Source organism: Caballeronia hypogeia, from assembly GCF_001544875.2.
GTDB classification, from domain to species: Bacteria; Pseudomonadota; Gammaproteobacteria; order Burkholderiales; family Burkholderiaceae; genus Caballeronia; species Caballeronia hypogeia.
Genome location: NZ_FCOA02000010.1, coordinates 1 through 113369, shown reverse-complemented (window position 1 = coordinate 113369; position 113369 = coordinate 1). Strand labels below are relative to the sequence as shown.

At 64.1% G+C, this 113369-nt stretch carries 112 protein-coding genes and 2 tRNA genes (1 of these 114 running past the window's edge); 37 read left to right on the top strand and 77 right to left on the bottom strand.

All coding sequences use genetic code 11. From position 1 onward, the window contains the following. The 14 genes from AWB79_RS16975 to guaB form a co-directional block, all read right to left on the bottom strand. Positions 1–202 carry the beginning of a GntR family transcriptional regulator gene (locus AWB79_RS16975; RefSeq protein WP_061168585.1) on the bottom strand. It extends 545 nt beyond the left edge of the window, so 202 of the gene's 747 nt are visible here — the first part of the coding sequence; the start codon lies at positions 200–202; its stop codon lies off the left edge, out of view. 297 nt (positions 203–499) lie between these two features. Continuing rightward, positions 500–1423 (bottom strand): muramoyltetrapeptide carboxypeptidase, encoded by a 924-nt coding sequence (gene ldcA / locus AWB79_RS16970; RefSeq protein ID WP_198399047.1) that lies wholly within the window; start codon positions 1421–1423, stop codon positions 500–502. Next, the gene (tadA, locus tag AWB79_RS16965; RefSeq protein ID WP_061168695.1) at positions 1420–1998 is read right to left on the bottom strand and encodes a tRNA adenosine(34) deaminase TadA; all 579 of its coding nucleotides are present in this window, start codon (positions 1996–1998) and stop codon (positions 1420–1422) included. The genes ldcA and tadA overlap by 4 nt, the downstream gene beginning before the upstream one ends. A 5-nt stretch (positions 1999–2003) precedes the next feature. Then, entirely contained in the window at positions 2004–2402 is a 399-nt protein-coding gene (locus tag AWB79_RS16960; RefSeq protein WP_061168583.1) for a DnaJ family domain-containing protein, read from the bottom strand. 289 nt (positions 2403–2691) lie between these two features. Continuing rightward, positions 2692–3438, bottom strand: coding sequence for an ABC transporter ATP-binding protein (locus AWB79_RS16955; protein WP_061168582.1), 747 nt, complete (start codon positions 3436–3438; stop codon positions 2692–2694). Next, complete coding sequence (locus AWB79_RS16950; RefSeq protein WP_232470921.1) at positions 3435–4295, bottom strand: ABC transporter ATP-binding protein; 861 nt, start codon at positions 4293–4295, stop codon at positions 3435–3437. Before AWB79_RS16950 ends, AWB79_RS16955 begins: the two co-directional genes overlap by 4 nt. 1 nt (position 4296) lies before the next feature. Next, the gene (nikC, locus tag AWB79_RS16945; protein ID WP_061168694.1) at positions 4297–5208 is read right to left on the bottom strand and encodes a nickel transporter permease; all 912 of its coding nucleotides are present in this window, start codon (positions 5206–5208) and stop codon (positions 4297–4299) included. 45 nt (positions 5209–5253) lie between these two features. Beyond that, the gene (locus AWB79_RS16940) at positions 5254–6294 is read right to left on the bottom strand and encodes an ABC transporter permease (RefSeq protein WP_082862387.1); all 1041 of its coding nucleotides are present in this window, start codon (positions 6292–6294) and stop codon (positions 5254–5256) included. 23 nt (positions 6295–6317) lie between these two features. After that, positions 6318–7910, bottom strand: coding sequence for an ABC transporter substrate-binding protein (locus AWB79_RS16935; RefSeq protein ID WP_061168579.1), 1593 nt, complete (start codon positions 7908–7910; stop codon positions 6318–6320). 28 nt (positions 7911–7938) lie between these two features. Then, complete coding sequence (ddpX, locus tag AWB79_RS16930; RefSeq protein WP_061168578.1) at positions 7939–8502, bottom strand: D-alanyl-D-alanine dipeptidase; 564 nt, start codon at positions 8500–8502, stop codon at positions 7939–7941. Positions 8503–8573: 71 nt separating this feature from the next. Further along, entirely contained in the window at positions 8574–9167 is a 594-nt protein-coding gene (gene thpR / locus AWB79_RS16925) for an RNA 2',3'-cyclic phosphodiesterase (RefSeq protein ID WP_063963506.1), read from the bottom strand. Between the two features lie 35 nt (positions 9168–9202). After that, entirely contained in the window at positions 9203–10786 is a 1584-nt protein-coding gene (guaA, locus tag AWB79_RS16920; RefSeq protein ID WP_061168577.1) for a glutamine-hydrolyzing GMP synthase, read from the bottom strand. A 163-nt stretch (positions 10787–10949) separates the two neighbouring features. Beyond that, positions 10950–11759 carry a hypothetical protein gene (locus AWB79_RS16915; RefSeq protein WP_061168576.1) on the bottom strand — a complete coding sequence of 270 codons (810 nt, stop codon included), beginning with the start codon at positions 11757–11759 and terminating at the stop codon, positions 10950–10952. Positions 11760–11795: 36 nt separating this feature from the next. Then, positions 11796–13256 carry an IMP dehydrogenase gene (gene guaB, locus AWB79_RS16910; RefSeq protein WP_061168575.1) on the bottom strand — a complete coding sequence of 487 codons (1461 nt, stop codon included), beginning with the start codon at positions 13254–13256 and terminating at the stop codon, positions 11796–11798. Between the two features lie 229 nt (positions 13257–13485). Between guaB and AWB79_RS16905 the strand changes: the two genes are divergently transcribed. Continuing rightward, entirely contained in the window at positions 13486–14481 is a 996-nt protein-coding gene (locus AWB79_RS16905; protein WP_061168574.1) for a DMT family transporter, read from the top strand. Between the two features lie 12 nt (positions 14482–14493). Here AWB79_RS16905 and AWB79_RS16900 read toward each other — a convergent pair whose 3' ends face one another. Next, positions 14494–14817 carry an RnfH family protein gene (locus AWB79_RS16900; protein WP_061168573.1) on the bottom strand — a complete coding sequence of 108 codons (324 nt, stop codon included), beginning with the start codon at positions 14815–14817 and terminating at the stop codon, positions 14494–14496. Then, positions 14814–15251, bottom strand: a complete 438-nt coding sequence (locus AWB79_RS16895) for a type II toxin-antitoxin system RatA family toxin (protein ID WP_061168572.1) — start codon at positions 15249–15251, stop codon at positions 14814–14816. The genes AWB79_RS16900 and AWB79_RS16895 overlap by 4 nt, the downstream gene beginning before the upstream one ends. A gap of 108 nt (positions 15252–15359) precedes the next feature. On the opposite strand from AWB79_RS16895, the gene smpB reads away from it, so the two are divergent. Next, positions 15360–15809, top strand: coding sequence for an SsrA-binding protein SmpB (smpB, locus tag AWB79_RS16890; protein ID WP_061168571.1), 450 nt, complete (start codon positions 15360–15362; stop codon positions 15807–15809). A gap of 46 nt (positions 15810–15855) precedes the next feature. Here the strand turns inward: smpB and AWB79_RS16885 are convergent, their stop codons facing one another. From AWB79_RS16885 to ppsA, 3 genes are all read right to left on the bottom strand, one after another. Beyond that, complete coding sequence (locus AWB79_RS16885; RefSeq protein ID WP_096031555.1) at positions 15856–16782, bottom strand: SPFH domain-containing protein; 927 nt, start codon at positions 16780–16782, stop codon at positions 15856–15858. Positions 16783–16809: 27 nt separating this feature from the next. Next, on the bottom strand, positions 16810–17241 hold the full coding sequence (locus AWB79_RS16880) for an NfeD family protein (protein WP_061168692.1): 432 nt from the start codon (positions 17239–17241) through the stop codon (positions 16810–16812). 96 nt (positions 17242–17337) lie between these two features. Then, positions 17338–19755, bottom strand: coding sequence for a phosphoenolpyruvate synthase (gene ppsA, locus AWB79_RS16875; RefSeq protein ID WP_061168569.1), 2418 nt, complete (start codon positions 19753–19755; stop codon positions 17338–17340). A gap of 539 nt (positions 19756–20294) precedes the next feature. Here ppsA and ppsR point away from each other — a divergent pair. Next, positions 20295–21113: a posphoenolpyruvate synthetase regulatory kinase/phosphorylase PpsR gene (gene ppsR, locus AWB79_RS16870; RefSeq protein WP_061168568.1), complete on the top strand. Its 819-nt coding sequence runs from the start codon at positions 20295–20297 to the stop codon at positions 21111–21113. Between the two features lie 12 nt (positions 21114–21125). Here the strand turns inward: ppsR and AWB79_RS16865 are convergent, their stop codons facing one another. The 16 genes from AWB79_RS16865 to rpsB form a co-directional block, all read right to left on the bottom strand. Then, positions 21126–21902: a TrmH family RNA methyltransferase gene (locus AWB79_RS16865; protein ID WP_061168567.1), complete on the bottom strand. Its 777-nt coding sequence runs from the start codon at positions 21900–21902 to the stop codon at positions 21126–21128. 17 nt (positions 21903–21919) lie between these two features. Next, positions 21920–22624, bottom strand: a complete 705-nt coding sequence (rnhB, locus tag AWB79_RS16860; RefSeq protein WP_061168566.1) for a ribonuclease HII — start codon at positions 22622–22624, stop codon at positions 21920–21922. Continuing rightward, positions 22624–23790, bottom strand: coding sequence for a lipid-A-disaccharide synthase (lpxB, locus tag AWB79_RS16855; RefSeq protein WP_061168565.1), 1167 nt, complete (start codon positions 23788–23790; stop codon positions 22624–22626). The genes rnhB and lpxB overlap by 1 nt, the downstream gene beginning before the upstream one ends. Before the next feature lie 11 nt (positions 23791–23801). Further along, the gene (gene lpxA / locus AWB79_RS16850; RefSeq protein WP_061168564.1) at positions 23802–24590 is read right to left on the bottom strand and encodes an acyl-ACP--UDP-N-acetylglucosamine O-acyltransferase; all 789 of its coding nucleotides are present in this window, start codon (positions 24588–24590) and stop codon (positions 23802–23804) included. Between the two features lie 43 nt (positions 24591–24633). Continuing rightward, entirely contained in the window at positions 24634–25092 is a 459-nt protein-coding gene (gene fabZ, locus AWB79_RS16845; protein ID WP_061168563.1) for a 3-hydroxyacyl-ACP dehydratase FabZ, read from the bottom strand. Between the two features lie 133 nt (positions 25093–25225). Next, entirely contained in the window at positions 25226–26314 is a 1089-nt protein-coding gene (lpxD, locus tag AWB79_RS16840; RefSeq protein WP_061168562.1) for a UDP-3-O-(3-hydroxymyristoyl)glucosamine N-acyltransferase, read from the bottom strand. Positions 26315–26342: 28 nt separating this feature from the next. Next, complete coding sequence (locus tag AWB79_RS16835; protein ID WP_061168561.1) at positions 26343–26873, bottom strand: OmpH/Skp family outer membrane protein; 531 nt, start codon at positions 26871–26873, stop codon at positions 26343–26345. An 82-nt stretch (positions 26874–26955) separates the two neighbouring features. Next, positions 26956–29268 (bottom strand): outer membrane protein assembly factor BamA, encoded by a 2313-nt coding sequence (bamA, locus tag AWB79_RS16830; RefSeq protein WP_061168560.1) that lies wholly within the window; start codon positions 29266–29268, stop codon positions 26956–26958. A 77-nt stretch (positions 29269–29345) separates the two neighbouring features. Beyond that, the gene (rseP, locus tag AWB79_RS16825) at positions 29346–30740 is read right to left on the bottom strand and encodes an RIP metalloprotease RseP (RefSeq protein ID WP_061168559.1); all 1395 of its coding nucleotides are present in this window, start codon (positions 30738–30740) and stop codon (positions 29346–29348) included. Between the two features lie 7 nt (positions 30741–30747). Further along, positions 30748–31965, bottom strand: a complete 1218-nt coding sequence (locus AWB79_RS16820) for a 1-deoxy-D-xylulose-5-phosphate reductoisomerase (RefSeq protein WP_061168558.1) — start codon at positions 31963–31965, stop codon at positions 30748–30750. 18 nt (positions 31966–31983) lie between these two features. Next, positions 31984–32796: a phosphatidate cytidylyltransferase gene (locus AWB79_RS16815; RefSeq protein ID WP_061168557.1), complete on the bottom strand. Its 813-nt coding sequence runs from the start codon at positions 32794–32796 to the stop codon at positions 31984–31986. Then, positions 32790–33572: a polyprenyl diphosphate synthase gene (gene uppS / locus AWB79_RS16810; protein WP_061168556.1), complete on the bottom strand. Its 783-nt coding sequence runs from the start codon at positions 33570–33572 to the stop codon at positions 32790–32792. Before uppS ends, AWB79_RS16815 begins: the two co-directional genes overlap by 7 nt. 85 nt (positions 33573–33657) lie before the next feature. Beyond that, complete coding sequence (frr, locus tag AWB79_RS16805; RefSeq protein WP_061168555.1) at positions 33658–34218, bottom strand: ribosome recycling factor; 561 nt, start codon at positions 34216–34218, stop codon at positions 33658–33660. A 92-nt stretch (positions 34219–34310) separates the two neighbouring features. Continuing rightward, on the bottom strand, positions 34311–35024 hold the full coding sequence (gene pyrH, locus AWB79_RS16800; RefSeq protein WP_061168554.1) for a UMP kinase: 714 nt from the start codon (positions 35022–35024) through the stop codon (positions 34311–34313). Between the two features lie 260 nt (positions 35025–35284). Further along, the gene (gene tsf / locus AWB79_RS16795; RefSeq protein WP_061168691.1) at positions 35285–36166 is read right to left on the bottom strand and encodes a translation elongation factor Ts; all 882 of its coding nucleotides are present in this window, start codon (positions 36164–36166) and stop codon (positions 35285–35287) included. 142 nt (positions 36167–36308) lie between these two features. Further along, the gene (gene rpsB, locus AWB79_RS16790; RefSeq protein ID WP_061124623.1) at positions 36309–37061 is read right to left on the bottom strand and encodes a 30S ribosomal protein S2; all 753 of its coding nucleotides are present in this window, start codon (positions 37059–37061) and stop codon (positions 36309–36311) included. A gap of 418 nt (positions 37062–37479) precedes the next feature. Here rpsB and map point away from each other — a divergent pair, with 418 nt between their 5' ends. The 4 genes from map to AWB79_RS39550 all read left to right on the top strand — a co-directional run bounded on the left by map (position 37480) and on the right by AWB79_RS39550 (position 43588). Next, positions 37480–38289: a type I methionyl aminopeptidase gene (gene map / locus AWB79_RS16785; RefSeq protein ID WP_061168553.1), complete on the top strand. Its 810-nt coding sequence runs from the start codon at positions 37480–37482 to the stop codon at positions 38287–38289. 64 nt (positions 38290–38353) lie between these two features. After that, positions 38354–40939 (top strand): [protein-PII] uridylyltransferase, encoded by a 2586-nt coding sequence (locus AWB79_RS16780; protein ID WP_061168552.1) that lies wholly within the window; start codon positions 38354–38356, stop codon positions 40937–40939. Between the two features lie 6 nt (positions 40940–40945). Further along, positions 40946–43096: a pseudouridine synthase gene (locus AWB79_RS16775; RefSeq protein WP_061168551.1), complete on the top strand. Its 2151-nt coding sequence runs from the start codon at positions 40946–40948 to the stop codon at positions 43094–43096. A gap of 39 nt (positions 43097–43135) precedes the next feature. Beyond that, positions 43136–43588, top strand: a complete 453-nt coding sequence (locus tag AWB79_RS39550) for a hypothetical protein (protein WP_157695798.1) — start codon at positions 43136–43138, stop codon at positions 43586–43588. A 72-nt stretch (positions 43589–43660) separates the two neighbouring features. Here AWB79_RS39550 and def read toward each other — a convergent pair whose 3' ends face one another. The 5 genes from def to AWB79_RS16745 form a co-directional block, all read right to left on the bottom strand. Further along, entirely contained in the window at positions 43661–44194 is a 534-nt protein-coding gene (gene def / locus AWB79_RS16765) for a peptide deformylase (RefSeq protein WP_061168549.1), read from the bottom strand. Continuing rightward, entirely contained in the window at positions 44191–46269 is a 2079-nt protein-coding gene (ligA, locus tag AWB79_RS16760) for an NAD-dependent DNA ligase LigA (RefSeq protein ID WP_061168548.1), read from the bottom strand. The genes def and ligA overlap by 4 nt, the downstream gene beginning before the upstream one ends. A 205-nt stretch (positions 46270–46474) precedes the next feature. Beyond that, complete coding sequence (locus AWB79_RS16755) at positions 46475–47767, bottom strand: cell division protein ZipA C-terminal FtsZ-binding domain-containing protein (RefSeq protein ID WP_061168547.1); 1293 nt, start codon at positions 47765–47767, stop codon at positions 46475–46477. Between the two features lie 151 nt (positions 47768–47918). After that, positions 47919–51434 carry a chromosome segregation protein SMC gene (gene smc / locus AWB79_RS16750; RefSeq protein ID WP_061168546.1) on the bottom strand — a complete coding sequence of 1172 codons (3516 nt, stop codon included), beginning with the start codon at positions 51432–51434 and terminating at the stop codon, positions 47919–47921. A gap of 122 nt (positions 51435–51556) precedes the next feature. After that, entirely contained in the window at positions 51557–52534 is a 978-nt protein-coding gene (locus tag AWB79_RS16745; protein ID WP_061168545.1) for a DMT family transporter, read from the bottom strand. 224 nt (positions 52535–52758) lie between these two features. On the opposite strand from AWB79_RS16745, the gene dapC reads away from it, so the two are divergent. The 6 genes from dapC (at position 52759) to cls (ending at position 58979) form a co-directional block, all read left to right on the top strand. After that, positions 52759–53976 (top strand): succinyldiaminopimelate transaminase, encoded by a 1218-nt coding sequence (gene dapC, locus AWB79_RS16740; protein ID WP_061168690.1) that lies wholly within the window; start codon positions 52759–52761, stop codon positions 53974–53976. Positions 53977–54025: 49 nt separating this feature from the next. Then, positions 54026–54853 carry a 2,3,4,5-tetrahydropyridine-2,6-dicarboxylate N-succinyltransferase gene (gene dapD, locus AWB79_RS16735; protein ID WP_061168544.1) on the top strand — a complete coding sequence of 276 codons (828 nt, stop codon included), beginning with the start codon at positions 54026–54028 and terminating at the stop codon, positions 54851–54853. Positions 54854–54855: 2 nt separating this feature from the next. Next, positions 54856–55224, top strand: a complete 369-nt coding sequence (locus AWB79_RS16730; protein WP_061168543.1) for an ArsC family reductase — start codon at positions 54856–54858, stop codon at positions 55222–55224. Positions 55225–55313: 89 nt separating this feature from the next. Then, positions 55314–56450: a succinyl-diaminopimelate desuccinylase gene (gene dapE, locus AWB79_RS16725; protein ID WP_061168689.1), complete on the top strand. Its 1137-nt coding sequence runs from the start codon at positions 55314–55316 to the stop codon at positions 56448–56450. A gap of 30 nt (positions 56451–56480) precedes the next feature. Beyond that, positions 56481–57365 carry a 50S ribosomal protein L3 N(5)-glutamine methyltransferase gene (prmB, locus tag AWB79_RS16720; protein ID WP_061168542.1) on the top strand — a complete coding sequence of 295 codons (885 nt, stop codon included), beginning with the start codon at positions 56481–56483 and terminating at the stop codon, positions 57363–57365. A 123-nt stretch (positions 57366–57488) separates the two neighbouring features. Further along, positions 57489–58979, top strand: coding sequence for a cardiolipin synthase (cls, locus tag AWB79_RS16715; RefSeq protein ID WP_061168541.1), 1491 nt, complete (start codon positions 57489–57491; stop codon positions 58977–58979). Positions 58980–58994: 15 nt separating this feature from the next. On the opposite strand, the gene AWB79_RS16710 is transcribed toward cls, so the two are convergent. Then, positions 58995–59486 carry a glutathione peroxidase gene (locus tag AWB79_RS16710; protein WP_061168540.1) on the bottom strand — a complete coding sequence of 164 codons (492 nt, stop codon included), beginning with the start codon at positions 59484–59486 and terminating at the stop codon, positions 58995–58997. Positions 59487–59641: 155 nt separating this feature from the next. Here AWB79_RS16710 and AWB79_RS16705 point away from each other — a divergent pair, with 155 nt between their 5' ends. Next, entirely contained in the window at positions 59642–61579 is a 1938-nt protein-coding gene (locus AWB79_RS16705; protein WP_061168539.1) for an ATP-binding cassette domain-containing protein, read from the top strand. A gap of 31 nt (positions 61580–61610) precedes the next feature. Beyond that, the gene (locus tag AWB79_RS16700; protein WP_061168538.1) at positions 61611–62648 is read left to right on the top strand and encodes a CaiB/BaiF CoA transferase family protein; all 1038 of its coding nucleotides are present in this window, start codon (positions 61611–61613) and stop codon (positions 62646–62648) included. Here AWB79_RS16700 and AWB79_RS16695 read toward each other — a convergent pair. The 3 genes from AWB79_RS16695 to alr form a co-directional block, all read right to left on the bottom strand. Then, positions 62645–62908, bottom strand: coding sequence for a DUF2866 domain-containing protein (locus tag AWB79_RS16695; RefSeq protein WP_061168537.1), 264 nt, complete (start codon positions 62906–62908; stop codon positions 62645–62647). The genes AWB79_RS16700 and AWB79_RS16695 overlap by 4 nt on opposite strands. 196 nt (positions 62909–63104) lie before the next feature. After that, positions 63105–64490 (bottom strand): DNA repair protein RadA, encoded by a 1386-nt coding sequence (gene radA / locus AWB79_RS16690; protein WP_061168536.1) that lies wholly within the window; start codon positions 64488–64490, stop codon positions 63105–63107. 47 nt (positions 64491–64537) lie between these two features. Continuing rightward, positions 64538–65608 carry an alanine racemase gene (gene alr / locus AWB79_RS16685; RefSeq protein WP_061168535.1) on the bottom strand — a complete coding sequence of 357 codons (1071 nt, stop codon included), beginning with the start codon at positions 65606–65608 and terminating at the stop codon, positions 64538–64540. 281 nt (positions 65609–65889) lie between these two features. Between alr and lplT the strand changes: the two genes are divergently transcribed. From lplT to thiD, 4 genes are read left to right on the top strand one after another with little or no spacing between them, the layout of a single operon-like run. Continuing rightward, positions 65890–67197, top strand: a complete 1308-nt coding sequence (gene lplT / locus AWB79_RS16680) for a lysophospholipid transporter LplT (RefSeq protein ID WP_061168534.1) — start codon at positions 65890–65892, stop codon at positions 67195–67197. 32 nt (positions 67198–67229) lie between these two features. Further along, positions 67230–68045, top strand: coding sequence for a hydroxyethylthiazole kinase (gene thiM / locus AWB79_RS16675; protein ID WP_061168533.1), 816 nt, complete (start codon positions 67230–67232; stop codon positions 68043–68045). Between the two features lie 8 nt (positions 68046–68053). Next, the gene (gene thiE / locus AWB79_RS16670) at positions 68054–68701 is read left to right on the top strand and encodes a thiamine phosphate synthase (RefSeq protein ID WP_061168532.1); all 648 of its coding nucleotides are present in this window, start codon (positions 68054–68056) and stop codon (positions 68699–68701) included. A gap of 7 nt (positions 68702–68708) precedes the next feature. Further along, on the top strand, positions 68709–69521 hold the full coding sequence (gene thiD / locus AWB79_RS16665) for a bifunctional hydroxymethylpyrimidine kinase/phosphomethylpyrimidine kinase (protein ID WP_061168531.1): 813 nt from the start codon (positions 68709–68711) through the stop codon (positions 69519–69521). A 21-nt stretch (positions 69522–69542) separates the two neighbouring features. Here thiD and AWB79_RS16660 read toward each other — a convergent pair whose 3' ends face one another. Genes AWB79_RS16660 through tsaB form a run of 4 tightly spaced genes read right to left on the bottom strand, consistent with a single transcriptional unit; the run spans position 69543 to position 72802 of the window. Beyond that, positions 69543–70523 (bottom strand): DUF1853 family protein, encoded by a 981-nt coding sequence (locus tag AWB79_RS16660; protein WP_061168530.1) that lies wholly within the window; start codon positions 70521–70523, stop codon positions 69543–69545. Next, the gene (locus AWB79_RS16655; protein ID WP_061168529.1) at positions 70523–71530 is read right to left on the bottom strand and encodes a uracil-DNA glycosylase; all 1008 of its coding nucleotides are present in this window, start codon (positions 71528–71530) and stop codon (positions 70523–70525) included. The genes AWB79_RS16660 and AWB79_RS16655 overlap by 1 nt, the downstream gene beginning before the upstream one ends. Continuing rightward, entirely contained in the window at positions 71517–72011 is a 495-nt protein-coding gene (gene rimI, locus AWB79_RS16650; protein ID WP_061168528.1) for a ribosomal protein S18-alanine N-acetyltransferase, read from the bottom strand. Before rimI ends, AWB79_RS16655 begins: the two co-directional genes overlap by 14 nt. Then, positions 72008–72802 carry a tRNA (adenosine(37)-N6)-threonylcarbamoyltransferase complex dimerization subunit type 1 TsaB gene (gene tsaB, locus AWB79_RS16645; RefSeq protein ID WP_061168527.1) on the bottom strand — a complete coding sequence of 265 codons (795 nt, stop codon included), beginning with the start codon at positions 72800–72802 and terminating at the stop codon, positions 72008–72010. Before tsaB ends, rimI begins: the two co-directional genes overlap by 4 nt. A gap of 167 nt (positions 72803–72969) precedes the next feature. On the opposite strand from tsaB, the gene AWB79_RS16640 reads away from it, so the two are divergent. The 3 genes from AWB79_RS16640 (at position 72970) to aceA (ending at position 77021) form a co-directional block, all read left to right on the top strand. Then, positions 72970–73239, top strand: coding sequence for an acyl-CoA-binding protein (locus AWB79_RS16640; RefSeq protein ID WP_061168526.1), 270 nt, complete (start codon positions 72970–72972; stop codon positions 73237–73239). A 457-nt stretch (positions 73240–73696) separates the two neighbouring features. Further along, on the top strand, positions 73697–75364 hold the full coding sequence (locus AWB79_RS16635; protein WP_061168525.1) for a DEAD/DEAH box helicase: 1668 nt from the start codon (positions 73697–73699) through the stop codon (positions 75362–75364). Positions 75365–75713: 349 nt separating this feature from the next. Next, on the top strand, positions 75714–77021 hold the full coding sequence (gene aceA / locus AWB79_RS16630) for an isocitrate lyase (RefSeq protein WP_061168524.1): 1308 nt from the start codon (positions 75714–75716) through the stop codon (positions 77019–77021). Positions 77022–77151: 130 nt separating this feature from the next. Here aceA and AWB79_RS16625 read toward each other — a convergent pair whose 3' ends face one another. Beyond that, on the bottom strand, positions 77152–77586 hold the full coding sequence (locus AWB79_RS16625) for a universal stress protein (protein ID WP_061168523.1): 435 nt from the start codon (positions 77584–77586) through the stop codon (positions 77152–77154). A 156-nt stretch (positions 77587–77742) separates the two neighbouring features. After that, positions 77743–78645: a LysR family transcriptional regulator gene (locus AWB79_RS16620; RefSeq protein WP_061168522.1), complete on the bottom strand. Its 903-nt coding sequence runs from the start codon at positions 78643–78645 to the stop codon at positions 77743–77745. Between the two features lie 137 nt (positions 78646–78782). Between AWB79_RS16620 and AWB79_RS16615 the strand changes: the two genes are divergently transcribed. The 3 genes from AWB79_RS16615 (at position 78783) to AWB79_RS16605 (ending at position 81680) form a co-directional block, all read left to right on the top strand. After that, positions 78783–79583, top strand: a complete 801-nt coding sequence (locus tag AWB79_RS16615) for a haloacid dehalogenase type II (RefSeq protein ID WP_061168521.1) — start codon at positions 78783–78785, stop codon at positions 79581–79583. Positions 79584–79663: 80 nt separating this feature from the next. Then, positions 79664–81274 (top strand): malate synthase A, encoded by a 1611-nt coding sequence (gene aceB / locus AWB79_RS16610; RefSeq protein ID WP_061168520.1) that lies wholly within the window; start codon positions 79664–79666, stop codon positions 81272–81274. A 145-nt stretch (positions 81275–81419) separates the two neighbouring features. Further along, positions 81420–81680 (top strand): hypothetical protein, encoded by a 261-nt coding sequence (locus AWB79_RS16605; RefSeq protein WP_061168688.1) that lies wholly within the window; start codon positions 81420–81422, stop codon positions 81678–81680. A 15-nt stretch (positions 81681–81695) separates the two neighbouring features. Here AWB79_RS16605 and AWB79_RS16600 read toward each other — a convergent pair whose 3' ends face one another. From AWB79_RS16600 to bamC, 3 genes are all read right to left on the bottom strand, one after another. Beyond that, positions 81696–81986, bottom strand: coding sequence for a putative quinol monooxygenase (locus AWB79_RS16600; protein ID WP_061168519.1), 291 nt, complete (start codon positions 81984–81986; stop codon positions 81696–81698). 16 nt (positions 81987–82002) lie between these two features. Next, positions 82003–82278: a hypothetical protein gene (locus tag AWB79_RS39545; RefSeq protein ID WP_157695797.1), complete on the bottom strand. Its 276-nt coding sequence runs from the start codon at positions 82276–82278 to the stop codon at positions 82003–82005. 216 nt (positions 82279–82494) lie between these two features. Then, on the bottom strand, positions 82495–83721 hold the full coding sequence (gene bamC, locus AWB79_RS16595; RefSeq protein WP_061168518.1) for an NlpB/DapX family lipoprotein: 1227 nt from the start codon (positions 83719–83721) through the stop codon (positions 82495–82497). Between bamC and AWB79_RS39540 the strand changes: the two genes are divergently transcribed. The 3 genes from AWB79_RS39540 to AWB79_RS16585 all read left to right on the top strand — a co-directional run bounded on the left by AWB79_RS39540 (position 83722) and on the right by AWB79_RS16585 (position 85894). After that, a complete protein-coding gene (locus AWB79_RS39540) occupies positions 83722–84000 on the top strand; it encodes a hypothetical protein (RefSeq protein ID WP_157695796.1) in 279 nt (92 codons plus the stop codon). It abuts the gene before it with no gap. A gap of 138 nt (positions 84001–84138) precedes the next feature. Next, positions 84139–84600 carry a DUF2844 domain-containing protein gene (locus AWB79_RS16590; protein ID WP_061168517.1) on the top strand — a complete coding sequence of 154 codons (462 nt, stop codon included), beginning with the start codon at positions 84139–84141 and terminating at the stop codon, positions 84598–84600. A gap of 10 nt (positions 84601–84610) precedes the next feature. Continuing rightward, the gene (locus tag AWB79_RS16585; RefSeq protein ID WP_061168516.1) at positions 84611–85894 is read left to right on the top strand and encodes a DUF3443 domain-containing protein; all 1284 of its coding nucleotides are present in this window, start codon (positions 84611–84613) and stop codon (positions 85892–85894) included. A gap of 65 nt (positions 85895–85959) precedes the next feature. Here AWB79_RS16585 and pcaC read toward each other — a convergent pair whose 3' ends face one another. From pcaC to AWB79_RS16555, 6 genes are read right to left on the bottom strand one after another with little or no spacing between them, the layout of a single operon-like run. Then, a complete protein-coding gene (gene pcaC, locus AWB79_RS16580; protein WP_061168515.1) occupies positions 85960–86343 on the bottom strand; it encodes a 4-carboxymuconolactone decarboxylase in 384 nt (127 codons plus the stop codon). Beyond that, positions 86344–87135, bottom strand: a complete 792-nt coding sequence (gene pcaD / locus AWB79_RS16575) for a 3-oxoadipate enol-lactonase (RefSeq protein ID WP_061168514.1) — start codon at positions 87133–87135, stop codon at positions 86344–86346. 4 nt (positions 87136–87139) lie between these two features. Next, a complete protein-coding gene (locus AWB79_RS16570; protein WP_061168513.1) occupies positions 87140–88507 on the bottom strand; it encodes a 3-carboxy-cis,cis-muconate cycloisomerase in 1368 nt (455 codons plus the stop codon). 4 nt (positions 88508–88511) lie between these two features. After that, the gene (gene pcaF / locus AWB79_RS16565; protein ID WP_061168512.1) at positions 88512–89714 is read right to left on the bottom strand and encodes a 3-oxoadipyl-CoA thiolase; all 1203 of its coding nucleotides are present in this window, start codon (positions 89712–89714) and stop codon (positions 88512–88514) included. A gap of 20 nt (positions 89715–89734) precedes the next feature. After that, a complete protein-coding gene (locus tag AWB79_RS16560) occupies positions 89735–90391 on the bottom strand; it encodes a 3-oxoacid CoA-transferase subunit B (RefSeq protein WP_061168511.1) in 657 nt (218 codons plus the stop codon). A 13-nt stretch (positions 90392–90404) separates the two neighbouring features. Then, the gene (locus AWB79_RS16555; protein WP_061168510.1) at positions 90405–91097 is read right to left on the bottom strand and encodes a 3-oxoacid CoA-transferase subunit A; all 693 of its coding nucleotides are present in this window, start codon (positions 91095–91097) and stop codon (positions 90405–90407) included. 230 nt (positions 91098–91327) lie between these two features. On the opposite strand from AWB79_RS16555, the gene AWB79_RS16550 reads away from it, so the two are divergent. After that, positions 91328–92146 carry an IclR family transcriptional regulator gene (locus tag AWB79_RS16550; protein ID WP_061168509.1) on the top strand — a complete coding sequence of 273 codons (819 nt, stop codon included), beginning with the start codon at positions 91328–91330 and terminating at the stop codon, positions 92144–92146. Between the two features lie 67 nt (positions 92147–92213). Beyond that, a complete protein-coding gene (locus tag AWB79_RS16545; RefSeq protein ID WP_061168508.1) occupies positions 92214–93137 on the top strand; it encodes a LysR family transcriptional regulator in 924 nt (307 codons plus the stop codon). A 3-nt stretch (positions 93138–93140) separates the two neighbouring features. Here AWB79_RS16545 and AWB79_RS16540 read toward each other — a convergent pair whose 3' ends face one another. Continuing rightward, positions 93141–93554: a DoxX family protein gene (locus AWB79_RS16540; RefSeq protein ID WP_061168507.1), complete on the bottom strand. Its 414-nt coding sequence runs from the start codon at positions 93552–93554 to the stop codon at positions 93141–93143. Between the two features lie 101 nt (positions 93555–93655). On the opposite strand from AWB79_RS16540, the gene AWB79_RS16535 reads away from it, so the two are divergent. The 5 genes from AWB79_RS16535 (at position 93656) to AWB79_RS16515 (ending at position 96062) form a co-directional block, all read left to right on the top strand. Then, complete coding sequence (locus AWB79_RS16535; protein ID WP_061168506.1) at positions 93656–94546, top strand: LysR family transcriptional regulator; 891 nt, start codon at positions 93656–93658, stop codon at positions 94544–94546. Between the two features lie 139 nt (positions 94547–94685). Then, on the top strand, positions 94686–95093 hold the full coding sequence (locus AWB79_RS16530; protein WP_232470920.1) for a hypothetical protein: 408 nt from the start codon (positions 94686–94688) through the stop codon (positions 95091–95093). A gap of 89 nt (positions 95094–95182) precedes the next feature. Continuing rightward, positions 95183–95259 (top strand) — tRNA-Pro (locus AWB79_RS16525). Continuing rightward, positions 95226–95597, top strand: a complete 372-nt coding sequence (locus tag AWB79_RS16520) for a hypothetical protein (RefSeq protein ID WP_232470919.1) — start codon at positions 95226–95228, stop codon at positions 95595–95597. The genes AWB79_RS16525 and AWB79_RS16520 overlap by 34 nt, the downstream gene beginning before the upstream one ends. 114 nt (positions 95598–95711) lie before the next feature. After that, a complete protein-coding gene (locus tag AWB79_RS16515; protein ID WP_157695795.1) occupies positions 95712–96062 on the top strand; it encodes a hypothetical protein in 351 nt (116 codons plus the stop codon). Here AWB79_RS16515 and AWB79_RS16510 read toward each other — a convergent pair. The 15 genes from AWB79_RS16510 to AWB79_RS16440 form a co-directional block, all read right to left on the bottom strand. Next, positions 96052–96651 carry a short chain dehydrogenase gene (locus AWB79_RS16510; RefSeq protein WP_061168685.1) on the bottom strand — a complete coding sequence of 200 codons (600 nt, stop codon included), beginning with the start codon at positions 96649–96651 and terminating at the stop codon, positions 96052–96054. The two genes, AWB79_RS16515 and AWB79_RS16510, sit on opposite strands and share 11 nt — an antisense overlap. A gap of 182 nt (positions 96652–96833) precedes the next feature. Continuing rightward, positions 96834–97214, bottom strand: a complete 381-nt coding sequence (locus AWB79_RS16505; protein WP_061168504.1) for a MerR family transcriptional regulator — start codon at positions 97212–97214, stop codon at positions 96834–96836. An 86-nt stretch (positions 97215–97300) separates the two neighbouring features. Next, complete coding sequence (locus AWB79_RS16500; protein WP_074169388.1) at positions 97301–97705, bottom strand: integration host factor subunit alpha; 405 nt, start codon at positions 97703–97705, stop codon at positions 97301–97303. 64 nt (positions 97706–97769) lie between these two features. Beyond that, a complete protein-coding gene (gene pheT, locus AWB79_RS16495) occupies positions 97770–100202 on the bottom strand; it encodes a phenylalanine--tRNA ligase subunit beta (RefSeq protein WP_061168503.1) in 2433 nt (810 codons plus the stop codon). Positions 100203–100283: 81 nt separating this feature from the next. Continuing rightward, positions 100284–101297 carry a phenylalanine--tRNA ligase subunit alpha gene (gene pheS / locus AWB79_RS16490; protein WP_061168502.1) on the bottom strand — a complete coding sequence of 338 codons (1014 nt, stop codon included), beginning with the start codon at positions 101295–101297 and terminating at the stop codon, positions 100284–100286. A 194-nt stretch (positions 101298–101491) separates the two neighbouring features. Further along, positions 101492–101851, bottom strand: coding sequence for a 50S ribosomal protein L20 (gene rplT / locus AWB79_RS16485; RefSeq protein WP_008350196.1), 360 nt, complete (start codon positions 101849–101851; stop codon positions 101492–101494). A 28-nt stretch (positions 101852–101879) separates the two neighbouring features. After that, on the bottom strand, positions 101880–102077 hold the full coding sequence (gene rpmI, locus AWB79_RS16480; protein WP_004191477.1) for a 50S ribosomal protein L35: 198 nt from the start codon (positions 102075–102077) through the stop codon (positions 101880–101882). A gap of 231 nt (positions 102078–102308) precedes the next feature. After that, the gene (infC, locus tag AWB79_RS16475; RefSeq protein ID WP_074169387.1) at positions 102309–102836 is read right to left on the bottom strand and encodes a translation initiation factor IF-3; all 528 of its coding nucleotides are present in this window, start codon (positions 102834–102836) and stop codon (positions 102309–102311) included. A gap of 47 nt (positions 102837–102883) precedes the next feature. Continuing rightward, positions 102884–104791, bottom strand: a complete 1908-nt coding sequence (thrS, locus tag AWB79_RS16470; protein ID WP_061168683.1) for a threonine--tRNA ligase — start codon at positions 104789–104791, stop codon at positions 102884–102886. Positions 104792–105086: 295 nt separating this feature from the next. Then, positions 105087–105163, bottom strand: a tRNA-Val gene (locus tag AWB79_RS16465). A gap of 129 nt (positions 105164–105292) precedes the next feature. Next, complete coding sequence (locus AWB79_RS16460; protein ID WP_061168500.1) at positions 105293–107512, bottom strand: RelA/SpoT family protein; 2220 nt, start codon at positions 107510–107512, stop codon at positions 105293–105295. 43 nt (positions 107513–107555) lie between these two features. Continuing rightward, the gene (locus AWB79_RS16455; RefSeq protein ID WP_061168499.1) at positions 107556–107909 is read right to left on the bottom strand and encodes a RidA family protein; all 354 of its coding nucleotides are present in this window, start codon (positions 107907–107909) and stop codon (positions 107556–107558) included. A 68-nt stretch (positions 107910–107977) separates the two neighbouring features. Continuing rightward, on the bottom strand, positions 107978–108898 hold the full coding sequence (locus AWB79_RS16450) for an alpha/beta fold hydrolase (protein ID WP_061168498.1): 921 nt from the start codon (positions 108896–108898) through the stop codon (positions 107978–107980). Between the two features lie 212 nt (positions 108899–109110). Further along, entirely contained in the window at positions 109111–109752 is a 642-nt protein-coding gene (locus AWB79_RS16445; RefSeq protein ID WP_061168497.1) for a CoA transferase subunit B, read from the bottom strand. A 2-nt stretch (positions 109753–109754) separates the two neighbouring features. Then, positions 109755–110459 (bottom strand): CoA transferase subunit A, encoded by a 705-nt coding sequence (locus AWB79_RS16440; protein WP_061168496.1) that lies wholly within the window; start codon positions 110457–110459, stop codon positions 109755–109757. A gap of 219 nt (positions 110460–110678) precedes the next feature. Between AWB79_RS16440 and AWB79_RS16435 the strand changes: the two genes are divergently transcribed. After that, complete coding sequence (locus AWB79_RS16435) at positions 110679–111224, top strand: LuxR C-terminal-related transcriptional regulator (protein WP_061168495.1); 546 nt, start codon at positions 110679–110681, stop codon at positions 111222–111224. 11 nt (positions 111225–111235) lie between these two features. Here the strand turns inward: AWB79_RS16435 and AWB79_RS16430 are convergent, their stop codons facing one another. Further along, positions 111236–111673, bottom strand: coding sequence for an acyl-CoA thioesterase (locus AWB79_RS16430; protein ID WP_061168494.1), 438 nt, complete (start codon positions 111671–111673; stop codon positions 111236–111238). A 57-nt stretch (positions 111674–111730) separates the two neighbouring features. Continuing rightward, positions 111731–112504: an SDR family oxidoreductase gene (locus AWB79_RS16425; protein ID WP_061168493.1), complete on the bottom strand. Its 774-nt coding sequence runs from the start codon at positions 112502–112504 to the stop codon at positions 111731–111733. 206 nt (positions 112505–112710) lie between these two features. On the opposite strand from AWB79_RS16425, the gene AWB79_RS16420 reads away from it, so the two are divergent. Continuing rightward, positions 112711–113369: NAD(P)/FAD-dependent oxidoreductase (locus AWB79_RS16420; protein WP_157695794.1), on the top strand; the 659-nt coding region annotated here is incomplete at its 3' end.

Below are 113369 nucleotides of genomic sequence, written 5' to 3'. Positions count from 1 at the left end.
CCAGTTGGGAGAGCGCCTGGCGGACCGTGCCGCGCTTCACGGCGAATACTTCACACAACTGCGCTTCGGTAAGCTTGGCGCCGGGCGCCAGACGATGCTCGAGGATCGCGGCGCGGATGTTCTCGGCGATCGACTCGGCATTCGCCCCATTCAGGGCGCCGGCTGAAGCATTCGATACAGCATTGCGATGAGTGTCGGACATGATGTGCTCGCTTGCATGATGACCATCTTAGAATCGACATAAAGATTGTCAACAATTCATTTTGGGAATCGGCGTCATTCCGCCTGTTTTGGGCTGCGCTGCTGCGCTAAGCTCCAGTACTGGCGGTGGTTTCAAGGCATTACGAAAGTTTTTGTCGTCATTGTCAGCACTTTTTTGTTGACAATTGCTTGTCGAGATAGCGTTCAGCCATTGTTTGCGGAAAGCGCAAAATCAGACCGTTAGTTGCGCCACGAGATTCAAGAAGAGGCGCTTATTCAAGCGCCTCTTCTTCCCGAATCAAGCCAGATGCGGGTAATCAGACAGTTTCAACGTGAAACCGTGTTCAGTCGCAACCAGATGCGCGGTTGCACCGAACGGCAGCGTCAGCAGATTTTCCACGTGGCCGAACTGCAAGCCTGTCACGACCGGTATGCCGGTTACCGACCTGACCTGCTCGATCATGGCGTCAAGAGAATAGCCGTTGTCGTAGTCGGCCAGCCGGCCGCCCGAGAATTCGCCCATCACGATGGCCTGTTGCTTTCCAAGCACGCCTGACTGATACAACTGATAAATCATCCGTTCTATGCGAAACGGATGCTCGTTCACGTCTTCGATATACAGAATCCCGCCCTCGACCGGCGGCAAGTACGGCGTGCCGACGAGGGACGTCAGAATCGCGAGATTGCCGCCCCACAGCATGCCTGTAACGTCCACCGATTGGCGCTGAGGCGCATTGCTCGTCACGGTGAAGCTTGGATGCGAGATCGCGTTCCAGAAGTGCCGCATCGTGAACGCGCTCAAATCCTCCGCGCCGAAGTCGCCGGCGAACATCGGGCCGCCGAAGCTCTTCACGCCGGAATGCGCGAACAGCGCGCACTGGATCGCGGTGAAATCGCTGTGGCCGACAATCGCCACAGGCTGATCCGCGAGCCTGCGCAAGCCCAGGTAATCCAGACCGTGCAGAATGCGCGACGCGCCGTAACCGCCACGCACGGCAAGTACGATGTCTGGCAACGGGCGCGAGGTATCCGCGAGCCGGTTGAGGTCGGCGGCGCGCTCGGCGTCCGTGCCGCCGAAGCGCTGGAAGCGCCGGCGCGTCGCGTCGATGTTTTCCAGACGATGCCCTTCCTTGTGCAGACGCGCGATACCCCGTTCGACGGCCGCCGGATCGTGCGGATAGCCGGAGGGCGCAACGAGATCGATTGTGCGTGATTTCACTATGTTGTCGTTGGATTCGTTATCGATTCGGAGGGATTCGCCGCGGCTTCGCGTGCGCGGCGCGCGTCGCGTTCCTCGCGCGCAAGGCGGCGTCGTTCGGCGAAGAAATTCTTGAGCGCGTGCCCGCATTCGTCGGCGAGTACGCCGCCCGTCACGGTCGTATGGTGATTCAACTGCTGATTCGCGAACATGTCGACGACACTGCCGCACGCACCCGTTTTCGGATCAGTGGCGCCGTAGACGACCCGCGCGATGCGCGCATGCATGATCGCGCCGGCGCACATCAGGCAAGGTTCGAGCGTCACATAGAGCTCGCAGCCGGGCAAACGATAATTTTCGAGTTTCTGAGCAGCGGCGCGCAGCGCGGCCATTTCGGCGTGCGCGGAAGGGTCGTGCCCGCGAATGGGATGATTGAAACCGGTGGCGATGACTTCATCGCCGAGAACGATTACAGCGCCGACCGGCACTTCGCCGGCACGCCGGGCCTCGTCGGCGGCGCGTTGCGCGAGCGCCATGAAGCGGCGGTCGCGCTCGCTCGCGGGATTGTCGCCGGGAGTCGGATAGGGAGCGTCAAGCATCCCGATCACTTCGTTTCCAGCTCCGCGCGCGACTGAGATTGTGCGCGTTCCGAGAGCCGCTCCGCGATGCGCCGGCGATATTCGTGCGGCACGCAACCACCGCCCCGCAGCGATTCGAGCGCCATGTCGAGCGCGAGCATCTTGGCTTGCAACTGGCAGCGGGCGGCGGGGTCAGTCACCTTGTCGAACTCTTCCTGCAGGCCGCGCAGCGCGCGGAGTTGTTCGACCGCCGGCGGGACGAAGCCCGCGTTCTTGAGAATTCGATTGGCAACGCGCACTTCCTCGGGCACGAGGGTGTCGTCGTCGAAGTGTAGCGGAGCGCCCGCGCCCGGCAGGTTGTTGAACTCGCCACGCGTAGCGGCTTCGTTGATCCGCTGTTCGACCAAAGCATCTAGCAATTTCATCGGGGATTACGACCGGTTATTCACCCGCGAGCGGGCGCGGTCTGTCACGATTTCCGTTGGTTAGCTCGAAGTCGGAAGCCAGCCGGAATACCACGCTCGCGCGTTGTTCGGCACGTCTCGACAATCCAGTGCCTATTCTATCAGCGGCCGCCGGGCGGTTTTCGCTCACGCCGCGGGCGTTCGCGGTACAAGGCCGTATACCGGCCTTATCGCGGTGCTTATGCGATCCGCATGCGTCGTTTGCGCAACAATCGTTGACCGCGTCACAACAATTGTGCTTGTACGATGACTAGGCGCCCTGCGCGCTCTTGCTATCGCGCGTATAACCTTCGGTCGCGAGCAGCAGACGACGCGTGTACTCATGCGCGACGTCGCGCGAGCGCACCGCGTCCACGCTCAGTTGCTCGACGATCTCGCCATTGCGCATCACCGCGATGCGCTGGCAAAGGAAGCCGATCACCGCGAGGTTGTGGCTCACGAGGATCATTGTGAGCCTGCGTTGACGGTGCAACCGCCGCAGCAGATTCAGGATTTCCGCCTGCACGGAGACATCGAGCGCGGAAGTCGGCTCGTCGAGCAGCAGCACGCGCGGCTCGACGATCAGCGCCCGCGCGATCGACACACGCTGCCGCTGCCCGCCCGACAACTGATGCGGATAGCGAAAGCGGAACGCCGGGCCGAGCCCCACTTCGGCGAGTGCGTCGAGAACGCGCGCGTCCTGATCGCCAATGCCGTTGATCGCGAGCGGTTCCCGCAAGCTTTTGTCGACCGTGAAGCGCGGATGCAGCGCGCCGTACGGGTCCTGAAACACCATCTGCACGTCGCGTCGTTCGGTGCGCGCACCGATGCGCACGCTGCCGCCCGCAAGCGGCGTCAGACCCGCGAGTGCGCGCAGCAGCGTCGACTTGCCGCTACCCGATTCGCCGACGAGCCCGAACACCTCGCCCTCCTCCACGCGCAGCGAGACGTCGCGCACGGCGTCGACGTGGCCGGTCTTGGTCTTGAAGCGAATGAGCGCGCGTTCGATGTCGATCATCGCGCCGCTCCTTCATCGAGCCACGCCGGATCGCGGCGCAAGGTTGGCAGTTCGTCGGGCGGGTTTTCGAGCGGCGGATTCGCTTCGAGCAGCCCGCGCGTGTACGGGTGCGTCGCACGCGCGAGATCGCGCGCGGCGCAGGTCTCGACGATGCGCCCGCCGTACATCACCGCGACGCGATCGCAGAACGACATCACGAGCGGCAGATCGTGGCTGATGAACACGAGGCCCGTATCGTGGCGGTAGATCATCTCATCGAGCACGGACAAGACCTGCATCGACACGAGGACGTCGAGCGCGCTCGTGGGTTCGTCGGCGACGAGCAGGCGCGGGCCGGCCGAGACCATCATCGCGATCATCACGCGCTGGCCCATGCCGCCCGAGAGTTCGTGCGGATAGGCGTCGGCGACGCGCTCCGGATCGCGGATATGCACCGCCGCCAGCGCCGCCACGATGCGCTCGCGAATCTCACGCCTGCCCTGCTTCGGGGCTTGCCGGACGAAGGTTTCGCGCATCTGCTGCGCGACCGTCATCACCGGGTTAAGCGAGTACTTCGGGTCCTGCAGGATCATGCTCATGCGCGTGCCGCACAGGCGGCGGCGGGCTTTCGGACGCATGGCGAGCAGGTCCTGCCCTTCGAAGCGCAGCGCGTTCGCCGACCATTTCGCCTCGGGCGGCAGAAGCCCGAGCAACGCGCGCCCCGTCAGCGACTTGCCCGATCCCGATTCCCCGACGATGCCCAGCCGCTCGCCGCGCCGCACGGTCAGCGAGACGCCGCGCACGGCGGGCGTGAGCGCGCCATCGTGGCCAGCGAAGGCCACCTGCAAGCCATCGATCTGCGCGAGCGTATCGGACATGTCAGCCTCCATGACGCGGATCGAAGACGTCGCGCAGGCCGTCGCCGAGCAGGTTGAAAGCGAGGCTCACGGCGAGAATCGCCAGACCGGGAATGGTCGCGACCCACCAGGCGTCGAGCAGCACGTTGCGGCCCGCCGCGACCATGTAGCCCCACTCCGGGCTCGGTGGCCGCGCGCCCAGTCCGAGAAAACCGAGACCGGCGACGGCGAGAATGATGCCCGCCATGTCGAGCGTGGCGCGCACGATCACCGACGACGAACACAACGGCACGATATAGCGCAGCAGAATCCGCACCGGCGACGCGCCCTGCAGACGCGCAGCGTGAATGAAATCGGCCTGCGCGAGACGCAGCGACTCCGCGCGCGCGAGACGCGCATACGGCGGCCATGCGGTGATCGACAGCGCGATCACCGCGTTGAGCACGCCCGGCCCCAGCGCCGCCGCGAACGCGAGCGCGAGCACGATCTTCGGGAACGCGAGCGCGACATCGGTCAGACGCATCAGCACGGTATCGACGATGCCGCCGCAATAGCCCGCCACCGTGCCCATCAGCAGGCCGATCGGCACGACCAGCACGACGACGAGAATCGCGATCGCCAGCGTCAGGCGCGAGCCGTGCACGAGCCGCGAGAGGATGTCGCGGCCGAGCTGATCGGTGCCGAACCAGTGCGCGGCGCTGGGCGGCGTGAGACGCTCGCTCAGCACTTGCTGCAAGGGGTCCTGCGTGACGACGAACGGACCGACGGCCGCGACCACGACGAGCAGCACCAGAATCACGAGCCCGAGCATGCTGAGCGGATTGGACGAGAACCGTCGCCAGCGCCGGTATGCGCGCCCGAGCGCGGCCTGCCGCGGCGAAGCAGGCGTATCGGTGAGAAGCCAGGCGCGCCATTGCCGTCGCTGTTGCTTCATCGGCGTGCGCTCCGCGGGAGATTGCATTCGTCGGCTTCCTCCATGTCAGCGCGCGCGTGGATCGAACACGCGATACAGCGCGTCCGTCAGCAGATTGAGCGCGATGAACGTCGCGCCGATCACGAGCGTGCTGCCGAGCACGGCGTTCATGTCGGCGTTGAGCAGCGCGCCCGTCAGATATGAGCCGATGCCCGGCCACGCGAACACGATCTCGGTCAGCACAGAGCCTTCCAGCAAATAGCTGTACGCGAGCGCGATCACGGTCAGCAGCGGCACCGCGATGTTGCCGAACGCATGCCGCCAGATCACGCGGCGCTCGGGCAGGCCTTTCGCGCGCGCGGTCGTCACGTATTCCTGGCCCAGTTGCTCGAGCATGAACGAGCGCGTCATGCGCGACAGATACGCGATCGAATAGAACGCGAGCACGCTTGCCGGCAGCGCGATATGCGAGAACGCGTTTCTGAACACATCCCACTCGCCGGCGAGAATGGAATCGATCAGCAGGCTGCCGGTGCGAGTATCGACCATGCCGTCGTACATCGGATCGATGCGCCCTGGCCCCGACACCCAATGCAGCCGCGCGTAGAAGAGCAGCAAGCCCATCAAGGCGAGCCAGAACACCGGCACCGAGCTGCCCGCGAGGCCGATCACGCGCGCGAGGTGATCGACGATGCGGTTGTGCTTGACCGCCGCCGCGACGCCGAGCGGTACGCCGATCGCGACGCCGATGAAGGTCGACAGTGTCGCGAGTTCGAGCGTCGCGGGAAAGACGCGCTTGATGTCGTCGATGACCGGATTCGCGGTCAGAAGTGAGATGCCGAGGTTGCCGTGCAGCACGTCGCGCGCGTAGATCAGGAATTGCTCGATGAGCGGCTTGTCCAGCCCGAGCCTCAGGCGCGCGGCCGCATACGCGGCGGCGGACGCGCGGTCGCCCAGAATGGCGAGTACCGGATCGATCGGAATCTTGCGGCCGATGAAAAACGTGATCGCGAGCAACCCGAGAAACGTGATGGCGAGCATCGCGATCCAGCGCGCGAGCGCCAATACAATGCGCACGCCGCCGCGCCTGGAACTCGCGGCGCGCATGCGCTCGAAGAACGTGACGGCGCTCACTGCTTCTTGATGTTGCGATACGACACGAGATCGTTGATCGGCCCGACTTCGAGACCGGTGACGCCGGGCCGCGCCGCAACCTGCGACACCTTCTGGAACATGATCACGAACGGCGACTTGGCGAGCACTTCGCGCTGCATCTTTCCGTACAGTTGCGCGCGCTTTTTCGGGTCGCTTTCGGCGAGCGCGGCGTTGGTTTCCTTGGTCAATTGCGGAATGTCCCACGCGTTGCGCCACGCGAGCATCTTGTAGCTCGACGCCTCCGAGTTGTCCGGATTCCATACGAAACCCTGCGCATTGCTGTGCGGATCGATGTAGTCCGCCGACCATTCGCCGATATAGATATCGTGCGCCCGCGCCCGATAGCGCCCGAGCGTCTGCTTGTTGTCGCTTGGCACGAGCTCCACCTTGATGTTGCCGAGCGCGAGATTCGCCTGCACCGCCTGCGCGATCTCGCTGTACGGATAATCGTTGCGCACGTCCATCTTGACCGTGAAGCCGTTGGCGAGACCCGCTTTCGCGAGCAGTGCCTTCGCCTTCGCGACGTCCTGGTGATACGGGTCTTCGTTCAGCGCACCGAGGAAGCCCTCGGGCAGGAACGCCTCATGAACCTTGTAGGTCGTGCGGATCACGTTCTTCTGAATGCCCTGATAGTCGATCAGCCACTTCATCGCTTCCCAGACTTCCGGCTTCGCGAGATTCGGATTCTTGTTGTTGAGGCCGAGGTACATGAGCGTCGCCTGCGGCACGGCGGTGGCCTTGATCACGCCGTTCTTCGAGAGCGTGTCGAGATCGTCGGGAGAGAGATCGCGCGCGACGTCGATATCGCCGTTCTGGATCATCAGGCGCTGGCTCGCCGCTTCGGTCACGTGACGCAGCACGATGCGCTTCATCGCGAGCGGAATGCGGTAACCCTCGAAACGCTGCAGCACGATGCTGTCGTTGGCCGTCCATTTGACGAGCTTGTACGCGCCCGATCCGGCCTCGTTGGTCTTGAGCCAGTCGTTGCCGTAGTCGCCGGCCTTCGCGTGCGATTCGACCAGCTTGCGATCGACCACCGACGCCGGCCACGAGCCGAGCACGTTCAGAACAAAGGTCGGTGCGTAACGCTGATCGGTCGTGACGGAGACGGTCGTATCGTCGATCTTCTTCACGTTCAGCAGCGCGTTGGCCTTCGTCAGTCCGATGCCCGCGAGCACCGCCGCCGCGCCCTTGTCGAGCAGCGCGGTGCGCTGGATGGACCACGCTACGTCATCGGCGGTGAGCGCGTTGCCGGAATGGAACTTGAGCCCAGGGCGCAGTTTGAACGTGAAGGTGAGACCGTCGGGACTCACGGTCCAGGACTGGGCGACATCGCCATTGAATTTCGACGGGTCTTTCAGATCGACCCGCACCAGCCGGTCGTACGTATTCGCGACGTATTCCTCCGGCACGAGCTCGTATATTTCGCCGGGATCGAGCGAGGTGAACTCGTCGAGCAGGGTCGCCATGACGAACATGTCCTTCGGCGTCGCCGCGCTCGCCGTATGCCCGCCGAATCCCGCCGCGAACGCCGATGCGAGCATGAGCGCCGCCAGTGCTATTTTCATGTGCTGTCGTCCTGTGGATGTCGCGTTTTTACATGAGCCGCAGCGGGCCGCATTCTTCGTTGTCGATCAGAGCAAGTTCGCGCGAGCCTGGCAATTCGTAATGCCACCACTCGCTTTTGATGTGCGTGAAGCCCGCGCCATGCATCACGCCCAGCAAGAGCGTGCGGTTGCGCTGCACGTGCTCTGGCAGGCCGAAGTGAAAGTGCTCGGATTCGGCGACCATCGCGTCGAAGCCGGTGCCCATGTCGAGTTCGTTGCCTTCGCCGTCGACGAGCGTGAGATCCACGGCCGTGCCGCGGCTGTGATTCGAGCCGCGTCCGAGTTCCGCGATGAAGTTCGGGTCCGGCAGAAAGTCCCACAGCACTTTTTGCGCTTGCGGCGGACGATAGGCATCGAAGATCCGCAGCGTCATGCCGATGCTCCGCGCGATATCGACGGCTTTACGCAATGCGGCTTCGGCGGGTTCCAGCAGCAGGCAGTGCTGGGCCTTGTAGATGGGTTTTCCGGTGAAATTGCGATCGGTCGCGTAGACGAGATCGATCTGGACGTGGTGGGTTTCGGGCGTGATGTGCAGCAGGCGGGATCGAGTCATGTGTTCGCGTGCAGCTTCGATTTCGAATTCGATAGACGAACCTTAACGCGTTAGAAAAATCCGCGAAACCTTTAAATCGGATTGCTCGCGTGCCGGAGCGGCCAGCGGGCGAGCACTTCGTGGCGCGACTGGCCGAGAAAGCTGCGTACGAGCGCGAATTCGCGGGCGGTCCAGGCGATCGGCGTGATGGCTTGCCGCGCGATGCGATGTTCGTCGTAGAGCAGCGTCACGTGAGGCGTGAAGCGCGGATGGCGTTTGAGCGGAATGCCGGCCGTGTCGAGCGCGGCGCCGAGGCTTTGTTCGAGCGCGTCGAGTGAATCGGTGGCATCGCCCGACAGGACCAGCGGACGTTTGGCGCGTCGACCCGAAAAGCTTTCGATGCGGTCGAGGGTAATGTCGACTGGCGGGAGTCTGACTTGGGAGGCTGCGGCGCGTGCCTGTGCAAGCAGATCGGCGGGGAGGCCGGCAAAAGCGCCGAGGTAATGCAAGGTGACGTGAAGGCGATCCGCAGAAATCGCCCTCGCCTTCAGCCTGTGCCCGACGCGAAGCCGCGCCGCGAGTTCATCGATGAGCGCGGCGGCGGCTTCGTCGGGATAAAGGGCGAAGAAGAGCGAGTCGGTGACGCGCTCACTCTTCCGTTCGTGATCGGGCGGCGCGTCATTCATGCGCCCGGCTCGCGTTCAGCGTGAAGCGGCGAGCGTTATTCCCACTCGATCGTCGCCGGCGGCTTGCCCGAAATGTCATACACGACCCGATTGATGCCGCGCACTTCGTTGATGATCCGGTTGCTCACATGCCCGAGCAGATCATGCGGCAGATGCGCCCAGTGCGCCGTCATGAAGTCGAGCGTCTGCACGGCGCGCAGCGCGACGACGTACTCATAAGTGCGCCCGTCGCCCATCACGCCGACGCTCTTCACCGGCAGGAACACCGCGAACGCCTGGCTCGTCAGGTCGTACCACGACTTGCCCGTCTCCTTGTCGATGGTGTTGCGCAGCGTCTCGATAAAAATCGCGTCCGCACGGCGCAGCAGGTCGGCGAATTCGCGCTTCACTTCGCCGAGAATCCGCACGCCGAGCCCCGGTCCCGGGAACGGATGGCGATACACCATCGCGTGCGGCAAGCCGAGCTTCACGCCGAGCTCGCGCACTTCGTCCTTGAACAGCTCGCGCAGCGGCTCGAGCAGCTTCAGGTTCAAGGTCTCCGGCAAGCCGCCGACATTGTGATGGCTCTTGATCGTGTGCGCGCCCTTCTTGCCCTTGCCCGCCGATTCGATCACGTCCGGATAGATCGTGCCCTGCGCAAGCCATTTGGCGTCGGTGAGCTTGTCCGACTCCTTGTGGAACACTTCGACGAATTCCGCGCCGATGATCTTGCGCTTCGCTTCCGGGTCGGTCACGCCGGCGAGCTTCTGCAGGAATTCCGCGCTCGCATCGACGTGAATCACCTTCACGCCGAGGTGATCCGCGAACGTCGACATCACCTGTTCCGCCTCGTTCTGACGCAACAGACCGTGATCGACGAACACGCAGGTCAGCTGATCGCCGATCGCGCGATGCAGCAGCGCCGCCGCCACCGACGAATCCACGCCGCCCGACAAGCCCAGAATCACATGCTCGCCGCCGACTTGCGCGCGGATCTTCTCGACCGCCTCGTCGATGTAGTGGCCCATCTCCCAGTCCGCCTGCGCGCCGCACAGTTCCAGCACGAAGCGCTCGAGCATCGCGCGGCCCTGCACCGTGTGCGTGACTTCCGGATGCCATTGCAGACCGTAAAAACGGCGGTCGTCATCGGCCATCGCGGCGATCGGGCACGACGGCGTGGACGCCATCAGCTTGAAGCCGGCAGGCAGGTCGACGACCTTGTCGCCGTGGCTCATCCACACCTTGAGCATCGACTCGTCTTTGTCGCTCCTGAAGTCCTGGATGCCCTCGAGAAAACCCGTGTGATTCAGCGCCTGCACTTCCGCGTAACCGAATTCGCGCACGTTGCCGAGCTCGACCTTGCCGCCGAGCTGATCAGCCATGGTCTGCATGCCGTAGCAGATGCCGAGCACCGGCACGCCGAGATCGAAAACGATCTGCGGGGCGCGCGGAGACTTGGCTTCGGTGACCGAGTTCGGCCCACCCGACAGGATGATGCCCTTCGGCGCGAACTCGCGGATGAAAGTCTCGTCGACGTCGTACGGATGAATCTCCGAATAGACATGCGACTCGCGGATGCGCCGCGCGATCAGTTGGGTGACTTGGGAGCCGAAATCGAGAATCAGGATTTTGTCGTGCATGGCTGCGGCCAAAGGCTAAGTGAACGAATGTTGTGTGCCGTCGCGCGGCGTTGATGCGAGCCCGACGGTAAATAAATCGACGGCCGGCGCGAAGGCCGACCGTGCTTGTCTTGCGTATTTGCGAAGCTGCGCGTCTGCTGGGCGTTCCATGCGCTTCGCGCCTTCATCGTGGTACGCGCCCGGCGTCCGGCGCGAGCGGATCGACTCTTCGACCCGTTGCCGGATCGATCTCGCCGCTGATGACCGGTTCGATGCGCCGGCCCGTGACCGGATCGATCGCGCGGCCGGTGACCGGATCGAGTGTGCCGCCCGTGACCGGATCGACCGCGCCGTCCGGATGGGCGACGACGGCGGCCGGCGCGATCGGCGATACGGGATCGAGCGGACGTCCCGCCGGATCGATCGCGCGGCCCGATACCGGGTCGATGGCGGTCGCCCCTGGCGCGCGCGCCGCCGGGCGGATCGCGCTGTCGGCGGACGGCGTAACCGTCGCGCGCTCATCGCCACGCTTTTGCGCGGCTTTTTTCTCCGCGCGCTGCGCCGAAGCCGCGCCGGCCTGCGCCGCGCGCTCGCGCCGCCGCACCACCGACGACAGCCGCACGCTGCCGAAACCCAAAACCACCAGCACCGCGCCGACGACCGCCGCGATGATCTGCCCGAAACCGTCCAGTTGCGGCGAATGCAACCCGAGCAGCCACACCAGCACCACGACGCCCGAGAGCCACTGCACGTGGCCCGACACCCGCGCCGCCCGGGCAGTTAATGCGCCATCGACCGCCGCATGAAACGCGAGCCATGACAAACCGACGAGCGCGACGCCGAGCAACTGCCCGGCGAACACCGGTTGCACGCGGATCGAATCCAGTTGCAGCGCGCCATACAGCCCCGCCCACGGCGTCAGCAGAAACAGCAGGCCGTACGCGAGGAAAATCAGGGCATTAATGACGAGCACGACCCGCAGCAACGGTTTCATGGTCAGTCCGCGTGAAAAATCGACGGTTAATCGACGTTAATCGACGTGGTAGTTCGGCGCTTCCTTCGTGATCTGCACGTCATGCACGTGCGACTCGCGCATGCCGGCCGCCGTGATCTGCACGAACTCAGCCTTCTCGTGCATTTCGGCGATGGTGCGGCAACCGCAATAACCCATGCTCGCGCGCACGCCGCCGACGATCTGGAACAGAATTGCGTTGACCGAGCCCTTGTAAGCCACACGGCCTTCGATGCCTTCCGGCACGAGCTTGTCGATGTTCGCCGAGTTGTCCTGGAAGTAGCGATCCGCCGCGCCGTCCTTCATCGCGCCGACCGAGCCCATGCCGCGATACGACTTGTACTGGCGTCCCTGATACAGGAAGACGTCGCCCGGCGATTCTTCCGTGCCCGCGAGCATGCTGCCCATCATGACGACGTTCGCGCCTGCCGCGAGCGCCTTGGAGACGTCGCCCGAGAAACGCACGCCGCCGTCCGCGATGACCGGCACGCCGGTGCCGCGCAGCGCTTCCGAAACATTGGCGATCGCCGTGATCTGCGGCACGCCGACTCCCGCCACGATCCGCGTGGTGCAGATCGAGCCCGGGCCGATGCCGACCTTCACCGCGTCCGCGCCATACTCGACGAGGGACTTGGCCGCCGCCGCCGTCGCGATATTGCCGCCGATGACCTGCACGTGCGGGTAGTTCTGCTTGACCCAGCGCACGCGTTCGAGCACGCCCTGGCTGTGGCCGTGCGCCGTATCGACGACGATCACGTCGACGCCCGCCGCCGCGAGCAGTTCGACGCGCTCTTCGTTGTCCGGGCCCACGCCCACCGCCGCGCCGACGCGCAGCTTGCCGTCAGCGTCCTTGCAGGCGTCCGGATTTTCGGTCTGCTTCGTGATGTCCTTCACGGTCATCAGACCGCGCAGTTCGAACGCGTCGTTCACGACCAGCACGCGCTCCAGGCGATGACTGTGCATCAGCGCCTTCGCTTCGGCCAGCGACGTGCCTTCCTTGACCGTCACGAGACGCTCGCGCGGCGTCATGATGTTGCGCACCGGCTCGTCCAGGCGCTCCTCGAAGCGCAGGTCGCGGTTCGTGACGATGCCGATGAGTTGCGCGCCCTCGACCACCGGAAAGCCCGAAATGCCATGCTGCTGCGTGAGCGCGATGACGTCGCGCACGCGCATTTGCGGCGGCACAGTGATCGGATCGCGCACGACGCCCGACTCGAAGCGCTTCACTTTGGCGACTTCGCGCGCCTGTTCCTTCGCGGTGAGATTCTTGTGGACGATGCCGATGCCGCCCATCTGCGCCATGGCGATTGCGAGCCGACCTTCGGTGACCGTGTCCATGGCGGCGGACACGAGAGGCATATTCAGGGAGATATTGCGAGTCAGCTGGGATTTCAGGCTGGTGTCGCGCGGAAGAACGCTGGAGAAGGCGGGCACGAGGAGCACGTCATCGAACGTGAGTGCTTTCTGGATCAGACGCATGGCAAATCCTATGGGCGCAAAAGCAGATTATACCGATAGTTCCCTGCATTTTCACTGCCCGAACAGCAGCTTAGGCCATTCAGCCGCAAAATCCGCGCCGCCGGCGGGCGCGATTTTGCCGCTCGCGCGGCCGCGCCGCGTGCAGTTTTGAACAAGACCGGCGCGCCCGGCGCGTGCTACGCTTCGGCGCTTTTCGTGAAATCTTGAAACAAACGTAGGGAGTCGGGCAATGCAGCGCGGTGTGATGTACGGAATGTCGGCGGGCGCCATCTGGGGTTTCATTTTTCTGGCGCCGCGAATCCTGCCAGACTTTTCGCCGCTCACGCTGTCCATCGGCCGGTATCTGATGTACGGCGTCGTGTCGCTCGCAGTCGCGCTGCCGTTCGCGCGCAGGCTCATCGCCAAGCTCACGCGCGCCGATTTCGTCGCGCTGGTGAAGCTGGCGCTGGTCGGCAACCTGCTCTACTACATGCTGCTCGCGAGCGCCGTGCAGCTCGTGGGCGTCGCGCCAGCATCGCTGATCGTCGGCATTCTGCCCGTGACGGTGACGCTCGCCGGCCGGCGCGATCACGGCGCGGTCGAGCTGAAACGGCTCGCCGCGCCGCTGCTGCTGGTGCTGGCGGGCATCGCGTGCATCAATGTGGATGTGTTCAGCGACGTGCTCGGCGGCTCGGGCAGCGGCGAGCCTGCGACGAGCATCCTGACCCGCGTAGCCGGGCTCGCCTGCGCGGTCGGCGCACTCGCGGCGTGGACGTGGTATGCGGTCGTCAACGCGCGCTATCTGCAGGCAAACCGCCATTTCGACGGCAACGAGTGGTCGGTGCTGTGGGGCATCGTGACGGGTCTACTCGGCGCGATCCTCGGCGCGCTGGTGTGGCTGCTGCCCGCAGGCACGGTGCAGGCGAGCGTGCCCGCCGCGCGCTGGCAGCTTTTCTGGATCGTGAGCATCGCGCTGGCGACGGTCGGCTCGTGGCTCGGCAACATGCTGTGGAACGCGGCGGCGAAACGTCTGCCGCTCACGCTTTCAGGTCAGATGATCGCGTTCGAGACGCTTTTCGCGCTGCTTTACGCATTCGTCTACGATAGCCGCTGGCCGCGCACGCCCGAAGTGCTCGCGATCGTCCTGCTGCTCGCGGGCGTGAGCTGGTCGGTCAGACAACATACGGTCGAGCCGGCGCGTCGCGTGGGGAAGACCGGAGAAGCAAAGCAAGCACCCGCGCACTGAACCTGCGTTGAATCAGCGCGAGTCCTTCGACTGCCACTTGCGCCCTTCGATCGATCCGGCGCGGCGCGTCTTGTCGACACGACGCTGGCGCGCGGTCTTCGGATCCACCTTCAGCGGGCGATAAATCTCCACACGATCGAGATCGGCGAGCGCCGCGTCGAGCGGCCTGAGCTTGCCGAACACGCCGACCTTCTGCGTCGCAAGATCGATCTCCTGGTGCGCCCGCAGCACGCCGCTCGCCTCGATGGCCTCGCGCACCGTCGCGCCTTCGCGCAACTCGACGCGCGTGAGAAACGCGCCGCCAGGTAGGCCATAACACACGTCGATCCGCATCATGGCTTACCGTAGCGCTGGTCGGCGCGCTTCACGAAGGAATCGACGAACGTATTGGCGATATGGCTGAACACCGGCCCGATGAGCTTCTCCAGAATCACGTTGGAAAACTCATAGTGCAGCGCGAATTCGATCTTGCAGGCGTCCGCGCGCAGCGGCGTGAAGCGCCAATATCCGGTGAACTTCTTGAAAGGCCCGCTAAGGAACTCCATATCGATATTCGTCGGACGCTTCTGGGTGTTGCGCGTCGCGAAATGCTGCTTGATGCCTTTAAAGCTGATGTCGATCTTCGCCTCCATGCCGTTTTCGTCCTGGCGGCCGATTTCGACGCCGCCGCACCAGGGCAAAAAATTGGGGTAGTCGGCGACATCGGTGACGAGGTCGAACATTTCTTCCGCTGAATGGCGGATCAATACGGTTTTCTGGACGTCTGCCATAGAGGGCGCAGCGGGTGGCTAGATTGGGTGGCAACGCGTCATAAGTTCTTCCGACTGAGGGCGCGCTGCTAAAATCGTGATTTTAAACGAGTTGGGCACTTTCCATTCATGAGCATCATCGACAACAGAAAAGCCTTCTTCGATTACTTCATCGAAGAGCGCTACGAGGCGGGGCTCGTGCTCGAGGGCTGGGAAGTCAAGGCACTGCGCGCGGGCCGCGGACAGATCAAGGAAGGCTACGTCGTCATCAAGCAAGGCGAGCTCTTTCTGATCGGCACGCATATCAGCCCACTGCCCGAGGCGTCGAAATTCGCGAACCTCGATCCGGTACGCACGCGCAAGCTGCTTCTGCATCGCGATCAGATCGACAAGCTCATCGGCAAGGTCGAGCAGCGCGGGCACACGCTCGTGCCGCTGAACTTCCACTACAAGGAAGGCCGCGTGAAATGCGAGATCGGCCTGGCGAAGGGCAAGAAGCTGCACGACAAGCGCGAGACCGAAAAGAAACGCGACTGGGATCGCGAACGCGCGCGACTGATGCGCACGGCGACACGCTGAAACGCGCGAATACAAAGCGGGGCGCTCTGAAGCGCCCCGTTTGTTTTTAGCCCTTCTTGATGAGCCCGCCGCCCTCGCCCTTCACGATGGCCAGCGCCGACGCGATCATCGAGCTCATATCGGACATGTTGCCCGGCACGATCAGCGTATTGCCCTGCTTCGCCAGATTGGCGAACGCGCCGACATACTGCTCCGCTACCTTCAGATTCACCGCCTCCATGCCGCCCGTCATGTGGATCGCCGTGCCGATCTTCTCGATGGCCTGTGCATTCGCTTCCGCCACCGCGAGAATCGCGGCCGCTTCGCCCTGCGCCTGATTGATCGCGGCCTGACGCTCGCCTTCCGACTTCTGGATCGCCGCCTCGCGCGCGCCCGACGCCAGATTGATCTGCTCCTGCTTGCGCCCTTCCGATGCCGCGATCAACGCGCGCTTCTCGCGCTCGGCGGTGATCTGCGCCTGCATCGCGTGGAGGATTTCCTTGGGCGGCGTGAGGTCCTTGATCTCGTAGCGCAGCACCTTCACGCCCCAGTTCGACGCGGCTTCGTCGAGCGCATTGACGATGCTCTGGTTGATGAAATCCCGTTCCTCGAAGGTCTTGTCGAGTTCCAGCTTGCCGATGACCGAACGCAGCGTAGTTTGCGACAACTGCGTGATCGCGAACACGAAGTTGCTCGACCCGTACGACGCCTTCATCGCGTCGGTGACCTGGAAGTACAGCACGCCGTCGACCTGAAGCTGCGTATTGTCGCGCGTTATGCAGACCTGACTCGGCACTTCGAGCGGAATCTCCTTCAGCATATGCTTGTACGCGATCCGGTCGATGAACGGCAGCACGATGTTGAGTCCGGGCGTGAGCGTCGCGTGATATCGGCCGAGGCGTTCCAGAATCCATGCGTGCTGCTGCGGAACGATCTTGACCGTTTTCGACACGATCACCACCGCGATGATGAGCACGATGAGCGCGAAGTACATTTCCATTATTTTTCTCCTTTTTTAGAACTAGCGTTTGGCCGCGACGATGAGACGATTGCCGTCGAGCGCCGTGATGCGATAGAAGCGCGCGCCCTCGGTCTCACCCGGCGCGAGTTCCACATCCCACTGCGCGCCGCGATACATCGCCCGCGCGCGGCCGTCGCGCCATTGATCGACTTCGAGCGTCGCGCCGATATCGAGATTCACCGCCGCATCGCGCGACGCTTCCCCGCGCCGCTTCCAGTTGCCGAAGCGCGAGCGCCGCAGCACCACGACCGCGATCAGCGCGATGACCGCCGCCGCGCCCATCTGCACATACGGCATCGCGCCCATCACGTAGGCGAGCCCGCCCGCGATCATCCCGAGCGCGATCATCAGCAAATAGAACGTGCCGGTGAACAACTCCGCGACGATCAGCGCGCCCGCCGCGACCCACCAGATCAGCCCGCCCGTTTCCATCATCGGTCTCCAAACGAAAACACCCCGGACCAGTCCGGGGTGTTTTTTATATCACGCTACACCGATCCGAAAGCAAGTGGAAAGGTGCGTCACGACTTATTTTGACAACGTCTTCGCCAGCTGCTGCCAGGTTTCGATGATCGTGTCCGGGTTCAGCGACATCGATTCGATGCCCAGCTTCGCGAGCCACTCGGCGAGGTCCGGATGATCCGAAGGACCCTGCCCGCAAATACCGACGTACTTGTTCAGCCTGAGACACGTTTCGACCGCGCGCTTGAGCATGAACTGCACCGCTTCGTCGCGCTCGTCGAAGTCGGCCGCGAGCAGCTCCATGCCGGAGTCGCGGTCGAGGCCGAGCGTCAGTTGCGTCAAGTCGTTCGAGCCGATCGAGAAGCCATCGAAGCGCTCCAGGAACTGCTCGGCGAGAATCGCGTTGGACGGCACTTCGCACATCATCACCAGCTTGAGGTCGTTCTTGCCGCGCTCGAGGCCGAACTTCTTCAGCAGCTCGACCACGCGATCCGCCTGCTTCAGCGTACGCACGAACGGCACCATGATCTGCACGTTGTCCAGACCCATTTCCTCGCGCACCTTCTTCAGCGCGATGCATTCCATATGGAACGCCTCGGCGAAGTCTTCCGCGATATAGCGCGACGCGCCACGGAAACCGAGCATCGGATTTTCTTCGTCCGGCTCGTAGCGCGAACCGCCGATCAGCTTCTTGTACTCGTTCGACTTGAAGTCCGACAGACGCACGATGACGGGCTTCGGATAGAACGCCGCCGCGATCGTGGCGATGCCTTCCGTCAGCTTGTCGACGTAGAACGCTCGCGGCGACGCATGGCCGCGCGCGACGGATTCGACCGCCTTCTTCAGATCGGCGTCGACGTTCGGGTACTCCAGAATCGCCTTCGGATGCACGCCGATGTTGTTGTTGATGATGAACTCGAGGCGCGCGAGACCCACGCCCGCGTTCGGCAACTGCGCGAAGTCGAACGCGAGTTGCGGATTGCCGACGTTCATCATGATCTTGACCGGAATCTTCGGCAGTTCGCCGCGCTGGACTTCGGTCACTTCGGTTTCGAGCAGGCCGTCGTAGATCTTGCCTTCGTCGCCTTCCGCACACGACACCGTAACGAGCGCGCCTTCCTTCAGGATGTCCGTTGCGTCGCCGCAGCCGACCACCGCCGGCACGCCCAGCTCACGCGCGATGATCGCCGCGTGGCAGGTGCGCCCGCCGCGATTCGTCACGATGGCCGATGCGCGCTTCATCACCGGTTCCCAGTTCGGGTCGGTCATGTCGGCGACCAGCACGTCGCCCGGCTGCACGCGCTCCATTTCCGACGGATCGTGAATCACGCGCACGGGACCCGCGCCGATCTTCTGGCCGATCGCGCGGCCCGTGGCGAGCACGTTCGACTGACCCTTCAGCTTGAAGCGCATCTCGGCCTTGCCGGACGCCTGGCTTTTCACCGTTTCGGGGCGCGCCTGAAGAATGAAAATCTTGCCGTCGCGGCCATCCTTGCCCCACTCGATGTCCATCGGACGCTGGTAGTGCTTCTCGATGATCACCGCGTACTTTGCGAGCTCGATCACGTCTTCGTCGGTGATCGAGAAGCGGTTGCGCTGCTCGTGCGGCACGTCGACGGTCTTCACGCGGCCCGGTTCGCCCGGCTTCGTGAATTCCATCTTGATGAGCTTCGAACCGATGGAACGGCGGATGATCGGATACTTGCCCTGTTCGAGCGTGGTCTTGAAGACGTGGAACTCGTCCGGATTCACCGCGCCCTGCACGACCGTTTCACCGAGGCCGTAGCTCGACGTGATGAACACGGTTTCCTTGAAGCCCGATTCGGTGTCGATGGTGAACATGACGCCGGCCGCGCCGACGTCCGAGCGCACCATGCGCTGCACGCCGGCCGACAACGCGACTTCGGCATGCGTGAAGCCCTTGTGGACGCGATAGGAAATGGCGCGGTCGTTGTACAGCGAAGCGAACACGTGCTTCATGCGATCAAGCACGTCTTCGATGCCGACTACGTTCAGATAGCTTTCCTGCTGACCCGCGAACGATGCGTCTGGCAAGTCTTCGGCGGTCGCGGACGAGCGCACGGCGAACGAAAGCTCTTCGGGCGAGCTGTTCTGCAGGACTTCGAAGCCGCGGCGGATTTCGTCTTCGAGACGCGGCTGCATCGGCGCGTCGACGATCCACTGGCGGATTTCCTTACCGGCTTCGGCGAGCGCCTTCACGTCGTCGACGTCGAGCGTCTCGAGACGTTTGGCGATGCGATCCGTCAGGTTGTTGTGATGGAGGAAGTCGCGGAATGCGAGCGCAGTTGTGGCAAAGCCCGTCGGCACACGAACGCCGGCTTCGGAAAGCTGGCTGATCATTTCGCCGAGCGAGGCATTCTTGCCACCGACGATTTCCACGTCGGTCATTCGCAACTGCTCGAATGGAACTACATACGCCTGATCCTTTGCGACATCGTTCGCAACATTGACTGCGTTAGTCATACAAGCCCCTAAGGTGGATGGAATTCACGATCGCACGAGTGGGCTCATATGCGCGGGCGCCCATTGGAAGCGCCTGCGCATCTCGCACAACCTGTTTGATAAACCTTCGGGGAAACGCGACCGGAACCGGCGCATTGCAAATAGAAGCGGGACGTCTGGAATCTGCTCGAAAACGTGGATTACCCAACGAAAAGCCACGAAACGACCGCGATTTGACGAAAATCCGAATCAATTTGTCCGCAATTGCTTATCGAACAGGTTGCCGCTATTCTACCTTGCCGTATTTCAAATTTGGTTCGACCGGACAGTCGTTCCACGGCAAAATCGAGGTCTTTCACGCCTGACCGTGGGTCAGCCCACAGCCGGACGCGGTCTTGATCGCGGTCTTGATCGCGGTCTTGATGTCTGTCAGCGGTCAGCTACCATAACACAGGTTTTCCGCACAGGTTTTTCCGGCGTTCGTGCTTTTGCGGTGCTTTGTGCGCTCGGCTGATCAGCGTTCGAGCACCTTCGCTTCAACTCGTTCCCTCTTTTTTCCGATGCCGCCTTCCGTATTCATCGTCTCCGACGGTACTGGGATCACTGCCGAAACGTTCGCGCATTCGATCATGGCCCAGTTCGACCAGAAATTCCGGCTCGTGCGCGTGCCCTTCGTCGATTCGATCGACAAGGCGTATGCGACCGTCCAGAAGATCAACGAGGCCGTCACGCTCGATGGCCGCCGGCCGATCGTGTTCACCACGCTCGTCGACAGCGCGTCGAACGAAGTCGTCAAGGGGTGCAACGCGCTCGTGCTCGACATGTTCCAGACCTTCATCGAGCCGCTCGAGCACGAGCTGGAAATGAAGTCGACGCACGCCATGGGCCGCGTGCACCAGAACGCCGACACCGAGGAATACAAGAACCGCATCGAGGCGATCAACTTCTCGCTCGCGCACGACGACGGCCAGTCCAACCGCAATCTCGCCGACGCCGACGTGATCCTGGTCGGCGTGTCGCGCAGCGGCAAGACGCCGACGAGCCTTTATCTCGCGATGCAATACGGCGTGAAGGCGGCGAACTATCCGCTGATTCCGGAAGATTTCGAGCGCGGCAAGCTGCCGACTCCGTTGCTCGAACATCGCGAGAAGATGTTCGGTCTGTCGATCGATCCGCAGCGGCTCGCTGAGATTCGCAACGAGCGGCGTCCGGGCAGCAAGTACGCGGCGCTCGAAAACTGCCGCTACGAGATCAACGAGGCAGAAATGATGATGAAGCGCGAGGGCATCAAGTGGCTCTCGTCGACGCACAAGTCGATTGAGGAAATCGCGACGACGATCCTGCAGGAAGTGAAGCCGGAACGGCCTTCCTACTACTGATTACTTGATCGATCAGCGCTGCTGGCGGCACTGCTCGAACAGGCAGATCGCCGCCGCGGCCGCCACATTGAGCGATTCCATGCCGCCCGGCTGCGGAATCGTCACACGATGCGTGACGGCATCGCGCCAGATTTGCGACACCCCCGCCCCTTCGTTGCCGAACACCCACGCAAGCGCGCCCGACAAATCGCAATCGTACAGGGCGACTGCGCCGTGCGAATCGGTAATCGTCACCGGCGCGTCGAGCCGGGCGATCAAATCCGCCGCTTCGACGTCTTCGAAGATATCCAGCAGAAAATGCGCGCCCATGCCCGAGCGCAGCACCTTGGACGACCACGCGTACGCCGTTCCCGGCGCGCAGAACACGCGCGTGATGCCTGCCGCCGCCGCGCTGCGCAGGATCGAGCCGACATTGCCGGCGTCCTGAACGCCGTCGAGGATCACGCAGGTTTCGGCGACGCGCGCGGGCAACTCGGCATCGATCTTTTCGACGAGCAGCAGCATGCCCACGCCATGCACGACGCTGGAAAGCTGCCCGAACAGCGCATCCGGCAGCACGACCACACGCTTTTCCTCGATTCGCGCGACGATCTCGCGGGCCTCTTCATGCGTGAGCGCGCCTTCGGTAACGATGCAGGTCTCCGGCTGACCCGCGGTGTCGAGATAAGCCGAGGCGAGATGCAGGCCTTCGAGCAGCGCGTGGCCGCTTCTGCGCTGCTGCGCCGTGGAACCGGCGAGCGCCTTGATACGCTTGTAGAGCGGGTTGTCCCGCGAAGTGATGGATTTCACGTTGAATCGAATGACGCTCAGAAAGCGAGCGCGTCGGGATCGTCTTCGATCGGCGATGCGACCTGCAGCACTTCCGGCGCGATCTCGGGCAGCACCGAGCCGAAAACCAGCGCATGCGCCTCGCGCACCGGCGCGAACGAACGCCGATGATGCTCGCACGGGCCATGTTCGCGCAGCGCCTTCAGGTGTTGCGGCGTGCCGTAACCCGAATGCGTGGCGAAGCCGTACATCGGATAGGACTCGTGCAGTTCGACCAGCATGCGGTCCCGCGTGACCTTCGCGAGAATCGACGCCGCCGAAATCTGCTTGATGAGCGCATCGCCGCCGATTACGGCTTCGGCGCGGATCGACAGCATCGGGCAGCGGTTGCCATCGACCTTCACCAGCGTCGGAGCGACGGACAGCCCTTCCACGGCGCGCTTCATCGCGAGCATGGACGCGTGCAGGATGTTGATGGTGTCGATTTCCTCGACGCTTGCCGAGGCAATGCAATACGCGAGCGCCCGATCGACGATCTTCTCGTAAAGCTCTTCGCGCCTCTTCGCGGAGAGCGCCTTCGAATCGTCGAGGCCGTTGATGCGCGGCTTGGCGGGATCGAAGATGACCGCCGCGGCAACGACCGGGCCCGCGAGCGGACCGCGCCCGGCTTCATCGACGCCACAGATGATGTCGAAGGGAGAGCTGAAATCGAGCCCAGCCTGAGCTGATCGTGTCGCCGCCATTAGCGCGGCCTCCGCGTTTCGAGCACGCGCGCCACGGCTTCCGCCGCCTTCTGCGACGTGTTCTGACGCAGCGCGATGTGCATGTCGGTGAAGACTTCCGTCAGAGTACGGCGGTTGGCCTCGTCGTTCAACTGTTTCAGCGTAGCGTCCGCGAGCGCCTCGGGCGTCGCGAAATGCTGCAGGATTTCCGGCACGACGAAGCGCCCCGCGAGAATGTTCGGCAAGCCGACGTACGGCAGGTAGCCCTGCCGCTGCATGATCTGACCCGTGAGCCAGGGCACCTTGTACGAGATGACCATCGGCTTCTTGAGCAGCGCCGCTTCGAGCGTCACGGTGCCGCTTTTCACCAGAATCGCGTCGGCGGCGGTCATGGCGCGCTGGGCGTTGCCGTCGGTGATCGTCAGCGACAGATGCGGATGCGCGTCCACGAGCGGCCGCAGCAATTCGCGCAACGCCGGATTCGCCGCGGGCATCAGAAAGCGCACGCCGGGCTCGCGGAGCTGCATCAGTTCCATTGCGTCGAAGAAAGTCGGTCCGATGAGCGAAATTTCGGAGCGGCGGCTGCCCGGCAGCACGGCGATCACCGGACCGCCTTCCGCCAGCCCCAGTTCGCGGCGCGCGCCCATCGTGTCCGGCTCGAGCGGAATTTCGTCGGCAAGTGGATGGCCGACGTAACTCGCCGCCACGCCCGACTTCTCCAGCAGCGCGGTTTCGAACGGAAACACGCACAGCATGTGATCGACCGCCTTCACAATCTTCTTGATGCGCCCGCCGCGCCACGCCCAGATCGACGGGCACACGAAATGCACGGTCGGAATGCCCGCTTCGCGCAACGGCTGTTCGAGCCCGAAATTGAAATCTGGTGCGTCCACGCCGATGAACACCGAAGGCGGCTCCGCGAGCAGCTGGCGCTTGATCTCGTTGCGGATGCCGAGAATCCCGGGAATGTGCTTCAGCGCTTCGACATAGCCGCGCACGGACAGCTTGTCCATCGGCCAGTGCGCTTCGAAGCCTTCGGCCGTCATGCGCGGGCCGCCGATTCCGCTGTAGCGCGTGCCCTCCGGAAGCGTATTGCGCAGGCCCTTGAGCAGCGAGGCGGCGAGCAGGTCGCCGGAAGGCTCGCCCGCGACCATCGCGACGCGTGGCGGGTGGGTGATCAGGGTCATCGGGTGGCGCGTCAGCGGATGATGCCGCGCTGCGACGCCGCGATGAAGTCCGAGAATGCCTTGACGGGTTCGTCGCCCTCGCCGCCTGCCGTGCTCAGTTCCTTGAGCTGCAGTTTCGCCTCTTCGAGCGACAGGCCGCTCTTGTACACGATGCGATACGCCGAGCGCAGCGCCGAGATGGCGTCGGGCGTGAAGCCGCGGCGGCGCAGGCCTTCGACGTTGATGCCGTGCGGCTCCGCCTTGTTGCCCGCTGCAATGACGAACGGCGGCACGTCCTGCACCAGCGCCGAAGCGCCGCCCAGCATGGAATGGGCGCCGATGCGCACGAACTGGTGCACGCCCGACATGCCGCCCACGATCGCGTGATCGCCGACAATCACGTGCCCGGCCAGTTGCGCGTTGCTCGACATGATGACGTTGTTGCCGAGCCGGCAGTCGTGCCCCACGTGCACGTACGCCATGATCCAGCAGTCACTGCCAATGGAAGTCAGACTCTGATCCTGCACCGTGCCCGTGTGCAGCGTCGTGAATTCGCGGATGGTGTTGCGGTCGCCGATTTCGAGCCGCGTCGGCTCGCCCTTGTACTTCATGTCCTGCGGACGGCCGCCGATCGACGCGTAGTGGCCGATGCGGTTGTCCTGGCCAATCGTCGTGTGGCCTTCGATCACGCAGTGCGAACCGACGGTCGTGCCCGCGCCGATCACGACGTGCGCGCCGACGATCGCATACGGCCCGATCTCGACGGACTCGTCGAGCTGCGCGCCCGGCTCGATGATCGCGGTTGGGTGAATCTTGCTCATGCGCTTGTTCGCCTATGCTGTTCGTTACGGTGAACGTGAACGCTTACGCGTCCGTGTTCTTGACGGTACACATGAGCTCGGCCTCGGCGGCGACAGCGCCATCGACCTCGGCACGCGCCTTGAACTTCCAGATGCCCCGCATGTACCGCTCGAAGTGAACGTTGAGGATCAGCTGATCGCCCGGTTCCACCACGCGCTTGAAGCGCGCGCCGTCGATACCGACGAAGTAGTACAGCGTATTGGTCGGATCGTGCGGCTCTTCCGCGAAGGTCAAAAGCGCCGCCGTCTGCGCGAGCGCTTCGAGAATCAGCACGCCCGGCATGACCGGGCGCGTCGGGAAGTGGCCCTGAAAATACGGCTCGTTGATCGTCACGTTCTTCAACGCTTTGATGCTCTTGTGCGGCTCGAGTTCGAGCACGCGGTCCACGAGCAGAATCGGATAGCGATGCGGCAGCAGCGTGAGGATCTTGTGGATGTCGAGATTGATTTTTTCTGTGCTCATGGTCGTTCTGCTCACGCGCGTATCGGGCGCGGAAATTGGACGGCGGGCCGTCTTCGACGCCCGCCCGGATTGCTGTGTCTCGTGAAGCGGCTCGAACCGGCCCGCTCTCGATTCTGCCGCGGCTCACCTCGCTTCAGGTGCCGCTCTCGCCTTCTCGCCTGGGCGCGCCGGCAAGCGCCGTCTCCAGCGCCTTGATGCGCTCGCGCATTTTATCGAGATTGCGCATGATCGCCGCGCTCTTGTTCCAGTCCGCGTGCGGCACGGCCGGGAACGCGCTGGTGTACATGCCAGGCTTCGTCAGCGACTTCGAGACGCCCGACTGCGCCGTGACGATCACGTAATCCGCCAGCGTCACGTGGCCCGCGATACCTACCGCGCCGCCGATCATGCAATGCTTGCCGATGTTCGTGCTTCCCGCGATGCCCGCACAGCCGGCGACGACGGTATACGCGCCGATGCGGCAGTTATGGCCGATCTGCACGAGATTGTCGATCTTCACGCACTCCTCGATGACGGTATCCGCCATCGCGCCACGGTCGATGGTCGTGTTCGCGCCGATCTCGACGTCGTCGGCGATATCGACGGCGCCGACCTGCGGAATCTTCACCCAGCTTCCGGTGCGCGCGTCGCCTTCGCCCGTGAAATCCGGCGCGAAGCCGAAACCGTCCGCGCCGATCACCGCGCCCGCGTGCACGATCACGCGCGCGCCGAGCTTGCAGCCGTGATAGACGGTGACGTTCGGGTACAGATGCACGTCATCGCCGAGCTTGACGCCCCGGCCGACGACCACGCCCGCGTCCAGCTTCACCCGTTCACCGACGACCGCGCCCGCTTCGACCGTCACATGCGGGCCGATCACGGCGCTCGCCGCCACTTTCGCGGCGGGATCGATGCTCGCGCTCGGATGCACGCCCGGCACGGGCTTGGGCGTTGCCAGATCGATGAACGCCTGAGCCACGCGCGCGAAGTAAGCGTACGGATTCGGCGTGACGATGAAATTACTGCCCGCGCGGTTCGTCACCTTCTCGAGGTCAGCGGGGGAAATCAATACGGCGCCGGCGCGCGTCGTCTCCACCTGCGGCAGGTATTTCTGATTCGCGAGGAACGCGAGTTGCCCGGGACCGGCCTTGTCGAGCGGCGCGAGACTCCCGACGGCGTGCGCGCCGTCGCCAGCCACCTCGCCGCCGAAGCGCTTCACCAGATCGTCGAGCGTGATCGCCATGCCTGATGCCATCTCGTCTCGGTCCTCGTCAGTTCGCGCTCGAGCCGCTGGCCGCGCCGCCGGAACTGGCCGCCAGCGCCTTCAGCACCTGATCCGTGATGTCGATCCGCGGGCTCACGTACACCGCTTCCTGAACGATCAGGTCATAGTGCTGCTGCTCCGCGATCTGCTTGATCACCTTGTTCGCCCGGTCCAGCACCGCCGCGAGTTCCTCGTTGCGGCGCTGGTTCAGGTCTTCGCGGAATTCGCGCTGCTTGCGCTGAAAGTCCGCGTCGAGCTGCGCGAGATCGCGCTGACGCGCCGCGCGGTCGGCCGGCGATATCGTGGCGCCGTTCTTGTCGATGTTGTCGGAGAGCGACTTGAGGCGCTGCGCCATGTCCTGCAGTGCCTTGTCGCGCTTGGAAAATTCCTGCTCGAGCTTCAGCTGCGCAGCCTTCGCCGCCGCCGATTCGCGCAGGATGCGGTCGGAATTGACCGCAGCGATGCGCGCTTCCTGGGCGCTGGCGGACACCGCCGTGCCCAGGCCGAGAACCATCGACAACGCAAGCGCCAGCGCCATATGTTTCGAATGCTTACCGGTTCCCAAAGTGTTCCTCACGTTACGTCTGATTGAATGAAGTTCGAGTTCATCGGAGCGCGGCTTAGAAAGCCGTACCGATCTGGAACTGGAACTTCTGGTACTGATCGCCTTCGTGTTTCTGCAGCGGGAAACCCAGGCTCAGCTTGAGCGGGCCGATCGGCGAGATCCACGCGAGACCCACACCGTAGCCGTAACGCAGACCGTTCGCGCCGGACGTCGTGCCGCCCTGGTTCGGATCGCCCCAGACGTTACCGGCGTCGAGGAAGGTGAAAACGCGCAGCGTGCGGTCATAACCCGTGCCCGGCAGCGGGAACGTCAGTTCGATGTTACCCACGGCCATGCGCGAGCCGCCGATCGGGTCGTTCGTCTTCGCGTCGCGCGGACCCAGCGAGCTCGGCGAGTAGCCACGCACCGAACCGATACCACCCGCGTAGTAGTTCTTGAAGATCGGGTACGTCTGGCCTTGCAAGCCCTTGCCGTAGCCGCCCTGCACATTGAAGCCGAGCACGAAACCACGCGCGAACGAGTAGTAGTACTGGAACTGCGCGTCGAACTTCGCGTACGTGGTATTGCCGAGCGGCGTGCCGTATTCGGCGTTCGTCTGCATGTAATAACCGCGGCTCGGCACCAGCGCGCTGTCGCGATTATCGCGCGACCAGCCGACCGTCAGCGGGTAGTTATTCACCACGCGGCCGAACTCGTTCACGTAGTTGATGTACGACTGCGGCGTGTTCGAGTCGGTATCCATCGTGTTCTGCTCGGCGCCTACGCCGAAGAACACGGTGTCCTGCTCGGAGAACGGGATGCCGAACTTGGTGTCCGCACCCATCGTGATGATCTTGAAGCTCGAATCGGTCGAGTAGTACAGCGGCTGATACGTGCGGTAGTACGCGTCGGTGATGCGCTTGATGCCGTCGATCGTGAAATACGGATCGACCTGCGTCACGGTCAGCGTGCGGTACGTTTTCGCGGTGTTCACGTTGACCGAAAGACTCGTGCCGGAACCGAACACGTTGTCCTGCGACACGCCCGCCGAGAGCACCACCTTGTCCGTCGACGAGAAGCCTGCGCCCAGTGTGATCGCGCCGGTGGGCTTTTCCGCGACCTTCACGTCCACGTCGACCTGGTCGCTCGTGCCTTCCACGGGAATCGTCGTGACGTCGACATCGGTGAAGTAGCCGAGACGGTTGATACGGTCCTTCGACAGCGCAAGGCGGCTCGAGTCGAACCACGAGCTTTCGAGCTGACGCATTTCACGACGCACCACTTCGTCACGCGTGCGCGTATTGCCGACAATGTTCACGCGCCGCACGTACACGCGGCGGCTCGGGTCGACCTGCAGCGTGAGCGCCACGGTGTGATTCGCCTGGTCGATCTGGGGCTGCGCGTTGACCTGAGCGAATGCGTAACCGTATTCGCCGAGCTTGTCGACGATCGACTTGGTGGTCGCCTGCAGCTTCTCGGCCGAGAAACGCTCGCCCGGTTTGATCTTGATGAGCTTGTTGAGTTCTGCTTCGCGGTCGAGCAGATTGCCCGACAGATTGATGCTGCTGATCTTGTACGGCTCGCCTTCGTGCACGGCGATCGTCAGATACATGTCCTTCTTGTCCGGCGAGATCGACACCTGCGTGGAGTCGATGCTGAACTCGAGGTAGCCGCGGTTCAGGTAATACGAGCGCACGTTTTCGAGGTCGCCCGTGAGCTTTTCCTTCGCGTAGAGGTCGCTCTTCGTGTACCACGAGAACCAGTTCGGCGTGGACAGCTGCATTTCACCCAGCAGCGTGCTCGAACTGAACGCCTTGTTGCCCACGAAATTGATCTGGCGGATCTTCGCGCTCGGGCCTTCAGCCACCGAGAACAGAATGGCGACACGGTTACGGTCCACCGGCGTCACCGTAGTCGTGACTTCCGCCGCGTAGTAACCGCGCGTGAGGTACTGGCGCTTGAGCTCCTGCTCGGCCTTGTCGACCAGCGCCTTGTCGTAGGAACGGCCTTGCGACAGACCGATCGAGCGCAGTGCCTTGGTCAGGTTTTCCTTGTCGAACTCGTGCAGTCCCGCGAAGTCGATGGCGGAAATGGCCGGACGCTCCTGCACCTGCACGACGACCACGTTTCCTTCTGTGGCGATCTGGACGTCGTTGAAGAAGCCCGTCGCGTAGAGCGCGCGGATCGCTTCGGAGGCCTTGTCGTCGGTGAAGGTATCGCCTTGTTTGATCGGCAGATAAGCGAATACGGAGCCAGGTTCGATCCGTTGGAGACCGTCGATCCGAATATCCTGCACGACGAACGGCGTGGTGGCGTGCGCCGCCATACCCGTCGCGGCCAAAGCCGCGGCCACTGCCGTCTTAGGAACAAAGCGATGAGGTTTGAACAACGTGCTTCCCCAGTATTTAAAGCTGCATTCGTTCCGGCGGTCGCACAAAGGACGCCGCCAGAAATTGTCAAAATGGATCAGAAACGAATCAGGCGAGCGAGGTCGTTGAACAGTGCGATCATCGAAAGCGCGACGATGCAAACCAGGCCCGCCCTTTGCAGAACCAGCTGCCAGCGGTCGGATACAGCCTTGCCGGTGACAGCCTCAACCAAATAATATAACAGATGCCCACCGTCCAAAACCGGAATCGGTAACAAGTTCAACACACCGAGACTGATGCTGACGAGCGCGAGGAACGAGACGAAGGCCGTCAAACCGAGTCTCGCGCTCTTGCCCGCATAGTCGGCAATGGTGACCGGTCCCGACAAATTCTTGAGCGAGGCCTCGCCCGTGATCATCCGCCCGAACATGCGCAGCGAGTACATGCTGATGTCCCACGTGCGGTTCACGCCGAGGCGCAGGCTTTCGATCGGACCGTAGCGCACATCCACCATCGGCAACTGATTCGCGAGCGCCGCGCCGATGCGGCCGACGTCGTGTCCGGTGCTCGCATCGCGCTTGAGCTCGGGTACGATCCGCACCGATTGCTGCGTGCTCTGCTCGCCATTCCGGCGTTCGATCACGAGCGTCACGGGCTTGCCGCCATGCGCCTTCACGTAGTCGATGAAACTGGTCGCGTTGTCGACGGGACGGCCGTCGATCGCGCGCAGCGTGTCGCCCGCCTTCAGGCCGCTTTTCTGTGCGGCGCTGCCCTGCTCGACGCCGGCCACCGAGAGTGTGCCGCCGCCCGGCGTGAAGCCGAGCTTGTCCATGAAGTCCTGATCCGCGTCCGCATCGGTGATGCCGGCGACGCTCACCGGAAAATCGAACTTGCCGTCGTGCGTCTGCGCCGTCAGCACGATGCGCCGATGATCGAACGACGCGTCGAGCAACTTCCAGCGCAGATCGGACCACGAGCGGATCGCGTGGGCGTCGCCGCCTGCGGCGTCGCGCATCGACAGGATTTTTTCGCCTCCCTCGAAGCCCGCGTGCGCGGCCGCGGTGTCCGCCGCCGGCTGCGACACGATGGCCGCGGGCTCGGTGACGCCGCTCGCGAACACCGCGGAAAACAGCAGGATCGCGAGCAGGAAATTGGCGACGGGCCCCGCCGCGACGATCGCGATGCGCTTGCCCACGCTCTGCCGGTTGAAGGCGCGCGGCAAGTCCTCGGCGGGAATCTTCATGCCGCTGTCGGGATCGATTTCGCGCTCGTCGAGCATCTTCACGTAGCCGCCGAGCGGCAGCGCGGCGATCGTCCATTCGACGCCCGTCTTCTTGCTGACCCACTGCACGAGCGGCTTGCCGAATCCGACCGAGAAGCGCAGCACTTTCACGCCACACAGCCGCGCGACACTGTAGTGACCGAATTCGTGGACGACGACGAGCACGCCAATCGCAACGACGAAGGCGACAATTTCGGTCAGGAAGTTCATGACGGCCTCAATGGGCGATGGGTTCGGCGCCTGGCGCGCTCGCGGTGAGCTCTGCGACGAAACGGGAGGCGAGACGGCGCGCGTTCGCATCGGCGGCGAGGACGTCGTCGAGCGCGTTGGCGCTCGTGTTCGGCAACGCGTTCAGCACGCGCTCCACCACACCGCCGATCGCCATGAAGCCGATGCGCCGTTCGAGGAACGCTTCCACGGCGATTTCGTTCGCCGCGTTGAGCGCAGCGCTCGCGATGCCACCCGCTTCCAGCGCCTGAATGGCCAGCGCGAGACACGGAAAGCGCGCGAAATCGGGCTTCTCGAAGGTGAGCTGGGCGATCTGCGCGAGATCGAGCGGTGCGACGCCCGAATCGACACGATCAGGATACGCCAGCGCGTGCGCGATAGGCGTGCGCATGTCGGGGTTGCCGAGCTGCGCGAGCACCGAGCCGTCGGCGTAGGAAACCATCGAATGGATCACGCTCTGCGGATGGATCAGCACCTCGATGCGCGAACCCGGCAGATCGAAGAGCCAGTGCGCCTCGATGACTTCGAGGCCCTTGTTCATCATCGTGGCGGAATCGACGGAAATCTTGCGGCCCATCGCCCAGTTCGGATGCTTGACGGCTTCTTCGGGCGTCACGTTCACGAGCGTCGCGGGCTCGCGCGTGCGGAACGGGCCGCCCGACGCCGTCAGAATGATCTTGGAGACGCCGCCGTGCAGCTTGGCTTCCTTGTCCGCGCAGGGCGGCAGGCACTGGAACACGGCGTTGTGCTCGCTGTCGACCGGCAGCAGGATCGCGCCGTTGTCGTGCACCGCGTCCATGAAGATCTGGCCGGACATGACCAGCGCTTCCTTGTTCGCGAGCAGGATGCGCTTGCCGGCGCGGGCAGCGGCGAGCGTGGGCGCAAGGCCCGCCGCACCGACGATGGCCGCCACGACCGTGTCGCACTGCGAGGCGCGCGCCACTTCGACCAGCGCGTCCGGCCCGTGCATCACTTCGGTCTTGCAGCCTTCCGCGCGCAGCGCCGTGGAGACGCGCGCGGCGGTTTCGGCGTCGCCTACGACCGCCACTTCCGGCTGGAATTTCAGACATTGGGCGACGAGCTTGTCGCCGTTGCGATGCGCGCTGAGCGCATAGACCGAGAACAGGTCCGGGTGCCGCGCCACGACGTCGAGCGTGCTGTCGCCGATCGAGCCCGTGGAGCCGAGCAATGTGAGACGTTTTTGCATAAATTCTTCTCTAGCCGATCAGCCGAGCATCAGCAATGCGATCGGCAATACAGGCAACAAGGCGTCGATGCGGTCCAGCACGCCGCCGTGGCCAGGCAGGAGGCCGCTGGAGTCCTTGACGCCGGCCTGACGCTTCAGGAGCGACTCGAACAGATCGCCGATCACGCTGAACGCGACCAGCACGGACAGCGCGACGAACGAGCGGTCCCAGCCGAGTTTTTCGACGAAGGCCGTGAATACAGTCGGCGCATAAAAGCGGGTGGCGGCGGCGATCGCGCCGATCGCAATGACGGCCAGCCACCCGCCGATGGCGCCTTCCCAAGTCTTGCCCGGGCTGATCGACGGGGCGAGTTTGTGGCGGCCGAGCGCTTTTCCGGCGAAGTATGCGCCTATATCAGCCAGCCAGACTACTAGCAGAAGCGATAGCACGAACGCCACGCCATGCGTGCGCGCGTCGACGACCGCGTGCCAGCAGGCGATGAAAACGACGATTCCCGCGAACAGCAGGAACGCCCGCCATGCACCGCCGGCGAGCTTCGGCTTGCGCACGAGCGTATAAGGACCCGCGAGCACCCAGAAAATCCCGGCCATCTGATACAGCGGCTTCGAAGCGACGCCGAGCCAGGCGCTGAAGATCAGCGCGAGCCCCGCGACCAGCGCATAGGCCACCGGCCCCGCCCCGTTCAGCTTGAGCAGCCGCCCCCATTCCCAGGCCGCGAACACGACGACGAAGCCGATGAGCGCCGCAAACGCGCCGATCGGCGCGAACAGCGTGACCGGCACGAGAACCGCCAGCAGAACGATTGCCGTGATGACACGGGTTCTTAGCATGAAAGGGTGTCGGCCTTCTGCGATTGGGAAGCGAGTTGCGCGCTGGTGCGCCCGAAGCGGCGTTCGCGCCCGCCGTACGACGAGATCGCGCGATCGAGCGCGGCGGCGTCGAAATCCGGCCAGTAGGTGTCGGTGAAATAGAGCTCGGTGTACGCGAGCTGCCACAACAGGAAGTTGCTGATGCGCTGCTCGCCGCCGGTGCGGATGAACAGATCCGGCTCCGGCGCGTAGGCCATCGCCAGATGTTCGGCGAACGATTCGTCGTCCACACGGGCCGGCACGCCGGTTTCGAGCGATTGCGCGATGAGCTTCTTGGTCGCCTGCATGATGTCCCAGCGTCCGCCGTAGTTGGCGGCAATGGTCAGCGTGAGGCGCGTATTGCGTGCGGTCTTGGTTTCGGCGCGCTGGATCAGCGCGCGGATGCGGTCGTCGAATTGCGAGATGTCGCCGACGACGCGCAGGCGAATGCCGTTGGCGTGCAGCTTGCCGATCTCGCGCTCCAGCGCGGTCACGAACAGACGCATCAGGAAGGAGACTTCTTCGGTCGGACGGCGCCAGTTTTCCGAGCTGAACGCGAAAAGCGTCACGAACTCGACGCCGCGCAGCGCGCAGCTTTCGACGGTGGCGCGCACCGCGTCGACGCCGCGCGTATGACCGGCGACGCGCGGCAGACGCCGCTCCGTCGCCCAACGGCCATTGCCGTCCATGATGATCGCGACGTGACGCGGGACAGCCGCGACATCGGGCACGGTAACGGTAGAGCTGGAATAGGTCATGGCCGCTGAATCTTGAAAAACTGAGGGAGTGAGAGCCGGCCTCGATGATCGAACGCCCGAGGCCGGCAGAACCGTCTCTACGGCCTCACACCGTCATGATTTCCGATTCCTTGGTCTGAACGAGCTTGTCGATCTCGGCCACGAACTTGTCCGTGAGTTTCTGGACTTCATCGCTCGAGCGGCGCTCGTCGTCTTCCGAGATTTCCTTGTCCTTGACCAGCTTCTTGAGCGCGTCGTTCGCGTCGCGACGCAGGTTGCGCACGGCGACCTTGGCGGTTTCGCCTTCGCTCTTGACGACCTTGGTCAGCTCGCGGCGGCGCTCTTCGGTCAGCGCGGGCATCGGCACGCGGATCAGATCGCCCTGCGTGGCCGGGTTCAGGCCCAGATCCGATTCGCGGATCGCCTTCTCGACCACCGGAACCATCTTCTTTTCCCACGGCTGCACGCCGATCGTGCGCGCGTCGACGAGCGTCATGTTCGCAACCTGCGAGATGGGCACGTTCGAACCGTAGTAGTCGACCTGAATGTGATCGAGCAGGCCCGTGTGGGCGCGGCCCGTGCGAATCTTGGCGAGATCGGCCTTGAACGCTTCGATCGACCGCTGCATCTTCTGGTCGACGCCCTTTTTAATGTCAGCCACACTCATTTGAACCTCCAAACCTGGGTTTTACTGGCGAAACGCGGCGCTTCCCGCGCGTGGCTTTTGCGCTGCCGCGCGGCGCCGGATATCGCGAGAGTTTACACGTGGACGAGCGTACCCTCGTCGTCGCCCTGCACGATGCGCTTGAGCGCGCCCGGCTTCGTGATCGAGAACACGCGAATCGGCAGCTTCTGGTCGCGGCACAGCGCGAACGCCGTCGCGTCCATCACCTGCAGATTGCGGCCGATCGCTTCGTCGAAGCTGATCGTGCTGTAGCGCGTCGCGTCCGGATCCTTCTTCGGGTCGGCGGAGTATACGCCATCGACCTTCGTCGCTTTCAACACCACTTCGGCGCCGATTTCCGAGCCGCGCAGCGCAGCAGCCGTGTCCGTCGTAAAGAACGGGTTGCCAGTGCCGGCCGCGAAGATCACGACCTTGCCCTCTTCGAGCTGACGAATCGCGCGCGGACGAATGTACGGCTCGACCACCTGGTCCATGCGCAGCGCCGACTGCACACGCGCCTCGATGCCCGCGTGGCGCATCGCATCCTGGAGCGCCAGCGCGTTCATCATCGTGGCGAGCATGCCCATGTAGTCGGCGGTCGCGCGATCCATGCCGGCCGCGCCGCCCGCGACGCCGCGGAAGATGTTGCCGCCGCCGATCACGACGGCCAGTTGCGTGCCCATCCGCACCACTTCAGCGACGTCCGCCACCATCCTTTCGATCGTTGCGCGATTGATGCCGAAAGCATCGTCGCCCATCAGGGCTTCGCCGGAGAGTTTGAGGAGTACGCGTTTGTAGGCTGTGGGCATATGAGGTTCCGATCGCGCCGAGGAGGGTTGCAACAACGTAGAACTGTAGGGGTGAAACATTGCTTACCGCAAGCGGGCCGGATCGGGCGGCGGGCGCGGTTAATCAGGGTTTACCCCCAATCTACCGCGCCCGCTGCGGGTGCGAACCGGATCGCGTGAATGCGCGCGGCGGGACGATCCGCCGCAGGTACTACTTTTCTGGCTCGGCGCGCGAGCGCTCCATGAGAACACACGCGCCTTAAATGCACCTTAGGACTCGATTACGACTGCTTGGCCGCAGCGACTTGCGCCGCCACTTCAGCCGCGAAGTCGTCCTGACGCTTCTCGATGCCCTCGCCCACCACGAACAGCGCGAACTTTTGCACCGATGCGTTGGCAGCCTTCAGGTATTGCTCGATGGTCTGCTTGTCGTTCTTCACGAACGGCTGGTTCAGCAGCGAGACTTCCTTCAGGTACTTCTGGATCGAGCCGTCGACCATCTTCGCGACGATCTCGGCCGGCTTGCCCGACTCAGCGGCCTTCTGCTCGGCGATGCTGCGCTCCTTGGCGATCAGATCGGCCGGAACTTCGTCCGACGACAGCGAAACCGGCTTCATCGCGGCGACGTGCATTGCCACGTCCTTGCCGACTTGCTCGTCGGCGCCCGTGAACTCGACGAGAACGCCGATGCGCGTGCCGTGCAGGTACGAAGCGACCTTGTTGGCCGACTCGAAACGCACGAAACGGCGGATCGACAGGTTTTCGCCGATCTTGCCGACCAGCGCCAGACGCACGGCGTCGACCGTCGAGCTTTCGAGCGGCAGCGCCGACAGCGCAGCCACGTCAGCGGGATTCTGCTTGGCAACCAGTTCAGCAATCGTCTTGCCGAATGCGAGGAAGTCGTCGTTCTTCGCGACGAAGTCGGTTTCGCAGTTCAGTTCGACGAGCGCGCCCACGCCGCCTTCGACGTGCGCCGTGATAATGCCTTCAGCCGTCACGCGCGATGCCGCCTTGCTCGCCTTGTTGCCGAGCTTCACGCGCAGCAGCTCTTCGGCGCGCGCCATGTCGCCGTCGGCTTCCGTCAGCGCCTTCTTGCATTCCATCATCGGCGCATCGGTCTTCGCGCGCAGTTCTGCCACCATGCTTGCGGTAATTGCCGCCATCATTCGCTCCTTGAGTCTGTTTGATACGTGCCGCCGGCCTTTAGTGCTTGCCCACGGCAGAAAAATGGGATTGCTACGTCGCGCTGACTAAAAAAAAGGGGCCTTTCGCAAAGCCCCCTTTTTTGTCGGCCACAGGGCTCGATTACGCCTCTGCGTTGACCTCGACGAACTCGTCGCCTTCGCCGTTGCGCACGGCCTGAACAACGTCGTTCACCGCGTTCGCACGGCCTTCGAGGATCGCGTCAGCCACGCCTTCGGCGTACAGCGCCACGGCCTTCGACGCGTCGTCGTTGCCCGGGATCACGTAGTCGATGCCTTCCGGCGAATGGTTCGTGTCGACCACGGCGATGACCGGAATGCCGAGCTTCTTGGCTTCGGTAACAGCGATCTTGTGGTAGCCGACGTCGATGACGAACATCGCGTCAGGAATGCCACCCATGTCCTTCACGCCGCCGATCGACTTTTGCAGCTTGACCATTTCGCGTTCGAACAGAAGGGCTTCCTTCTTGCTCATGCGCTCGGTTTCACCCGACTCCAGCGCCGCTTCCATGTCCTTCAGGCGCTTGATCGAAACCTTCAGCGTCTTGAAGTTGGTCATCATGCCGCCGAGCCAGCGGGCGTTGACGAAAGGCATGCCGGCGCGCGCTGCTTCCTGAGCGATGGTGTCGCGCGACTGGCGCTTCGTGCCGACAAAAAGAATCGTGCCGCGGTTCGCAGCCAACTGGCGCACGTACTTCAGCGCGTCGTTGTAGAGCGGCAGCGTCTTTTCGAGGTTGATGATGTGAATCTTGTTGCGATGACCGAAGATGTACGGGGCCATCTTGGGGTTCCAGAAGCGCGTTTGGTGACCGAAGTGGACACCGGCTTCCAGCATTTGACGCATCGTGACTGCCATGGAATTCTCCGCGAGGGTTGGGTCTTAAGCCGGCTGCCGCATCCCGCGCTGTTTTATTGATAGCGTGAGACACCCTGGGTGCGCCGGCTTGCGAATCGACTGAAATTACTTCCCAAGCCCGAAACCACCGCTGCCTTGCGACTGACGAGAGATTCTCGCACTAGATCGTGACGGCAATATGGATTAGGACTTAGCCCGTGAGTATAGCATGTGAGGATTGATCGGCTCAAGCCGAACGACCGGACCGGATTCGCACGCGCACCGCGCCCGAATCCGTGCGTCGCGCCTGAAGCCCGCTTGCCGTCCGGTCCGGCGCCCCCAACTAACCGGGTGCGGCACATTTCTTATGGTGCGATAATGCCGCTTTCGCGGCTCACGGCCGCCGCCCACGCAATCTCCCGCATTTCCGAGCCAAGTCATGTCCATTACGCTGAAAAACGATCACGATATCGCTCAGATGCGCGTCGCCTGCCGGCTCGCCAGCGAAGTGCTCGATTTCATCACGCCCCACGTCGCACCCGGCGTGACCACAGAGGAACTCGACCGCCTCTGTCATGAATATATGGTGAAGGAACAGGGCACTGTTCCCGCACCGCTGAATTATCAGCCGCCTGGCTATCCGCCGTACCCGAAGGCCACCTGCATTTCCGTGAATGACGTGATCTGCCACGGCATTCCGGGCGAAAAAGTGCTCAAGAACGGCGACGCGCTCAATATCGACATCACTGTCATCAAGAACGGCTATTTCGGCGACACGAGCCGCATGTTCATCGTTGGCGAGGGCTCCATTCTGGCGAAGCGCCTCGTCCAGACGACCTTCGACTGCATGTGGCTCGGCATCGATCAGGTGCGTCCGGGCGCGCATCTCGGCGATATCGGCGCGGCGATCCAGAAGCACGCCGAATCGCAGGGTTACAGCGTCGTGCGCGAATACTGCGGCCATGGCATCGGCCAGGTGTTCCATGAAGAGCCGCAGGTGCTGCACTACGGCCGCCCCGGCACCGGCATCGAGCTTCAGACAGGCATGATCTTCACCGTCGAGCCGATGATCAACGCCGGCCGCCGCGAAATCCGCACGATGCCCGACCAGTGGACCGTCAAGACGCGTGACCGCAGCCTCTCGGCACAATGGGAGCACACCGTGCTGGTCACGCCGACCGGCTACGAAGTGCTAACCGTTTCCGCCGGCACGCAGGCGCCTTCGCAGCTGATCGCGGCCACGGCCTGATTTTTCGTCACTTCGCGCGCCTGCTTTCCGGCCGGCGCGTCCTTACCTTCTTCCTCGCCCATCCATGAGCGTCACCGCCGCCGTCGCCACGCCCTGTGAAACGTTGCGCGCCGCCTACAAGGCAGCGAAGGCGGCGCTCATCGAGCGCTTCCAGGCAACTTCGAGCGTCGAGCCGCTGATGCACGCCCTCGCGCGCGCCACCGACGATGCCCTGAAAGGCGCCTGGAACGCCTGCGAAATGCCCGCGAATGCCGCGCTCGTCGCGGTCGGCGGCTACGGACGCGGCGAGCTCGCGCCCTATTCCGACGTCGATATTCTCGTGCTCCTGCCCGATGCCGCGCCGCAAGCCGACGACGCCGGGCTCAACAGCCGCGTCGAACGTTTCATCGGCATGGCGTGGGACCTCGGGCTCGATATCGGCAGCAGCGTGCGCTCGGTCGAGCAGTGCATCGCCGAGGCAGGCAACGACATCACGGTGCAGACCTCGCTGCTCGAGGCGCGGCGCATTTGCGGCGACACCGCGCTGTTTCAGCACTTTTCCGCGCGCTATCACGAGACACTCGATCCGCGCGCGTTCTTTCAGGCGAAAGTGCTGGAAATGCGCCAGCGCCACGCGAAATTCCAGGACACGCCGTACAGTCTCGAACCGAACATCAAGGAAAGCCCCGGCGGCCTGCGCGACCTGCAACTGATCCTGTGGATCGCGCGCGCGGCAGGCTTCGGCAGCAGCTGGCGCGAGCTCGATACGCGCGGGCTCATCACCGAGCGCGAAGCTCGCGAGCTGCGGCGCAACGAAGGCTTTCTGAAGTCGCTGCGCGCGCGGCTGCACGTGATCGCGAAGCGCCGGCAGGACATCCTCGTTTTCGATCTGCAAACGCCGCTCGCGGAAAGCTTCGGCTTTACGGCGACCAGCGCCAAACGCGCGAGCGAGCAGTTGATGCGCCGCTACTACTGGGCGGCGAAGGCGGTCACGCAGCTCGCGACGATCCTGATCCAGAACGTCGAAGCGCAGCTTTTCCCATCGACGAGCGGCATCACGCGCGTCATCTCGGGGCGCTTCGTCGAGAAACAGGGAATGCTCGAAATCGCCCGCGACGACGTCTTCGAGCGCGAGCCGCATGCGATTCTCGAAGCCTTCCTGCTGTACGAACAGACGCGCGGCGTGAAGGGATTCTCGGCGCGGACGCTCCGCGCGATCTACAACGCGCGTGACCTGATGGACCGCGACTGGCGGCGCGATCCCGAGAACCGCCGGCTCTTCATGGAAATTCTGAAACAGCCGGAAGGCATCACGCACGCGTTCCGCCTGATGAACCAGACGAGCGTGCTCGGGCGTTATCTGCTGAACTTCCGGCGCATCGTCGGACAGATGCAGCACGATCTGTATCACGTCTATACGGTCGATCAGCACATCCTGATGGTGCTGCGCAATCTGCGTCGCTTCGCGATCGCCGAGCACGCGCACGAGTATCCGTTCTGCAGCCAGCTCATGGGCAACTTCGAGCGGCCGTGGGTGCTCTACGTCGCGGCGCTGTTTCACGACATCGCGAAGGGTCGCGGCGGCGATCACTCCACGCTCGGCATGGTCGATGCGCGGCGTTTCTGCCGCGAGCACGATATCGGCGCGGAAGATACGGAACTCGTCGTCTGGCTCGTCCAGCAACACCTGACGATGAGTCAGGTCGCGCAAAAGCAGGACACGAGCGATCTCGAAGTCATCAGGCAATTTGCGTCGGTCGTGAAGACGGAGCGGCGGCTCACGGCGCTGTATCTGCTGACCGTCGCCGATATCCGCGGCACGAGCCCGAAAGTCTGGAACAACTGGAAAGGCAAACTGCTCGAAGACCTGTTCCGCGCGACGCAGGCCGTGCTGGGCGGCGCGCAACCGGACACGCATTCGGAGCTCAAGTCGCGGCAGGAAGCGGCTCTCGCGCTGCTGCGGCTCGAAACCGTGCCGGAAGGCGCGCAAAAGCGCTTGTGGGATCAGCTCGACGTCGGTTATTTCCTGCGTCACGATCCGGCCGACATCGCCTGGCAGACACGCGTGCTGTATCGCCACGTCGAAAGCGATGCGCCGATCGTGCGCGCGCGGCCCTCGCCCATCGGCGCGGCGCTGCAGGTGCTCGTGTACGTGAAGGACCGGCCGGACCTGTTCGCCGGCATCTGCGCGTATTTCGACAAGAACGGCCTGTCGGTGCTCGATGCGCGCGTCACGACGACGCGTCACGGCTACGCGCTCGACAACTTTCTTGTCGCGCATCCGGATCACGACGGGAGTTATCGCGATATCGCCAACCTCGTCGAACAGCAGCTGGCCGCGCTGCTGACCGACGAACGGATTCTGCCCGAGCCGTCGAAAGGCCGTGTATCAAGGCTCGTGCGCACGTTTCCGATCACGCCGCGCGTGGACCTCCGTCCCGACGACCGCGGCCAGTACTACATCCTGTCCGTATCGGCCAACGACCGGCAGGGCCTTCTTTATTCGATCGCGCGCGTTCTGGCGCAACACCGGATCGGCGTGCAGGCGGCACGGATCAACACGCTCGGCGAACGCGTCGAGGACGTGTTCCTGCTCGACGGCAAGAGCCTGTCGAACAACCGCACCCAGATCCAGGTGGAAACCGAACTGCTGCGCGCGATCGCAGCCTGAGACTTTATGCGCGTCAAACTGACAGCCAAACATCCGCGTCCCACTTCGGCGACGCGTTCGCCGGTTCGGGCCGGCACGACCACCGGGCGCAAGCCTGTTCGCGCGAGCGCGCCGGATGAAGCGCGGCCGAAGCACGAGGGCCAGCCTGCTGGCGAGAAGCGCGGGTTCAAGCCGCCCGGTGGCGATTCCCGACCGGGCTCGGGCGAGCGTGGTCCACGCAAACCCTTCGGAGATCGTCCGGCGCCGCGTGGTGAGCGCGCTTCGGGCGGCGATGAGCGCCGTCCATTCAAGCCGCGTGGCGAGGATTCGCGTCCGGCATTCGGCGAGCGTGGTCCGCGTAAGGCGTTCGGGGATCGTCCGGCGCCGCGCGGCGAGCGCGCTTCGAGCGGCGACGAGCGTCGTCCGTTCAAGCCGCGTGGCGAGGATTCGCGTCCGGCATTCGGCGAGCGTGGTCCGCGTAAGGCGTTCGGGGATCGTCCGGCGCCCCGTGACGAACGCGCATCGGGTGGTGACGAGCGTCGTCCGTTCAAGCCGCGTGGCGAGGATTCACGTCCGGCATTCGGCGAGCGTGGTCCGCGTAAATCGTTCGGGGATCGTCCGGCGCCCCGTGGCGAACGCGCATCGGGTGGCGACGAGCGTCGTCCGTTCAAGCCGCGTGGCGAGGATTCGCGTCCGGCATTCGGCGAGCGTGGTCCGCGTAAATCGTTCGGGGATCGTCCGGCGCCCCGTGGCGAACGCGCATCGGGTGGCGACGAACGTCGTCCGTTCAAGCCGCGTGGCGAGGATCCGCGTCCGGCTTTCGGCGAGCGTGGACCGCGTAAGGCGTTCGGGGATCGTCCCGCGCCGCGCGGTGAACGCGCATCGGGCGGCGAGGAGCGTCGTCCGTTCAAGCCGCGTGGCGAGGATCCGCGTCCGGCTTTCGGTGATCGTGGACCGCGTAAGGCGTTCGGGGATCGTCCCGCGCCGCGCGGCGAGCGTGCTCCGGGAGGCGACGAACGTCGTCCGTTCAAGCCGCGTGGCGATGATTCGCGTCCGGCTTTCGGTGATCGTAGTCCGCGTAAATCGTTCGAGGATCGTCCGGCGCCGCGCGGCGAGCGAGCTTCGGGCGGCGACGAACGTCGTCCGTTCAAATCGCGTGGCGATGATTCGCGTCCGGCTTTCGGCGATCGTGGTCCGCGCAAGTCTTTCGGAGACCGTTCGGCGCCGCGCGGCGATCGCCCATCACGGAGCGACGATTCGCGTCCGGCTTTCGGCGATCACGGCCCGCGCAAGACATTCGAAGATCGTCCGATCAAGGCGCACGACGAGCGACGCGAGCGCAACGAACGCAGCGAGGGCCATAAGCCGGCAGCCCCGGCCCCCGCTCCCGAATCCGCACCCAAACACCGCGACCACCACGACGGCCTCGTGCGCCTGTCGAAAGTGATGTCGGAACTCGGCCTCTGCTCGCGCCGCGAAGCCGACGAGTGGATCGAAAAAGGCTGGGTGCTCGTCGATGGCGTCGTGATCGACACGCTCGGCACGCGCATCCGTCCGACGCAAAATATCGAAGTCCTGCCCGCGGCGCACTCCGCGCAGTCGCAACTCGTCACGATCCTGCTGCACAAGCCGGTGGGCTACGTGTCGGGACAGGCGGAAGACGGCTACGAGCCGGCCGTCACACTCGTCAACCCGGCGAATCACTGGGACGAAGACCGCTCGGGTATCCGCTTCACGCCGAGCCATCTGCGCACGCTCGCGCCCGCTGGCCGGCTCGACATCGACTCGACGGGCTTGCTCGTGCTCACGCAGGACGGCCGCATCGCCAAGCAACTGATCGGCGGCCATTCCGAGGTCGACAAGGAGTATCTCGTGCGCGTGCGTCTCGGCGAGCACACCGTCGACGTGGACCGGCATTTCCCGGAAGAGAAACTCGCGCTGCTGCGCCACGGTCTCGAACTCGACGGCGTGCCGCTCAAGACCGCGCAGGTCAGCTGGCAGAACGGCGAGCAGCTTCGCTTCGTGCTGCGTGAAGGCAAAAAGCGCCAGATTCGTCGCATGTGCGAACTGGTCGGGCTGGAAGTCGTCGGCCTGAAGCGCATCCGCATGGGCCGCGTCACGCTAGGGACGCTGCCGCCGGGCCAGTGGCGCTATCTCGCGCCGAACGAAACCTTCTGAGCGTCTCTGAAGGCCGCACGCACGGTCTGACGAACGTGCGTGCCGACCTCTGCTGCGTCGCAAAAAGGCGACGTTTTACCCCAAAATCCGGCACGATCCACCCGCGATCGTGCCATTTCATTTTTGGCCGCTTTTTGGCTAAAGAAAATCAATCACCGATCCGTTACACCAGGCAAGACCGATGCGCGCCCCGCGCGCCCGGCTCAGGCATGCGGCAGCAGGACCAGCATTGAACGGCACAGAGGGAGAAGCGCCATGTCAGTTGAGATCATCGTTCGTGAGTCAGGAACCGGTCTGGAGATCGTGAGCGGTCGACGACGGCTCGAAGCCCTGCTCGCGCTGCGCGACGAAGTCGTCGTGATGAGCCCCGGCATCGGTGAAATGGTGATCGCCCGTTTGCCGGACGGACGACTCCAGGCATCGGCGAATCCGGAGCATGTGGCGCTGTTCCGTCAGCCCGATATCAGCGGCAGTCCGAAAACGTTGGCGTAAAGCGGTAAAGGAAAGGCCGCCTCTTCCGAAGCGGCCTTCCGCCTGATTTTCCGCAGCAGGAAGCGCGCGGCGTTACTCGTCGCGCACCGCATCGAGTCCCGGAAACAGCACTTCCGTGAAACCGAACTTCGAGAAGTCGGTAATGCGCATCGGATAGAGCTTGCCGATCAGATGGTCGCACTCGTGCTGCACGACGCGCGCATGAAAGCCTTCGGCGAGCCGCTCGATCGCCTTGCCGTACTGATCGAAGCCCTGATAGCGGATCATCGAGAAACGCTGCACCGCGCCGCGCAAGCCCGGCACGGACAGACAGCCTTCCCAGCCCTCCTCCATGTCGTGGCCGTTCGGCGTGATGATCGGGTTGATCAGCACCGTCTCCGGTACCGAAGGCGCCTCGGGATAACGTTCGTTTTGCCCGAAGCCGAAGATCACCACCTGCAGGTCGACACCGATCTGCGGCGCGGCGAGGCCGGCGCCGTTGGCGTCGCGCATCGTGTCGAACATGTCCTGCACGAGCGCGTGCAGTTCGGGCGTGTCGAAATGCTCGACCGGCTGCGCGATGCGCAACAGCCGCGGATCGCCCATTTTGAGGATTTCTCGAATCATGGAGTGACTCCTTCCAAAAGCTTGCGCATGCCGTCTTCGTCGAGTACGGGAACGCCGAGTTCCTCGGCTTTGGCGAGCTTGCTGCCCGCTTCCGCGCCCGCCACGACGTAGTCGGTCTTTTTCGATACCGAGCCGGCCACTTTCGCCCCGGCCGCCTCCAGCATTTCCTTCGCTTCCTCGCGCGCGAGCGTGGGCAAAGTGCCCGTCAGCACGACGGTCTTGCCCGCCAGCACGCCCTGCGGCGCCTTTGGCGCGGGCGGGCCCTCGGGCCACGACACCTTCACGCGCAACTGTTCGATCACGTGCTGGTTGTGTTCTTCGCTGAAGAAGTTGTGGATGGCCTCGGCGACAATCGGGCCCACATCATTGACTTCGAGCAGCTCTTCGACGGACGCCACCATGATCGGATCAAGTGAGCCGAAGTGCTTCGCGAGATCCTTCGCGGTCGATTCACCGACGTGCCGGATGCCCAGCGCGTAAATGAAGCGCGCCAGCGTGGTCTTGCTCGCCTTCTCGAGCGAATCGATCAGGTTCTGCGCGGATTTGTCCGCAAAGCGGTCGAGCGCCGCGAGCGTCGAAAAGCCGAGGCTGAACAGATCGGCGGGTGTGCGCACGAGATTCTGCTCGACGAGCTGGTCGATGATCTTTTCGCCGAGGCCGTCGATATCCAGCGCGCGACGCTGCGCGAAGTGCCAGAGCGCCTGCTTGCGCTGCGCCGGGCAAAAGAGCCCGCCCGTGCAGCGCGCGATCGCTTCGTCGGGCAGACGCTCGATTTTCGAGCCGCAGACCGGGCATTCCGTGGGCATCACGAATTCGCGCGCATCGGCGGGACGGCGCTCCAGAATCGCGCCCACCACTTCGGGAATCACGTCGCCTGCGCGGCGCACCGTGACCGTGTCGCCGATGCGGATGTCCTTGCGACGCACTTCATCTTCGTTGTGCAACGTGGCGTTCGTGACCGTCGCCCCGCCGACGAACACCGGCGCGAGCCGCGCGACCGGGGTAATCGCGCCGGTGCGGCCGACCTGCACGTCGATGGCGAGCAGTTCCGTGAGCGCTTCCTGCGCCGGGAACTTGTGCGCGAGCGCGAAGCGCGGCGCGCGCGAGACAAAGCCGAGCTTGTCCTGCTCTTCGCGGCGATCGACCTTGTAGACCACGCCGTCGATGTCGTACGGCAGCTTGTCGCGCTTCTCGCCAACCTTGCGGAAGAAACCGAGCAAGCCGTCCGCACCTTCCACGACCGCGCGCTCCGCGTTCACCGGCAGGCCCATTTCCTTGTACCAGTCGAGCAGCGCCGCGTGCGTCGCCGGCATCTCCACACCATCCATCACGCCGATGCCGTACGCGAAGAACGACAGCGAGCGCTGCGCGGTCATTTTCGGGTCGAGCTGACGCAGACCGCCCGCCGCAGCGTTGCGCGGATTCGCGAACTCGCGCTGACCCGCGTCGCGCTGACGCTGGTTCAGCCGCTCGAAGTCGCGTTTGAACATCAGCACTTCGCCGCGCACGTCGAGCCGCTTCGGCACGTTCCTGCCCTTGAGCGTGAGCGGAATCGAGCGGATGGTGCGCACGTTCGCGGTGACGTCCTCGCCCGTCGCGCCGTCGCCGCGCGTCGATGCCTGCACGAAATGGCCGTCGTCGTAGCGCAGGGAAATCGCGAGGCCGTCGAATTTCAACTCGCACGCGTATTCGACCGGCGTGTGACCGAGCGCATCCGACACGCGCTTGTCGAACGCGGCGATGTCTTCATCGGCAAAACCGTTATTGAGCGAGAGCATCGGCACGTCGTGCACGACCGGCGTGAAGCCCTCCGCCACTTCGCCGCCCACACGCTGTGTAGGCGAATCCGGCACGATCAGATCCGGATGGTCCGCCTCGATGGCCTGAAGCTCCTTGAACAGCGTGTCGTATTCGGCGTCGGGCAGGTCCGGCTGATCCAGCACGTAATACGCGTAGTTCGCGCGCTCGAGCTCGGAGCGCAGCCACGCAGCACGCTCGGCCGGACGGTCGGCGCTTGGCACGGCGGCTCCCGACTGACGGGCGGCGGCGGATTCGGCTTTCGTTTTTGCGGACATGCGTTTCGAATGAATGAGGTAGATCGGTGAGGTAATTCCGATAACCGACCGGTCGATTGTCTCAGAAGATCGGTAAATCGTGGCGTCAGCCAGATGGACTAAGCACGAGCGTCGGTGCGCCAGCGCGCACGCAAAGAAAAGCGCCCCGGCTGGGGCGCGATTCTCAGACAGCGCACGCGCGTGACGAAGCGCGTCGACGAGCGGGCTACTGGCTGAACAGGCGCCGCGTCGCGGGCGAGCCGGCCGGAATGCCCGCCTGCTCGAGCTTCGCATAAAGCGTCATCAACTGCTTTTCGATGGCAAGCAGCGCCGATTCCGGCAGCGGCCGGCGCTGATCGTCGACCACGCGCGCGCCGATGCGCTCCGACAGCGACTTCGCGTAGTCGCACATCAGGCGGAACGGCAGGATGTCTTCATCGGCGACGGGCACGTCGAGCACCAGCGTGATCATCTGGCCGCCCTTGTACGTGAGGTCGTCGCGCAGGAAGTTGGTGTCGCCGAACTGGAGCATGAAAACGGGGTTCTGCTTCGCATCGAGCTTGACGAAGCGCGTGCCGTCGCGCGAGAGCAGCAGGCCGTCCTGCGACGCCACCGCCTGCACGTAGTTCGCGGACCACGGCGCGCCGTCGGAGAGGATGTTGATCGAGAGCTGCGCGTCGCATTGCGCGGCGAACGCGTCGAGCTCGCGCGCCATGCCCACTGTTTCCATCATGTCGGGGAATTCCGGCGCGCCGTCGATGGCGTCGGCCAGACGCTGCACGCCGGTCACGAACTCGGAGAATTCGAGTTCGTTCAGCGGGCCGCTGCGGTTCGCCAGTTGCGCGGCCGCACGCAGTTCCTCGTAACGCGCGCCGTTGCGCAGCAGCTCCCACGCGCTCTCGCCTTCGGGCTTGCCTTCGATCGTCACGGGCTTGGTGCCCGCGCGGCGCAGGCGTTGCGCGAGCGGAATCACGCGATCGCCCGCGACGGGCGCCGCGAGGCGAATCGGCACGACACAGTCGATGCGGCGATCCACGACCGCCGGCGGCGCCGACGAAATGGTGGTCGCGGCGGGCATCACCGGCTCGGCACGCTCGTCTTCGTTGCTGGTTTCGGATGCTTCTTCGGCAGCGCCATTGGCCGATGTCGCCTCGGCCTGCAAATCTACGGCGGTATCGGCGGGCGCAATGGGTCCAATGGGTCCAGTGGGGACAACGGGCGGCACCGTCGCAGGCTCGCTCGCGCCGCCGAAGCTCGGCTCCATGCGCGTATCGCGGGATTCGCGCGTCGGATCGCCGTCGCCTTCGCCGACGACCGGCTCGCGACGCGACTGGCGCACCGGCTCGATGAACGGCTGCTCGTCGTCGTTCTCCTGACGCGCGAGCGCGTCGGCTGCTTCGTCGGGCATCGGGCGCGGCATCTTGCGGCGCACCTTCGCGCTCTGCCACGCGTTGTACACCACCACGCCGCCCACGACCACGGCTCCGGCTCCAATCAAACCGAGTGTCAACTCGTCCATGCAGGCTCCATCATTCTTTTACGTTACGAAGCGCCGCGCGATCTGTCGCGCGCATCGCGCCGTCGGGCCGATGCGCGCACTCCGCGCCGTGACGCACGTTGCCGGACAGCGTCCGGACTCTCAAATGCAAACTCTGCGCTGCGAGCGCGCCTCAACCGTTCTGCGCGAAGCCCGCTGCGGCTTCCATGTCCACTGCGACGATGCGCGACACGCCCTGCTCCTGCATCGTCACGCCGATCAGTTGCTGCGCCATTTCCATCGCGATCTTGTTGTGCGAGATGAACAGGAACTGCGTCTTGACCGACATCGCGCGCACGAGGTTCGCGAAGCGCTCGGTGTTGGCGTCGTCGAGCGGCGCGTCGACCTCGTCGAGCAGACAGAACGGCGCGGGGTTCAGCTGGAACATCGCGAACACGAGCGCGGTGGCCGTGAGCGCCTTCTCCCCGCCCGACAGCAGGTGAATCGTCGAATTCTTCTTGCCGGGCGGCTGCGCCATGACCTGCACGCCGGCGTCGAGAATTTCGTCGCCGGTCATGATGAGTTTCGCCTGACCGCCGCCGAACAGACGCGGGAACAGCTCGCCGAAGTGACGATTCACTTCGTCGAACGTGCCTTGCAGCAGCGCGCGCGTTTCCTGATCGATCTTCGAGATCGCGTCTTCGAGCGTGGTGATCGCGTCGTTCAGATCGGCCGACTGCGCGTCGAGGAAGTGCTTGCGCTCGGTCGCCGCGGCGAGTTCTTCGAGCGCGGCCATGTTCACGGGCCCGAGCGCGACGATCGCGTTGTTCAGACGCGTGACCTCGCCCTGCAGATACGAAGGCTTCATGTCCGGCGTGAGCTTTTGCGCGAGCTCGGCTTCATCGACGCCCGCCGCCTCCAGCTGCTCGACGAACTGCTCGCCGCTGATGCGCGCGGCCTGCTCCTTCAACTGCAATTCGTTGATCTTGTCGCGCAGCGGCTGCAGCGAACGCTCCGCCAGCAGACGCTGTTCGTCGGACTGACGCAGACGCGCCGTGAGATCGTCGAGCTCGACGCGCGCCGCGTGCAGCGTTTCCTCGCGTGCCGCGCGCACTTCGAGCGCGTCCTGCAGACCGGTCTGCGCGGTCTGCTCGTTGATGGTTTCGAGCTCGGCGCGCGCATCTTCCAGCGTGCCCGCGATGCGCTCGCTCTGGTCGTGCGCCGTCTCGATGTTGCGCTTGTACTCGTCGATCTTCGCCGCGAGGCCGCGCACGGCGAAGCTCGCATCGCTCGCGGCGCGCTCCAGCTCGCGCAGTTCGTGGCGCGCGTTCGTCAGCGCTTCATCGAGCGATTCGAACGCGAGCTGGTTGTCTTCGAAGCGCGCCTGCAACTGCGCGATCTCGCCATCGTGACGCTCGAACGCGGCTTCGGATTCGGCACGCAACGCGCGCTGTTCCTCGACCTGCGCGGCGATCTCTTCCAGTTCCTCGCCGATCTGCGTATTGCGCTGCGTATAGCGTTCGTGCGCCTGCGCGAGCTTCAGCACATCCATCTGCAATGCGTGGACGCGCTGCGTCGCACGCTCGGCGGCGGCTCGCGCTTCCGCGAGAGATTGCGATGCCTGCGTGTGCGCGGCGTCCGCGCGCACGGCGTTGCCCTTCGCTTCGTCGGAAAGCAATGCCTGCGCGCGCACCTGCTTCGTCAGATTCTCGATTTCCTGCGCACGCGCCAGCATGCCCGACTGCTCGGAGTCGGACGCGTAAAGCTGCACGCCCACGCGCGTCACGACGTGCCCCGCCTTGACGACGAACGCGCCGCCTTCCGGCAACTGATTGCGCGCGGCCAGCGCCTGCGCGATGTCATCGGCGACGAAGGTCGTGGCGAGCCACTCGTTGAGCACGGCGCGCAAGCCCGGATCGTCGATACGCACCAGCGACAGCAAAGAGCGCAAGCCCTGCGGCGTCTCCACCGGCTTGCCCGCGACGGGCGGCGAATAGAACGCGAGCTTGGCGGGCGGCGCATCGGTGGCGAAGGCCTTGATCCAGTCCAGATTCGATACTTCGAGCGCGGCGAGACGCTCGCGCAGCACCGATTCGAGCGCCGCTTCCCAGCCGGTCTCAACATGCAGCTTCTTCCACAGACGCGGCAGCGCGCCGAGCTCGTGCTTGTCGAGCCACGGCTGGATCTTGCCTTCGGTCTGCACGCTTTCCTGCAGCGCCTTCAACGCGGCGAGACGCGCTTCGAGCTGGTGAATCTGCGCGCTTTCCTTCTGCACGCGATCCTGCGCTTCGCGACGCTCGGCGTCGAGCCGCGGCACGGTTTCCTGCGCATCGGCGAGACGCGTCTGCGCTTCGGCGAGAATTTCTTCGTTTTCGGCGAGCTGCATGCGCAACTCTTCGAGCTGCGCTTCGTCGGGTGCGTCGAGGCCGCTCACTTCGTTCTTCAGGCGCTCCTGACGCTGCTGCAATTGCTGAAGCTGCTGATCCGCGTTGCGCTGATGCGCCGCTTCGAGCTTCAGCGCCTGCTCCGCGCGCGCGATGCCCGCGCGTTCCTCGTTCAGTTGCGCCTGCGCGTCGCGCCAGCGGGCTTCGAGCGCGGGCAGCGCGTCGTGCTTCGCGGCGGCGTTTTCCTGCGCGATCGCGGCCTTCTCTTCGCCTTCGGCGAGCGCTTCGGTCGCGGTGTCGATTTCGTCGTGCGCCTTTTGCGCCTGCACCTGCCATTGCTCGCGCTGCGCGGTGAGCGCGGCGATCTGCGCCTGCACGCGATTGCGCGATTCGACGATGAAGCGGATCTCCGCTTCCAGCCGGCTCACTTCGGCGTTGGCTTCGTAGAGCGCGCCTTGCGCGCCCTGCATCGCGTCGCTCGCGCTGTAGTGCGCGACGCGCAGCGTTTCCAGTTGCGCTTCGACCTCGCGCAAACGCGCGGTTTGTGCTTCGAGCTCGACCTGCGCCTCGCGGATAGCGCGCTGCTGGCGTTCGGCTTCGTTGCCCGCTTCCTTCTTGCGCAACAGCCACAAAAGACGCTGCTTCTCTTCGCCTTCGGACTGCAGTTCCTTGTACTTCGTCGCGACGACCGCCTGCGCTTCGAGCTTCTCGAGATTCGCCGACAGTTCGCGAACGATATCCTCGACGCGCGTCAGATTCTCGCGCGTGTCGTGCAGACGGTTCTCGGTCTCGCGGCGGCGCTCCTTGTACTTCGACACGCCCGCGGCTTCTTCGAGGAACACGCGCAGCTCTTCCGGCTTCGCCTCGATGATGCGCGCGATCATGCCCTGCCCGATGATCGCGTAAGCGCGCGGGCCGAGACCGGTGCCGAGGAAGATGTCCTGGATGTCGCGGCGGCGCGCCGGAAGATTGTTGATGTAGTAGCTGGAGGTGCCGTCGCGCGTGAGCACGCGCTTCACGGCGATCTCGCCGTACGCGCTCCATTGACCGGCGGCGCGGCCGTCGGCGTTATCGAATATGAGTTCGACGCTCGCCCGGCTGCCGGGCTTGCGCGCCGTCGATCCGTTGAAGATCACGTCCTGCATCGATTCGCCGCGCAACTCGGAAGCGCGCGATTCGCCGAGCACCCAGCGCACGGCGTCGATGATATTGGACTTGCCACAGCCATTCGGCCCGACCACACCGACCAGCTGGCCGGGGACCTGGAAATGCGTGGGATCGACGAAGGATTTGAAGCCAGCGAGTTTTATCGAGGTCAGACGCACGGCGATATCGCTGTTTGGAATTGATGACGGAGGATAGATAGCAGACAGGCCGCAGCGCGGCCCGTCGATCGCACTCGGCCGCGCCTGAAGCTAGGGCGCGAGGCCGGGCGAAGCGGACACCATCATACCATCGCGCGAGTCGATTTCTTTTTGCTTTCCGGCGCGCCCTCGACGATGTCGAGCGCTTCGGGCGACGGCGGCGAACGCGACGCGCCCTGCCGATGCACCCATGCCGACAGCACGCACGCGACGACGATGCACGCGCCGCCCGCCCATTCGCGCGGACCGGGCACTTCGCCCGCGAACAGCCACGACGACAGCGCCGTGACCACCAGCTCGAACAGCATGATGATCGACGCGCGGTTCGGCGGCACGCGCGCGAGCCCCACCTGCACGATCATGTTGTTGACCGCGAGCACGACGCCCAGACCGATCACGATGAAAATCATCGAGGGCAGCTGCGCTGTGGCGGGCGGCGCAGGCATCGGCTCGAACAGCGTGAAGACGCAGGCGACGAGCGCCGCGCCGCCGAAGATCACCGCGGTACGCATCTCCGACTTCATCCCGGGCAGCGTGCGCGTCACCTTCACCACCAGCACGTTGCTCATCGCGAAGCCCATGCCGCCCATCAGGCCGGCCCATTCGGCGAGATCGGCGGGCAGCGGCATGCCGAGCGCGGGGTCCCACAGCATCGTCACGGCGCCGGCGAGCGACAGAAGCGAGAGCGCAGCGTCCGCGCGCGTCAGACGTTCCTTCAGCACGAAGTGCGCGAAGATGGCGGTCCACGCGGGCGTCAGGTAGAACAGCAGCAGCACCCGCATGACCTGCCCGTGGATCGCGCCCCACACGAAGCCGATATTGGTCACGCCCGCCGCCACCCCGAGCGCGACGAGCAGCCAGTGCCACGAGATCGTGCTGATCGAGCGGCGTTTCGCGAGCAGCACGAAGATGCACGCTGCGCCGCTGGTCGTCGCGCTGGCGGCGGTGCCGGTCAGGCCCATCGCGGCGAGCATCCGCATGGGATACCAGACGAGGCCCCATACAGACGCGCCCAGCATGATCGCGAGCGTCGGCCAGGCGTTGCGCAGGCCGCGGGTCATTGCAGCGCTCCGCTCATCGCGCCCTTCATTGCGCCATTCACCGCACCCGTTGCGAGCTTTTTCATTCGACCTTTCATCCTTCCTGCCGCGCGTCCCGCCCGCTTACGGGGCCGAGGCCGCGCGCTATAATCGTGAGCTTGTTTCGCGTCCGCTCGATGTCTTCCGATGCCGCCTTCGCGGGCACTCCACGCCGCGCGCATCGTTCACTGCTTACCGGTCACGCCGTGAATCCACTTCTCAAGAAACTTCAGCCTTATCCCTTCGAAAAGCTGCGCCTGCTCTTCAAGGGCATCGAACCGCGCGCCGGATTCACGCCGATCAGCTTCGGCATCGGCGAGCCGAAGCATCCGACGCCCGCGCTGATCCGCGAAGCCGTGATCGATTCCCTCGACGGTCTCGCCGCTTACCCCGCGACGGTCGGCAGCGCGCCGCTGCGCGAGGTGATCGCGGCATGGGTCGAGCAGCGCTACGGACTCGAATCGGTCGATCCGGCGACTCAGGTGCTGCCCGTTTCCGGCTCGCGCGAAGCCCTGTTCGCGCTCGCGCAGACGGTGATCGACAGCAGAAATACGCCGGAAGCGGAACCGCCCATCGTACTCTGTCCCAACCCGTTCTATCAAATCTACGAAGGCGCGGCGCTGCTCGCGGGCGCCGAGCCGTACTTCGTCAACAGCGATCCGGCGCGCAATTTCGCCTGCGATTACTCGGTCGTGCCCGAGCACGTCTGGGCGCGCACGCAACTGCTCTACGTGTGCTCGCCGGGCAACCCGACGGGCGCCGTGCTCACGCTCGAAAACTGGCGCGAACTGTTCGCGCTCTCGGACAAGCACGGTTTCGTGATCGCATCGGACGAGTGCTACTCGGAGATTTACTTCGACGAATCGAATCCGCCGCTGGGCGGGCTGGAAGCCGCGCGGCTGCTCAATCGCGGCTTCGAGCGGCTCGTCATGCTCTCCAGCCTGTCGAAGCGCTCGAACGTGCCGGGCATGCGCTCGGGCTTCGTCGCGGGCGACGCGTCGATCCTGAAAGACTTCCTGCTCTACCGCACGTATCACGGCGCGGCGCTGTCCACGGTGTTCCAGCGTGCGAGCATTGCCGCGTGGCAGGATGAAACGCACGTGCGCGACAACCGTGCGAAGTACGTGCAAAAGTTCGAAACGGTCACGCCGATGCTCGCCGAAGTCCTCGACGTGCGCCTGCCCGACGCCGCGTTCTACCTCTGGGCGAACGTGTCGGGCACCGGCCTCACGGATACCGAGTTCGCGGCGCGACTGTACGCCGACTATAATGTGACGGTTCTGCCGGGCTCTTTCCTCGCTCGCGCGGCGCATGGCACGAATCCCGGAGAAGGCTTCGTGCGCATCGCGCTCGTGGCCGGAACCGAGGAATGCGTCGAAGGAGCTCGCCGCATCGTCGAATTCTGCCGCTCGCTCAAGTCCTGATCTTTTCCCGAGTGTTTGCCGGCCCAACTACCCATCCTAGATACCAACTATGTCGCAACAACTTCAGAGCATCATCGATACCGCCTGGGACAACCGCGCCGAGCTGTCGCCCAAGGCCGCGCCCGCCGAAGTCCGCGAAGCCGTCGCGCACGCGATCGAGCAACTCGACAAAGGCCAGATGCGCGTCGCCGAGAAGCGCGACGGTGAATGGGTCGTGAACCAATGGCTCAAGAAGGCCGTGCTGCTGTCGTTCCGCCTGGAAGACAACGCGCCGATGCCCGCCGGCGGCTACTCGCAGTTCTACGACAAGGTGCCCTCGAAGTTCGCCAGCTACACGGCCGAAGACTTCGCGGCGGGCGGTTTCCGCGTGGTGCCGCCGGCCATCGCGCGCCGCGGTTCGTTCATCGCCAAGAACGTCGTGCTGATGCCGTCGTACACCAACATCGGCGCGTATGTGGACGAAGGCACGATGGTCGATACCTGGGCGACCGTCGGCTCGTGCGCGCAGATCGGCAAGAACGTGCACCTGTCGGGCGGCGTGGGCATCGGCGGCGTGCTGGAGCCGCTGCAGGCGAACCCGGTCATCATCGAAGACAACTGTTTCATCGGCGCGCGCTCGGAAGTGGTGGAAGGCGTGATCGTCGAAGAGAACTCGGTCATTTCGATGGGCGTGTATCTCGGCCAGTCGACCAAGATCTATGACCGCGAAACCGGCGAAGTCACGTACGGCCGCATTCCGGCGGGCTCGGTCGTGGTGGCGGGCAATCTGCCGTCGAAGGACGGCTCGCACAGCCTGTATTGCGCGGTGATCGTCAAGAAGGTCGACGCCAAGACGCGCGCGAAGGTCGGCCTGAACGAACTGCTGCGAGGCGACTGATCTTGGCCCGAGGTTCCGCTACGACCGTCGTCTACGGCATTCCGAACTGCGACACCGTGAAGAAAGCGCGCGTGTGGCTGGAAGAGCACGGCGTGCCGTTCGAGTTTCACGACTTCAAGAAGGCCGGCGTGAATGACAAGCTCATTCAGGACTGGCTGAAGGACGTGCCTCTCGATCAGCTCATCAACAAGCGCGGCACGACGTGGCGCGGCTTGTCCGACGTACACAAGGCCGAGGCCGACACGACCTCGGGCGCGATCGCGCTGATGATCCACAAGCCGTCGATCATCAAGCGGCCGGTCGTTGTCGTGAATGGGCGGGTGAAGACCCTCGGGTTTTCCGCCGAGCAGTACGAAACGCTTTTTGCGTGATTCAGGGCGATGGCTGCGAACTCGACGGCCATCGCGCGAACGCCACGAGTGCCGGCCGCAGCGCCGGCATTTTTTATCTTGAAACGACCATGTCCGGCACTCTCAACCTCACCGAAGCGCTGATCGAACGCGCATCCGTCACGCCCGACGATCAGGCCTGTCAGGCGCTCATGATCGAGCGGCTCGCGCGCATCGGCTTCGAATGCGAAACGATCGAATCGGGCGGCGTCATCAACCTGTGGGCCGTGAAGCGCGGCACGGATGCGCAAGGCAAGCTGCTCGCGTTCGCCGGCCACACCGACGTCGTGCCGACCGGCCCGCTCGAACAATGGAGCTCGCCGCCCTTCACTCCGACGCACCGCGACGGCAAGCTGTACGGACGCGGAGCCGCGGACATGAAGGCGTCGCTGGCGGCGTTCGTCGTGTCGAGCGAGGAGTTCGTCGCGAGTCATCCCGAGCATCGCGGCACGCTCGCCTTCCTCATCACGAGCGATGAAGAAGGTCCGGCCACCGACGGCACGATCAAGGTCGTCGAGGCGCTGAAGGCGCGCGGCACGCGGCTCGATTACTGCATCGTCGGCGAGCCGACTTCGAACGCCACGCTGGGCGACATGGTCAAGAACGGCCGGCGCGGCTCGATGACCGGCAAGCTCATCGTCAAGGGCGTGCAGGGACATATCGCGTATCCGCATCTGGCGAAGAATCCGGTGCATCTGCTCGCACCGGCGCTGGCCGATCTCGTCGCCGAAAAATGGGACGACGGCAACGAATACTTCCCGCCGACCACCTGGCAAGTGTCGAACCTGCATTCCGGCGCCGGCGCGACCAACATCATTCCCGGCCACGCCGACCTGATGTTCAACTTCCGCTTCTCGACCGCGAGCACGGTGGAAGGCCTGCAAAGCCGCGTGCACGCGATTCTCGACAAGCACCGCCTGGACTACGATCTGAAGTGGATCGTGAGCGGCCTGCCGTTTCTGACGCCGCGCGGCGCGCTTTCGAATGCGCTCGAAAAAGCCATCCGCGACGAAACCGGCGTGCAGACCGAGCTGTCCACCACGGGCGGCACGTCGGATGGCCGCTTCATCGCGCGTATCTGCGACCAGGTCGTGGAGTTCGGCCCGCCGAACGGCACCATCCACAAGATCGACGAACATGTCGAGGTGAAATTCATCGAGCCGCTGAAGAACGTGTACCGGCGCGTGCTCGAAGAACTCATCGCTTAAGTTAAATCCGACAATAAAAAGGAGCCTTCGATGGCGCTGCCCTTCACTACCGTGCGCGACCTGCTGCGCTTCGGCGTTTCGCGCTTCACCGAAGCGGGTCTGTCTTTCGGCCACGGCTCGACCAATGCCTACGACGAAGCCGCGTATCTGATCCTGCACACGCTTCATCTGCCGCTCGACACGCTCGACCCGTTCCTCGACGCGCGCCTGCTCGACGACGAGATCGACGCCGTGATGAAGGTGATCGAACGCCGCGCGAAGGAGCGCATTCCCGCCGCGTACATCACGCACGAAGCGTGGATGCACGGCCGCCGCTTTTACGTGGACGAGCGCGTGATCGTGCCGCGCTCGTTCATCGGCGAGTTGCTGCAGGATGGCCTGCAGCCTTATGTGGCCGACCCGGACCACGTCACACGCGTGCTCGAGCTCTGCACCGGCTCGGGCTGTCTCGCGATTCTCGCAGCTCAGGCCTTCGAGAACGCCGATGTCGATGCCGTCGACATTTCCGCGGACGCGCTCGCGGTCGCGCGCCGCAACGTCGACGATTACGGGCTCGACGAGCGCGTGAATCTCTTCGAGGGCGACCTGTACGCGCCGCTGGCGCAGGCTCGCTACGAGGTGATCATCACCAATCCGCCCTACGTCAACGCGCAGGCGATGCAGGCGCTGCCGCAAGAGTACCGGCACGAGCCCGAACTCGCGCTCGCGGGCGGCGCGGACGGCATGGACGTGGTGCGGCGCATCGTGCGCGAAGCCGGCAAATGGCTGACCGAGGACGGCGTGCTGGTCGTCGAGATCGGCAACGAGCGCCCGAACGTGGAAGCGGCGCTCGGCGGCCTCGATCTCGTATGGCTCTCGACCTCCGCCGGCGACGACAACGTGTTCCTGATCCAGGCCGCCGACCTGCCTGCCTGACCGGCTTGTTGCGGAGTTCGCAGCGCGCGGACCTCGTTGCGACGTTCGCCGACACTTCGCGCGGAAGGCTTGGGTAATATGGCGAATCGCCGTCAAGCGAGGCGCTTCCCACCTTCCGCGTTTATGCAAGCATCGGACTGGCTACACCTAGGCACGGTCATCATGGCCTGCCACGTCCTCGGCGTGATCGCCGCGATCCATGCCGTGATCAACACCCGCACGTCGCAGGGCGCGGTGGCCTGGGCGGTGTCGCTCGTGGCGATGCCCTATTTCACGCTCATCCCCTATCTGTTCCTCGGCCGCAGCAAGTTCGCGGGATACATCGACGAGCGCCGCCTCGAACGCGAAATCCTGCGCAGCCGCTCGAAGCCCGCCGAATGGGACTCGGGCGCCCGCAGCGACGCGCCCGAGAGCACCCCGCTCGTCGACGCGTCCGGGGTGCGCGGCGAGATTGCGCCGGGACCGGCCGCCTATCTCGGCAACCCGACCATCCGCACGCTGCAGCGCCTCTCCGGCATGCCGTTTCTGCGCGGCAATTCGGTGCGCGTTCTCGTCAACGGCGACGCCACCTTCGCCGCGATACTGGACGCGATCGCCGCAGCCGAGCGTTACATCGTCGTGCAGTTCTTCATCGTGCGCGCCGATGCGCTCGGCGACATGCTCAAGGACGCGCTGATCAGAAAAGCCCAGGCCGGCGTGCGCGTCTATTTCCTCTATGACAGCATCGGCAGCTTCGACCTGCCGCATCGCTACGTGAGCGCGCTGCGCGCGGGCGGCGTCGAGGCGCATCCGTTCGCGACCAAGCGCAAGTTCGTCAATCGCTTCCAGATCAACTTCCGCAATCATCGGAAGATCGTGGTCGTGGACGGGAAGCGCGCGTTCGTCGGCGGGCATAACGTGGGCGTCGAGTATCTCGGCGGCAATCCGCGGCTCTCGCCCTGGCGCGACACGCATGTCGAGGTCCGCGGCCCGGCGGTCGCGAGCATCCAGTTCGTTTTCACCGAAGACTGGTACTGGGCGACGCAGCGCCTGCCCGAGCTCGGTCCCGCGCCGCATTCCGACGAAAACATGCACTGCATGGTGCTGTCGAGCGGTCCCGCGGACAAGCAGGAAACCTGTTCGCTGTTCTTCGTGGAGGCGATCAACGCGGCGCGCGAGCGCATCTGGATCACTTCGCCGTACCTGATTCCCGATGAAGCCGTGTTCTCGGCGTTGAGGCTCGCGGTGATGCGCGGCGTGGACGTGCGCATTCTGATTCCGAGCCGGCGCGACCATCACGTCGTGTTCGCCGCCTCGAAACTCTTCGCGTACGACCTGGTGCAGGCCGGCGTACGCATCTTCCGCTACAGGCCGGGCTTTCTGCATCAGAAGGTCGTGCTGGTCGACGATATCGCCGCGTCCATCGGCAGCGCGAATCTGGACAACCGCTCGTTTCGCCTGAACTTCGAGATCACGGTGCTGACCGTGGACCGCGCATTCGCCGGCGAGGTGGAAGCGATGCTGAACGCGGACTTCGCCCACGCGTTCGAGATCGACACGAACGACTATCGCGGCGCCGCGTTCTGGCGGCGCATGGCGATGCACGTCGCGCGGCTGTTCTCGCCGATTCTCTAAACGCCCGCGAGAACGTCAGAGCAGCTTCTCGATGTCCTCGGCAATCGCCTCGGGCTTGGTCTGCGGCGCATAGCGCTTCACCACGCTGCCCTTGCGGTCGACCAGGAATTTCGTGAAGTTCCACTTGATCGCCTCGATGCCGAGCAGGCCGGGCTCCTTGTCCTTCAGATACTTGTAGAGCGGATGTGCGTTCGCGCCGTTCACCTCGATCTTCGCGAACATCGGGAACGTGACGCCGAAGTTCTTCTCGCAAAAGCTGCCGATCTGCTCCGCATCACCGGGCTCCTGCTTGCCGAACTGGTTGCACGGGAAGCCGAGCACCTCGAAGCCGCGCGCCGCCAGTTGCTGGTAGATGTCCTGCAGGCCCTTGTACTGCGGGGTGAATCCGCATTCGCTCGCCGTGTTCACGATGAGCAGCACCTTGTCACGGTACTGGTCCAGACTGACGGTGGCGCCGTCGAGGGTTTCGGCCGAGAAGCCGTAGATGCCTTCATTGGCTGCGCTCATGGGTGCTCCGTAAAAAATTCGATGAAAGTCTGGCGATGCTACCCCGCCTCGCGCTCGCCTGCCATTGGCCGAACGGACGACCCCTGCCGCGCGGCGCGTCCGGTCTAAAATAGCGCTTTCTTTCCCAGCCGCGCCCTTTTCGCCGCCATTTCGACGTGATCCGTTTCAATCAGTTCAGCCTGTCCCGCGGCACTAAGCCGCTTTTCGAAGACACCAGCTTCACGCTCAACCCGGGCGAAAAGGCCGGTCTCGTTGGCGCAAACGGCGCGGGCAAATCCACGCTCTTTTCCGTGCTGCGCGGCGAACTGCACGCGGACGGCGGCGATTTCTCCATGCCGCCCTCGTGGCGCATCGCGCATGTCGCGCAGGAAACGCCCGCCGTCGATCGCAGCGCGCTCGATTACACGCTCGACGGCGACACCAGCCTGCGCGCGATCGAGGCGCGCATCGCGGCGGCGTCCGCCACGCACGACGGCGCGGCCGAGGCCGAAGCCCACGCCGCCTTCGCCGACGCCGACGGCTACACCGCGCCCGCGCGCGCCGAAACCTTGCTGCTCGGTCTGGGCTTCACGCTGGAGCAGACCAAAGAGCCGGTCTCGAGCTTCTCCGGCGGTTGGCGCATGCGTCTGAATCTCGCGCAGGCGCTGATGTGCCCGTCCGACCTGCTGCTGCTCGACGAGCCGACCAACCACCTGGATCTGGACGCCATCGTCTGGCTGGAAGACTGGCTCGCGCGCTATCCCGGTACGCTCGTCGTCATCTCGCACGATCGCGAGTTTCTCGATTCGGTCTGCAATGTCACGCTGCATCTGGAAAACCGTCAGGTGAAGCGTTACGGCGGAAATTACAGCCAGTTTGAAGTGCTGCGCGCGCAGCAGATCGCGCTACAGCAGAGCGCGTATGAAAAGCAGCAGAGGACCGTCGCGCATCTGCAGAGCTTCATCGACCGCTTCAAGGCGAAGGCGACCAAGGCCAAGCAGGCGCAAAGCCGCGTGAAGGCGTTGGAAAAAATGGAGCTGATCGCGCCCGCGCATGCGAGCTCGCCGTTCACCTTCGAATTCCGCGAACCCGACGCCGCGCCCAATCCGATGATGGTCATGGAAGACGTGCGCTGCGGCTACCACGCCGACGACGGCGGCGAGATTCCGATCGTCGAGAGCGTGTCGCTGTCGATTCAGAACGGCCAGCGCATCGGCCTTCTGGGCGCGAACGGCCAGGGTAAATCGACGCTCATCAAGACGCTCGCGCAGACGCTCGAGCCGCTTTCCGGCGGCGTGCGTCAGGGCAAAGGCTTGCAGATCGGCTATTTCGCGCAGCATCAACTGGAGACGCTGCGCCCCGACGACTCGCCGCTCCAGCATCTCGCGCGCCTCGCGCCGGACACGCGCGAGCAGGAACTGCGCGACTTCCTCGGCAGCTTCAACTTCTCCGGCGAAATGGCGACCGCGAAAATCGCTCCCTTCTCCGGCGGCGAGAAGGCGCGGCTCGCGCTGGCGCTCATCATCTGGCAAAAGCCGAATCTGCTGCTGCTCGACGAACCGACCAACCACCTCGACCTCGAAACCCGCCACGCGCTGACCATGGCGCTCGCGCAATTCGAAGGCACGCTGATTCTCGTGTCGCACGACCGGCATCTGCTGCGCGCGACAACCGACACCTTCATGCTCGTCGCGAAGCATCGCCTGCATCCGTTCGATGGCGACCTCGACGATTACCGCGACTGGCTGCTGCAACACGCCGCCGAGACGCGCGCGGCGGCGAAGGAAGCGAGCGCGGCGGCGTCGGGCGACGCCTCGGATAGCGGCCTGAATCGCAAGGAGCAGCGCCGCCAGGAAGCGCAGGAACGGCAGAAGCTCGCGCATCTGAAGAAGCCGCTGCAGTCGCGCATCGCGAAGATCGAGAAGGAAATGGACAAGCTCAATGCGGAGAAGACAGCGCTCGATGCGTTCGTCGCAGATCCGGCCAGCTACGAGGCGGCGCTCAAATCGAAGCTCACGGAGACGATCCGCCGCCAGGGCGAAGTCAACGCGCGACTCGAAACCCTCGAAATGGAATGGCTCGAAGCGCACGAGGAACTGGAACAGATCGGCTGACCATGCTGACAATCAACCGGAGATCGAACCCTTGACGACGCCTTCTCTCACTGGCCTGCGCGTACTCGATTTGACGCGCCTCCTGCCCGGTCCCATCGCCACGCTGAGACTTGCCGAACTCGGCGCGGACGTGCTGAAGATCGAGCCGCCTGGCGAAGGCGACTACACGCGCACCATGCTGCAAAGCGACGCCGATCGTCAAAGCGGCACGCCGAGCGCGTTTTATCGCATCGTCAATCGCGGCAAGCGGCAGCTCACGCTGGATCTCAAGACGGAAGAAGGCCGCGCGAAGCTGATCGCGCTCGCGCGCGAGTCGGATGTGCTCGTCGAGAGTTTCCGGCCATCGGTGATGGCGCGGCTCGGCGTCGGCTATGACGTACTGCGCGAGGCGAATCCGAAGCTGGTCTATTGCGCAATAACGGGCTTCGGAAGCGAGGGCCCGTTCGCCCAAAAGGCCGGTCACGATCTGAACTACATCGCTTATGCCGGCGTGCTCGATCAGCTCGCCGCGCGCGACGGCACGCCGGTCGCGCCGAACTTCCAGCTCGCGGACCTGCTAGGCGGCGCGCTCTCGGCCGTGATGGAGATACTTGCCGCGGCCTGGCATGTCGCGCGCGGCGGTGAAGGACGCTGCCTGAACGTTTCAATGACGCACGCGACGCACACGCACAACGTCATGGCGCATATCGCGCTCGTCAATGCCAACGAAGCGAGCACGCGCCCGGGCGCGGGCCTCCTGAACGGCGGCGCGCCCTGCTACGACGTCTATCGCACGCGTGACGACCGGTTCGTTGCGGTGGGCGCGCTGGAATTGAAATTCTGGCAAACGCTGTGCGAAGCGCTCGGCCGTCCGGAATGGGCCATGCGGCACTGGAGTCTTGGGCTGGCGACAGGCGGCGCGGACGCCGCGCGACTATCGGTGGAACTCGCCGAGCTCTTTCGCGAGCGCACGCTCGACGAATGGATGGCGCTGCTCGAACCGCTCGATTGCTGCGTCGCTCCCGTGCTGACGCCCGCCGAAGCGGCGGCGCATCCGCTATTCCGTTCCGCGACGCGTGAGAGCGCCTAGCGGCGCGGCAAGACCTGGCGCGGCTCGCGCTCGTCGTCCACGAGCACGTGCTTGCGGCCCGTCACGTGATGGCGAATGGTCGCGACGACCTCGTCCTCGGTGACATCGGCCGCGACCGCGCGGCGCGAGATCTGGCCATGCTCGTCGATCCATTCGACGATCCGGCAGCCGCTTCCCCACGGCTGCTGCAGCGGCGCGGAGACACGGCATCCGCGCAGATGAAACGCTGGCTTCGGCCGGGTTGATTTTACGTGTTTCAATGCGTGGTCCTCTCGATCCTTCCGGTCACTTCGCCTGTGTGAATGCGTTTGGCGAAGTTGGCCGGGTCCGTAGCCCTGTAAGGATAGGAAAACCGCGCGTCGCTTGGGTTACATTGCGCAACCGGATTTTTACGGCCCGTTACGAGGGGTCCGATCAGACCGGCTGCGCGATGCGTTCGACGCGGATCGTGCGAAATCATTCGAGATCGCGGACACGGTCGATCGCTTCCTCGATACGATCGACTGCAATCACCTTCAGACCGTCGATCGTTTGTTTGGGCGCGTTCGCCTTCGGAATCAGCGCGACCGAGAAGCCCAGCTTCGCGGCTTCCTTCAGACGATCCTGCCCGCGCGGCGACGGCCGGATCTCGCCCGCCAGCCCCACTTCGCCGAACGTGATGAGCCCCTTGGGCAGCGGCTTGTTGCGCATCGACGAATGGATCGCGAGCAGCACGGCGAGGTCCGCTGCCGGCTCGGTGATCTTCACGCCACCCACCGCGTTCAGGAACACGTCCTGATCGAAACACGCAATTCCCGCATGCCGATGCAGCACGGCGAGCAGCAGGGCCAGCCGGTTTTGTTCCAGACCGACCGCGAGTCGGCGCGGGTTGGGAACATGCGCGGTATCGACGAGCGCCTGCACTTCGACCAGCAGCGGGCGCGAACCTTCCTGCGTCACCAGCACGCACGAACCCGCGACGCTCTGCTCATGCTGCGACAGAAACAGCGCAGATGGATTGGCGACGCCGCGCAAGCCCTTTTCGGTCATCGCGAACACGCCGAGTTCGTTGACCGCGCCAAACCGGTTCTTGAACGCGCGCACGAGCCGGAACGACGAGTGCGTGTCGCCTTCGAAATACAGCACCGTGTCGACGATATGCTCCAGCACGCGCGGTCCCGCGAGGCTGCCTTCCTTCGTCACGTGCCCGACCATGATGATCGACGTGCCCGTCTGCTTCGCGATGCGCGTAAGCTGCGCCGCGCACTCGCGCACCTGCGCGACCGAACCGGGCGCAGACGTCAGCGCTTCGGAGTAGATCGTCTGGATGGAGTCGATCACGGCGACTTCGGGACGTTGCTCGTCGATGGTCGCCTGAATCTTTTCGAGCTGTATTTCCGCGAGCAACGCGAGATCGCCCGCCGCGCCACCACCGCCGATCAGGCCGAGACGCTGCGCGCGCAACGCGATCTGCGCGCCGGATTCCTCGCCGCTCACATAGAGCGCGGGCCGCTCGCGCGCGATTTCCGCGAGCGATTGCAGGAGCAGCGTGGATTTGCCGATGCCTGGATCGCCACCGATCAGCACGACGCCGCCCGGCACCAGACCTCCGCCCAGCACGCGATCGAATTCGCCGACGCCGGTCGTGAAGCGCGGCACGTCCGACGCCTCGATTTCCGCGAGCTTGCGCACCGACGAGCTTTTCGCGAGCGCCTGGAACCGATGCGCGGAAGGCGCCTGCTCCACGGATTCCACCAGCGTGTTCCACGCTCCGCATGCGGCGCACTGGCCGGTCCATTTGGGCGACTGTCCGCCGCATTCGCTACAGGTGAAGAGCGTTTTTGCCTTTGCTGCTTTTGCCACGTATTGCCTTGCTGTTATTCGTTTGGTTCGCGTCGAGCGAAAGATTATTATTCCGCGCGCACCGGCACGCGTTGCGCGATCGCGCACATCAGCTCGTAGCCGATGGTGCCGGCCGCGGCCGCGACGTCGTCGATCGGCAGATTCGGGCCCCACAGCTCCACCTTCGAGCCGATGCCCGCGCCCTGACACGGCGTCAGGTCCACCGTGAGCATGTCCATCGACACGCGGCCCACGAGCTTCGTACGCACGCCGTCGACGATCACGGGCGTGCCTTCCGGCGCCACGCGCGGATAGCCGTCCGCATAACCGCACGCGACCACGCCGATGCGCATCGACTGACCCGCTGTATATGTGGAGCCATAACCGATGCTGCCGCCCGCGTCGACCGTTTGCACGGCGATCAGCTCGGACTTCAGCGTCATGGCCGGCTTGAGCCCGGTGCTGGCGATATCGGCCGTCACGCCCGAAGGCGATGCGCCGTACAGCATGATGCCGGGCCGCACCCAGTCGAAATGCGCCGCCGGATGCCACAGCACCGCCGCCGAATTGGCGAGACTCCGCGCCCCCGCGATGCCTTCCGCGCCGCGCTCGAACGCCTCCAGCTGATGCGTGATGCCGCGTGGCGCATCGGCATCCGAAAAATGGGTCATGAGCGTAATCTGACCAACGCCCTGCACGGCGCGCGCCCGCTCCCACGCGGCGCGGAACTTCTCAGGCGTGTAGCCGAGCCGGTTCATGCCGCTGTTCATTTTCAGCTGGATGTTGACGGGCTTCGACAGCCGCGCCATTTCGAGCATGCGCAACTGCTCGTCGCAATGGACCGCGGTCGTGAGGCTATAGCGGTCGATCACGTCGATGTCGGTGGGCCGGAAAAAGCCTTCGAGCAAAAGAATTGGCCCGGCCCACCCCAATTCACGCAACTTCACGGCTTCTTCGAGGTCGAGAAGGCCAAAGCCGTCCGTTGCGCGTAGTCCCGGAAACGCCCGGGCCAGCCCGTGGCCATACGCATTGGCCTTGACGACGGCCCAAATCTTGGACTTCGGCGCGTATTTGCGGGCAATGGCCAGGTTGTTCGCGAGCGCGGCGGTGTGGATCGTTGCAGAAAGGGGGCGCGGCATGAGCGTGTGGTGGAATTGCAGTGAGAGCGGTCTAAATAGCGAGCATACGACAGCGGGACACGTCCTGCTGCGCCGGCCGGGACGCCTTGCGAATCAGTATCTTACGAGGAATCTCGTGCACGATCGTGTCATTTATCGCGCGATCGAGATTACTGCTAGTCAGAATGCGCCTATTTTCGTGTTATAAAGCCGTGCGCACAACCCATTTCGAAAGGCATAAGCCCGCGCGCTCATCAGGCGCCCGGGGCGGATCACCCGCAGTGAGGAAAGCTTCGGATCAGATGAAAAAAGGTTTTTACACCATCATGGCCGCGCAGTTTTTCTCGTCGTTGGCCGATAACGCTCTACTGATCGCTGCCATCGCACTGCTGAAAGACCTTCACGCCCCGAACTGGATGACGCCGCTGCTCAAGCTGTTCTTCGTCCTGTCGTACGTGATTCTCGCGGCCTTCGTCGGCGCCTTCGCCGATTCGCGGCCCAAAGGTCACGTGATGTTCGTGACCAATTCCATCAAGGTGGTCGGCTGCGTGACCATGCTCGTCGGCGCGCATCCGCTGCTCGCGTATGGCATCGTCGGCTTCGGCGCCGCGGCCTATTCGCCGGCGAAGTACGGCATTCTCACCGAACTGCTGCCCGCCGACCGGCTCGTCGCCGCGAACGGCTGGATCGAAGGCACGACCGTCGGCTCGATCATTCTCGGCACCGTGATGGGCGGCGCGCTCATCAGCCCGCATATCGCGAGTCATCTGCTGTCGTATCACATTCCGCGCATCAACACGCCCGCCGAAGCCGCGATGCTCGTCATCATGCTGATGTACGTGATCGCCGCGATCTTCAACCTGCGCATTCCCGACACCGGCGCGCGCTATCCGAAACAGGAAACGCGACCGATCAAGCTCATCACCGATTTCGCCGACTGCTTTCTCGTCCTGTGGCGCGACAAGCTCGGTCAGATCTCGCTCGCCGTCACGACGCTCTTCTGGGGCGCGGGCGCGACGCTGCAGTTCATCGTCTTGAAGTGGGCCGAGGTCTCGCTCGGCATGACGCTTTCGCAGGCCGCGATCCTGCAGGCGGTGATCGCGGTCGGCGTCGCGGCGGGCGCGGTGCTCGCGGCCGCGCGCGTGCCGCTCAAGCGCTCGCTCACGGTGCTGCCGGTGGGCATCCTGATGGGCCTGGCCGTGATGATCATGGCGTTCTACACGCGTCATCTGTTTCCGGCGCACTGGGGCATCTACTTCGGCAGGCTGCACTTCCCCGGCTATCTGCTGATCGCCTACGTGTTCCTGATGGTCGTCGGCGGCCTGTCGGGCTTCTTCGTCGTGCCGATGAACGCTCTGCTCCAGCATCGCGGGCACGTGCTGCTCTCCGCCGGACACTCGATCGCCGTGCAGAACTTCAACGAGAACCTGTCGGTGCTCATCATGCTGTGCCTCTACGCGGCGCTCGTGTGGCTCGACGTGCCGATCCAGTTCGTGATCGTGCTGTTCGGCTCGTTCGTCTGCCTGATGATGTACTTCGTAATGCGGCGGCATCAGGCCAATCAGCGCGCCTTCGACTCGGTCGCGCTGATCGGCGAAGCGCGGCACTGATTCGCCGCGCGCCCGTTTCGATCGATTCCGTCATGCTCGCCGCCGACCTCTTCTCTTTTGTCACCCGCGTGCGCGATCGCGCGCCGCTCGTGCACTGCCTGACCAATCTGGTCGTCACCAACTTCACCGCGAACGTGCTGCTCGCCATCGGCGCCGCGCCGGCGATGGTCGTCGCGCGCGAGGAAGTCGGCGAGTTCGCGCCGCTGGCGAATGCGCTGTCGGTCAATCTCGGCACGCTCGACGTGCCGCAGAGCCGCGCGATCCGCGCCGCCGTCGACGCCGCCGGCATGGCGGGCAAGCCGTGGGTGCTGGACCCGGTCGCGGTCGGGCCGCTGTCGTTCCGCACGGAATTCGCGCACGATCTGCTCGATGCGAAGCCCGCGGCGATTCGCGGCAACGCCTCCGAGATCATCAGCCTGTCGGGCGGCGCGGCGAGCGGGCGCGGCGTGGACAGCACAGCCGCCACCGACGCCGCGGTCGACGCCGCGCAAGTCCTTGCATTGAAAACGCGGGCCGTGGTCGCGGTCACGGGCGAAACCGACTATGTGACGGACGGACGGCGCGTGATCGCGCTGTCCAACGGCTCGCCGCTGATGACGCGCGTCACCGGCGTCGGCTGCGCGCTGTCCGCGACCGTGGCGGCCTTCATCGGCGCGGCGTCCGATAGCGGTGAATACTGGAGCGCGACAGTCGCCGCAATCGCGTATTCGACCATCGCTGGCGAGCTCGCCGCGCGCGAGGCCGCCCTGCCCGGCAGCTTCGCCGCCGCGTATCTCGACCGGCTCGCGTCGCTCGATGCGCAAGCGTTCGCGCAGACGCTCGTGCAGCGCGACGTCGTTTCGGGCTGAGACTGACCATGCGCGCCTCGTTCGATCTCTCGCTCTATCTCGTGCTCGATCCGGTGCAGTGCGGCGGGCATGACGCCGCGGTGCGCGTCGCGCGCGCGGCGCTCGAAGGCGGTGCGACGCTCGTGCAACTGCGCGCGCCGGAATGGCACAAGCGCGCGTGGCTCGAACTGGCGCGCGAGCTTTTGCCGATCACGCGCGCGCACGGCGTGCCGTTCGTCATCAACGATCATGTCGATGTCGCGCTCGCCGCCGGCGCCGATGGCGTGCACATCGGCCAGCGCGATCTGCCCGCGGACATCGCGCGGCAGCTTCTCGGGCCCGATGCGCTGATCGGCCTGTCCGTCTCGAACCTCGACGAAACCGCCGACGCCGCAAGGCTCGCGGGCGTCGTCGATTATCTCGGCGCGGGCCCGGTCTACGCGACGCCCACGAAAACCGACGCCTCCACGCCCTGCGCCATCGACGGCCTCGCTGAAATTTGCGCCGCCGCGCGTTTGCCGACCGTCGCGATCGGCGGCATTCAGGCGCACAACGCCGCCGACGTGATGCGCGCCCGACCCGCCGGTCTCGCCGTGGTGTCCGCGCTCTGCAAGGCCGCCGATCCACGCGAGGCGGCCACGGTATTGCGCGCGACCATCGCGCGCGCCCGAACCTGAATTCGCCATGACCGCAACGAAACCCATTCCCAATGTGCTCACGATCGCCGGTTCCGACTCGGGCGGCGGCGCGGGCATTCAGGCTGATCTGAAGGCCTTCTCCGCGCTCGGCGCGTACGGCGCGAGCGTCATCACGGCGCTCACCGCGCAGAACACGCGCGGCGTAACGGCGGTCCATGCGCCGGAACCCGCGTTCATCACCGCGCAACTCGACGCCGTGTTCGACGACATCCGCATCGATGCGGTGAAGATCGGCATGCTGGCCAACGCGGACATCGTGCGCGTGGTCGCAGAAGCGTTGCAGCGGCATCGGCCGAAGCATGTGGTGCTCGACACCGTCATGATCTCGAAGAGCAATCACGCGCTGCTCGCGCCTGACGCGGTCGCCGCGCTGCGCGACGAGCTGCTGCCGCTCGCGACGCTCGTCACGCCGAATCTGCCCGAGGCGGCGGCGCTGCTTGGAGCGGAAACCGCCGCCGACGAAGACGCGATGGTCCGTCAGGGCGAGGCGCTGCGCGCGCTCGGCGCGCAGGCGGTGCTGATGAAGGGCGGGCATCTGGCGTCGTCGGACAGTCCCGACTGGCTCATCGAAGCGGGCGGGTCGCTGCGGCTCGGCGGCGCGCGCGTGCCGCTCAAGAACACACACGGCACCGGCTGCACGCTGTCTTCGGCGATCGCGGCGCTGATCCCGCAAACGGGCGATCTCGCCAGCGCCACCGCCGAAGCGAAACGCTATCTGACCGGCGCGATCGAGGCGAGCGTGCGGCTCGACGTCGGTCATGGCGTCGGGCCGGTGCATCACTTCTTCCGCTGGTGGTGAGCGCAGCGGCTCGATGCCCGGTCAGGGCGCCGATGCCGCGAACGCGCGCGCCCGCTCCGGCCAGTCGTCGGGCACGATGAAGCCGCGTGATTCCTCGAGCCATTCACCCGTTTCGTCGCGCGCGTAGACCGCGATCATCGTCGGCGCGACGGTGGCCGCGAGGCTCGTCCGGATGCTCTCGGTTCCGGCGACGAGCGCTTGCGCATCAGCCGGATCGAGACGCCGCGACGCAAGCCACGCCATGCGCGGCTGCACGACCCACGCGCGTTCGTCGTCCGAGGTGGCGGCGCGCGCCGTGCGCCATTCGGATGCCGTGAGCCACCATCCGCGCAAATGATGCTCGCCTATTTCGGGCGCGGGCTCGACATGACCGTCATCTGCGCCGTGATAGAACAGCCGTCCCTTGATGAACAGTTGCGCGCGCCACGGGCCTTCGAATCCCAGCGCGGCGAACTCCGTGCGCTTGGTCAGGCCGAGTTGATGCGTGGTGAGACGCGCATGCTTGATATCGAACCGATCCTGCAGGTTCGGTCCCACATAGTCCGACAGACGCGCCTCGCGCGCTGCTTCGCCTTGTGCGCTGATGTGCAGATAGAACTTCACCGCAAGTTCCCAGTGCAGGCGCGCGCCGTCGGCCGTTTCGAGCAGAAAATCGCATTCGCCGATGGTGCGACGCTGGCGCCGCAACGGCACATTCGCCGCGACCAGACGCGCCGCGGGTCCGTGCGCGAGGAAATATCGGAGCAGACTTTCGGCGTAGATGCCGAGGCGCGTCAATTTCGGGTTGCGCGCGTGATCGTGGAGCGCTTGCGGCGCGGCGTCCAGTGCGGCGAGCCAGGCGAGCGTGGCGTCGCGTTCGGCGGCGGTCGGGAACGGGCGCGCGAGCGTCGCGTCGCCCTCGCGCAGCAAATCCGGGGCGAAGAGCAGCCAGGCGAGATCCCGCACGGTCACGTCGCTGAACTGGTCGACGAGACGCGCGAGCCCGCTCGCCGGGGCGGACATCAGCGGCCGCCCTTTCCGGCTCCCTTCGCGGCTCCCTTCGCGGCTCCTTGCTCGACGCCCAGCGCTTCGAGCGCCTCGCGATAAGTCTTGCGCGCGAGACAGAGATCGGCCCAGGCCTTCGACTTGTCCTGCAGACTGCGTAACAGATAAGCCGGGTGATACGTGACGATGACCGGCACGCCGCGATACTCGTGCACGCGACCGCGCATGGATGCGATGCTGGCTTCGTTCTTCAGCAGGCTTTGGGCGGCGAAACGCCCCATCGCGACGATCACCTTCGGCTTCACGAGTTCGACCTGCCGCTGCAGATAAGGCTCGCAGCGGGCGACTTCATCGAGTTCGGGATTGCGGTTGCCGGGCGGCCGGCACTTGATCACGTTCGCGATATACACGTTCGATTGCCGCGACAGCGTGAGCGCGCGCAGCATGTTGTCGAGCAGCTTGCCCGCCTGGCCGACGAACGGCTCGCCCTGCTTGTCCTCGTTCTCGCCGGGCGCCTCGCCGATCAGCATCCAGTCCGCTTCGCGGTCGCCGACGCCGAAGACCGTGTTCGTGCGCCGCTCGCAAAGACGGCAGCGCTCGCAGTTCGCGACGCGTTCGGCGAGCGCGTCCCAGTCGAGCGTGTGGACGTCGCTGGGGGCTTCGACGATCGCGGGTTCGGCGTGAGCAGGCGCTTCGTCGGTCCAGGGAAGATCGTCGTAGGCGTCGAGCGGCGGAAGATCCGGTTCGGCGTGCGTGGGGGGAGAGGGCTGTGCGGGGGCGGCGGGCGCTTGCCGCAGTTCGGCGGACGCCGGCGCTTCGATTTTGCGCGCCTTGGACGCCGGTGCCGCGGGCGGTTGCGGCGCGCGCTCCACCTCGGCGGACGCCGCCGCGACAGGCGCATCTTCCACCACGGGTGTGCTCGCTTCCGCACGCGGCGCTGGCATCGCCGGAGAGTTCGCCATCCCGCGCCGGACCCACACCGGTCCGATTCCCAACTCCTCGATCAACCGTTCATCGAGCGCCATGCGCACTCTCCTCCGAAAACGACAGACGCATGACGATTGCGTCCTCGCGCGAGCGATGCCGCGCGGGGTAATAGTTCTTGCGCCTTCCGATGGCAACGAAGCCGAAGCGCTCGTAAAGCTGGATCGCGCGCGGATTGGACGGCCGCACTTCGAGCAGCACGCCTTCGAGCTTCTCGGCGCGCGTGATGCGCACCGCCTCGCGCAACAGCGTGAGACCCGCGCCCGCACGCTGCGCGGACGGCGCGACGCACAGGTTCAGCAGATGCATTTCATCGACGACGGGCATCAGCACGCAATAGCCGATCAGTGTGCCGGTCACGTGCCGAAGGCAGACGCCGAAGTAGCCATTGCGCAGCGAATCCTGAAAATTGCCGCGGCTCCACGGAAACTCGTAGGCGAGCTTTTCGACGGCGGCGACTTCGTCCAGATCGGCGTCGGTCATCGGCGTCAGATACCGGTCCGCCAGCAGCACGCCGCTCACCGAAGCGTCCCCTCGCGGGCCAGCATGCGCTCGGCCGTGGTCTGGGCGACCTTGTCGCGCACGTACTCCGGCGCGGCGTGCTCGGGGGCGACCGTGCGCCCGGCTTTCAACGCGCGCAAACCGAGCAGCGCGACCGGCAGCGCATGCGGCAGCGCCTCGCGATCCACGCGCGCGGCGGCCGCCGCTGCCGGCAGACGCTCGCCAAAAGCCGCGGCCGCATTGCCGGCGAGCACGAACGGAACCTCGGGTAGCGGCAGCGCGCCGGGCGCATCGAGCGCGGCGGGATGCAGCACGCGCCAGTCGCCGGCGGCGGCATCGAACTCGAAATCGGCCCAATAGACCTCGTCCATGCGGGCGTCGAGCGCGGCCAGCACGCGCGTCGGCCAGGATGGATCGTCGAACCCCTTGAGCCGCGCGCCTTCGGCGCACGCGAGCAAGGTGCTCACCGGCGCCACCGGCACGTCCAGCCCGAAGGCCAGCCCTTGCGCGACGCCCGTCGCGGTGCGCAAGCCCGTGAACGAGCCCGGGCCCGCGCCGAACGCGATCGCGGCGCAATCGGCGAGCGCGAAACCCGCGTCGCCGAAAAGTTCGCGCACGGCGGGCAACAGGCGCGTGCTGGAGACGGCGCCGGTCGCTTCGTGGCGAAACCAGACGCGCGTGCTGCCGCGCTCGTAGTGCGGCGCAGCGGCATTGGACGCGGAATCGGAAGCGGAAATGGAATCGTCGAGCAGGAGCGCGACGGAGCAGAACTCCGTCGAAGTGTCGAGGGCGAGCAGAACGGTGCGTGTCATAGGCGGTATTGTAATGCGGGACCCGCCCCGCTTTCGCGCGTTTCGACCAGATCCGCGCGATCCGCATCGCGTCTGAAAGGCATGCCGGCTGGAGGAAAGCCTCGACCGACGGCGCCCGCCCGCTTGCTAAGATCGTGCGCACTTTCAACCACAGCAACGGAGCACGCATGACCGATATCGACCAGCAATTCGCCCAGGCCCAGGCGCACGTGACGCAACTGCCCGAGCGCCCCGGCAATCTCACGCTGCTGCGTCTCTACGCGCTGTTCAAGCAGGCGAGCCTGGGCGACGTGCAGGGCGAGAAGCCCGGTTTCACCGACATCGCCGGAAAGTACAAATACGAAGCATGGGCTGCGCTCGGGGGCACCCCCGCCGACGAAGCCAAAGCTCGCTACGTCGAACTCGTCGATTCCCTGAAGCGCGGCGAAGCGGCCTGAGTACGCACCGCGCTCGTCGCCGCGCCATCGGATGCCCGAAGATGGCGCGGCCATGCTTTAAGATGTGGCGCAGTGCAGCAAATTACGTTATACTGGCGCCCAGCGCTTGATTGTGAGTTGCCTGCCTGTCGAATATTTCGGGCAAAGCCCCACGCAGCAAGGCGCTTCGTAGCGTTTCGCTCCAATCCAGTTTAGAAACTGTCCCCTCCCTGCCAGGCCTTTGCGTTGCATCTGCGCGCATTTTTTACACGGCCCGTCATGCATCAGGCTGACGTCAGCGCCCATCGAATCTTGGGGCCTGCCGTATCCGATACAGCTTCTAACAAAGATACTCGCCGCCCGTTCGCGCGAGTGACCTTCGTTTTTCGATTTGCTCGCTGTTTCTTCGCTCGCTGAATCCAACGACCTGGGTATGCCGATTGGCGCCGACGCCTTATTCCTCGTTTCAAGGATCGACATGACTTCGAGCTTCACCGCTAGCCCGTTGGACAACCTCGCAGCACAAATTGGCATCACCCCCACGACGGACGCCCCGGCCGCTGACGCGCCCGCCGAAAAGCCCGCTGGCCCCACATTCGAATCGCTCGGCCTTTCCGCCGAAATCGTGTCCGCGCTGACCGCAGCCGGCTACCAGTCTCCGACGCCCGTGCAGCAGCGCGCGATTCCCGCCGCGCTCGCCGGACGTGACCTCCTCGTGTCCAGCCCGACCGGTTCGGGCAAGACGGCGGCTTTCATGCTGCCCGCCATCGAAAAATTCGCGCAACTGCAAAAGCAGGAAGCGCAGCAACCGCGCGCCCCGCGTGACGCGAACGCACCGCGCGGCCGTCGTCCGCAGCCGATCGCGCGCCCGAAATTGCTCGTGCTCACGCCGACCCGCGAACTCGCGATGCAGGTTTCGACCGCCGCGACCACGTACGGCAAGCATCTGCGCCGCCTGCGCACCGTCAGCATTCTCGGCGGTGTCGCGTACGGCCAGCAGTTGATGCTGCTCGCGAAGAATCCCGAGATTCTCGTCGCGACGCCGGGTCGTCTGATCGACCATCTGGAGCGCGGCCGCATCGACCTGTCGGAACTCAACATGCTCGTGCTCGATGAAGCCGATCGCATGCTCGACATGGGCTTCATCGAAGACATCGAGACGATCGTCGACGCGACGCCCGCCTCGCGCCAGACGCTGCTGTTCTCGGCGACCATCGACGGCAAGATTTCGTCGCTGACCGGCCGCCTGCTGAAGGATCCGGAACGCATCGAGATCGTGCAGAAGCTCGAAGCTAAGAGCAATATCGCGCAGACCGTGCATTACGTCGACGACCGCGATCACAAGGATCGTCTGCTCGATCATCTGCTGCGTAACGAAGAACTCGATCAGGCGATCGTCTTCACGGCAACCAAGAGCGACGCCGATCTCATCGCCAACCGTCTGGCCGATGCCGGTTTCGAATCCGCCGCGCTGCACGGCGATCTGCCGCAAGGCGCGCGTAACCGCACGATCCGTGCGCTGCGTGAAAAGCGCGTGCGCGTGCTGGTCGCGACCGACGTGGCCGCGCGCGGCATCGACATTCCGGGCATCACGCACGTCTTCAACTACGACCTGCCGAAGTTCGCGGAAGACTACGTGCACCGCATCGGCCGTACCGGTCGCGCGGGCCGCAGCGGCACGGCGGTCAGCCTCGTGCATTACGCCGAAATGGGCGCGCTGAAGCGTATCGAGCGCTTCGTGCGTTCGCCGCTGCCGGTCAACGTCGTCGCGGGCTTCGAGCCGCGCCGCGCGCCGCCCAAGGGTGGTTTCGGCGGCGGCCGTGGCCGTCCGGGCGGTAACGGCGGCGGCGGCCGTCGCTTCGGCAGCGGCAACGGCAACGGTGGTGGCCGCAGCTACGGCCCGGGCAACGCCAGCGGCTACGGCAACAAGCCGAGCGCCGGCGCGCGCGAAGGCGGCTATCGTGACGGCGGCTATCGCAGCGAAGGCGGCGGTTATCGTGGTGGCAACAGCGATGGTGGCTACCGTGGTGGCAACAGCGATGGCGGCGGCTATCGCGGCGGCAATCGCGAAGGCGGCTACGGCTCGCGCGATGGCTACAGCGCACGCCGCAACGACGGCCCGCGCGCACCGCGTCGCGGCAGCTAAGCGGCTATCAGGCGATGCCAAGCGGAAGCGGCTTCTAACGCTGCTTCCCGCACACTCAAAAAACCGATGCCTCGTGCATCGGTTTTTTTTCGCCCGTCGTGATATTTCACGATGCGCAATGATCTTTTGTGTCGCAAAAGATGTGCTGCGCGGCACAAACCTGCTCGTTGCGAGATAGAAAAAGACATTCCACAATATGGAATTAGCGCAGTAAACCACTGAATTTACGCGATAAAAATATTCGACATTTCTTCTCCCAAGGGCTGTTTCGCGAGATCGCATTTGCCTAGACTCTTATATAAGAGTTAAGCAGAATTCGTCGTTCAGTCCAATTTCAAGGAGAAGCGCTATGACCTCACGTCAACAACAAGCTCAGCAACTCCAACAGCAATGGGAAACCGATCCGCGCTGGAACGGCATCAAGCGCGGCTATTCGGCGGAAGACGTCGTGCGCCTGCGCGGCTCGGTGCAGCCGGAGCACACGCTCGCGAAGCGTGGTGCAGAGAGGCTGTGGGCGTCGATTCACGATGAGCCGTTCGTCAACGCGCTCGGCGCGCTGACCGGCAATCAGGCGATGCAGCAGGTCAAGGCCGGCCTCAAGGCCATCTATCTGTCGGGCTGGCAGGTGGCGGGCGACGCCAACGTCGCCGGCGAAATGTATCCGGACCAGTCGCTGTATCCGGCGAACTCCGTGCCGCTCGTCGTGAAACGCATCAACAACACGCTCACGCGCGCCGACCAGATCCAGTGGTCCGAAGGCAAGAATCCGGGCGACGAAGGCTATATCGACTACTTCGCACCGATCGTGGCCGATGCCGAAGCCGGTTTCGGCGGCGTGCTCAACGCATTCGAACTGATGAAGGCGATGATCGAAGCCGGCGCTGCGGGCGTGCACTTCGAGGATCAGCTGGCGTCGGTGAAGAAGTGCGGCCATATGGGCGGCAAGGTGCTCGTGCCGACGCGCGAGAACGTCGCGAAGCTCTCGGCCGCGCGTCTGGCGGCGGATGTGTGCGGCACGCCGACGCTCCTGATCGCCCGCACGGATGCGGAAGCGGCCGATCTCGTCACGTCCGACATCGACGAAAACGACAAGCCGTTCCTTACCGGGGAGCGCACCGTGGAAGGCTTCTTCCGCACGAAGCCGGGTCTCGAACAGGCCGTGTCGCGCGGCCTCGCCTATGCGCCGTACGCGGACCTCGTCTGGTGCGAAACCGGCAAGCCGGATCTCGAATACGCGAAGAAGTTCGCCGAGGCGATCCACAAGGAATTCCCGGGCAAGATGCTGTCGTACAACTGCTCGCCGTCCTTCAACTGGAAGAAGAATCTGGATGACGCGACCATCGCCAAGTTCCAGCGCGAGCTGGGCGCAATGGGCTACAAGTTCCAGTTCATCACGCTGGCCGGCTTCCACGCGCTGAACTACTCGATGTTCAACCTCGCGCACGGCTACGCCCGTTCGCAGATGAGCGCGTTCGTCGAGTTGCAGCAGGCCGAGTTCGCCGCCGCCGACAAGGGCTTCACGGCGGTCAAGCATCAGCGCGAAGTGGGCACGGGTTACTTCGATGCGGTCACGCAGACGGTCGAGCGCGAGGCATCGACGACCGCGCTGCATGGCTCGACGGAAGACGAGCAATTCTTCGACAAGAAGGTCGCGTAATCACGCAAAGACCGTTGAACAGGTTGAATCAGGGAGTGAGGTGAGAAGAAGCGGCGGCCACGGCGCGTGCAGTATCGCGCCGCGGCCGCCGCTCAAACGAAAGCGCATCGCGGTGCGCTTCCGTTTGATGTCACCGGTAGACGATCACCGGAATCTTGGTATGCGTGAGCACGCGCTGCGTCTCGCTGCCGATCAGCAGGCTGCCCAGGCCGCGCCGTCCATGCGAGGCCATCAGGATGACGTCGCAGCCGTTCTGCTCCGCCGCCTCGATGATGCCGATATACGGCGCGGCATCGACGCTCGTCACGCTGGTGCAGGGCACGCCCGCGCTTTCGGCGGCGCGCTCGACTTCGCGCAGATGCTCGCGGGCTTCGTTTTCCGCGCGGGCATGGAAGTCGTCGGGCGGCTCCACGGCGACATCGGCGAAAGGCGAATACGGGTATTGAGGCAGGCACGCGTAAGCCGTGATGCGCGCGCCCACGGATTGCGCGAGATCGATCGCGCCGTCGATGGCTTTCTGCGATAGCTCGGAGCCGTCGGTCGGCACGAGGATGTGTTTGAACATGGTGACCTCCCCGTCTGGTGAGTGCGTGGTTCTATTGTAGTAACGCGGGCCGCAGCGGACCAGATTTCGGTCCATCGCCGCCCGGCACGCGCTTGCTTCACATCCTTTCGATAGGAATCCGTATCGTCGCGTGGACCGCATGAACGAACGGAGGCCTCATCCCCAATACCCCGGAGCCTGATACGTATGCTTCAGCAGATCGAGGAACAGCCGCACGCGCAACGGCAAATGACGTCGTTGCGGAAACACGGCGTGGATTCCGATCGGCGGGGCGGCGAACGCATCGAGCACGCTCACGAGGCACCCTGCGCCGATATCCTCGCCCACTTCCCACCACGAGCGCCACGCGAGGCCGCGCCCTTCGAGACACCATTCGTGCAGCACCGCGCCGTCGGAGCATTCCATCGTGCCCGAAACCTTGATGGTCACGACCTTGCCGTCCTCCTCGAACACCCAGCCGCGTTGCTGGTTCGCGGAAGCGCCGAGCGCGAGACAATTGTGATGCACGAGCGCCGCGAGGTCCGCGGGCTCGCCGCGCCGCGCGAGATAGTCCGGCGACGCAACGCACACGCGCCGGTTCTCGCCCAGCTTGAGCGACACCAGCGACGAATCCGGCAGCTCGCCCAGCCGGATCGCGCAGTCGAAACCTTCGTTGACAAGATCGACCATGCGGTCGGTCAGATCGAGGCTCACGGAAACATCCGGATGCTGCGCCGTGAATTTCGGCACGAGCGGCGCAACGTGCCTGCGCCCGAACCCGGCCGGCGCGGACACGCGCAGATGCCCGCTCGCCTTCACGCCGCCCGCCGAAACGCTGGCCTCGGCGTTCTGCATGTCGTTGATGATGCGCTGACAGTCCTCCAGAAACGCCGAGCCCTCGAAGGTCAGCGTGATCTTGCGGGTCGTGCGCACCAGCAGTTTCACGCCGAGACGCTCCTCGAGCGCATCGAGCCGGCGGCCGATCACGGCCGGCGCAATGCCCTCCGCCTGCGCCGCCGCCGAAAGGCTCCCCTTCGCCGCGACCGAGGCGAAGGTCTCTATCTGCTTGAATCGATCCATGCGTGTTCGTCGTCAATAAGGCTGCTTGCGCACAGATTAGGTGTGAAAAAGTAAAAGATCAAGTGATAAGGCGGTACTTTTTCCATCACTTAGATCACGAATACAATCGACCCGACCTCGAATTGGAGCGCACGGCCATGTCGGCCATAACGACACACGCATCATCTTCATCCGCTTATAACGCGTCGCCACGCGCAGTCGTCTTCGACGCTTACGGCACGCTGTTCGACGTCCACTCGGTGATCGCGTTGGCCGAACAGCTTTTCCCCGGCCACGGCGACGCGCTCTCGCAGCTCTGGCGTCGCAAGCAGATCGAGTACACGCAGTTGCGGACGCTCGCCGATCCGTCCGGCGCGCATTACGTGCCGTTCTGGAATATCACTCTCGATGCGCTGCGCCACGCCGCCGCCGCGCTGAAACTCGCCGACGCGCTCACGAGCGCCGCCGAAAAGCGCCTGATGGACGAATACGCGTGTCTCTCCGCGTTCCCCGACACGGTGCCCGCGCTCAAGGCGCTGCGCGAACGCTTCGACATTCCGCTCGCGATTCTCTCCAACGGCAATCCGCCGATGCTCGACATCGCAGTCAAGAGCGCCGGCATGAACGGACTTTTCGATCACGTGCTGTCCGTCGATGCCGTGCGCGCCTACAAGCCCGCCGCCGCAGCCTATGCGCTCGGCACACGCGCATTCCGCGCGGCCGCGCGCGACATCGTGTTCGTGTCGTCGAACGGCTGGGATGTCGCCGGCGCGGCGTGGTTCGGCTACACGACGTTCTGGATCAATCGCGCCGGCCTGCCGCCCGAGGAACTGGGCGTCGCGCCACACGGGTCCGGGCGCGGCATGGCCGAACTCATTGCATTCATCGAAAGCGGGCGCGTTCGGGAAAACAGCCCTGGAGCGAGCCGTCGCGGCGGCGCGCGCAAGCCATCCGGCTGACGCATCTTTCACGCATAACCGCATAACCGCATAAGCGCACAACCACTAGCAAAACCGTCTGACCGACCAAGGAGAAAACCATGACGCAACCGTCGAATCCGCTCACGCTTCCCAAAGGCATGGCAATCTCGGCCGACATCAAGCCCGGCTACGAATCCATTCTGACGCCCGACGCGCTGGCGTTCGTCGCCACGCTGCATCGCCAGTTCGAGCCGCGCCGCCAGCAATTGCTCGCCGCGCGCGTCGAGCGCACGAAGCGTCTCGATGCGGGCGAGCGCCCGAACTTCCTTGAAGAAACGAAATCGATCCGCGAGGGCGACTGGAAAGTCGCGCCGCTGCCCGCCGACCTGCAATGCCGCCGCGTCGAAATCACCGGTCCTGTCGAGCGCAAGATGATCATCAACGCGCTCAACTCCGGTGCGGATTCGTACATGACCGACTTCGAGGATTCGAACGCGCCGAACTGGGACAACCAGATCGTCGGCCAGATCAACCTGAAGGAAGCCGTGCGCCGCACGATTTCGCTCGAACAGAACGGCAAGTCATACAAGCTCAACGACAAGATCGCGACGCTGATCGTGCGCCCGCGCGGCTGGCATCTCGATGAAAAGCACGTCACCGTCGATGGTCAGCGCGTGTCGGGCGGCATCTTCGATTTCGCGCTGTTCCTGTTCCATAACGCGAAGGAGTTGATCGCGCGTGGCAGCGGCCCCTATTTCTATCTGCCGAAGATGGAAAGCCATCTCGAAGCGCGCCTCTGGAACGACATCTTCGTCGCGGCTCAGGAGAGCGTCGGCATTGCGCGCGGCACGATTCGCGCGACGGTGCTCGTCGAAACGATCCTCGCCGCGTTCGAAATGGACGAAATTCTGTATGAGCTGCGCGAGCACAGCTCGGGGCTCAACGCCGGCCGCTGGGACTACATCTTCTCGGCGATCAAGAAGTTCAAGAACGACACGGACTTCTGCCTCGCGGACCGGGCGAAGATCACGATGACCTCGCCGTTCATGCGCGCCTACGCGCTCGAACTGCTCAAGACCTGCCACAAGCGCAACGCGCCCGCCATCGGCGGCATGTCGGCGCTGATTCCGATCAAGAGCGATCCCGCCGCCAACGACCGCGCCATGGGCGGCGTGCGCTCCGACAAGGCGCGCGATGCCGGCGACGGCTACGACGGCGGCTGGGTCGCGCATCCGGGCCTCGTGCCCGTGGCGATGGAAGAGTTCGTCAAGGTACTGGGCGAGCGGCCGAACCAGATCGACAAGCAGCGCACCGACGTGCTGGTGACCGCGCACGATCTGCTCGACTTCCGTCCGGAAGAGCCGATCACGGAAGCGGGTTTGCGCAATAACGTAAACGTCGGCATTCACTATCTCGGTTCGTGGCTCGCGGGCAATGGCTGTGTGCCGATCCATAACCTGATGGAAGACGCCGCGACCGCCGAAATCTCGCGCTCGCAAGTGTGGCAGTGGATTCGCTCGCCGAAGGGCAAGCTCGACGACGGCCGCAAAGTCACGGCGGCGATGGTTCGCGACATCACCATCGACGAGCTGGAGAAGGTGAAGCAGAGCGTGAGCGCCTCGGGCGCCGACACGAAACCGTACGAACGCGCCGCGAAAATCTTCGAGGAAATGTCGACATCGGCGCAGTTCACCGAGTTTCTGACGCTGCCGCTGTACGAGGAAATCTGAGCGTTCGCGCACCACGAAAAAAACGGCCCGCGGGCCGTTTTTTTCATTTGGAGCGCATCATGGATCGAGCACGGCGTGTGCTACATTGCGCATCGTCTTTTTTAACGATTCAACCGTGGAGCGCACCTCGCGTGCGAACGACAGCATGAGCAATATCCAGCTCGATATCGAATGGACCGAAGCAGCATCGCGCAAGATCGAAAAAATGATGCCGCGCGGCGCGAACAAGGACGCGTATCTGGCGCTGCCGCCCATCGAATGCCTGCCGATGGAAGGCGACGTGCTCTTTCTCGGGCCGGATGGCAAGCAGCAGCCGTTTATCGTGGCGGAGCGTCAGTATCATCACGACGGCGACGCCGACTGGACCATCATCCTGATCCTCGACGTGCCGCACGAGACGCACTGAAGCACGCGGCTTCGCTCAGAGGATCTTGCTCGCGACGCGCACTTCGCCGTGCTCGCACAAATCCGGCGCCTTCGCGCGAAACGCCTGAATGTGCGCCGACTTGCCGTGTTCATCGAGCGTTTCCTGGCTTTCCCAGCGCTCCACGAAGATAAAGCGGCGCGGCTCCGCGTTGTCGCGATGCAAATCGTACTGAAGCGCACCCCGCTCTTTTCGCGTCGGCTCGACGTTTGCTTCGAGCACTTTCCTCAGCTCGTCTTCCTTGCCCGGCTTGGCGACAAAAATGGCGACGACGGCGACTTCCGACATGGGTTTTCTCCTGTTCTCATTGAAACGATGAAAGCACGAGCATAACCGCGCGCGCCGCGCGCCGCCGAAATGCCCGATACCCCAGAAATACCGCCGCGACTGCCCAAAGAAAAAGCCCGCGTTTCAAAGAAACGCGGGCAAAAACCGTCGCCCTACGAGGATAGGCGACGGGGCCATCGGGGCTCGCCGAGGCGAGCCATTCGTCTGTTTGTCCGGTGCCGGGCGCGCCGGAGACCACTTCCGCCGGCCGTGCGAGCGGTGTTTCGCGCCACTGATGCAATGTACTGTCCACACCACCCTTTCCTATAAGCTTTTGCGCACATTTCGCGACGGAAAGTATCGTCTGCGCAATTCATTGCGTGCTTTTCCATTTGCATGCACATTTAAATGTTCATTGACGTGATCGTTTGCGTGGCACGGGCCACATAGCGGAGGCATAAAAAAACGCCTCCCGAAGGAGGCGGTTCGTACGCGAATGCGCGATGTCGCGATCAGGCTTGGTAATGGATCAACTGATCTGGTCGGCAAGCAAGGCCATGATCTGACGCGCTTGAGGCGACGAATCCACGTTGCCCTTGTCATCGACGATCGCGACGCGCGTCTGCTGCTCGGTGATCGCGCGCACGTTGATCTGATACTGCTTCGCCTTCATTTCCTTGCGGCCGTGGAAAACCTGGCTCCAGAAGCCCTGCTCGGCAGACGATTTGTCCGTCGGGTCGACGTAGCGCACGAAATAGACGCCCTTGTTGCGGTCGCGGTCGTCCACCGTGAAGTTGGCGCGGTCGAGCGCGATGCCCACGCGCAGCCACGCGCGATCGTACGCTTCCGGCAGCGTGAGTTGCGAGGACTCCGCTTCCGGCACGACTTCGTTGCGAATCGGGGAATTGCCCGAACTCGCGACGTTCTGCGCCGCCACTGCAGCCGCCTTGGCATCTCCCTTCGCGGGTTGTGCCGCCTGCCCGGAATTCGTGCCCGTGCCGCCCGCCGGCGCCGACGTATCGAGCGGCGTCGCGCCGCCGGACGCCATACGCTGGTCGGCGATGGACAGCGAGGACATCAGCCGCTTCAGATATTCGTTTTCGAGCGCCGGGTCGTTCGGCCGCGCCTGCCACTGGCTCGTGTCGTTGTTCACGCCGGTCAGCGCCTCGCGCATGCCCTTCTGGCTGATGAACACGTAGGTGCCGCCGTTGGGCGCCGTTTCCAGGCGCGTGCGGTACTTGTTGCGTTCAGCCGTGACATACGAATTGCCGGTCGCCTTGGACAGCGTGTCGCGGATCAGGCCGTCGGAGATCTGCGGATGGGTTTCGTTCCAGTCGGTCTCCATCACGCCCTTGTCGCGCTGATCGACGACGAGCAGGAAGCCCTGTTCCTGCCAGAAGCGGCGGACCTGCGGCCACACCTGATCGGGTGACTTGCCGTCGACGACGAGCCAGCGCTCGGTGCCGTCACGCTGAATATGCATGCCGGACACGGGCGGGACCACGGTGGGCGCATTCGGCGCGACTTTCTGGATCTGCTGCAGACCGGAAAGCGATGCCTGTCCGCCCTGCGGCGGCAGCGAGCGCTGGTCGGCGGCCTCGTCGAGCAGATTCGGCGGAACGGCGAGAGACACCTGTTTGGAACGCTGATCGCTCTTGTAGTTGAACGCGTTGGGATTCGTCGAGCCGCATCCCGCGACGATGCCGGCGACCGCGAAGAGCGCAGCCATCCGCTTGGTTACACGAAAATCTGTCATTTGGAGAAATCCTTCCGCTACGCCACGGGCGTTCTTCCGTGGATCAACCAAGTATTTTACCGGTCCGGCGCAATGCCGTGCAAAAAGAGGGGCAAACAGGCGCCAGACGGCGGCGGCGAGGCGCGTTTTTCGGATGTTTGCTTTCGGATAGAGAACGCGGCCATCCGACAGGAAACGACGCGACTGCAGTTACCATTTAAGTCGTTTCGCATCGAATTGACAATTTATGACAATTGCGAAGATCGGCAATTTGCCCTTTCAATTTTTGCAACTCATTGATCCGACAACGAATTTTCCCGCCACCCCGACGGATCGCGAGCGCCCCGACGCGTGATGCCGATGTATCACTTTCTTTCGCCATCACTCTAAAATCGCATCTCGAAAATAAGAAGAGTCCTAATAAACGGAGAGAAATCGATGACAAAAATCAGAATTCCTTACTATGCCGCGCTAGGCATCGCCGTGCTCATGCTAGGCGCGACGAATCCGGCGCACGCTCAACTCGGCGCGACCGGGCGCACCGCGAACCCATCGCAAGGCGATGTCCTGCATCAGGCTCAGGGCGGCCTGATCAACTACCGCGAAACGACCGATACGCACGGCATCGTCGTGCGCCAATACGTCGATTCGAGCGGCGATGTCTATGCGGTGTCATGGCATGGGCCGGCGATGCCGGACGTGCAGTCGCTGCTCGGCGCCTATTTCGAGACGTTCCGCAAAGGCGCGGACGCGTCTGTGGGCGATGTCGGCCTGCACGCCACGCGTGTCGCGCAGGGCGATCTGATCGTCGAGAATCGCGTCCGGCTCCGCGAGTTCAGCGGACGCGCATGGCTCGCGAGCGAGTTGCCGCCCGGCGTCAACGCCGCGGATATCCAGTAGGAGGCCGACGATGACCACACGCGCCCTTCTCCGCCGTTTCGTGCTATTGGCCTTGTGCACGCTGCCCGCCGCCTGTGGGGGCGGAGGTGGCGGCGACTCCGCGAGTCCCGCCGCCGCGAGCGCACCGGCGAGCGCGAGCGCGCCCGCTCCGGCAAGCGCCGCCGCGCCCGCAAGCGAAGCATCCGCTCCGCTTGCCGACACCAGCGTGCCTCAGTCGAGCACGCCCAACGTCCAGACGATCCGCGTCGCCAGCACGCCCACCAACACGCGCAACATGCTGCAAACCAGCGTGACGATCTGCGTGCCCGGCACGAACACCTGTCAGACGATCGACAACATTCAGGTCGACACCGGCTCCCACGGTCTGCGTATCCTGGCCGCGGCGCTCAGCCCGTCGTTGGCGCTGCCATTGGTGTCCAGCGGCGGCGGCGGCGTCATCGCGGAATGCGCGGTGTTCGGCTCGGGCTACACCTGGGGCGCGGTGCGCCAGGCAGACGTACGGCTCGCCGGCCAGGTCGCGCCTTCGACCTCCGTGCAACTGATCGCCGACACCGCCGCGCCCGGCACCGCGCAGGACTGCAGCCAGTCCGGCCTGCCGATGCTCACCGCCTCGGCCCTGCGCGGCAACGGTATTCTTGGCGTCGGGCCGTTCACGGCGGATTGCGGCGCAAGTTGCGCGAACTCCGCGATGCCGCGCTGGTACTACGGCTGCAACTCGGGCGGATGCGCCGCGAGCGCGCTGCCGGTCGCGCAACAGGTGACCAATCCGGTCGCCAACTTCGCCGGCGACAACAACGGCGTGCTGATCGAGCTGCCCGACGTGCCGGACAGCGGCGCGTCGTCGGTGACAGGAACGATGACCTTCGGCATCGGCTCGCAGTCGAATAATCTGCTCGGCGCGGCGACCGTCCTCAAGTCGAACTCAGTGAACGGCTATGTGACGACGGATTTCGGCGGCAGCCAGTACGGCTCGAGCTTCATCGACAGCGGCTCCAACGGCGTGTTCTTCCCGTCCACCACGCTGGCGCGCTGCGGCGTGTGGTATTGCCCGGCGACTCCGCAGACGCTCGCCGCGACGATCCGCTCGCCGAGCGGCGCGCAAAGCGCGGTGAGCTTCACCGTCGCGCAATCGACGGCGCTGTTGGGCACCGCCAACTTCGCCTTCGACAATCTCGCGGGCACGGCGAGCGGCTACTTCGACTGGGGCTTGCCGTTCTTCTACGGGCGCCGCGTGTTCACAGCGATCCAGGGGCGCGCGACACCGGCGGGTCTCGGGCCGTACTACGCGTTCTGAGTCCGAAAGCGAAAAAACCGTCTCCGGTTGCCCGGAGACGGTTCCATGCCTGAGCCTTGACGCGATTACGCCCGGCTTTCCTCGTCGAAGATTTTCTGCGCGAGGTGGAAGGCCGAGTTCGCCGCCGGCACGCCGCAATAGACGGCGGTCTGCAGCAGCACTTCCTTGATTTCTTCCTGCGTCACGCCGTTGTTCTTCGCGGCGCGCAGATGCAGTGCAAGCTCCTCGCTGCGGTTGAGCGCGACCATCATCGCGATGGTGAGCAGGCTGCGCGTGTGGCGCGGCAGGCCTTCGCGCGTCCAGATCTCGCCCCACGCATAGCGCGTGATGAAATTCTGGAATTCGGTCGTCAGCTCGGTGCGGTTCGCGAGCGAGCGGTCCACGTGCGCATCGGACAGCACGGCGCGGCGGACCTTCATTCCCGCTTCATAACGTTCGTCGTCGTTCATTCACTGTTCTCCGATGAAGTCGAGCACGGCGCGCGTGTACTCGTCGCGCTTTTCGATGTTCGACAGATGCGCCGCGTCCAGCTCGACGTAACGCGAACCCTGGATATAGCCCGCGAGCTCGCGGCCCTGCTCGGCCGTGGTCGACAGATCGTGCGTGCCCGCGATCACGAGCACCGGCAGCTTGATGTTCTTCGCTTCGCCGCGCAGGTCGGCGTCGCGGATCGCCTCGCAGTTCGACGCGTAGCCGTCGCCCGACGTGTGGCGGAACGTGTCGCGGATGTTCGCCAGTTCGAGCTGCTCGCGCTCGATGAACGGCGCGGTGAACCAGCGCGCGATCACTGCGTCGGTCAGCGCGGGCATGCCGCCCGGCTCGCGCGCTTTCGCGGCGCGCGGCGTCCACACGGCGTCCGATCCGATCAGCGCGGCCGTGTTCGACAGCACCACGCGCGAGAAGCGTTCGGGATGACGCGCGGCGAGACCGATGCCGGTCAGCCCGCCCATCGACAGGCCGCAATAGTTCGCGCGGTCGATCTTCAGGTGATCCATCAGGCCGATCACGTCGCCGATCAGCTGATCGATCGTGTACGGGCCCGGCGGCACGTCGGAATGCCCATGGCCGCGCGTGTCATAACGCACGACGCGATAGTGCTGCGCGAACGCTTCGATGTTCGGCGTCCACATCGACACATCGGCGCCGAGCGAATTCGACAGCACGAGCCACGGCGCTTGGTCGCCCGCGGTGACATCGACGCGATAGTGGATCCGCGTCCCGTTGACTTCGGCAAGAGGCATGTTTTTACTGCTCCTGTTTATTCGAGTGAGCGTTCGCGATGGCGGCATCGACGAACGCCTGCGCCTGTCCGACGTAGTTCGCCGGATCGAGCAATGACTTCAGTTGATCTCGCGACAGATGACGCGCGACGGTTTCGTTCGCGGCGAGCTCGTCGAAGAGCGACGCGCCGTTCGCGACCGATGCCTTCGACGCGCCTTCGACGAGCTTGTGCGCGTCGAGCCGGCCAATGGCGTCACCGAGCGCGAGCATCACCGCTTCGCCGAGAATCAGGCCGTTGGTGACATCGAGATTGCGCGCGAGGCGTTCGACATTCACTTCCATCGACGGCACGATGCCTGCGATGTTCGACAACGCACCCGCCGTCAGACGCGCCAGATCCGGCAGCGCTTCCCATTCGGCCTGCCAGCCGCCAAGCGCGCGTTCGTGCTCCTGCACCATGCCCGCGAAAATCGTCGCGACGAGATTCGGCGCGCGCGTCGCGGCGGTCAGCACGGCCGCGCAGCCCACCGGATTGCGCTTGTGCGGCATGGTCGACGAACCGCCCTTGCCCGCCGCCGCCGGTTCGGCCACTTCGCCGAGCTCGGTCTGCATCATGAGCGAGATGTCGCGCGCGATCTTGCCGAGCGTGCCCGTGAGCATGCCGAGAAACGACGCCGCTTCCGCGATGCGGTCGCGTTGCGTGTGCCACGGCAAGGCCGGAAGTTGCAGCTTCAGATCGTCCGCGAGCGCTTGCGCGACCGGCCGCGCCTTGTCGCGCAGACTCGCGAGCGTGCCCGCCGCGCCGCCGAACTGCAGCACGAGCGCGCGGTCGCGAAGCTCGACGAGACGCGCGCGATGACGCGTCACCGCATCCAGCCATTGCGCGAATTTCAGACCGAGCGTGATCGGCAGCGCCTGCTGCAACCACGTGCGGCCGATCATCGGCGTTGTTTTGTGCGCTTGCGCCTGATCGACGAGCGCATCGCTCAGGGCACGCAAATCGGCATCGATCAGATCGAGAAACGCGCGCAATTGCAGCACGACGCCCGTATCGATGATGTCCTGACTCGTCGCGCCCCAGTGCACGTACTTCGCGGCTTCCGCGTCCTTCGACTTCACGACCGCCGTCAACTGCTTGACGAGCGGAATCGCCAGATTGCCGCCAGCGGCCGCGCCGGTCATCAGCGCTTCGGCATCGATGTTGTCGGCGTTGCACGCGTCGACGATTCGCTGGACCGCGCTCGCCGGAATCACGCCGTGCTCGGCCGAAGCACGCGCGAGCGCGGCTTCGACGTCGAGCATCGCCTGCACGGTCGCGCGCGGCGACCAGATCTCGTTCGCGGCGGCGTTGCCGCAAATGAGATCGGTGAGACGTCCGGTCGATGAAAACATGTGCTCAGACACGCTCGATGATCATCGCGATGCCCTGACCCACGCCGATGCACATCGTGCACAGCGCATAGCGGCCGCCGGTGCGATGCAGCTGATAGCTCGCGGTCGTGACCAGACGCGCGCCCGATGCGCCCAGCGGATGGCCGAGCGCGATCGCGCCGCCGTTCGGGTTGACGCGGGGATCGTCGTCGGCGACGCCGAGCATGCGCAGCGTGGCGAGACCCTGCGACGCGAACGCTTCGTTCAGCTCGATCACATCCATCTGGTCGATGGTCATGCCCAGACGCTTCAGAAGCTTCTGCGAAGCCGGGCCCGGACCAATGCCCATCACGCGCGGCGGCACGCCGGCGGTGGCGAGACCGAGAATGCGCGCGCGCGGCGTGAGGCCGTTGCGCTTGGCGCTTTCTTCGTCGGCGATCAGCATGGCGACCGCGCCGTCGTTCACGCCCGACGCGTTGCCTGCCGTCACGGAACCGTCCGGACGCACGACGCCCTTCAGCTTCGCCAGCGCTTCGAGGCTCGTTTCACGCGGATGTTCGTCACGATCGACGATGAGCGCATCGCCCTTCTTCTGCGGAATCGTCACCGCGACGATTTCCTGCGCGAGCGTGCCGTCCTTCTGCGCGCGCGCCGCCTTCTGCTGCGAGCGCACAGCGAATGCGTCCTGATCGGCGCGGCTGATCTTGTAATCGTCCGCGACGTTTTCGGCGGTCTCGGGCATCGAATCGACGCCGTACTGCTTCTTCATCAGCGGATTGACGAAACGCCAGCCGATGGTCGTGTCGTGGATTTCGGCGGAACGCGAGAACGCGCTCGTCGCCTTGCCCATCACGAACGGCGCGCGGCTCATGCTTTCGACGCCGCCCGCGATCATGAGGCTCGTCTCGCCCGACTTGATCGCGCGGGCCGCGACGCCGATCGCGTCCATGCCCGAACCGCACAGGCGGTTCACCGTCGAGCCCGGCGTGCCGATCGGCAGCCCCGCCAGCAGCGCCGACATGCGCGCCACGTTACGGTTGTCTTCGCCCGCCTGATTCGCGCAGCCGTAGATCACTTCGTCGATGGCTTCCCAGTCCACTTCCTTGTTGCGCTCGACCAAAGCGCGCAGCGGCACTGCGCCGAGATCGTCGGCGCGCACGGAGGACAGCGAGCCGCCGTATCGGCCGATGGGCGTGCGAATCGCGTCACATACGAAAGCTTCTTTCATTTCCAGTCTCTCCGGTTCTCTCAGGCGGCTTCGGTCAGCGGCGCATATTGAAGCGGCACTTGCGCGAGCTTCTGCAATTCTTCGAACGACAGGCCGTCCACGATTTCGCGCACGACGAGGCCTTCCGGCGTCACGTCGAACACGGCCAGATCCGTGTATACGCGGTTCACGCATTCCACGCCCGTCACAGGGTACGTGCAGACGTCGACCAGCTTGCTTTCGCCCTGCTTCGTCAGCAGTTCCATCATCACGTAGACCTGCTTGGCGCCGATCGCGAGATCCATCGCGCCTCCGACCGCCGGGATCGCATCGGGCGCACCGGTGTGCCAGTTCGCGAGATCGCCCTTCGCCGACACCTGGAACGCGCCGAGCACGCAGAAGTCGAGGTGGCCGCCGCGCATCATCGCGAACGAATCGGCGTGGTGAAAATACGCGCCGCCCGTGAGCAGCGTCACATGCTGCTTGCCGGCGTTGATGAGCTCGTCGTCTTCCGCGCCTTTGGCGGGCGCCGGGCCCATGCCGAGCAGGCCGTTTTCGCTGTGCAGGAAGATTTCGCGATCCGCCGCGAGATGATTGGCGACGAGCGTCGGCACGCCGATGCCCAGGTTCACGTACGCGCCTTCGGGAATGTCCGCGGCCACGCGCTTGGCCATTTCGTCACGAGTGAGTTTCTTCATGGCTTTCGATTCCTTAAGCTGCGAGTTCGGCTTGATGCACCGCTTGCGGCACTTCCACGACGCGCTGCACGAAAATCCCCGGCGTCACGATGTTTTCCGGGTCCAGCTCGCCGAGTTGCACGACCTTCGACACCTGCACGATGGCGGTCTTCGCCGCGCTCGCCATGATCGGCCCGAAGTTGCGTGCAGTTTTACGATAGACCAGATTGCCCCAGCGGTCGCCCTTGAATGCCTTGATGAGCGCGAAATCGGCGTGCAGCGGCGCTTCCAGCACGTAGTGCTTGCCGTCGATCACGCGCGTCTCCTTGCCTCCGGCGAGCTTCGTGCCATAGCCCGTCGGCGTGAAGAAACCGCCGATGCCCGCGCCCGCCGCGCGGATGCGCTCGGCCAGATTGCCCTGCGGCACGAGTTCCAGCTCGATTTCGCCCGCGCGATAGAGCGCGTCGAACACATGCGAATCCGTCTGACGCGGGAACGAGCAGATGATCTTGCGCACGCGCTTCGCCTTGAGCAGCGCGGCCAGGCCCGTGTCGCCGTTGCCGGCGTTGTTGTTGACGATCGTGAGCTCGCGCGCGCCCTGCTCGATGAGCGCGTCGATCAGCTCGGACGGCATGCCCGCCGTACCGAAACCGCCGATCATGATGGTCGCTCCGTCGTGGACGTCGGCCACGGCCTGCGCGAGCGAATCGAAAATCTTGTTGATCATTGCCGTTCTTCTCCAGTCTGAGCGCCGGCCTTGCTGCCGCGCCCGTCCCGAACTCGGGGTTTACCTGCTCGAAATCAGACTTGCATCGAAATGTTCGATATGCGAACATGGATTCGTTTAGCGAACATCGGCATGGTAATCCTGCGTTCGTTGTCGTGTCAACGAAGCTTATGCAAACTGCGGGTTTTCACGGAGTCTCCGCCGTGATTCGCTCCCTGGAGACAAGCCTCATGAAAAATTCAGCCACGCCGAATCCGGACGGCGAGCCACAGGACGCGCAGGCTCGTCCAGGCGACGCCTACGTCCAGTCGTTCGCGCGCGGGCTCGCGGTGATCCGCTCGTTCGATGCGAACCGCCCCGCCCAGACACTGACCGACGTCGCCTCGGCCACCGGACTCACGCGGGCGGGCGCGCGCCGTATCCTGCTGACGCTGCAATCGCTCGGCTATGTCGAGGCGGACGGGCGTCTCTTTCAACTGACGCCGAAAATTCTCGATCTCGGTTTCGCGTATCTCACGTCGATGCCGTTCTGGAATCTCGCCGAGCCGGTCATGGAAGATCTCGTCGAGCAGGTGCACGAGAGCTGCTCGGCGGCGGTGCTGAACGGCGCAGAGATCGTCTACGTGCTGCGCGTGCCGACGCACAAGATCATCACGCAGAACTTGTCTATCGGCAGCCGCCTGCCCGCTTTCTGCACGTCGATGGGCCGCGTGCTGCTCGCCGCGCTCGACGACGATCGCCTCGACGCCGCGCTCGACGCCAGCGACCTCACCGCGCGCACGCCGCGCACGATCGTCGATAAAGACGCGCTGAAGGAATCCATCGCGCTCGTGCGCCGCCAAGGCTGGGCGATCGTCGATCAGGAACTGGAGGAAGGACTGATTTCGATGTCCGCGCCGATCCGCGACCGGCAAGGCCGCGTGATCGCGGCGCTGAACATCAGCGGCAACGCCCAGCGCAAGAACGCAAAGCAGATGGTGAAAGCGTTTCTCGAGCCGCTTCAGGAAGCGGCGCAGCGCGTGTCCGACATGGTCGCGCGGCGCGGATGAGCGCGAGGCTCGCCCTCGTTGACGCGATGGATCGCGCGCGCCAAGATCGTCGTCGGAGCACCGCGTCATGACCGACCTCGACCTGAATCTGATTCCGTACCTCGTCGCAATCGAGGAAACGCGCAACGTGAGCCGCGCCGCCGAGCGGCTCGGCGTGAGTCAGCCGCGCGTGTCGACCGCGCTGGCCCGGCTGCGTGAGTACTTCAACGATCCGCTGTTCGTGCGCACGTCGCGCGGCATGGAGCCGACGCCGCGCACCATCGCGCTGGTGCCCGCGGCGCGCGAGGCGCTGGCGCGCATCGAGCGCGGTCTGCTCGACCGGCAGCACTTCGATCCGTCGGTGAGCGCGGAGACTTTTTCGATCGCGCTGTCCGATGTCGGCGAGATCGTGTTTCTCCCGCGCCTGTTGCAGGCGTTCGCGAAGCAAGCGCCGAATGCGAATCTCCGTTCGGTGTCGGCATCGCACGGGAATGTGGAGCGCGGGCTCGAAGCCGGTGATATCGATCTCGCCGTCGGCTATTTTCCCGATCTGCGCGGCAACAATTTTTTTCAGCAGCGACTGTTCTCGCATCGCTTCATCTGCCTGATGCGGCGCGATCATCCGTTCGCCAGCGAGCCGCTCACGCTGGAACGCTTTCTCGCCTGCGGCCACGCGGTGGTGCGCGCCGAAGGCCGCAGTCAGGAGATCCTGGAGAACTATCTGGACCGCGAACGCGTGCGGCGCCGCGCCGTGCTCGAGACGCCGCATTTCATGAGCCTGCCCTTCATTCTCTCGCGCACCGATCTAATCGCGACGGTGCCGCATGCGATCGGCTTCGCGTATGTCGCCGAGCATGCGTCGATCACGCTCGCCGAGCCGCCGCTCGCGTTGCCGCGCTTCGATCTGAAGCAGCACTGGCATCGCAAGTTTCACAACGACGCGCGCACGGTATGGCTGCGCGGCATCGTCGCTTCGCTCTTCAACGACGAACTCGACGAATGGCCGAAGTGAATCTCAACGGCGCGCGTCGATGCTCCACGCGCCCGGCCCCGCCGCCGCGATGAACAGGAAGATGAACGACATCAACACGGCCGGCTCGCCCTGATTCAACAGCGGCAGGAGAAAGTTTCCGCCCGGCGCGTGCCCGATGAAATACGCGAAGGCGAGTTCGCCCGACAGCACGAACGCCGCCGCTCGCGCGAAGAAGCCGACGAGCACGAGCACGCCGCCAACCAGTTCGATGATCCCCGCCACGCCGAGCAGCGAGAACAGCGGCAGGCCGTCGAACATGGCTATATGCGGCACATGGAACAGCTTCGCCGATGCATGCGTGAGCAACACATACGAAGCGACGATTCGCAGCAGCGCCTGGGCGTGACTGGCCAGCGCGGGCGTGGCGGGCGCTGCGGCGCGAATTTGAGTGGACATCGCGAACTCCTCGAAAATGGACTGGAGCCAGTCTAAGCAGACATCGCTTGTCGATAAATCCGGCTAACATTAGCGTTTTGTTTCTCGACAGGAAATGATCGATGGACGGTCTGACCAGCTTGCGGGTATTCCGCGAGGTCGTCGAGGCGGGCAGTTTCGTCAAGGCTGCGGAACGGCTCGACATTTCGACCGCGATGACGAGCAAGCACGTCGCCAATCTGGAGCGGCAACTCGGCGTGCGACTGCTGAACCGGACGACGCGTCACCTCAGCCTGACCGAAGCCGGCAACGTGTATTACGAACAGTGCAGCGAGGCGCTCGATATCCTGCAGACCGCCGAGGCCGCGGTCGGCGTGCAGACCGCGCAGCCTCAGGGCGTGCTCAAGGTCACCGCGCCCGGCTGGTTCGCCAATCGCAAGTTCGCCGATATGCTGGTCGCGTATCAGGCGCGCTATCCAGGCGTGCTCGTCGATCTTCGGCTCGAAAACCGCTTCGTCGATCTAGTCGAAGAAGGCTACGACATGGCGATACGCGCGACTTCCGAGCCTTCGCCGTCGCTGATCGTGCGGCCGCTGTGCAAGATGCCTTTCGTGCTCGCGGGGTCGCGCGCCTATCTCGAGCAACACGGCAAGCTGCGTCATCCGGACGACGTTGCGCGGCACCGGTTTGTGTTGCCGACTTACACCAACGTCGAATCGGTCACGCTGCACGGCCCGGACGGCGAGTTCACCGTGAAGAATCAGGCCGTGCTGAAGACCAACGATACCTCGATGGCGCTGCAACTCGTGCGCGCGGGACTCGGCCTAGCGTACTTCCCGGCGTGGATCGTGGAGCCGGAGCTGGCGTCAGGCGCGCTCGTGCGCGTGCTGCCGCACTACACGGCGTTCGCGCCGTCGGTCTATGCGGTGTATACGAGTCGCAAATACATGACGACCAAGGTGCGGACCTTCATCGACTTTCTTTCGGAGTCGCTTGCGGATGGTCACAAGTGAGGCAAAGGCGATTAGGATTCCTCTTATTCTGACATCGTTGATCGCGTGTAATCATCGCGCCGCTTCCGGTTCCGGCCACAGGCGCGACACATTGTCATCGTGCGTGCTGCCGGGATCGCTTCGTCACCCGAACGCGAGCATGCGCGATATGGAAATTTCCTGGATTCCGCTGGCCTTCAGTCTGTCATTGCTGGCGCTGACGCTTTTCCTCTGCCGTGCGGTGAACGTACGTCAGGGCGCGTTGCAATGGAACGGCGCACTGTTTTTCTTCGTGCTGTGCATTCTTGCGATGATCCTGGACTTCACGCTGACGATGGTCTTCGCGTCGGCGAGCTTTCACGACCGCACCGAGTATGAGAGTCTCGCATCGCGAACGGCATGGGCGGGCCGTGTCCTGACCTATCTGATTCCCTGCGTGGTTTCTCTGTTGCTGGCGCTGCGTTTTCGCAGGCGTCAACGCGTTGCCCGTGGACGGCGAACGGTTGACGCCGGGCGTCCGGTGCAGATTCAGACCTCACCGTACACCCAGTCGAAGTTGACGCTCTGATCTCTTGCGAGTGAATTCGCTGACTTCAATCGCGAAATTCGTCGAAGCAGTTCTACTATTCGTTTCTCTTTGATATACTTTCGTTCTCTCGGGGCGTAGCGCAGCCTGGTAGCGTACCTGCATGGGGTGCAGGTGGTCGGAGGTTCAAATCCTCTCGCCCCGACCAGTATCGAAAAGCTCTCCGGCTTCTGGCCGGAGAGCTTTTTTTTGGCCCGTGCGGGCAACGTGATCATCGGCGAAAAAAGAACAATGGCTTATAGCAAGCTCAGCAACCCACGCGCCTTTCCCGGCAACAGCAACTACGGCATGTCCTTGCGGGACTACTTCGCCGGCCAGGCGTTGGCAGGCGACATGGCCGACGAAGCGCTTCCGTCCGATGCCTCTCCCGCCCTGCTCGAACAACGCGCGCGACTCTACTACCGACTCGCCGACGCGATGCTCAAAGTCCGCGCCGAAGATGAGGCGTTGAGCAACACCACCGCGATGATGGGCATGGCCGTCTGACGCACGCGACCCGGTCGTGCCAAGCGTCGTATATTCAGACGTGAAACGCAAAAAAACACTTGTGTGTCAATGATTTAAGCTCTAGTCTTAAGGCGACACATAAGGAATGGCACCATGCCTTCGATTGTCCCCGCGCCTTCGCCAGCAAGGCGCATCTCCGCTAGCCGACCTGCATCCGCGTTGCGCGCCGAAGTCGCAAAATGGTTCGATCCGGAAAGCCGCGCGCGCGTCACGCGCTTCGGGCGCGTGTATCCCGGCGGCGGCCGTTACGTTTGCGTCAGCGCGCCCAAGCCCGGCGGATTTTTTGCGTTGTACTTCTTCCATCACGGCGCAGGCGACTGGCGCGCCTATCCGCCCTCGGGCGTCGGTCCGAGCATCGTGTACTGGTCGGTGAAGGTGAAGACGCCGGCCACTCGCGCGGCGGCCGGCACAAGAAGGCGGCTGCGCGCCGCAGTCAAGTCTTAGCCGCGAGCAGCGTCTGCCCGGTCATCGTTTCGTCGATGGCGCGCTTGTATACTTTCGCGACATCAACCGCCGCGATGCCCTGAGCCGCATCCTTGCCCATCGACGCCAAGGTTTCCGCGACCCATCCCGGGCTCACGACGTTCACGCGCATCTTTCCCTGCAACTCGAGTGCAGCCGCGCGCACGAATCCTTCGACACCCGCGTTGACGATGCTCACCGCCGCGCTGCCGATCATCGGCTGCTGAGACAGCGTGCCGCTCGTCAGCGTGACGGAGCCGCCCTCCTCGACATGTCCGCTCGCGCAGCGCACAAGATTCACCTGCCCCATCAGCTTGTTCGCGAGACTGAACGCGTAGTCGTCATCGGCGAGCGCGTCCATTGGCGCGAACTTCGCTGCGCCGCCCACGCACACGACCGCGCCCACCTTGCCGACCGCGTCATACATCGCGACGATGCTCGCCTTGTTCGACAAATCGACCGAGACATCCGAGCCCTTTCGGCTCGCGCCGATCACTTCATGCTCAGGCTCGAGACACCGTCTGATTTCCGTGCCCAACAAGCCTGTTGCGCCTACGAGCAGCACACGCATAAGCCCCTCCTGAAACGACATGGCGGAACCGCGCGTAAAGCGTCCGCGCGGCGAACGAAAAGAGCGAGCGCTTATCGTACCGCCGTCGCGTGCGCTACGCAGCGCACGGCCGAGCGCTCCCAAAGTGCGGGCGAAAAAAATGCCGCGATGCAATCGCGGCATTGTCGGAAGTCTGACGCGGCTCACCCGCCGAGCAGATCGATCACCTGAAGGATATCCTTGCGCAACTGATCGACATCGATCGCCGCTTGCGCCTGTTCAGCGACCGGAGCTTCGGCGACTTCGGAGTCGTCGTCGATCGCGCGTCCCTGAGCGTCGAGCCGATTGCGCGCGCCGTTGATCGTGAAGCCTTGTTCATACAGCAACTCGCGAATGCGCCGGATCAGCAGAACCTCATGATGCTGATAGTAGCGGCGATTGCCGCGCCGCTTGACGGGCCTCAGTTGTGTGAACTCCTGCTCCCAATAGCGCAACACGTGAGGCTTGACGCCGCACAACTCGCTGACTTCGCCAATCGTGAAATATCGCTTGGCGGGGATCGGAGGCAAGACGACTTTTTCCATCGTCGATCAACCATCTTGTAAGTGATGTCGATTGAACCGCGGTGGTCAGGCAACGCGACGCGCGAGAGACGCGCGCCGCCGGGAGATCAGCGAGTGAGGTCCGTCTCCGCTCCCGTTTCGACCAGCGCCTTCAGCTTCTGACTTGCATGAAACGTGACGACCCGCCGCGCGGCAATGGGAATGGCCTCGCCCGTCTTCGGATTGCGGCCGGGACGCTGAGGCTTGTCGCGCAACTGAAAATTGCCGAAGCCGGAGAGCTTGACGCTTTCGCCGCTCTCCAGCGCATCGCGAATGACTTCGAAGAAGGCTTCGACCATGTCCTTGGCTTCGCGCTTGTTCAAACCGACGTGGTCGAACAGCATCTCGGCCAACTCGGCCTTGGTGAGCGTCGGCGTGTCGCCGGACGCGCTCGAGGTCTGGGTATCTCGGGTCATGGCGCTACGCTGCGCCGAAAGAAGGGCTTCGAAATCACTCGAGTTCATTTGGTTCATATCGGAAAACGGCGCTTGCCACTTTTTGAGACTTGGGCGTTGAGACGGACGGGCCAACTGCAGGCTATCCGCGCAACCGCGCGCCGTGTACTCGAGCCAGGCGATCCACCAGCGTTTTGATGGCCGTATCGACCGTTTCGTCCTGAAGCGTGCCGCCAGTATCTTGCAACGTTACACGGAAGGCAAGACTTTTCTCGTGCGCTCCCAAGCCACCGGAAGTATTTGATTTTGGACGAAATTCATCGAAAAGCGCAACCCTCGTGACGTGCTTGCAGGCGGGCTCGGAACGGGCGTTTTCGAGCTCGTCGAGGAGCGCCTGAACCAGCACGTGTTGATCCACGACAATCGCGATATCGCGACGCACCGGCGGGAATTTGGACACTTCCGCAGGGGTCGGCAGTGCGCGATCCATCAGCGCTTCGGCGTCGATTTCGAAGAGGATCGGCGCGTTCTGCAGATCATATTTTTGCAGCCAGCGCGGATGCAACTCGCCAATCCAGCCGACCGCGCGCCCCGCCACTTCGATACGCGCCGAACGCCCCGGATGCAGCGCCGGATGTTCGGCCTTCACGAAACGCGGCACGACTGGCGCGAACAGCGCTTCGATGTCGCCCTTCACGTCGAAGAAGTCGACGTTGCGCGAAGCCGCGCCCCACTGCTCTTCGATCACCGGACCATAGGCGAGGCCGCCGATCATCTTCGGCTGCGCATAGCCCGCGACGGTCAGTTCACCCGCTTTCACATTCGCATCGCGATGGAACACGCGGCCCGCCTCGAACACGCGGATACGCTCGGCGCGGCGGTTCAGGTTATGACGCAGCACTTCGATCAGGCTGCCGAAGGTCGTCGTGCGCATGACCGAAAGCTGGCTCGCGATCGGATTGAGCAGCTTGATCGGATTGTCGTTGCCGGCGAAGTCCTTCTCCCACTCCGCATCGACGAAACTGAAGTTGACCGTTTCCGAGTAGTCGCGCGCGGCCACTTCATGACGCAGCGTGTGGATCGAGCGCTTCGTTTCGTTCGTGATGCGCATCTCGCTGCGCGCGACCGGCGGACGCGCGGGAATCTTCTCGAAACCGTAGATGCGCGCGACTTCCTCGATCAGGTCTTCCTCGATCTCGATGTCGAAGCGATACGGCGGCGGCGTGACCTTGAAGGTGTCGCCATCGCGTTCGAAGGCGAGGTTCAGGCGCGTGAAGATTTGCGCGATCTCTTCCGCGCCGATCTCGATGCCGATGATGCGATGCGCACGCGACACGCGCATGGACACGGGCTTGCGTTCGGGCACGTTGACGATCTGATCGTCGACCGGACCGGCCTCCCCGCCGCAGATGTCGAGGATCAGCCGCGAGATACGCTCGATGTGCTCGACCGTCGTCGAATAATCGACGCCGCGCTCGAAGCGATGCGCCGCATCGGTCGAGAAGTTGTACTTGCGCGCGCGGCCGCGGATAGAGTCCGGCCACCAGAATGCGGCTTCGAGATAGATGTTGGTCGTGTCGAGCGACACGGCCGTGCTGTCGCCTCCCATGATGCCCGCGAGACTTTCGAGATGATGGTCGTCCGCGATCACGCCGACGGTTTCATCGACTTCGATGGTGTTGCCGTTCAGCAGCTTGAGCGATTCGCCCTTCTTGCCCCAGCGCACTTCCATCGCGCCGTGGATCTTGTCGAGATCGAAGACGTGCGAGGGGCGGCCGAGTTCGAGCATCACGTAGTTCGAAATGTCGACGAGCGCGGAGATGCTGCGCTGGCCCGAGCGCTCGAGACGCTCGACCATCCATTGCGGCGTCTTCGCGTGCGCGTTCACGCCGCGAATCACGCGGCCCGAAAAGCGGCCGCACAGGTCGGGCGCCATGATGTTCACGGGCAGCTTCTCGTCGAGCTTCGCGACGACCGCGGGCATTTCGAGCGCCTTCAAGGGCGCGCCGGTGATCGCGGCCGTCTCGCGCGCGACGCCGAACACCGAGAGGCAATCCGCCTTGTTCGGCGTGAGCTTGATCTCGAACACGGTGTCGTCGAGATTGAGCACTTCGCGAATGTCCTGACCGACCTTGGCATCTGTAGGCAGGATCAGAAGACCGCTGTGATCTTCGGACAGCTTCAGTTCGCGCGCCGAGCACAGCATGCCCTGGCTATCGACGCCGCGCAGTTTCGTCGGCTTGATGGCGAACGGCTCGCCGCCCGCTTCCGCCGGCGGCAACACCGCGCCGATCAGCGCGACCGGCACCTTGATGCCCGGCGACACGTTCGGCGCGCCGCACACGATGTTGAGCTGCTCGCCCGTGCCGGCATCGACCTGACAGACGTTGAGCTTGTCGGCATTCGGATGCTTGGCGACTTCGAGCACTTGGCCTACGACGATCTTCGTGGTCGGCGGCGCGACCGGGCGCAGATCTTCGACTTCGAGGCCGGCCATCGTCAGCGCGTGCGCGAGCTCGTCGGTGGAGAGCTTGGGATCGACGAAACTGCGGAGCCAGGATTCGGGGAATTGCATGTGTGTCTACGTTCGAAATGTTTGGAGTCTCTCGTCCGGTGGCTCGAAAAAGCGCCGGACGTCGCAGGCAAGGCCGACGCTTTACGCGAACTGGCGCAGGAAACGCAGATCGTTCTCGAAGAACAGACGCAGGTCCTGCACGCCGTAGCGCAGCATGGTCAGACGCTCGAGGCCGCTGCCGAACGCGAAGCCGATATAGCGCTCCGGGTCGAGGCCCATGTTGCGGATGACGGTCGGATGCACCTGGCCCGAGCCGGAGATTTCCAGCCATTTGCCCGCGTTCTTGCCGTGCTCGAACATCATGTCGATCTCGGCCGACGGCTCCGTGAACGGGAAATACGACGGACGGAAGCGCACGAGAATGTCGTCGCGCTCGAAGAACTTCTTCAGAAAGTCGGTGTAGACGCCCTTCAGATCCGCGAAGCTGATGTTCTCTTCGATCCACAGGCCTTCGACCTGGTTGAACATCGGCGAATGCGTGGCGTCGCTGTCCACGCGATACGTGCGGCCCGGCACGATCACCTTGATCGGCGGCTTGTTCATGCGCGCGTAGCGCACCTGCATCGGGCTCGTGTGCGTGCGTAGCAGCAGCGGGCGGCCTTCGGCGTCGTTGCCGTCGACATAGAACGTGTCCTGCATCGAACGCGCCGGGTGATTCTCCGGGCTGTTCAGTGACGTGAAGTTGTACCAGTCGGTTTCGATTTCCGGACCATCGGCGACATCGAAGCCGATCGTACGGAACACCTGCTCCACGCGCTCCCACGTACGCATGACAGGATGCAGCGTGCCCGCGCCGGCGCCACGGCCGGGCAGCGTGACGTCGATGGCCTCAGCCGCCAGACGCTGGTTCAGCAGCGCATCCGCGAGCCCCTGTCGACGTGCGGTCAGCGCCGCCTCGACCTGCTGCTTTGCCTGATTGATGCGCGCGCCTTCGGTTTTCTTGGCTTCGGGATCGAGCTTGCCCAAGCCCTTCAGCAATTCGGTCAGCGCGCCGGACTTGCCGAGAAACCGCGCCTTCTCGTTTTCGAGCGTGTTGGCGTCGGTGGCGTGTTCAAAGGCGCTTTTCGCGTCGGCGACAATCTGGTCCAGATCCATTGATCCCTTCTCTTCAACGTCGAAGTTCAAACTGCGGTTCGGTTTTGCTCAGCCACGCTGATAGCCTCGCATGCGATGTGCAAAACCGTCCGACCAACAAAAACGGGGCTCGGTGAGAGCCCCGTTTTCTGCCTTCGCGCCACCGTCTACCTCACGATGACGCTCGGGCGAACCACGCAGTACTAATTTCGCAATTAGGCTGCAACGGCGGCTTTCACCTGCTTCACGATCGCAGCAAAAGCAGCCTTGTCGAACACAGCCATGTCAGCCAGAACCTTGCGGTCGAGTTCGATCGAAGCCTTCTTCAGGCCGTTGATGAACACGCTGTAGGTCATGTCGTGCTGACGCACCGCCGCGTTGATACGCGTGATCCACAGTGCGCGGAACACACGCTTCTTGTTGCGGCGATCGCGGTAGGCATACTGGCCTGCGCGCATGACCGCCTGCTTGGCGATGCGATAGACGTTATTGCGACGGCCGCGGTAACCCTTGGCCAGACGAATGATTTTCTTGTGACGGGCCCGTGCGGTAACCCCACGTTTTACTCGAGGCATCTTGCTCTCCTTGGAGTGTCAGTTGAGGTTAGGCGAACGGCAGCATTGCGCGGACGGAGTTCAGATCGGAATCATGAACAGCCGTGGCGCCACGCAGATGGCGTTTGTTCTTGGTGGTTTTCTTGGTAAGAATGTGGCGCTTGAACGCTTGACCGCGCTTGACGGTACCGCCCGGACGCACCACGAAGCGCTTTGCAGCACTCTTCTTGGTCTTCATCTTCGGCATGAGACAACTCCAGTTTATTAGATGGTCATGGGTGTGCGGCTGATCCATCAGACAACGACGAACCCCTTCCCGCCCTTCGAAACCCACGCTCCACTTGTTTGCAGGCGGCTCGGTGAAGAGCCGCCGCTTTTCATGATCGGCGCCACCAAAATGACGCCGATCTGAAACTGCCGGCAATGCCGCGTCAACCGCCTTTCGACGGGGCGCGATCCATCGCCTTACTGCTTGCGATTACTTACCCTTCTTCTTCGGGGCAAGCACCATGATCATCTGACGCCCTTCCATCTTCGGCATCTGCTCGACCTGGCCGTATTCATCAAGATCCGACTTCAGGCGTTCGAGCATACGCATGCCGATTTCCTGGTGCGCCATTTCGCGACCGCGGAAACGCAACGTGATTTTCGTCTTGTCGCCGTCTTCGAGGAAGCGCGTGAGGTTGCGCAGCTTGACGTTGTAGTCACCGTCATCCGTGCCGGGGCGGAATTTGACTTCCTTCACCTGCACGATCTTCTGCTTCAACTTCGCTTCGTGCTGCTTCTTCGCTTCCGAATACTTGAACTTGCCGTAATCCATCAAACGGCACACAGGCGGGGACGCCTGCGGGGCGATTTCGACGAGATCAACGTCGAGCTGTTCCGATTGGCGGAAAGCGTCGGCCAGTTTCACGATCCCGAGCGGCTCGTTGTCCACTCCGACCAAGCGCACTTCCGGTGCGGTAATCTCACCGTTGATGCGATGTGACGACTTATCAGTAGCGATGTTACGTTTCCTCTAAAAATTAAAAAACAAGCCGCGCTGCGAGTGACTTACTTGAACGCCCGCACTTCCTGCTGCAGACGCTCCAGAAATGCGTCGACCGGCATCACGCCCAGATCGACACCGCCACGAGCACGCACGGCTACGGTATTTGCCTCACGCTCCTTGTCGCCGACGACCAGCAAATACGGCACCTTTTGCAGCGTGTGCTCGCGTATTTTATAGCTAATCTTCTCATTGCGCAAATCGCACTCAACTCTAAGCCCTTGTTTTTGCAACGATTGGGCCAGATTGGCGGCATATTCCGCCTGACTTTCGGCAATATTGAGCACGGCGGCCTGAATCGGCGCGAGCCACGGCGGCATGGCGCCGGCATGGTGCTCGATCAGAATACCCAGGAAACGCTCCATTGATCCGACGATTGCGCGATGGAGCATGACCGGACGGCGGCGGCTGTTGTCCTCCGCCACGTATTCCGCGCCGAGGCGCTCCGGCAGCACCATGTCGAGTTGAAGCGTGCCGCATTGCCACGAGCGGCCGAGCGCGTCCTTGATGTGGTACTCGATCTTCGGACCGTAAAACGCGCCCTCACCCGCGAGTTCTTCCCACTGAAGGCCGCAGGCGGTCAGCGCCTCGCGCAAACCTTGCTCGGCGCGATCCCAGGTTTCGTCGGTGCCCGCGCGCTGCTCGGGACGCAGCGACAGCTTGATGTCGATGTGATCGAACCCGAAATCCTTGTACACGCTCATCGCCAGCGTATTGAACGCAATCGATTCCGCGATGAACTGGTCTTCGGTACAGAAGATGTGCGCATCGTCCTGCACGAAGCCGCGCACGCGCATCAGGCCGTGCAGCGCGCCCGACGGCTCGTTGCGATGGCACGAGCCGAATTCCGCGTAACGCAGCGGCAGATCGCGGTACGAACGCAGGCCGTGATTGAACACCTGCACGTGACCCGGGCAGTTCATCGGCTTGATCGCGTAGTCGCGCTTTTCCGATTCGGTCGTGAACATGTTTTCACGATAGTTCTGCCAGTGGCCCGACGCTTCCCACAGCGAACGGTCCATGACCATCGGGGTCTTGATCTCGAGGTAGCCGGCATCGTTCACGCGGCGGCGCATGTACTGCTCGACCTGCTGCCACAGCGACCAGCCCTTCGGATGCCAGAACACCATGCCCGGCGCTTCGTCCTGCAGATGGAACAGGTCGAGCTGCTTGCCGAGCTTGCGGTGATCGCGCTTCTCGGCTTCTTCGAGCATGTGCAGGTACTGCTCCTGATCTTCCTTCTTGGTCCAGGCGGTGCCGTAGATGCGCTGAAGCTGCTCGTTCTTCGAATCGCCGCGCCAGTACGCGCCCGCGACCTTCATCAGCTTGAAGACTTTCAGCTTGCCAGTGGACGGCACGTGCGGACCGCGGCACAAGTCGATGAAATTGCCGTGCCCGTAGAGCCGGATTTCGTCGCTGTCGGGAATGGACTGGATGATCTCCGCCTTGTACTTCTCCCCGATGCTCTTGAAATACTCGACTGCCTCGTCGCGCGACACCACGCGGCGCGACACCGGCTCGTCCTTCTTGGCGAGCTCCTGCATGCGCTTCTCGATCTTTTCGAGATCTTCCGGGGTGAAGGGGCGGCTGTACGAGAAGTCGTAGTAGAAACCGTTGTCGATAACCGGCCCGATGGTCACCTGCGCTTCCGGGAACAGGTCTTTCACCGCGTAGGCCAGCAAGTGTGCGGTCGAGTGGCGCACGACGTCGACGCCTTCCGGATCCTTGTCGGTGACGATGGCGAGCGACGCATCGCGCTCGATCAGAAACGAGGTATCGACGAGTTCGCCGTTGAGCTTGCCGGCGAGCGCCGCCTTGGCCAAGCCCGCGCCGATCGATGCCGCGACTTCCGCGACGGTCACCGGGTGGTCGTATTGTCGGACCGACCCATCAGGCAAACGTACCGAAACCATATCGTTCTCCAAGACGCCGGCGCACGCCGAGCGATTTCGATTAAGCATTGCCGCGCGATTTCGTTTCGAAAATCGCAAGGCAAAAAAAATGCGGCCCCGCTATCGAGGGGCCGCATTCACTTTTCACACATACCGCGAAACAATTTGGCAGAAGGCGAATATGGTCCTCGACTAGCGTCGCTCCGAAGTTGTTTCGGTCAACGTTCGACGTGCCATGTTCTTTTCGCCTTTTGCGCTGAGCGCTTCTTGCGGTCTGAAACCCCGCGAACCAAAGTCCACTGAATTTCGTTTTCGTTGGTAGGCTCGATTGGACTCGAACCAACGACCCCCACCATGTCAAGGTGGTGCTCTAACCAGCTGAGCTACGAGCCTGAAAGAAGTGAGATTATATGGAGCGTTTCGAATCTTGGCAAGTACTTATCTTCACAATATTCATAAATATTCGCCGTTCCGGCCATCTGCGAGCGAAATGCGCTGCAACATCAAGCATTTAAGCGTGAATCAGGCGCGCCGCGACGCGCGGATCACGCCCTGCACTTCGCCGAGCAACGAGCAGGCGCGCTGAATCTGCGCCGCGTTCGACACCTCAACCGTGAACTGCATGTATGCGATGTTCCTGCGGCTCTGGCTCTTCACGCCGATCACGTTGATTTTTTCGCGCGCGAACACTTCGGAGATATCGCGCAGCAAACCCTGCCGATCCGCCGATTCCACGGAAAGATCCACCGGATACACGGACGATCCGCGGCCGTTCATCACCTCGGCGGACCAGGTCGTATGCAGCACGCGCTCGGGCGCGCGCTGAGCCATACGCTGGAAGGTCGCGCAATCCGTGCGGTGCACCGACATGCCCTTGCCGCGCGTGACGAAGCCCGCGATCTGATCCGGCGGCGCGGGACGGCAGCAGCGCGCGAGCTGCGTGAGGAGCGCGTCCACGCCGACCACGAGCACGCCCGTCGATGCGCCATGCGCGACGCTTTGCCCGCTGCTGCGCTTCTCGAACTGCTCGGGCGCTTCCGGCTCGGGCTCGGGCGGCGGCGCGTCGGACAGCGCCTGCTCGATATTGCGCAGGCTGAACTCTTCCTTCGCGACGACCGCGTACAGATCCTCGGGCGTCTTGAAGCCGAGCTTCGTCGCGAGTTGATCGAGGCTGACCGAAGTCTTGCCTTCGCGCTGCAAGGTCTTTTCGACGAGCGTCCGGCCGGACGCGATATTCTCCGCCGCATCCGCCGCGAGGAACCACGAGCGCACCTTTTGCCGCGCCCGCGCGCTGTGCAGATAGCCGAGTTGCGGATTGAGCCAGTCGCGCGACGGCCCGCCCTCCTTAACCGCGACGATCTCCACCGTCTGCCCGTTCTGCAGCGGCGTGTTGAGCGGGACCATCGCGCCGTCGACGCGCGCGCCGCGGCAGCGATGTCCGAGTTCGCTGTGGAGGTGATACGCGAAATCCACCGCGGTCGCGCCTTGCGGCAACGCGATCACACGCGCCTGCGGCGTGAGCACGTAAATGTGGTCATCGTCGAGGGTCGCGTCGCGCAAGTGCTGCCAACCAGGCTGATCGCCTTCGACCTCGTCCTTCCAGGCGAGCAACTGGCGCAGCCACGCGATCTTCTCGTCGTATTTTTCGCTCGCCGTCACCTGGCCCGCGTAGCCGCGCGCGCCCGCTTCCTTGTAGCGCCAGTGCGCGGCCACGCCGTATTCGGCGAACTGATGCATCTCGTAAGTGCGGATCTGCACTTCGAACGCTCGCCCGTCGTCGCCGATCACGACCGTGTGCAGCGACTTGTAGCCGTTGGGCTTGGGTCGCGAGATGTAGTCGTCGAACTCACGAGGCACCGGCTGCCACAGGTTGTGCACGATGCCGAGCACGGTGTAGCAATCCTTGATGTCGCCCACGATCACGCGGAACGCGCGCACGTCGTTCAGTTCCGAGAAGTCGAGATGCTTGCCGCGCATCTTCTTCCAGATGCTGTAGATGTGCTTCGGCCGCCCGCTCACGTCGGCCTTGATGTGCGCGGTGTCGAGCTCCTTTTGCAGCCGCGCGATCGCATCGGTGACATAGGATTCGCGCTCGACGCGCTTTTCGTCGAGCAGCTTGGCTATGCGCTTGTAGGTGACCGGGTCCTCGAAGCGGAACGACAGGTCTTCCAGTTCCCACTTCAGTTGCCAGATGCCGAGCCGATTGGCGAGCGGCGCGTAGATTTCGAGCGTCTCGCGCGGCACGTCCGGCGACGGGTCGATCTTGTGGGCCGCGTGATAACGCAAAGTCTGCACGCGCGATGCAAGTCGGATAAGCACGACACGGATGTCCTGCGCGAACGCGAGCAGCATCTTGCGCAAGGCCTCGACCTGCGCGCGGCGGGCGGCCTGCGCATCGCGCGTATCGGGGAACTCCGCGAGCGTCGCGCGCGAACTCACCGAACCGAGCCGCAGCAGCTTGCGCACGTCGCTGACGAGGCGCTGCACTTCCGGCCCGAAGCGCTCGGTGATTACTTTCTCCGGATCGTCCAGATGCGGCGCCAGCGCGAACAGCGCCGCCGCCGCGATCGCGTGCGAGTCGACGTTGAGCGTCTGCATGATGCGCGCGGTGCCCACAGCATGATCCGTGAGCAGCTCGCCCGTAGAGACGCGCGCGTCCTTCGCGTGCTCGCGCACGAACGCGAGCGCGTCGTCGATGGACGGCTCGGGCAACGTTTGTGCGGGAACGGCGGTTTCGGTCATGCGGACGATGCCAGCTTCGTTCTGAACTCGACCAGGCGGTGTATTAGCCGCGCTGAGCCGCGATGACCACGACTTCCACGAGGCACGCCGGATTGGCGAGCTTCGCCTCGACGGTTGCGCGCGGCGGCGTGTGGCCTTCCGCGACCCACGAATCCCATACCGCGTTCATGCCGGAGAAATGCACCATGTCGGAGATATAGATCTGCACGGACAGCAGGTGCGTCTTGTCGCTGTTCGCTTCTTCGAGCAGGCGGTCGACGTGGCCGAGCACTTCGCGCATCTGACCCGTGATGTCCTGATCCGTGTCCTCGGCGATCTGGCCGGCGAGATACACCGTGCCGTTGTGGATCGCGGTTTCGGAAAGACGCGGGCCGACGTGATGACGAATGACTGCCATTGTGGGTTCCTGATCGGTGAATGATGAAAACGCAGACGCAGGCGATAAACGCTTAACTCAGTCCAATATTATGCCCCGCTGCCGCCGTCCCCGAGAAAGAACCCCCTGGCGATGGCGATTTGATCTTCGGCAAGAAACGCCGGCGCGTGGCCCACGCCCGGAACTTCGGCGCTCGTCAGGGCCTGGCCTTTTTCGACCATTTGCGCGACCGTTTCGCGGGACAGCAGATCCGACGTTTCGCCGCGCACGACCAGCACCGGCGTCTTGATCGATGCGATCGAATGCCACAGGAAAGCCTCATAGGCCGCGCTCTGCTCGTCGGTCACGGAGGCGAAAGGCGCCGCGATGTCCGGATCGTAGTGAAAGGTCCACGCGCCATCGCGCTCACGCAGTAGCGGCGTATTGATGCTCGTCCATTCCTCGTCGGTGAGCGGGCCGAAGCTCGCGGCGAGTTCCGCCGCGCGCCGCACGCCTTCTTCGAGCGACGCGAAGCGCGCCGGCTTGCCGAGATAGTCGCCGATGCGCTTGAGCGCGACCGGCTCGATATGCGGCCCGACATCGTTGAGCAGCATCCTTCTGATCGGCGTATTCGGCAGTCCGCCAAGCGCCATGCCAATGAGCCCGCCCATCGACGTGCCGAACCAGTCCACCATCTCGACGTTCAGCCGCGCGATCAGCGTGACCATGTCCGCGACATATTGCGGCACGCCGTAGTAGCGCGGATCGGCGAGCCAGTCGGACAAGCCGCGCCCGACCACGTCGGGGCACACCACGCGATACTCGTGCGAGAACGACCGCGCCAGCTTGTCGAAGTCGCGGCCCGTGCGCGTCAGGCCATGCACGCACAACAGCACGCGCGGATTGGCCGGATCGCCCCACTCCGTATAGGCCACGCGATGCAGCCCGCCCGGGCTCGCGCATTGCACGAAGCGCTGGCGCGGCTCGCTCAGATCCGAATGGACTGCTTCGACGACGATGTTTGCGGTCATGAAATTTTCCTCGTGGCAAGAGTCCGATCGATTGTAAAGCGCATCGCGCGGGTTCGAGCATGCGTTGGCCGAACGGACGATCCCTTCGGCGCTCCGGACAGATGCAGCCGAACGCTCAAAAGCAAAGCGGGCGAAGCCACAAAAGCTTCGCCCGCTCAGATCCATGCTTCGCGCCGAACGCCGCGGAAAGCGGCCTTCGCGTCACATGAAAATCACTTCACGCTCGACACATCGAGCGGCGCGCCGGTCTTCTTCTGAATTTCCTCGACCGTCACGCCGTCGGCCAGCTCGACGAGCTTGAGCCCGTTGTCCGTGACGTCGATCACCCCGAGATCCGTGATGATGCGATCCACGACGCCCACGCCCGTCAGCGGCAGCGTGCATTCCTCGAGGATCTTGTGCTGGTCGCCCTTGGCGACGTGCTCCATCAGCACGACGACCTTCTTCACGCCGGCCACGAGATCCATCGCGCCGCCCATGCCCTTGATCATCTTGCCGGGGATCATCCAGTTGGCGAGGTCGCCCTTCTTGCTTATCTGCATCGCGCCGAGAATGGCGAGATTGATGTGGCCGCCGCGAATCATCGCGAACGAATCCGCCGACGAAAAGATCGACGAACCCGGCAGCGTGGTAACCGTCTGCTTGCCGGCATTGATGAGGTCGGCGTCGACTTCCTCTTCATAAGGCGACGGGCCGATGCCCAGCAGGCCGTTTTCCGATTGCAGCCACACTTCCATGCCTTCCGGCACGTGATTGGCGACGAGCGTCGGCAAACCGATGCCGAGGTTCACGTAAAAGCCGTCCTGCAGTTCCTGCGCCGCGCGCGCGGCCATCTGGTCACGAGTCCAAGCCATGATTACTCTCCTTTCGCGCGGACGATGCGTTGTTCGATGCGTTTCTCCGGATGCGCGTTCAGCACGATGCGCTGCACGAAGATGCCGGGCGTGTGGATCATGTCGGGATCGAGCTCGCCGGTCTCGACGATCTCTTCCACTTCCACGACGGTGATCTTGCCGGCCATCGCGCACATCGGGTTGAAGTTGCGCGCCGTGCGGCGATAGATCAGGTTGCCGGACTTGTCGGCCTTCCATGCCTTCACGAGACCGACATCGGCGGTGAGCGAATGTTCGAGCACGTAGTGGTTTTCGCCGAACTGGCGGGTTTCCTTGCCGTCGGCAATCACCGTACCGAAGCCGGTGTTCGTGAAGAACGCCGGAATGCCCGAGCCGCCCGCGCGCAGCTTTTCGGCGAGCGTGCCCTGCGGCGTGAATTCGAGCTCCAGCTCGCCGGCGAGGTATTGCCGCTCGAACTCCTTGTTTTCGCCAACGTACGACGAAATCATCTTCTTGATCTGGCGCGTCTCGAGCAGCAGACCCAGGCCGAAACCATCGACGCCCGCGTTATTGCTGATGCAGGTGATGTCCTTGACGCCCGAATCGCGCAGCGCGGCGATCAGCGCTTCGGGAATGCCGCACAGCCCGAATCCGCCGACGGCGAACGTCTGGCCGTCCTTGACGATGCCCTCGAGCGCCGCCTTCGCGCTGGGATAGACCTTGTTCATCTGTGTGTCCCTTCCATGTTTGAAACCAACTGATAATCGGCTTATTGACGCCGGCGAGACGCTGTCACGAGCGCGCCGCGCGGCCTTTTGGCGTGACAAAGAGTACTTTGGCCAGTCGATCCGGCACAATACGCAAAAATACATAAGTCTTTGCCCGCGCGCGTTTGGTTCCCGGCGGCTGTTCGCCGCGAAACGAAGACGCCGCGCGCCCGATTTCACATGCGTGCACTGGATTATCAAACCGCGTTTCAACTCGCGCCCGTCGGGCTCGTGCTTTCGCGCGAACGCGCCATCGAGGACTGCAACGAGCAGGTCTGCGCGATCTTCGGCATGACGCGCGAGGCGCTCATCGGCAAATCGTTCGAGGTGCTGTATCCGTCGCCGGACGAGTTCTCGCGCATCGGCGAACGCATCGCCGCGCGCATCAGCCGCGAAGGCACGTACAGCGACGACCGCATCATGAAGCGCAGCAATGGCGAGCTGTTCTGGTGCCACGTGACGGGCCGCGCGCTCGACCGCGCCGCGCCGCACGCGGCGGGCGTCTGGACCTTCGAGGATTTGAGCGCGACGCGGCGCGTGGCGATCGAGCTGACGCCGCGCGAGCGGGAAATCGCCGCGCAACTGGTGACAGGGAAGACGAGCAAGCAGATTGGACGCGTGCTCGAAATCAGTCCGCGCACGGTCGATATCTACCGCTCGCGGCTGATGAGGAAATACGACACGGGCAACGCGACCGAGCTGCTACAGCGGCTGCTCGGCACTTGATCCGCGCACGGTCAAAGCGCGATGGGAGCGCCGGTTTCGAGGGTGCGGCGCAGCAGATCTGGAATCGGCACCGACTTGCCCGCCGCGTAGTCGATCCACACGACCCGTGCCGCACCGCGGGCGTAGAGCATGCCGGGCGCATCCGCGCGATAGAGTTCGAAGCGCGTGTCGAAGCTGCTGCGGCCGGGCTTGCCCACGGACATGCGGCCGATCACGTCGCCGGGATAGTGAAGCTGTCTGAGGAACTCCATCGACGCATTGACGATCACCGGCCCCTGCCCCTCGCCGTTCCCGCCCGCAATGCCGATCTGCTCGAACCACGAGATCCGCACCTGCTCCATATAGCGGAAATAGACGGTGTTGTTGACGTGGCCGAAGGCGTCCATGTCGCCCCAGCGGATCGGCATGGACAATTCGAAGACGGTGTGAAAATCGCTGTCGGTGCTCATTACTGCGTTACCTGATTTCTGTGTGAACGAAACCGGCCGCCCGTGGTGGCCAGCCGGTCAGAGTGAAAAACCATCGTCTGCGGAAATCACCGAGCCGTTCATGAACTGCGATTCGTCGGCGGCGAGCAGCAGCAGCAGGCCGTCGAGATCGTTCGGCGAGCCCACGCGGCGGCGCGGCAGCATGGAAATGAGCTTCTGCCCCTGCTCGGTCTTCCAGTGATGATGATTGATCTCGGTGTCGATATAACCCGGGCAGATCGCGTTGACGTTGATGCCGTGGCGGCCCCATTCGAGCGCCATGGCCTTGGTCATCTGCACGACGGCGGCCTTGCTCATCGCATAGAGGCCGATTTGCGGAAACACGCGCAGACCCGCCACCGACGCCACGTTGATGATGCGGTAGGCAGGCTTCGCCGGCCCGTTGCCGCGCATGATCATGCGCTTGGCGACTTCCTGCGCGACGAAGAACGAGCCACGCACGTTCGTGCCGAACACGAATTCGAAGTCCGAGGGCGTGGCCTCCGTGAGCTTCTGGGTGGTCGATACGCCCGAATTATTGACGAGGATGTCGATGGTACCCGCTTCCGTCTCGGCGTGCGCGACCGCGGCCTTGATGCTCTGATAGTCGGTCACGTCGAGCGACACGACGTGCGCCGCGCCGCCCGAAGACTCGATTTCCGCACGCAGTTCCTTCAGACGCTCCGTGCGGCGACTCGCGAGCACCACTTTGGCGCCCGCCTGCGACAAGACCTGCGCGAAACGCTTGCCCAAACCGCTGGACGCGCCGGTGATCAGCGCGACCTTGCCTTCCAGATTGATCGAACGGCCCATTCTGCTTCCTTGTTGTATGGTTGGTTCAGCCCGGGCGCACGCGTGGGATGCGCCGATGCGGGCCGTCAGCGTCGGCACCTATGTCGCGGGCGCCGGATATAATAGTACGATCGTGCTAAATCGGCGTATCTCGGTTGCAGTCCGCATGACCATCACTGACAATACGCGATCCCGAAAGGGCATTCTAACGGTACATAGGAGCATTGATGACCCCGGCGAGCCTCATCGAGCAATACGGTCCCCGCGAATCGATGGAATACGACGTCGTCATCGTCGGCGGCGGCCCTGCCGGTTTGTCGGCGGCTATCCGGTTGAAGCAACTGGCGGAGGAAAAAGGCGTCGAGATCGGCGTGTGCGTTCTGGAGAAAGGCTCTGAAATCGGTGCGCACATCCTCTCCGGCGCGGTCATGGACCCGCGCGGCCTGTCCGAACTGATCCCCGACTGGAAGGAAAAAGGCGCGCCGCTCGATGTCGAAGTGACCGAGGACCGCTTCCTGTTCCTGTCCCAGAACGACGCGAAGCAGGTGCCGAACTGGCTGCTTCCCGATAACTTCAAGAATCACGGCAATTATGTGATCAGCCTCGCGAACGTCACGCGCTGGCTCGGTCAACAGGCCGAAGCGCTGGGCGTCGAAATTTTCCCGGGCTTTCCGGCCGCCGAAGTGCTGTACGCCGAAGACGGTTCGGTGCGCGGCGTGGTGACCGGCAACATGGGCGTCGGCAAGGACGGCGAGCCGACCGAAAACTTCCAGCTCGGCATGGAGCTGCACGCGAAATACACGCTGTTTTGCGAAGGCGCGCGCGGGCATCTCGGCCGTCAGCTGATCGAAAAATTCAGGCTGAACCAGAACTCCGATCCGCAGGT

Bases quoted from the DNA above. Each gene is read 5' to 3' on its own strand.
- tadA (WP_061168695.1), bottom strand. From the start codon at position 1,998: ATGCTTGACGCTCCCTATCCGACTCCCGGCGACAATCCCGCGAGCGAG.
- AWB79_RS16960 (WP_061168583.1), bottom strand. From the start codon at position 2,402: ATGAAATTGCTAGATGCTTTGGTCGAACAGCGGATCAACGAAGCCGCT.
- AWB79_RS16955 (WP_061168582.1), bottom strand. From the start codon at position 3,438: ATGATCGACATCGAACGCGCGCTCATTCGCTTCAAGACCAAGACCGGC.
- AWB79_RS16950 (WP_232470921.1), bottom strand. From the start codon at position 4,295: ATGTCCGATACGCTCGCGCAGATCGATGGCTTGCAGGTGGCCTTCGCT.
- nikC (WP_061168694.1), bottom strand. From the start codon at position 5,208: ATGAAGCAACAGCGACGGCAATGGCGCGCCTGGCTTCTCACCGATACG.
- AWB79_RS16940 (WP_082862387.1), bottom strand. From the start codon at position 6,294: ATGCGCGCCGCGAGTTCCAGGCGCGGCGGCGTGCGCATTGTATTGGCG.
- AWB79_RS16935 (WP_061168579.1), bottom strand. From the start codon at position 7,910: ATGAAAATAGCACTGGCGGCGCTCATGCTCGCATCGGCGTTCGCGGCG.
- ddpX (WP_061168578.1), bottom strand. From the start codon at position 8,502: ATGACTCGATCCCGCCTGCTGCACATCACGCCCGAAACCCACCACGTC.
- thpR (WP_063963506.1), bottom strand. From the start codon at position 9,167: ATGAATGACGCGCCGCCCGATCACGAACGGAAGAGTGAGCGCGTCACC.
- guaA (WP_061168577.1), bottom strand. From the start codon at position 10,786: ATGCACGACAAAATCCTGATTCTCGATTTCGGCTCCCAAGTCACCCAA.
- AWB79_RS16915 (WP_061168576.1), bottom strand. From the start codon at position 11,759: ATGAAACCGTTGCTGCGGGTCGTGCTCGTCATTAATGCCCTGATTTTC.
- guaB (WP_061168575.1), bottom strand. From the start codon at position 13,256: ATGCGTCTGATCCAGAAAGCACTCACGTTCGATGACGTGCTCCTCGTG.
- AWB79_RS16905 (WP_061168574.1), top strand. From the start codon at position 13,486: ATGCAGCGCGGTGTGATGTACGGAATGTCGGCGGGCGCCATCTGGGGT.
- AWB79_RS16900 (WP_061168573.1), bottom strand. From the start codon at position 14,817: ATGATGCGGATCGACGTGTGTTATGGCCTACCTGGCGGCGCGTTTCTC.
- AWB79_RS16895 (WP_061168572.1), bottom strand. From the start codon at position 15,251: ATGGCAGACGTCCAGAAAACCGTATTGATCCGCCATTCAGCGGAAGAA.
- smpB (WP_061168571.1), top strand. From the start codon at position 15,360: ATGAGCATCATCGACAACAGAAAAGCCTTCTTCGATTACTTCATCGAA.
- AWB79_RS16885 (WP_096031555.1), bottom strand. From the start codon at position 16,782: ATGTACTTCGCGCTCATCGTGCTCATCATCGCGGTGGTGATCGTGTCG.
- AWB79_RS16880 (WP_061168692.1), bottom strand. From the start codon at position 17,241: ATGGAAACGGGCGGGCTGATCTGGTGGGTCGCGGCGGGCGCGCTGATC.
- ppsA (WP_061168569.1), bottom strand. From the start codon at position 19,755: ATGACTAACGCAGTCAATGTTGCGAACGATGTCGCAAAGGATCAGGCG.
- ppsR (WP_061168568.1), top strand. From the start codon at position 20,295: ATGCCGCCTTCCGTATTCATCGTCTCCGACGGTACTGGGATCACTGCC.
- rnhB (WP_061168566.1), bottom strand. From the start codon at position 22,624: ATGGCGGCGACACGATCAGCTCAGGCTGGGCTCGATTTCAGCTCTCCC.
- lpxB (WP_061168565.1), bottom strand. From the start codon at position 23,790: ATGACCCTGATCACCCACCCGCCACGCGTCGCGATGGTCGCGGGCGAG.
- lpxA (WP_061168564.1), bottom strand. From the start codon at position 24,590: ATGAGCAAGATTCACCCAACCGCGATCATCGAGCCGGGCGCGCAGCTC.
- fabZ (WP_061168563.1), bottom strand. From the start codon at position 25,092: ATGAGCACAGAAAAAATCAATCTCGACATCCACAAGATCCTCACGCTG.
- lpxD (WP_061168562.1), bottom strand. From the start codon at position 26,314: ATGGCGATCACGCTCGACGATCTGGTGAAGCGCTTCGGCGGCGAGGTG.
- AWB79_RS16835 (WP_061168561.1), bottom strand. From the start codon at position 26,873: ATGGCGCTGGCGCTTGCGTTGTCGATGGTTCTCGGCCTGGGCACGGCG.
- rseP (WP_061168559.1), bottom strand. From the start codon at position 30,740: ATGAACTTCCTGACCGAAATTGTCGCCTTCGTCGTTGCGATTGGCGTG.
- AWB79_RS16820 (WP_061168558.1), bottom strand. From the start codon at position 31,965: ATGCAAAAACGTCTCACATTGCTCGGCTCCACGGGCTCGATCGGCGAC.
- AWB79_RS16815 (WP_061168557.1), bottom strand. From the start codon at position 32,796: ATGCTAAGAACCCGTGTCATCACGGCAATCGTTCTGCTGGCGGTTCTC.
- uppS (WP_061168556.1), bottom strand. From the start codon at position 33,572: ATGACCTATTCCAGCTCTACCGTTACCGTGCCCGATGTCGCGGCTGTC.
- frr (WP_061168555.1), bottom strand. From the start codon at position 34,218: ATGAGTGTGGCTGACATTAAAAAGGGCGTCGACCAGAAGATGCAGCGG.
- pyrH (WP_061168554.1), bottom strand. From the start codon at position 35,024: ATGCCCACAGCCTACAAACGCGTACTCCTCAAACTCTCCGGCGAAGCC.
- tsf (WP_061168691.1), bottom strand. From the start codon at position 36,166: ATGGCGGCAATTACCGCAAGCATGGTGGCAGAACTGCGCGCGAAGACC.
- rpsB (WP_061124623.1), bottom strand. From the start codon at position 37,061: ATGGCAGTCACGATGCGTCAAATGCTGGAAGCCGGTGTCCACTTCGGT.
- map (WP_061168553.1), top strand. From the start codon at position 37,480: ATGTCCATTACGCTGAAAAACGATCACGATATCGCTCAGATGCGCGTC.
- AWB79_RS16780 (WP_061168552.1), top strand. From the start codon at position 38,354: ATGAGCGTCACCGCCGCCGTCGCCACGCCCTGTGAAACGTTGCGCGCC.
- AWB79_RS16775 (WP_061168551.1), top strand. From the start codon at position 40,946: ATGCGCGTCAAACTGACAGCCAAACATCCGCGTCCCACTTCGGCGACG.
- def (WP_061168549.1), bottom strand. From the start codon at position 44,194: ATGATTCGAGAAATCCTCAAAATGGGCGATCCGCGGCTGTTGCGCATC.
- ligA (WP_061168548.1), bottom strand. From the start codon at position 46,269: ATGTCCGCAAAAACGAAAGCCGAATCCGCCGCCGCCCGTCAGTCGGGA.
- AWB79_RS16755 (WP_061168547.1), bottom strand. From the start codon at position 47,767: ATGGACGAGTTGACACTCGGTTTGATTGGAGCCGGAGCCGTGGTCGTG.
- AWB79_RS16745 (WP_061168545.1), bottom strand. From the start codon at position 52,534: ATGACCCGCGGCCTGCGCAACGCCTGGCCGACGCTCGCGATCATGCTG.
- dapD (WP_061168544.1), top strand. From the start codon at position 54,026: ATGTCGCAACAACTTCAGAGCATCATCGATACCGCCTGGGACAACCGC.
- dapE (WP_061168689.1), top strand. From the start codon at position 55,314: ATGTCCGGCACTCTCAACCTCACCGAAGCGCTGATCGAACGCGCATCC.
- prmB (WP_061168542.1), top strand. From the start codon at position 56,481: ATGGCGCTGCCCTTCACTACCGTGCGCGACCTGCTGCGCTTCGGCGTT.
- cls (WP_061168541.1), top strand. From the start codon at position 57,489: ATGCAAGCATCGGACTGGCTACACCTAGGCACGGTCATCATGGCCTGC.
- AWB79_RS16710 (WP_061168540.1), bottom strand. From the start codon at position 59,486: ATGAGCGCAGCCAATGAAGGCATCTACGGCTTCTCGGCCGAAACCCTC.
- alr (WP_061168535.1), bottom strand. From the start codon at position 65,608: ATGCCGCGCCCCCTTTCTGCAACGATCCACACCGCCGCGCTCGCGAAC.
- lplT (WP_061168534.1), top strand. From the start codon at position 65,890: ATGAAAAAAGGTTTTTACACCATCATGGCCGCGCAGTTTTTCTCGTCG.
- thiM (WP_061168533.1), top strand. From the start codon at position 67,230: ATGCTCGCCGCCGACCTCTTCTCTTTTGTCACCCGCGTGCGCGATCGC.
- thiE (WP_061168532.1), top strand. From the start codon at position 68,054: ATGCGCGCCTCGTTCGATCTCTCGCTCTATCTCGTGCTCGATCCGGTG.
- thiD (WP_061168531.1), top strand. From the start codon at position 68,709: ATGACCGCAACGAAACCCATTCCCAATGTGCTCACGATCGCCGGTTCC.
- AWB79_RS16660 (WP_061168530.1), bottom strand. From the start codon at position 70,523: ATGTCCGCCCCGGCGAGCGGGCTCGCGCGTCTCGTCGACCAGTTCAGC.
- AWB79_RS16655 (WP_061168529.1), bottom strand. From the start codon at position 71,530: ATGGCGCTCGATGAACGGTTGATCGAGGAGTTGGGAATCGGACCGGTG.
- tsaB (WP_061168527.1), bottom strand. From the start codon at position 72,802: ATGACACGCACCGTTCTGCTCGCCCTCGACACTTCGACGGAGTTCTGC.
- AWB79_RS16640 (WP_061168526.1), top strand. From the start codon at position 72,970: ATGACCGATATCGACCAGCAATTCGCCCAGGCCCAGGCGCACGTGACG.
- AWB79_RS16635 (WP_061168525.1), top strand. From the start codon at position 73,697: ATGACTTCGAGCTTCACCGCTAGCCCGTTGGACAACCTCGCAGCACAA.
- aceA (WP_061168524.1), top strand. From the start codon at position 75,714: ATGACCTCACGTCAACAACAAGCTCAGCAACTCCAACAGCAATGGGAA.
- AWB79_RS16625 (WP_061168523.1), bottom strand. From the start codon at position 77,586: ATGTTCAAACACATCCTCGTGCCGACCGACGGCTCCGAGCTATCGCAG.
- AWB79_RS16620 (WP_061168522.1), bottom strand. From the start codon at position 78,645: ATGGATCGATTCAAGCAGATAGAGACCTTCGCCTCGGTCGCGGCGAAG.
- AWB79_RS16615 (WP_061168521.1), top strand. From the start codon at position 78,783: ATGTCGGCCATAACGACACACGCATCATCTTCATCCGCTTATAACGCG.
- aceB (WP_061168520.1), top strand. From the start codon at position 79,664: ATGACGCAACCGTCGAATCCGCTCACGCTTCCCAAAGGCATGGCAATC.
- AWB79_RS16605 (WP_061168688.1), top strand. From the start codon at position 81,420: ATGAGCAATATCCAGCTCGATATCGAATGGACCGAAGCAGCATCGCGC.
- AWB79_RS16600 (WP_061168519.1), bottom strand. From the start codon at position 81,986: ATGTCGGAAGTCGCCGTCGTCGCCATTTTTGTCGCCAAGCCGGGCAAG.
- bamC (WP_061168518.1), bottom strand. From the start codon at position 83,721: ATGACAGATTTTCGTGTAACCAAGCGGATGGCTGCGCTCTTCGCGGTC.
- AWB79_RS16590 (WP_061168517.1), top strand. From the start codon at position 84,139: ATGACAAAAATCAGAATTCCTTACTATGCCGCGCTAGGCATCGCCGTG.
- AWB79_RS16585 (WP_061168516.1), top strand. From the start codon at position 84,611: ATGACCACACGCGCCCTTCTCCGCCGTTTCGTGCTATTGGCCTTGTGC.
- pcaC (WP_061168515.1), bottom strand. From the start codon at position 86,343: ATGAACGACGACGAACGTTATGAAGCGGGAATGAAGGTCCGCCGCGCC.
- pcaD (WP_061168514.1), bottom strand. From the start codon at position 87,135: ATGCCTCTTGCCGAAGTCAACGGGACGCGGATCCACTATCGCGTCGAT.
- AWB79_RS16570 (WP_061168513.1), bottom strand. From the start codon at position 88,507: ATGTTTTCATCGACCGGACGTCTCACCGATCTCATTTGCGGCAACGCC.
- pcaF (WP_061168512.1), bottom strand. From the start codon at position 89,714: ATGAAAGAAGCTTTCGTATGTGACGCGATTCGCACGCCCATCGGCCGA.
- AWB79_RS16560 (WP_061168511.1), bottom strand. From the start codon at position 90,391: ATGAAGAAACTCACTCGTGACGAAATGGCCAAGCGCGTGGCCGCGGAC.
- AWB79_RS16555 (WP_061168510.1), bottom strand. From the start codon at position 91,097: ATGATCAACAAGATTTTCGATTCGCTCGCGCAGGCCGTGGCCGACGTC.
- AWB79_RS16550 (WP_061168509.1), top strand. From the start codon at position 91,328: ATGAAAAATTCAGCCACGCCGAATCCGGACGGCGAGCCACAGGACGCG.
- AWB79_RS16545 (WP_061168508.1), top strand. From the start codon at position 92,214: ATGACCGACCTCGACCTGAATCTGATTCCGTACCTCGTCGCAATCGAG.
- AWB79_RS16540 (WP_061168507.1), bottom strand. From the start codon at position 93,554: ATGTCCACTCAAATTCGCGCCGCAGCGCCCGCCACGCCCGCGCTGGCC.
- AWB79_RS16535 (WP_061168506.1), top strand. From the start codon at position 93,656: ATGGACGGTCTGACCAGCTTGCGGGTATTCCGCGAGGTCGTCGAGGCG.
- AWB79_RS16530 (WP_232470920.1), top strand. From the start codon at position 94,686: ATGCGCGATATGGAAATTTCCTGGATTCCGCTGGCCTTCAGTCTGTCA.
- AWB79_RS16515 (WP_157695795.1), top strand. From the start codon at position 95,712: ATGCCTTCGATTGTCCCCGCGCCTTCGCCAGCAAGGCGCATCTCCGCT.
- AWB79_RS16510 (WP_061168685.1), bottom strand. From the start codon at position 96,651: ATGCGTGTGCTGCTCGTAGGCGCAACAGGCTTGTTGGGCACGGAAATC.
- AWB79_RS16505 (WP_061168504.1), bottom strand. From the start codon at position 97,214: ATGGAAAAAGTCGTCTTGCCTCCGATCCCCGCCAAGCGATATTTCACG.
- AWB79_RS16500 (WP_074169388.1), bottom strand. From the start codon at position 97,705: ATGAACCAAATGAACTCGAGTGATTTCGAAGCCCTTCTTTCGGCGCAG.
- pheT (WP_061168503.1), bottom strand. From the start codon at position 100,202: ATGCAATTCCCCGAATCCTGGCTCCGCAGTTTCGTCGATCCCAAGCTC.
- pheS (WP_061168502.1), bottom strand. From the start codon at position 101,297: ATGGATCTGGACCAGATTGTCGCCGACGCGAAAAGCGCCTTTGAACAC.
- rplT (WP_008350196.1), bottom strand. From the start codon at position 101,851: ATGCCTCGAGTAAAACGTGGGGTTACCGCACGGGCCCGTCACAAGAAA.
- rpmI (WP_004191477.1), bottom strand. From the start codon at position 102,077: ATGCCGAAGATGAAGACCAAGAAGAGTGCTGCAAAGCGCTTCGTGGTG.
- thrS (WP_061168683.1), bottom strand. From the start codon at position 104,791: ATGGTTTCGGTACGTTTGCCTGATGGGTCGGTCCGACAATACGACCAC.
- AWB79_RS16460 (WP_061168500.1), bottom strand. From the start codon at position 107,512: ATGACCGAAACCGCCGTTCCCGCACAAACGTTGCCCGAGCCGTCCATC.
- AWB79_RS16455 (WP_061168499.1), bottom strand. From the start codon at position 107,909: ATGGCAGTCATTCGTCATCACGTCGGCCCGCGTCTTTCCGAAACCGCG.
- AWB79_RS16450 (WP_061168498.1), bottom strand. From the start codon at position 108,898: ATGACCGCAAACATCGTCGTCGAAGCAGTCCATTCGGATCTGAGCGAG.
- AWB79_RS16445 (WP_061168497.1), bottom strand. From the start codon at position 109,752: ATGGCTTGGACTCGTGACCAGATGGCCGCGCGCGCGGCGCAGGAACTG.
- AWB79_RS16440 (WP_061168496.1), bottom strand. From the start codon at position 110,459: ATGAACAAGGTCTATCCCAGCGCGAAGGCGGCGCTCGAGGGCATCGTC.
- AWB79_RS16435 (WP_061168495.1), top strand. From the start codon at position 110,679: ATGCGTGCACTGGATTATCAAACCGCGTTTCAACTCGCGCCCGTCGGG.
- AWB79_RS16430 (WP_061168494.1), bottom strand. From the start codon at position 111,673: ATGAGCACCGACAGCGATTTTCACACCGTCTTCGAATTGTCCATGCCG.
- AWB79_RS16425 (WP_061168493.1), bottom strand. From the start codon at position 112,504: ATGGGCCGTTCGATCAATCTGGAAGGCAAGGTCGCGCTGATCACCGGC.